General features: G+C 65.1%; 106 protein-coding genes, 2 tRNA genes, 1 pseudogene and 1 riboswitch (2 of these 110 cut by a window edge). Of the genes and pseudogenes, 31 read left to right on the top strand and 78 right to left on the bottom strand.

Features of this window, described 5'->3' with window-relative positions:
- Positions 1–351 carry the 3' end of a response regulator transcription factor gene (locus tag ACW2Q0_RS13465; RefSeq protein WP_457189818.1) on the top strand. 504 nt of this gene lie to the left of the window's left edge, so only the last 351 of its 855 coding nucleotides appear in the window; its start codon lies off the left edge, out of view; the stop codon is at positions 349–351.
- A 72-nt stretch (positions 352–423) separates the two neighbouring features.
- Here the strand turns inward: ACW2Q0_RS13465 and trmD are convergent, their stop codons facing one another.
- From trmD to ftsY, 12 genes are all read right to left on the bottom strand, one after another.
- A complete protein-coding gene (trmD, locus tag ACW2Q0_RS13460; RefSeq protein WP_457189816.1) occupies positions 424–1113 on the bottom strand; it encodes a tRNA (guanosine(37)-N1)-methyltransferase TrmD in 690 nt (229 codons plus the stop codon).
- A 33-nt stretch (positions 1114–1146) separates the two neighbouring features.
- Positions 1147–1671: a ribosome maturation factor RimM gene (gene rimM, locus ACW2Q0_RS13455; protein ID WP_457189814.1), complete on the bottom strand. Its 525-nt coding sequence runs from the start codon at positions 1669–1671 to the stop codon at positions 1147–1149.
- Complete coding sequence (locus tag ACW2Q0_RS13450; protein ID WP_040693288.1) at positions 1672–1914, bottom strand: RNA-binding protein; 243 nt, start codon at positions 1912–1914, stop codon at positions 1672–1674.
- A gap of 168 nt (positions 1915–2082) precedes the next feature.
- The gene (rpsP, locus tag ACW2Q0_RS13445) at positions 2083–2508 is read right to left on the bottom strand and encodes a 30S ribosomal protein S16 (protein ID WP_457189811.1); all 426 of its coding nucleotides are present in this window, start codon (positions 2506–2508) and stop codon (positions 2083–2085) included.
- 705 nt (positions 2509–3213) lie between these two features.
- Positions 3214–4197 carry an LLM class F420-dependent oxidoreductase gene (locus tag ACW2Q0_RS13440; RefSeq protein WP_457189809.1) on the bottom strand — a complete coding sequence of 328 codons (984 nt, stop codon included), beginning with the start codon at positions 4195–4197 and terminating at the stop codon, positions 3214–3216.
- A gap of 139 nt (positions 4198–4336) precedes the next feature.
- Entirely contained in the window at positions 4337–5425 is a 1089-nt protein-coding gene (locus ACW2Q0_RS13435) for a metal-dependent hydrolase family protein (RefSeq protein WP_457189807.1), read from the bottom strand.
- Between the two features lie 107 nt (positions 5426–5532).
- Positions 5533–7086, bottom strand: a complete 1554-nt coding sequence (gene ffh / locus ACW2Q0_RS13430; protein WP_457189805.1) for a signal recognition particle protein — start codon at positions 7084–7086, stop codon at positions 5533–5535.
- 93 nt (positions 7087–7179) lie between these two features.
- Positions 7180–7494, bottom strand: a complete 315-nt coding sequence (locus tag ACW2Q0_RS13425) for a hypothetical protein (RefSeq protein WP_457189803.1) — start codon at positions 7492–7494, stop codon at positions 7180–7182.
- Positions 7495–7596: 102 nt separating this feature from the next.
- The gene (locus ACW2Q0_RS13420) at positions 7597–10080 is read right to left on the bottom strand and encodes a [protein-PII] uridylyltransferase (RefSeq protein ID WP_457189801.1); all 2484 of its coding nucleotides are present in this window, start codon (positions 10078–10080) and stop codon (positions 7597–7599) included.
- A gap of 152 nt (positions 10081–10232) precedes the next feature.
- On the bottom strand, positions 10233–10571 hold the full coding sequence (locus ACW2Q0_RS13415) for a P-II family nitrogen regulator (RefSeq protein ID WP_457189799.1): 339 nt from the start codon (positions 10569–10571) through the stop codon (positions 10233–10235).
- A gap of 4 nt (positions 10572–10575) precedes the next feature.
- Positions 10576–11955, bottom strand: a complete 1380-nt coding sequence (locus ACW2Q0_RS13410; protein ID WP_457189797.1) for an ammonium transporter — start codon at positions 11953–11955, stop codon at positions 10576–10578.
- A gap of 236 nt (positions 11956–12191) precedes the next feature.
- Complete coding sequence (gene ftsY, locus ACW2Q0_RS13405) at positions 12192–13745, bottom strand: signal recognition particle-docking protein FtsY (RefSeq protein ID WP_457189795.1); 1554 nt, start codon at positions 13743–13745, stop codon at positions 12192–12194.
- A 110-nt stretch (positions 13746–13855) separates the two neighbouring features.
- On the opposite strand from ftsY, the gene ACW2Q0_RS13400 reads away from it, so the two are divergent.
- Positions 13856–14245, top strand: a complete 390-nt coding sequence (locus tag ACW2Q0_RS13400; protein ID WP_019048221.1) for a DUF2237 family protein — start codon at positions 13856–13858, stop codon at positions 14243–14245.
- A gap of 124 nt (positions 14246–14369) precedes the next feature.
- Here the strand turns inward: ACW2Q0_RS13400 and smc are convergent, their stop codons facing one another.
- Entirely contained in the window at positions 14370–17990 is a 3621-nt protein-coding gene (smc, locus tag ACW2Q0_RS13395) for a chromosome segregation protein SMC (RefSeq protein ID WP_457189793.1), read from the bottom strand.
- 423 nt (positions 17991–18413) lie between these two features.
- Here smc and ACW2Q0_RS13390 point away from each other — a divergent pair, with 423 nt between their 5' ends.
- The 3 genes from ACW2Q0_RS13390 (at position 18414) to ACW2Q0_RS13380 (ending at position 22550) form a co-directional block, all read left to right on the top strand.
- Positions 18414–19535, top strand: coding sequence for a hypothetical protein (locus ACW2Q0_RS13390; RefSeq protein WP_457189791.1), 1122 nt, complete (start codon positions 18414–18416; stop codon positions 19533–19535).
- Positions 19536–19937: 402 nt separating this feature from the next.
- Positions 19938–20363: a DUF1707 SHOCT-like domain-containing protein gene (locus tag ACW2Q0_RS13385; protein ID WP_457189789.1), complete on the top strand. Its 426-nt coding sequence runs from the start codon at positions 19938–19940 to the stop codon at positions 20361–20363.
- A gap of 123 nt (positions 20364–20486) precedes the next feature.
- Positions 20487–22550: a hypothetical protein gene (locus ACW2Q0_RS13380; protein WP_457189787.1), complete on the top strand. Its 2064-nt coding sequence runs from the start codon at positions 20487–20489 to the stop codon at positions 22548–22550.
- A gap of 42 nt (positions 22551–22592) precedes the next feature.
- Here ACW2Q0_RS13380 and ACW2Q0_RS13375 read toward each other — a convergent pair whose 3' ends face one another.
- From ACW2Q0_RS13375 to ACW2Q0_RS13345, 7 genes are all read right to left on the bottom strand, one after another.
- Positions 22593–23042 carry a DUF350 domain-containing protein gene (locus ACW2Q0_RS13375; RefSeq protein ID WP_457189785.1) on the bottom strand — a complete coding sequence of 150 codons (450 nt, stop codon included), beginning with the start codon at positions 23040–23042 and terminating at the stop codon, positions 22593–22595.
- Between the two features lie 33 nt (positions 23043–23075).
- The gene (locus ACW2Q0_RS13370) at positions 23076–24239 is read right to left on the bottom strand and encodes a glutathionylspermidine synthase family protein (protein ID WP_457189783.1); all 1164 of its coding nucleotides are present in this window, start codon (positions 24237–24239) and stop codon (positions 23076–23078) included.
- Positions 24239–24934: a hypothetical protein gene (locus ACW2Q0_RS13365; RefSeq protein WP_457189781.1), complete on the bottom strand. Its 696-nt coding sequence runs from the start codon at positions 24932–24934 to the stop codon at positions 24239–24241. Before ACW2Q0_RS13365 ends, ACW2Q0_RS13370 begins: the two co-directional genes overlap by 1 nt.
- Before the next feature lie 205 nt (positions 24935–25139).
- Positions 25140–25418 carry an acylphosphatase gene (locus ACW2Q0_RS13360; RefSeq protein ID WP_457189779.1) on the bottom strand — a complete coding sequence of 93 codons (279 nt, stop codon included), beginning with the start codon at positions 25416–25418 and terminating at the stop codon, positions 25140–25142.
- Positions 25418–25888: an OsmC family protein gene (locus tag ACW2Q0_RS13355; RefSeq protein WP_457189777.1), complete on the bottom strand. Its 471-nt coding sequence runs from the start codon at positions 25886–25888 to the stop codon at positions 25418–25420. The genes ACW2Q0_RS13360 and ACW2Q0_RS13355 overlap by 1 nt, the downstream gene beginning before the upstream one ends.
- Positions 25889–26068: 180 nt before the next feature.
- On the bottom strand, positions 26069–26776 hold the full coding sequence (locus tag ACW2Q0_RS13350) for a response regulator (protein ID WP_457189774.1): 708 nt from the start codon (positions 26774–26776) through the stop codon (positions 26069–26071).
- Positions 26777–26817: 41 nt separating this feature from the next.
- Positions 26818–29316, bottom strand: coding sequence for an ATP-binding protein (locus ACW2Q0_RS13345; protein ID WP_457189772.1), 2499 nt, complete (start codon positions 29314–29316; stop codon positions 26818–26820).
- Positions 29317–29332: 16 nt separating this feature from the next.
- On the opposite strand from ACW2Q0_RS13345, the gene ACW2Q0_RS13340 reads away from it, so the two are divergent.
- Positions 29333–30778 (top strand): recombinase family protein, encoded by a 1446-nt coding sequence (locus ACW2Q0_RS13340; protein ID WP_457189770.1) that lies wholly within the window; start codon positions 29333–29335, stop codon positions 30776–30778.
- Positions 30779–30987: 209 nt separating this feature from the next.
- Here the strand turns inward: ACW2Q0_RS13340 and ACW2Q0_RS13335 are convergent, their stop codons facing one another.
- Positions 30988–31164 carry a hypothetical protein gene (locus ACW2Q0_RS13335; RefSeq protein WP_457189768.1) on the bottom strand — a complete coding sequence of 59 codons (177 nt, stop codon included), beginning with the start codon at positions 31162–31164 and terminating at the stop codon, positions 30988–30990.
- 192 nt (positions 31165–31356) lie between these two features.
- Here ACW2Q0_RS13335 and ACW2Q0_RS13330 point away from each other — a divergent pair, with 192 nt between their 5' ends.
- Entirely contained in the window at positions 31357–32184 is an 828-nt protein-coding gene (locus tag ACW2Q0_RS13330; protein ID WP_457189766.1) for a DUF6082 family protein, read from the top strand.
- Positions 32185–32370: 186 nt separating this feature from the next.
- The gene (locus ACW2Q0_RS13325; RefSeq protein WP_457189764.1) at positions 32371–33465 is read left to right on the top strand and encodes a pentapeptide repeat-containing protein; all 1095 of its coding nucleotides are present in this window, start codon (positions 32371–32373) and stop codon (positions 33463–33465) included.
- 267 nt (positions 33466–33732) lie between these two features.
- Here ACW2Q0_RS13325 and ACW2Q0_RS13320 read toward each other — a convergent pair whose 3' ends face one another.
- Positions 33733–34494 carry a DUF3800 domain-containing protein gene (locus tag ACW2Q0_RS13320; protein ID WP_457189762.1) on the bottom strand — a complete coding sequence of 254 codons (762 nt, stop codon included), beginning with the start codon at positions 34492–34494 and terminating at the stop codon, positions 33733–33735.
- 152 nt (positions 34495–34646) lie between these two features.
- Positions 34647–34802, bottom strand: a complete 156-nt coding sequence (locus ACW2Q0_RS13315) for a toxin-antitoxin system HicB family antitoxin (protein WP_457189760.1) — start codon at positions 34800–34802, stop codon at positions 34647–34649.
- A gap of 127 nt (positions 34803–34929) precedes the next feature.
- On the opposite strand from ACW2Q0_RS13315, the gene ACW2Q0_RS13310 reads away from it, so the two are divergent.
- Together ACW2Q0_RS13310 and ACW2Q0_RS13305 are read left to right on the top strand one after the other, a co-directional pair.
- Positions 34930–35952 carry a DNA adenine methylase gene (locus ACW2Q0_RS13310; protein WP_457189758.1) on the top strand — a complete coding sequence of 341 codons (1023 nt, stop codon included), beginning with the start codon at positions 34930–34932 and terminating at the stop codon, positions 35950–35952.
- Between the two features lie 55 nt (positions 35953–36007).
- Positions 36008–36511, top strand: coding sequence for a GNAT family N-acetyltransferase (locus ACW2Q0_RS13305; RefSeq protein ID WP_457189756.1), 504 nt, complete (start codon positions 36008–36010; stop codon positions 36509–36511).
- A 1332-nt stretch (positions 36512–37843) separates the two neighbouring features.
- Here ACW2Q0_RS13305 and ACW2Q0_RS13300 read toward each other — a convergent pair.
- The 15 genes from ACW2Q0_RS13300 to ACW2Q0_RS13230 all read right to left on the bottom strand — a co-directional run bounded on the left by ACW2Q0_RS13300 (position 37844) and on the right by ACW2Q0_RS13230 (position 48247).
- On the bottom strand, positions 37844–38293 hold the full coding sequence (locus ACW2Q0_RS13300) for a hypothetical protein (protein WP_457189754.1): 450 nt from the start codon (positions 38291–38293) through the stop codon (positions 37844–37846).
- A 204-nt stretch (positions 38294–38497) separates the two neighbouring features.
- Entirely contained in the window at positions 38498–39283 is a 786-nt protein-coding gene (locus ACW2Q0_RS13295; protein WP_457189752.1) for a DUF2637 domain-containing protein, read from the bottom strand.
- Positions 39280–39720, bottom strand: a complete 441-nt coding sequence (locus ACW2Q0_RS13290) for a hypothetical protein (protein WP_457189750.1) — start codon at positions 39718–39720, stop codon at positions 39280–39282. The genes ACW2Q0_RS13295 and ACW2Q0_RS13290 overlap by 4 nt, the downstream gene beginning before the upstream one ends.
- On the bottom strand, positions 39717–40319 hold the full coding sequence (locus ACW2Q0_RS13285) for a hypothetical protein (protein WP_457189748.1): 603 nt from the start codon (positions 40317–40319) through the stop codon (positions 39717–39719). Before ACW2Q0_RS13285 ends, ACW2Q0_RS13290 begins: the two co-directional genes overlap by 4 nt.
- Before the next feature lie 94 nt (positions 40320–40413).
- A complete protein-coding gene (locus ACW2Q0_RS13280; protein WP_457189746.1) occupies positions 40414–40914 on the bottom strand; it encodes a hypothetical protein in 501 nt (166 codons plus the stop codon).
- Positions 40911–42182, bottom strand: a complete 1272-nt coding sequence (locus ACW2Q0_RS13275; RefSeq protein ID WP_457189744.1) for a hypothetical protein — start codon at positions 42180–42182, stop codon at positions 40911–40913. Before ACW2Q0_RS13275 ends, ACW2Q0_RS13280 begins: the two co-directional genes overlap by 4 nt.
- Before the next feature lie 161 nt (positions 42183–42343).
- On the bottom strand, positions 42344–43183 hold the full coding sequence (locus tag ACW2Q0_RS13270) for a deazapurine DNA modification protein DpdA family protein (protein WP_457189742.1): 840 nt from the start codon (positions 43181–43183) through the stop codon (positions 42344–42346).
- A 15-nt stretch (positions 43184–43198) separates the two neighbouring features.
- Positions 43199–43708 (bottom strand): hypothetical protein, encoded by a 510-nt coding sequence (locus tag ACW2Q0_RS13265; protein WP_457189740.1) that lies wholly within the window; start codon positions 43706–43708, stop codon positions 43199–43201.
- A 31-nt stretch (positions 43709–43739) separates the two neighbouring features.
- Positions 43740–45824, bottom strand: a complete 2085-nt coding sequence (locus ACW2Q0_RS13260; protein WP_457189738.1) for a hypothetical protein — start codon at positions 45822–45824, stop codon at positions 43740–43742.
- Positions 45825–45826: 2 nt separating this feature from the next.
- Positions 45827–46594: a hypothetical protein gene (locus ACW2Q0_RS13255; RefSeq protein WP_457189736.1), complete on the bottom strand. Its 768-nt coding sequence runs from the start codon at positions 46592–46594 to the stop codon at positions 45827–45829.
- Positions 46591–47019, bottom strand: coding sequence for an RRQRL motif-containing zinc-binding protein (locus ACW2Q0_RS13250; protein ID WP_457189734.1), 429 nt, complete (start codon positions 47017–47019; stop codon positions 46591–46593). The genes ACW2Q0_RS13255 and ACW2Q0_RS13250 overlap by 4 nt, the downstream gene beginning before the upstream one ends.
- Positions 47019–47279: a hypothetical protein gene (locus ACW2Q0_RS13245; protein ID WP_457189732.1), complete on the bottom strand. Its 261-nt coding sequence runs from the start codon at positions 47277–47279 to the stop codon at positions 47019–47021. Before ACW2Q0_RS13245 ends, ACW2Q0_RS13250 begins: the two co-directional genes overlap by 1 nt.
- Positions 47276–47710 (bottom strand): hypothetical protein, encoded by a 435-nt coding sequence (locus tag ACW2Q0_RS13240; protein WP_457189730.1) that lies wholly within the window; start codon positions 47708–47710, stop codon positions 47276–47278. Before ACW2Q0_RS13240 ends, ACW2Q0_RS13245 begins: the two co-directional genes overlap by 4 nt.
- A gap of 145 nt (positions 47711–47855) precedes the next feature.
- A complete protein-coding gene (locus tag ACW2Q0_RS13235; RefSeq protein WP_457189728.1) occupies positions 47856–47978 on the bottom strand; it encodes a hypothetical protein in 123 nt (40 codons plus the stop codon).
- A 53-nt stretch (positions 47979–48031) separates the two neighbouring features.
- Positions 48032–48247 carry a hypothetical protein gene (locus tag ACW2Q0_RS13230; protein ID WP_457189726.1) on the bottom strand — a complete coding sequence of 72 codons (216 nt, stop codon included), beginning with the start codon at positions 48245–48247 and terminating at the stop codon, positions 48032–48034.
- Between the two features lie 144 nt (positions 48248–48391).
- Between ACW2Q0_RS13230 and ACW2Q0_RS13225 the strand changes: the two genes are divergently transcribed.
- Both ACW2Q0_RS13225 and ACW2Q0_RS13220 read left to right on the top strand, forming a co-directional pair.
- Positions 48392–49147, top strand: a complete 756-nt coding sequence (locus ACW2Q0_RS13225; RefSeq protein WP_457189724.1) for a helix-turn-helix domain-containing protein — start codon at positions 48392–48394, stop codon at positions 49145–49147.
- On the top strand, positions 49147–49617 hold the full coding sequence (locus tag ACW2Q0_RS13220) for an NUDIX hydrolase (protein WP_457189722.1): 471 nt from the start codon (positions 49147–49149) through the stop codon (positions 49615–49617). Before ACW2Q0_RS13225 ends, ACW2Q0_RS13220 begins: the two co-directional genes overlap by 1 nt.
- Here the strand turns inward: ACW2Q0_RS13220 and ACW2Q0_RS13215 are convergent.
- Both ACW2Q0_RS13215 and ACW2Q0_RS13210 read right to left on the bottom strand, forming a co-directional pair.
- A complete protein-coding gene (locus tag ACW2Q0_RS13215; RefSeq protein WP_457189720.1) occupies positions 49608–50183 on the bottom strand; it encodes an HD domain-containing protein in 576 nt (191 codons plus the stop codon). The two genes, ACW2Q0_RS13220 and ACW2Q0_RS13215, sit on opposite strands and share 10 nt — an antisense overlap.
- Before the next feature lie 92 nt (positions 50184–50275).
- Positions 50276–50434 (bottom strand): hypothetical protein, encoded by a 159-nt coding sequence (locus ACW2Q0_RS13210; protein WP_457189718.1) that lies wholly within the window; start codon positions 50432–50434, stop codon positions 50276–50278.
- Positions 50435–50630: 196 nt separating this feature from the next.
- Between ACW2Q0_RS13210 and ACW2Q0_RS13205 the strand changes: the two genes are divergently transcribed.
- The 4 genes from ACW2Q0_RS13205 to ACW2Q0_RS13190 are packed head-to-tail and all read left to right on the top strand — an operon-like array spanning position 50631 to position 55606.
- Entirely contained in the window at positions 50631–50903 is a 273-nt protein-coding gene (locus ACW2Q0_RS13205; RefSeq protein ID WP_457189716.1) for a potassium-transporting ATPase subunit F, read from the top strand.
- Complete coding sequence (gene kdpA, locus ACW2Q0_RS13200) at positions 50904–52574, top strand: potassium-transporting ATPase subunit KdpA (protein WP_457189714.1); 1671 nt, start codon at positions 50904–50906, stop codon at positions 52572–52574.
- Position 52575: 1 nt separating this feature from the next.
- Positions 52576–54717 carry a potassium-transporting ATPase subunit KdpB gene (gene kdpB, locus ACW2Q0_RS13195; protein ID WP_457189712.1) on the top strand — a complete coding sequence of 714 codons (2142 nt, stop codon included), beginning with the start codon at positions 52576–52578 and terminating at the stop codon, positions 54715–54717.
- Position 54718: 1 nt separating this feature from the next.
- Complete coding sequence (locus ACW2Q0_RS13190; RefSeq protein WP_457189710.1) at positions 54719–55606, top strand: potassium-transporting ATPase subunit C; 888 nt, start codon at positions 54719–54721, stop codon at positions 55604–55606.
- Positions 55607–55685: 79 nt separating this feature from the next.
- Here the strand turns inward: ACW2Q0_RS13190 and ACW2Q0_RS13185 are convergent, their stop codons facing one another.
- The 12 genes and pseudogenes from ACW2Q0_RS13185 to ACW2Q0_RS13130 form a co-directional block, all read right to left on the bottom strand.
- Positions 55686–55871, bottom strand: a complete 186-nt coding sequence (locus tag ACW2Q0_RS13185) for a hypothetical protein (protein ID WP_457189708.1) — start codon at positions 55869–55871, stop codon at positions 55686–55688.
- A 100-nt stretch (positions 55872–55971) separates the two neighbouring features.
- Positions 55972–57390, bottom strand: a pseudogene (locus tag ACW2Q0_RS13180) (glycogen debranching N-terminal domain-containing protein).
- The gene (locus tag ACW2Q0_RS13175) at positions 57387–58490 is read right to left on the bottom strand and encodes a glycosyltransferase family 4 protein (protein ID WP_457190059.1); all 1104 of its coding nucleotides are present in this window, start codon (positions 58488–58490) and stop codon (positions 57387–57389) included. The pseudogene ACW2Q0_RS13180 and the gene ACW2Q0_RS13175 overlap by 4 nt, the downstream one beginning before the upstream one ends.
- 423 nt (positions 58491–58913) lie before the next feature.
- Positions 58914–60914 (bottom strand): APC family permease, encoded by a 2001-nt coding sequence (locus tag ACW2Q0_RS13170; RefSeq protein WP_457189706.1) that lies wholly within the window; start codon positions 60912–60914, stop codon positions 58914–58916.
- 284 nt (positions 60915–61198) lie between these two features.
- Positions 61199–62725 (bottom strand): PstS family phosphate ABC transporter substrate-binding protein, encoded by a 1527-nt coding sequence (locus tag ACW2Q0_RS13165; protein WP_457189704.1) that lies wholly within the window; start codon positions 62723–62725, stop codon positions 61199–61201.
- 132 nt (positions 62726–62857) lie between these two features.
- Complete coding sequence (locus ACW2Q0_RS13160) at positions 62858–63931, bottom strand: PHP domain-containing protein (protein WP_457189702.1); 1074 nt, start codon at positions 63929–63931, stop codon at positions 62858–62860.
- Positions 63932–63936: 5 nt separating this feature from the next.
- On the bottom strand, positions 63937–64518 hold the full coding sequence (locus ACW2Q0_RS13155) for a dihydrofolate reductase family protein (protein ID WP_457189700.1): 582 nt from the start codon (positions 64516–64518) through the stop codon (positions 63937–63939).
- Positions 64519–64575: 57 nt separating this feature from the next.
- A complete protein-coding gene (gene mutM / locus ACW2Q0_RS13150) occupies positions 64576–65442 on the bottom strand; it encodes a bifunctional DNA-formamidopyrimidine glycosylase/DNA-(apurinic or apyrimidinic site) lyase (protein ID WP_457189698.1) in 867 nt (288 codons plus the stop codon).
- Position 65443: 1 nt separating this feature from the next.
- Entirely contained in the window at positions 65444–66166 is a 723-nt protein-coding gene (gene rnc, locus ACW2Q0_RS13145) for a ribonuclease III (protein WP_457189696.1), read from the bottom strand.
- A gap of 22 nt (positions 66167–66188) precedes the next feature.
- Complete coding sequence (rpmF, locus tag ACW2Q0_RS13140; RefSeq protein ID WP_014987105.1) at positions 66189–66371, bottom strand: 50S ribosomal protein L32; 183 nt, start codon at positions 66369–66371, stop codon at positions 66189–66191.
- Positions 66372–66425: 54 nt separating this feature from the next.
- Entirely contained in the window at positions 66426–67055 is a 630-nt protein-coding gene (locus tag ACW2Q0_RS13135) for a YceD family protein (RefSeq protein ID WP_457189693.1), read from the bottom strand.
- 77 nt (positions 67056–67132) lie between these two features.
- Entirely contained in the window at positions 67133–67879 is a 747-nt protein-coding gene (locus tag ACW2Q0_RS13130; RefSeq protein ID WP_457189691.1) for a DivIVA domain-containing protein, read from the bottom strand.
- A gap of 325 nt (positions 67880–68204) precedes the next feature.
- On the opposite strand from ACW2Q0_RS13130, the gene ACW2Q0_RS13125 reads away from it, so the two are divergent.
- A complete protein-coding gene (locus tag ACW2Q0_RS13125) occupies positions 68205–68720 on the top strand; it encodes a GtrA family protein (RefSeq protein WP_457189689.1) in 516 nt (171 codons plus the stop codon).
- 291 nt (positions 68721–69011) lie between these two features.
- On the opposite strand, the gene ACW2Q0_RS13120 is transcribed toward ACW2Q0_RS13125, so the two are convergent.
- The 5 genes from ACW2Q0_RS13120 to ACW2Q0_RS13100 form a co-directional block, all read right to left on the bottom strand.
- On the bottom strand, positions 69012–69743 hold the full coding sequence (locus ACW2Q0_RS13120) for an amino acid ABC transporter permease (RefSeq protein ID WP_457189687.1): 732 nt from the start codon (positions 69741–69743) through the stop codon (positions 69012–69014).
- Positions 69743–70411, bottom strand: a complete 669-nt coding sequence (locus tag ACW2Q0_RS13115) for an amino acid ABC transporter permease (protein WP_457189685.1) — start codon at positions 70409–70411, stop codon at positions 69743–69745. Before ACW2Q0_RS13115 ends, ACW2Q0_RS13120 begins: the two co-directional genes overlap by 1 nt.
- 2 nt (positions 70412–70413) lie before the next feature.
- On the bottom strand, positions 70414–71322 hold the full coding sequence (locus ACW2Q0_RS13110) for a transporter substrate-binding domain-containing protein (protein ID WP_457189683.1): 909 nt from the start codon (positions 71320–71322) through the stop codon (positions 70414–70416).
- Between the two features lie 44 nt (positions 71323–71366).
- Positions 71367–72146 (bottom strand): amino acid ABC transporter ATP-binding protein, encoded by a 780-nt coding sequence (locus ACW2Q0_RS13105; RefSeq protein WP_457189681.1) that lies wholly within the window; start codon positions 72144–72146, stop codon positions 71367–71369.
- A 508-nt stretch (positions 72147–72654) separates the two neighbouring features.
- On the bottom strand, positions 72655–73491 hold the full coding sequence (locus ACW2Q0_RS13100) for an IclR family transcriptional regulator (protein ID WP_457189679.1): 837 nt from the start codon (positions 73489–73491) through the stop codon (positions 72655–72657).
- Between the two features lie 154 nt (positions 73492–73645).
- Between ACW2Q0_RS13100 and ACW2Q0_RS13095 the strand changes: the two genes are divergently transcribed.
- On the top strand, positions 73646–74863 hold the full coding sequence (locus tag ACW2Q0_RS13095) for a lyase family protein (RefSeq protein WP_457189677.1): 1218 nt from the start codon (positions 73646–73648) through the stop codon (positions 74861–74863).
- 242 nt (positions 74864–75105) lie between these two features.
- Here the strand turns inward: ACW2Q0_RS13095 and coaD are convergent, their stop codons facing one another.
- The 3 genes from coaD to ACW2Q0_RS13080 form a co-directional block, all read right to left on the bottom strand.
- Positions 75106–75591 carry a pantetheine-phosphate adenylyltransferase gene (gene coaD / locus ACW2Q0_RS13090; protein WP_457189675.1) on the bottom strand — a complete coding sequence of 162 codons (486 nt, stop codon included), beginning with the start codon at positions 75589–75591 and terminating at the stop codon, positions 75106–75108.
- A gap of 312 nt (positions 75592–75903) precedes the next feature.
- The gene (gene rsmD / locus ACW2Q0_RS13085) at positions 75904–76464 is read right to left on the bottom strand and encodes a 16S rRNA (guanine(966)-N(2))-methyltransferase RsmD (protein ID WP_457189673.1); all 561 of its coding nucleotides are present in this window, start codon (positions 76462–76464) and stop codon (positions 75904–75906) included.
- Positions 76461–79865: a pyruvate carboxylase gene (locus ACW2Q0_RS13080; protein WP_457189671.1), complete on the bottom strand. Its 3405-nt coding sequence runs from the start codon at positions 79863–79865 to the stop codon at positions 76461–76463. The genes rsmD and ACW2Q0_RS13080 overlap by 4 nt, the downstream gene beginning before the upstream one ends.
- 254 nt (positions 79866–80119) lie before the next feature.
- Positions 80120–80330, top strand: a riboswitch (cobalamin riboswitch).
- Positions 80331–80465: 135 nt separating this feature from the next.
- Here ACW2Q0_RS13080 and metE point away from each other — a divergent pair.
- Together metE and ACW2Q0_RS13070 are read left to right on the top strand one after the other, a co-directional pair.
- Positions 80466–82730: a 5-methyltetrahydropteroyltriglutamate--homocysteine S-methyltransferase gene (metE, locus tag ACW2Q0_RS13075; protein WP_457189669.1), complete on the top strand. Its 2265-nt coding sequence runs from the start codon at positions 80466–80468 to the stop codon at positions 82728–82730.
- Positions 82731–83304: 574 nt separating this feature from the next.
- A complete protein-coding gene (locus ACW2Q0_RS13070) occupies positions 83305–84726 on the top strand; it encodes a short-chain fatty acyl-CoA regulator family protein (RefSeq protein ID WP_457190057.1) in 1422 nt (473 codons plus the stop codon).
- 81 nt (positions 84727–84807) lie between these two features.
- On the opposite strand, the gene recG is transcribed toward ACW2Q0_RS13070, so the two are convergent.
- Positions 84808–87084, bottom strand: a complete 2277-nt coding sequence (gene recG / locus ACW2Q0_RS13065; RefSeq protein ID WP_457189667.1) for an ATP-dependent DNA helicase RecG — start codon at positions 87082–87084, stop codon at positions 84808–84810.
- Between the two features lie 4 nt (positions 87085–87088).
- A complete protein-coding gene (locus ACW2Q0_RS13060; RefSeq protein WP_457190055.1) occupies positions 87089–89320 on the bottom strand; it encodes a DAK2 domain-containing protein in 2232 nt (743 codons plus the stop codon).
- Positions 89321–89675: 355 nt separating this feature from the next.
- On the opposite strand from ACW2Q0_RS13060, the gene rpmB reads away from it, so the two are divergent.
- Both rpmB and ACW2Q0_RS13050 read left to right on the top strand, forming a co-directional pair.
- A complete protein-coding gene (rpmB, locus tag ACW2Q0_RS13055) occupies positions 89676–89867 on the top strand; it encodes a 50S ribosomal protein L28 (RefSeq protein ID WP_011210730.1) in 192 nt (63 codons plus the stop codon).
- Between the two features lie 85 nt (positions 89868–89952).
- Positions 89953–90444: an N-acetyltransferase family protein gene (locus ACW2Q0_RS13050; protein ID WP_457189665.1), complete on the top strand. Its 492-nt coding sequence runs from the start codon at positions 89953–89955 to the stop codon at positions 90442–90444.
- Between the two features lie 216 nt (positions 90445–90660).
- Here the strand turns inward: ACW2Q0_RS13050 and ACW2Q0_RS13045 are convergent, their stop codons facing one another.
- Genes ACW2Q0_RS13045 through thiL form a run of 4 tightly spaced genes read right to left on the bottom strand, consistent with a single transcriptional unit; the run spans position 90661 to position 93702 of the window.
- Positions 90661–91524, bottom strand: coding sequence for an alpha/beta fold hydrolase (locus ACW2Q0_RS13045; protein ID WP_457189663.1), 864 nt, complete (start codon positions 91522–91524; stop codon positions 90661–90663).
- Positions 91525–91581: 57 nt separating this feature from the next.
- A complete protein-coding gene (locus ACW2Q0_RS13040) occupies positions 91582–91848 on the bottom strand; it encodes a hypothetical protein (RefSeq protein WP_457189661.1) in 267 nt (88 codons plus the stop codon).
- 43 nt (positions 91849–91891) lie between these two features.
- Positions 91892–92575, bottom strand: coding sequence for a uracil-DNA glycosylase (locus ACW2Q0_RS13035; protein WP_457189659.1), 684 nt, complete (start codon positions 92573–92575; stop codon positions 91892–91894).
- A gap of 11 nt (positions 92576–92586) precedes the next feature.
- Positions 92587–93702, bottom strand: a complete 1116-nt coding sequence (thiL, locus tag ACW2Q0_RS13030) for a thiamine-phosphate kinase (protein WP_457190053.1) — start codon at positions 93700–93702, stop codon at positions 92587–92589.
- A gap of 173 nt (positions 93703–93875) precedes the next feature.
- Between thiL and ACW2Q0_RS13025 the strand changes: the two genes are divergently transcribed.
- Positions 93876–94739 carry a DUF3515 domain-containing protein gene (locus ACW2Q0_RS13025; RefSeq protein WP_457189657.1) on the top strand — a complete coding sequence of 288 codons (864 nt, stop codon included), beginning with the start codon at positions 93876–93878 and terminating at the stop codon, positions 94737–94739.
- Positions 94740–94770: 31 nt separating this feature from the next.
- On the opposite strand, the gene ACW2Q0_RS13020 is transcribed toward ACW2Q0_RS13025, so the two are convergent.
- Positions 94771–95868, bottom strand: a complete 1098-nt coding sequence (locus ACW2Q0_RS13020; protein ID WP_457189655.1) for a D-alanine--D-alanine ligase family protein — start codon at positions 95866–95868, stop codon at positions 94771–94773.
- Between the two features lie 66 nt (positions 95869–95934).
- Complete coding sequence (locus ACW2Q0_RS13015; RefSeq protein WP_457189653.1) at positions 95935–96930, bottom strand: NAD(P)H-dependent glycerol-3-phosphate dehydrogenase; 996 nt, start codon at positions 96928–96930, stop codon at positions 95935–95937.
- 43 nt (positions 96931–96973) lie between these two features.
- Here ACW2Q0_RS13015 and cofC point away from each other — a divergent pair, with 43 nt between their 5' ends.
- The 3 genes from cofC (at position 96974) to ACW2Q0_RS13000 (ending at position 100955) form a co-directional block, all read left to right on the top strand.
- The gene (gene cofC, locus ACW2Q0_RS13010; protein WP_457189651.1) at positions 96974–97672 is read left to right on the top strand and encodes a 2-phospho-L-lactate guanylyltransferase; all 699 of its coding nucleotides are present in this window, start codon (positions 96974–96976) and stop codon (positions 97670–97672) included.
- Between the two features lie 161 nt (positions 97673–97833).
- Positions 97834–99993 carry an RNA degradosome polyphosphate kinase gene (locus tag ACW2Q0_RS13005; RefSeq protein ID WP_457189648.1) on the top strand — a complete coding sequence of 720 codons (2160 nt, stop codon included), beginning with the start codon at positions 97834–97836 and terminating at the stop codon, positions 99991–99993.
- On the top strand, positions 99990–100955 hold the full coding sequence (locus tag ACW2Q0_RS13000; protein WP_457189646.1) for an NUDIX hydrolase: 966 nt from the start codon (positions 99990–99992) through the stop codon (positions 100953–100955). The genes ACW2Q0_RS13005 and ACW2Q0_RS13000 overlap by 4 nt, the downstream gene beginning before the upstream one ends.
- Before the next feature lie 165 nt (positions 100956–101120).
- Here ACW2Q0_RS13000 and ACW2Q0_RS12995 read toward each other — a convergent pair whose 3' ends face one another.
- The 3 genes from ACW2Q0_RS12995 to leuC all read right to left on the bottom strand — a co-directional run bounded on the left by ACW2Q0_RS12995 (position 101121) and on the right by leuC (position 104097).
- The gene (locus ACW2Q0_RS12995; RefSeq protein ID WP_457189645.1) at positions 101121–101756 is read right to left on the bottom strand and encodes an HU family DNA-binding protein; all 636 of its coding nucleotides are present in this window, start codon (positions 101754–101756) and stop codon (positions 101121–101123) included.
- A 156-nt stretch (positions 101757–101912) separates the two neighbouring features.
- Positions 101913–102521 carry a 3-isopropylmalate dehydratase small subunit gene (leuD, locus tag ACW2Q0_RS12990; protein WP_457189643.1) on the bottom strand — a complete coding sequence of 203 codons (609 nt, stop codon included), beginning with the start codon at positions 102519–102521 and terminating at the stop codon, positions 101913–101915.
- A 154-nt stretch (positions 102522–102675) separates the two neighbouring features.
- Positions 102676–104097 carry a 3-isopropylmalate dehydratase large subunit gene (gene leuC / locus ACW2Q0_RS12985; protein ID WP_457189641.1) on the bottom strand — a complete coding sequence of 474 codons (1422 nt, stop codon included), beginning with the start codon at positions 104095–104097 and terminating at the stop codon, positions 102676–102678.
- 151 nt (positions 104098–104248) lie between these two features.
- Between leuC and ACW2Q0_RS12980 the strand changes: the two genes are divergently transcribed.
- The 3 genes from ACW2Q0_RS12980 to ACW2Q0_RS12970 all read left to right on the top strand — a co-directional run bounded on the left by ACW2Q0_RS12980 (position 104249) and on the right by ACW2Q0_RS12970 (position 105840).
- Positions 104249–104950 (top strand): IclR family transcriptional regulator, encoded by a 702-nt coding sequence (locus ACW2Q0_RS12980; protein WP_364389108.1) that lies wholly within the window; start codon positions 104249–104251, stop codon positions 104948–104950.
- 35 nt (positions 104951–104985) lie between these two features.
- The gene (locus tag ACW2Q0_RS12975) at positions 104986–105522 is read left to right on the top strand and encodes a pyridoxamine 5'-phosphate oxidase family protein (RefSeq protein WP_457189638.1); all 537 of its coding nucleotides are present in this window, start codon (positions 104986–104988) and stop codon (positions 105520–105522) included.
- 129 nt (positions 105523–105651) lie between these two features.
- A complete protein-coding gene (locus ACW2Q0_RS12970; RefSeq protein WP_457189636.1) occupies positions 105652–105840 on the top strand; it encodes a DUF5302 domain-containing protein in 189 nt (62 codons plus the stop codon).
- Between the two features lie 487 nt (positions 105841–106327).
- On the opposite strand, the gene ACW2Q0_RS12965 is transcribed toward ACW2Q0_RS12970, so the two are convergent.
- From ACW2Q0_RS12965 to ACW2Q0_RS12950, 4 genes are all read right to left on the bottom strand, one after another.
- Positions 106328–106400, bottom strand: a tRNA-Glu gene (locus ACW2Q0_RS12965).
- A 156-nt stretch (positions 106401–106556) separates the two neighbouring features.
- A tRNA-Gln gene (locus ACW2Q0_RS12960) sits at positions 106557–106628 on the bottom strand.
- 134 nt (positions 106629–106762) lie between these two features.
- Positions 106763–108235, bottom strand: a complete 1473-nt coding sequence (gene gltX / locus ACW2Q0_RS12955) for a glutamate--tRNA ligase (RefSeq protein WP_457189634.1) — start codon at positions 108233–108235, stop codon at positions 106763–106765.
- Positions 108236–108248: 13 nt separating this feature from the next.
- The gene (locus tag ACW2Q0_RS12950) at positions 108249–109022 is read right to left on the bottom strand and encodes a fumarylacetoacetate hydrolase family protein (RefSeq protein ID WP_457189632.1); all 774 of its coding nucleotides are present in this window, start codon (positions 109020–109022) and stop codon (positions 108249–108251) included.
- A gap of 210 nt (positions 109023–109232) precedes the next feature.
- On the opposite strand from ACW2Q0_RS12950, the gene ACW2Q0_RS12945 reads away from it, so the two are divergent.
- Positions 109233–110414: an MFS transporter gene (locus ACW2Q0_RS12945; protein ID WP_457189630.1), complete on the top strand. Its 1182-nt coding sequence runs from the start codon at positions 109233–109235 to the stop codon at positions 110412–110414.
- 402 nt (positions 110415–110816) lie between these two features.
- Here the strand turns inward: ACW2Q0_RS12945 and ACW2Q0_RS12940 are convergent, their stop codons facing one another.
- The 3 genes from ACW2Q0_RS12940 to serA all read right to left on the bottom strand — a co-directional run bounded on the left by ACW2Q0_RS12940 (position 110817) and on the right by serA (position 114369).
- Positions 110817–111419 carry a Uma2 family endonuclease gene (locus ACW2Q0_RS12940; protein ID WP_457189628.1) on the bottom strand — a complete coding sequence of 201 codons (603 nt, stop codon included), beginning with the start codon at positions 111417–111419 and terminating at the stop codon, positions 110817–110819.
- Positions 111420–111594: 175 nt separating this feature from the next.
- Positions 111595–112602, bottom strand: coding sequence for a 3-isopropylmalate dehydrogenase (locus ACW2Q0_RS12935; RefSeq protein WP_457189626.1), 1008 nt, complete (start codon positions 112600–112602; stop codon positions 111595–111597).
- A 168-nt stretch (positions 112603–112770) separates the two neighbouring features.
- Positions 112771–114369 (bottom strand): phosphoglycerate dehydrogenase, encoded by a 1599-nt coding sequence (serA, locus tag ACW2Q0_RS12930; protein ID WP_457189624.1) that lies wholly within the window; start codon positions 114367–114369, stop codon positions 112771–112773.
- Between the two features lie 497 nt (positions 114370–114866).
- On the opposite strand from serA, the gene ACW2Q0_RS12925 reads away from it, so the two are divergent.
- Positions 114867–115343, top strand: partial view of a nucleotidyltransferase domain-containing protein gene (locus tag ACW2Q0_RS12925; protein ID WP_457189622.1) — the 5' portion only. The gene runs 342 nt beyond the window's last position; the window shows 477 of its 819 coding nt (coding positions 1–477); it begins with the start codon at positions 114867–114869; its stop codon lies beyond the right edge, outside the window.

The following is a 115343-nucleotide window of genomic DNA, read 5'->3' as shown; positions in this document are numbered from 1 at the left end:
GATGCCGCACCCGCCATCGCCGAGGAACTGCGTGAGATCAATGCCGAACTCCGCGGCGCGGCCCGCTCGGCCGAGGACGAACGCCTACGCGAACGCCTGCACTCGGTGTGCGAACGTCTCACACGCGTCCTGGTCGGCGACCGACCCGCGGACGCCCCGCGCCTGTCCGGACGGGAACTCGACGTGCTCGCTCAAATCGCGCTCGGCTGCACCAATCACGAAGTCGCCCAACACCTTTCGCTCGGACCGGAAACCGTCAAGAGCTATCTGCGCAATGCGATGAGCAAACTCGACGCGCACTCCCGCCACGAGGCCGTCGTCACCGCTCGACGCCTCGGTCTGCTGCCCTGAGTCAAGCCACAGATCGCACACACCCATCGATTGACCCGAGGTTCCGCGCGTAGCAGGCGAAAGGTCGCGATTTCAGTCGTCGTCGTCGGCGAGTAGATCCGGCCGCCGCGCACGGGTCCGAGCGAGCGACTGTTCACGCCGCCACGCGGCGACCTTGCCATGATCACCGGACAACAGGATCGGCGGCACTTCGAGGCCGCGCCAGGAGACGGGGCGCGTGTAGCTCGGCCCCTCGAGCAGTCCATCGGAGAACGAATCCTCCTGGTGGGATTGCTGATTGCCGAGTACGCCGGGAAGCAGGCGAACCACGGCCTCGACCATGACGAGAACCGCCGCCTCACCGCCGATGAGGACATAGTCACCGATGCTGACCTCTTCGACGCGAACCCGGCGGGCGGCGTCGTCGAAGACGCGTTGATCGATGCCTTCGTAACGGCCGCAGGCGAATACGAGGTGCTTCTCGGTCGCCCAGCGTTGCGCGGTGGCCTGGGTGAAGGGCACTCCAGCGGGCGTCGGCACCAGGAGCAGGGCATCGTCGGGACATACCTCATCGAGGGCATCGCCCCAGACCGTCGGCTTCATGACCATGCCGGGCCCACCGCCGTAGGGCGAATCGTCGACCGACTTGTGCACGTCACGCGTCCAGCGACGCAGATCGTGCACGTCGAGGGCGATCAGGCCCTTGTCGATGGCCTTGCCCAGCAACGCCGTTCGCAGCGGCTCCAGATACTCCGGAAATATCGTGACGACATCGAGTTTCATGCTGTCCTCTGTTTCCGGTGGATCCGCGATCCGTCATTCCGGATCGAGCAGACCCTCCGGGGGATCGATGACGACCAGTCGCTCGGCCAGCGAGACCGTCGGCACGATCGCGGTGACGAACGGGATCAGGATCTCCCTGCCATCATCGGCGGCACGCACCGAAAGCAGTTCTCCCGCAGCCGAATGCAGTACCTCGGTGACCTTGCCGACCACGATGCCATCGGTGAGCTGGACGGTCAGCCCCTCCAACTCGTGGTCGTAGAACTCGTCCGGATCCTGCGACGGCGGCAGCTCCGCACTGTCCACGACAAAGAGCGTGCCGCGCAGCGCGTCGGCGGCGGTGCGGTCGCAGACCCCGGCGAGTCGCACGAGAAGTCGGCCCGAATGCTCTCGAGCCGACTCCACGGTGAACTCACGGACTTCTTCGGATCGCACCACCCGCCCGCGCAGCCGCACACCGGGTGCGAAACGCGCGTCGGGGTCGTCGGTGCGTACCTCGACGACCAGTTCGCCGCGCACACCGTGCGATTTGGCGACCCGGCCTACGACGAGTTCCATTTAAGCGTCGGTATCGACCACGTCGACCCGGATGCCCCGGCCGCCGATGCCGGCGACGAGGGTGCGCAGCGCGGTCGCGGTACGACCGCCGCGACCGATCACCTTGCCCAGGTCATCGGGGTTGACGTGCACCTCGACGGTGCGTCCGCGGCGGCCGGTGATCAACTCGACCCGGACGTCGTCCGGATTGGCGACAATGCCGCGAACCAAGTGCTCCACGGCATCGGCGACGACGGCGCTCACGACCCCGCCTCGCTGACGCTCGGCTCCACCATGACCGAGCCAGGCTCGGCTGTGCCCGTGGTTCGCTCGCTACGCTCGCTCATGCCTCCACCTCGCTGACGCTCGGCTCCACCATGACCGAGCCAGGCTCGGCTGTGCCCGTGGTTCGCTCGCTACGCTCGCTCACGGTTACTCGGCAGCCTCGGTCTCAGCGGCCTCGTCCTTCTTGGCGGCCTTCTTCTTGGGGGTGACGGCCTCGGCGATCGGCTCGTTATCGGCGGCGGCCAGCGCGGCGTTGAACAGGTCCAGCTTGGACGGCTTCGCGGGCTTCACCTTCAGGGTGCCCTCGGCGCCCGGCAGGCCCTTGAACTTCTGCCAGTCGCCGGTGATCTCCAGCAGCCGCTGCACGGCCTCGGTCGGCTGCGCGCCGACACCCAGCCAGTACTGCACGCGCTCGGAGTCGATCTCGATCAGCGACGGCTCTTCCTTCGGGTGGTACTTGCCGACGCTCTCGATGGCGCGGCCGTCACGACGGGTGCGGGCGTCCGCGATGACCACGCGGTACTGCGGGTTACGGATCTTGCCGAGACGGGTGAGCTTGATGCGAACAGCCATGTGCTGATCTGCCTTTCAGTGGTTGGTCACGGCGCAATTCAGCGACCCGCACGGTCTGCGAGCCCGGTTTTGCGCTTGGCGTGTGTGACCGCCGCGCGGTACGGAACCGGAGACGGGCTGACACTTGTCCAGGAAGGACGATGGTCCATTGTGCCAGACCGGCCCCCTGCCCCTGAAATCGCGTCGTCCGGAAACGATCGACGGCCCGGCTCGGTTGATCACGACATGGGGATCTTCTGGAGGCGCCGTCGACGCAGGCGGGGCGAGGTCGCCGAGGGGGCACCGAAATCGGCGGTGACGCGGCGATGGAATTGCAGGCGCCCGACCTCGCGCACGCCACTGCCGGCGGTATTCGCGGCGTGATCAGCGGGATCGCGAACCTGCTCAGCTGACTATCACGCAGTTCGATAGCGCAGCAGCACGACCCCGAAACGGAACTATCGGTGCTCGACCAAGTACTCCCTAGCGCAGATCCGCCGTTGTGACGGTGACCGGAACAGGTCCGGGAGCCACGACCGTCTCGCCCGCCGCAACATATACCTGCTGACGGCATCCACTCTCACCGAGCCGGCAACCCCAGAACCGTGCTGGCTTGTCCTCGGGCAACTCCAACCTGAGTATTGCTGAGCGTGAGCGCCCATTCATGAGCACGATTCGCGGGATCCCCCGGATTCGGCCAGGAAATGGGCGCTCAGGGCAACCAGCTCAGCGGACCAGCGGGGCCAGGGTGCGCCCGGCGAGATCCACGGCACCCGGCTCATGGCCGTTCGTCACCATATTGACGATGAGGCCCTGCACACCTTGATCGAGGACCCTGGTCTGCAACTGTTCGGCGACATCGGCTGGGGAGCCGACGAATTGACGGTCGGCGATGGTCTGTTTGCGCTCGTCCTCCGAGAGTGTGGACAGGTCGACACCGATACCGCGCAGCAGGTCCTGCTGTTGTTTACGGGCGCGGTCGCCGTCCTCATCGATCATCAGGAAACAGAGGAAGCTGACCTCCAAAGTGTCCGGGTCGCGACCGATTTCGGCACAGCGCTGGTGCAGCGCCTCGATCTTACGGGGCAGTTCAGAGGCATTGCAGATGATATTGAGGTGGTCGGCGAAGCGGGCCGCCAACGCGAAGGTCTTCTTCTCGCCGCCGCCACCGAGCAGGATCGGCAGGTCATTGCGCAGCCGCGGCTCGTTCATGGCGTTCTCGGTGTGGTACCACTTGCCGGCGAAGGTCGAGTGTTCCCCGCGCAGCATCGGCGTAATGATCCGCAGCGCCTCATCGAGCCGCTGGAACCGTTCGGTGAAGGTGCCGAATTCGAAGCCGTAGGACTGATGTTCGAGCTCGAACCAGCCGGCGCCGATGCCGAGGACGGCCCGTCCGCCGCTCACCAGATCCATGGTGGTGACGGTCTTGGCGAGCAGTGCCGGATTGCGATAGGTGTTGCCGGTTACCAACGCCGACAACTGAATTCGTTCGGTAGATGCGGCGATTCCGGACAATGTGCTATACGCCTCCAGCATCGGCTCACTCGGCTGGCCGAGTCCGGGTAGCTGGTAGAAGTGATCCATGACGAAGACCGTGTCGAAGCCAGCGGCTTCGGCCTCCCTGGCCTGGGCGACCACGGTCGGAAAGAGTTCGCTGACGGGCTGGCCATAACTGAAGTTGGGCATCTGATAACCGAGGCGAATGGTCATAGCCCGACCCTACGCGCGCCACCCCCACCTTGCCGATCTTGCTCACATCAACCCCGTGACCTCGGAGGGTGTCGTATACCGACGGACAATCTCGCACAAGCTACAACCTGTGCGCGCTACCTCCGCGCCATGCGGTCGGTCAGCGGTGGCCGGTGACCGGGCTTTTGACCAGACGGCCGCGCAGGATCACGTACTGGGGCTCGGTGAGAGCGGCGGGGTTGGTGCGCGGGTCTTCCTGGTAGACAACGAAATCCGCGGGCGTACCGGGTTCGATGCCCGGTCGGCCGAGCCAGGTGCGAGCATTCCAGGAAGCGGCACCGAGTGCGTCGTGTTTCGACAGGCCCGCACCAGACAGGGCGGCGATTTCGTCGGCAATGCGGCCGTGGCGGATGGATCCGCCCGCGTCGGTGCCCGCGAAGATCGGGACGCCCGCATCGTGCGCATCGGCGACGGTGCGGCGCACGCGCGCGTGCAGATCGCGCATATGTGCGGCGTAGATGGGGAACTTGCCTGCGCCGTCCGCGATTCCGGGGAAGGTATCGATGTTGATCAGTGTCGGGACCAGCACGGTGCCGTGTTCGACCATCAGCTCGATGGTCTCGTCGGTCAGGCCGGTGCCGTGCTCGAGACAGTCGATGCCCGCGTTGATCAGGCCGGGCAGAGCATCCTCGCCGAAGACGTGCGCCGTTACCCGCGCGCCGTTGGCGTGCGCGGCATCGATCGCCTCTTTCAGGATCGTATCGCTCCACAGCGGTCGCAGATCGCCGACGGACCGGTCGATCCAGTCCCCGACGATCTTCACCCAGCCATCGCCCAACCGAGCCTGTTCCGCGACGATCTCCGGCAGATCGCGCTCATCGTCGAGTTCGATGCCGAGCTCGCGGATGTACCGCCGTGGTCGAGCGATATGGCGGCCGGCGCGGATGATCCGCGGCAGTTCCTCGTGCTCATCGATGAAGCGCGTATCGATCGGTGAACCCGCATCGCGCAGCAGCAGCGCACCCGCATCCCGCTCGGTCTCGGCCTGCGCGATCGCCCCGTCCCGATCCTCATGTCCCCCGCCGTACCGGATCCCGACGTGGCAGTGCGCATCGACGAGCCCGGGCACGATCCACCCTGTGCCACACAGAGTTTCGGCCCCCGCGACGGGCTCGAACGACACCAGCCCATCCCGCACCCACAGGTCACGCACCTCGCCCTCAGGCAGCACCACACCCCGCAGATGCACAGTAACCTCCTCGACGTCGTCGGCGCTGTCCAACCTAGTGCCGATGCCGCGTGACGGTCACCTCGACCGCTAGCGTGAGCTCTGCACCGAAGCGCGACCGAAGCGCCCTATTTCTTCGGAAAGTTCAGCTTGGACAGGTCGAACCCCTCGAGCCCAGGCGGCAGCTGGTCCAACCCGGCGGGCATCCCGGACAGATCCGGCATCCCCGCGGGCATACCCGGCATTCCCGGGAACCCACCGCGCATCTTCGGCGGCGTGGGCCCGCGCCCACCCTTCTTGCCCTTCTTGCCCTTCTTCGTATTGCCGCGACGCGAGCCGGGCAGGCCCATCTGGCGGCCCATCATGGCCATCATCTTCTTGGCCTCGAAGAAACGGTCGACGAGCTGGTTGACCTCGGAGACCTGCACGCCGGAGCCGTTGGCGATGCGCAGGCGGCGAGAGGCGTTGATAATCTTCGGATTAGCGCGTTCGGCCGGGGTCATGCCGCGAATGATCGCCTGCACCCGGTCGAGCTGTTTATCGTCGACCTGGGCGAGCACATCTTTCATCTGCCCCGCGCCGGGGAGCATGCCGAGCAGGTTGCCGATGGGGCCCATTTTGCGGATGGCGAGCATCTGATCGAGGAAGTCCTCGAGCGTCATCTCGCCGCTGCCGATCTTGCGGGCGGCTTCCTCGGCCTGCTGCTGGTCGTAGACCTGTTCGGCCTGCTCGATGAGGCTGAGCACGTCACCCATGCCGAGGATGCGCGAGGCCATCCGGTCCGGATGGAAGACGTCGAAGTCCTCGAGCTTCTCACCGGTGGAGGCGAACATGATCGGCGCGCCGGTCACATTGCGGACCGACAGCGCGGCACCACCGCGGGCGTCACCGTCGAGCTTGGTGAGCACGACACCGGTGAAGCCGACGCCGTCACGGAAGGCCTCAGCGGTATTGACCGCGTCCTGACCGATCATCGCGTCGAGCACGAACAGCGTCTCGTCGGGCTTGACCGCGTCGCGGATCCCGGCGGCCTGCGCCATCAGCTCGGCGTCGATACCGAGGCGACCGGCGGTATCGACGATGACCACGTCGTATTGCTTGCTGCGCGCCTCCGCGACACCGGCCTCGGCCACCGTGACCGGATCGGCCGCCGAGATGCCGAGCGGATTCTCGCCGCCGCCGATGGAGGTGCCGGGATGCGGCGCGAAGACGGGCGCGCCCGCTCGTTCACCGACTACCTGGAGCTGGGTCACCGCACCGGGGCGCTGCAGGTCACAGGCCACCAGGAGGGGCTGGTGGCCCTGACCCTTCAGCCATTTCGCGAGCTTGCCCGCCAGGGTCGTCTTACCGGAACCCTGCAGACCGGCGAGCATGATGACGGTCGGTGGGTTCTTGGCGAGGATCAGCCTGCGGGTTTCGCCGCCGAGGATGCCGACGAGTTCCTCATTGACGATCTTGACGACCTGCTGGGCCGGATTGAGCGCGGCGGAGACCTCCGCCCCCTTGGCCCGCTCCTTGATCTTCGCGATGAAACCGCGCACCACGGGCAGCGCGACGTCGGCCTCGAGCAGGGCCAGGCGGATCTCGCGACAGGTGGCGTCGATGTCGGCCGGAGACAGACGCCCCTTACCGCGAAGATCCTTGAGGGCACCGGTAAGCCGGTCGGACAGGGATTCGAACACCGATCGCGCTCCTGATCTCGTGGGACGTCACTTGGTATCCCAGAGTAATGCGACTGCCCACATGTGCGCGCAAGCGGTGCTCGCTTCCCGGCGTTATTCCAACGTCCGGCGACGCGGTTTGGCGGTTTTGCGGTAGTCGTGGTTTTCCTGAGCAACCATGAAAACCGCCTCCCGACCGGTGAGGCCGAGCTCGAGGGCCAGGTCGTCCAGCATGGCCCATTCCGCACCTGTGGGCACATCGTGGGTGGCCACGGTGGTGGCAATCGTCATAGCGGTCACAGCCTGCTGACCGGACAGTGTCCGGCCGGGCAGCCAGGAAACCACCCACCGATCACCACCGACGCAACGCGCCATATGCGTGGTCTCGTCACTTGTCATCATCGACGCCGAAACGACTTCAATTGCCACCGAGTTGCTCCCCTCATGCTCGCGATAGCCAGACGCTCTGATATTAGGGTCCGACGGGCGCGCTGCCTACTCTTTCAGCAAATCATGCGCAAATGTAAATCATCAGGAGATCGAGTTGGTGCCCGGCGGCCCGACTCCCTCCGGAGGCTTCGGGGCCGGCCGCGGAACCACCCCCATAACGGCCTTTTCGATGGTTTCCCGACGCTCCGGACTGTCGACGCCGAGGTCGAGGCTGAAGGCGTCGACCACTGCCGAACCCATGGTCACCACCTTCGCCCAGCGCACATCCGCGCCGCATTCGGCAAACGCCGCGGCTAAACGGCTGAGCAGCCCGATCCGGTCCTCGGCGCGCAATTCCAGGACCACCTGTCCTGGGGTCGAGGTCGCCGACCAGATCGCCCGGGGCTGCGCCTGCGCGTATGGGCTCGGGCCCGCGCCGGTGGCCTCGCGCTCCCGCTTCGCCAGTTGCGCGGACAGGTCCAGATCGCCAGCGGTCGCCCGGATCAGCTCCTGCCGCAGCAGTCCACCGTCCGGCGGATCGCCGAACTTCGGGGAGACCACGAACGTATTGACGGCCGAGGCGCCTTCGCTGCCCACGGTCGCCGAGAGCACTCGCAGCGAATGCAGCGCCAACACCCCGGCGGCATCCGAGAGCAGCCCCGGCGTATCCGGTGCGATCACGGTGACCGTGTAGGTGTGCTTGCCCTCACCGGGCCGCAGATCGACGTGCACACTGCCCGCCGCGGCCTTGGCCAGCAGTTCCGGTGCGATCGGCGCCGGCTCCGGCAGCTGATCCCCCGCCATGACCAGGCGGCAGCGGCGCACGAGTTCCCCGATCAGCGAGGCCTTCCAATCGCCCCAGACACCGGGGCCGGTGGCCAGCGAATCGGCCTCGGCCAAGGTGTGCAGCAGTTCGAGCAGTTGCACGTCACCGCCGAGGGTGTCGACGACGAATTGCACGGTGTCGGGATCGGCCAAATCACGCCGAGTCGCCGTATCGGGCAATAACAGATGGTGGCGCACCATGGCGCTGAGCGTCCGCACATCCGATGGCCACAGGCCCAGCCGCCGTCCGATGTGGGTGGCCAGTTCCGCGCCGACAATGCTGTGGTCACCGACCCGGCCCTTGCCGATATCGTGCAGCAGCGCGCCGAGCATCAGCAGGTCGGGACGGGCGACGCGGGTGCTCGACGCGCTCGCGTAGGCGACGGTCTCCATCAGGTGCCGGTCCACGGTCCAGGTGTGCAGCGCATCGCGCGGCGGTAGGTCGCGCACCGCACCCCACTCCGGAAGCAGCCTGCCCCACAGGCCCGTTCGGTCCAGTGCCTCAACCGCATCGATGGTGCCGCGCCCCGCTCCGAGCAGGATCAACAGGTCGTTGAGCGCGTCCTTGGGCCAGGGTTCGCGCAGCTCCGGCGCATCCTCGGAAAGTCGGTTGAGCGTGGTCGCGGACATCGGCAGCCCGGTCCGCGCCGATGCCGCGGCCACCCGCAGGATCAGTCCGGGATCACGTTGCGGCCGCGCATCCCGCGCCAACACGACTTCCCCCGCGTGTTCGACCACCCCCTCGTCAAGTGGTCGACGTACCGGCATGCGTCGCAGTCGCGCGAGCCCACGACGCGGTAGCGCATTGGCGGCGGTGCGCAGACCGACATCGACGGAATAACTCACCGTCCGCGCCGAATCACTCAGTGTGCGAGCCAGATCGAAACGGTCACCGATGCGCAGCGCCGCGCCGATCTCGTCGGCATCCTGGGCGCGCAGCTGATCGCGCGCCCGGCCGGCCACCCGATGCAGCTCTGTGCGAACGTCCAGCAAACGCCGCCGCGCCTGCTTCAGACCGCCGCCCGGCACCTCCGGTCCGAGGCCCGGCATCGCATCGGTCAGCTGGGCGATGGCCAGCGCGTCGAGCAGTTGGATATCGCGCAATCCGCCGCGCCCGTTCTTCAGATCGGGTTCGGCGCGATGGGCGATCGCACCGCTGCGCTGCCATCGGGTTTCGGCCTGTTCGATCAATTCGTCGAAGCGCGAACGGATGCCGGTCCGCCACTCTCGGCGCACGCCGCCGATCAGCAGATTGCTCAGCTCGATATCGCCGACGATATGCCTGGCCTCGAGCATGCCGAGGGCCGCGATGAGATCATCGGAGGCCACGCGCAATGCCTGCGGCACGGTGCGCACGCTGTGGTCGAGCTTGATATGCGCGTCCCACAGCGGATACCAGAGCTTATCGGCCACCTCGGCCACCCGCGCTGGATCGACATCATCGTGCAGCAACACCAGATCGAGATCGGAAAACGGCAGCATTTCCTTGCGCCCGAGTCCGCCGACAGCGACAATCGCCAGACCGCTGTCGCTACCGATGCCCAAATCGGTGCCCTTGGTGGTCAGCCACAGGTCGAACAGATCGACCAGCGCCGAACGTAGAGATTCCGCGTCCAGCCGCGGACTACGGGGCAGTCCGCCCTCGAGCAATTGATTGCGTGTCCGGACCAGATCGGCCGCGCCGTTGGAGACGTTCGTACCGACATCCTCGGTCAACTGTCTGCCGTCTTGCTCGTGACTACCCACCAAACCACCGTCCATCCAAATGCGTACGGCCCCACCCCGACCGGGTGATCCGGTGGGAGCGGGGCCGTCGCTCGATTTCGATTTACCTCGAGTTGGATTGCGACGCTCCCGGGCCCCTACGTGGCCACGCTGCGCTACCGCCTCCGGGTCCGTCGCTCGCGTCGCGGTTACAGAGCGTCGGTACCGCGTTCGCCCGTCCGCACTCGGATGATCGCATCCACCGGGGTCACCCAGACCTTGCCGTCACCGATCTTGCCGGTGCGGGAGGCCTCGACGATCACCTCGACGACCTTGTCGACCGAGGCATCGTCCACGACCACCTCGACCCGAACCTTCGGCACGAAATCCACCGAGTACTCGGCACCGCGGTAGACCTCGGTGTGTCCCTTCTGGCGGCCGTAGCCCTGTACCTCGCTGACGGTCATGCCCAACACACCCGCCTGCTCCAGCCCGGACTTGACGTCCTCCAGAGTGAACGGTTTGACGATTGCGGTGATCAGTTTCATGTCGTCATGCCTCCTTGACGGCGGTACGTGCCGTGCCACCCACAGCAGCGAAATCGTATGCCGTTTCAGCGTGCTCGGACTCATCCATGCCCACCGACTCGGCTTCCTCGCTGGCGCGCAGCCCAATGGTGAACTTCACGATATAGGCAATGATCAAGCTCGCGATGAACGAGAACGCAAGTACCGCACCGGCACCGACGGCCTGACGCCACAGCTGATCGAATCCGCCACCGTAGAACAGGCCGGTCTTGCCCGCGCCCGCCTCCGGCGCGGCGACCAGGCCGACCATCAGGGTGCCGATGATGCCGCCGACGAGGTGTACTCCGACCACATCGAGCGAGTCGTCGAAGCCGAACTTGAACTTGAGGCCGACCGCCAGCGCACAGATCGCACCGGCCACGAAGCCGATCGCCAGCGCGCCGACCACGTTCACCGAGGAACAGGACGGCGTGATCGCGACCAGACCGGCCACCACACCCGAGGCGGCACCCAGCGAGGTGGGCTTACCGTCGCGGAATTTCTCCACCAGCAGCCAGGCCAGCATCGCCGCACAGGTCGCGAGGGTGGTGGTGATGAAGGTCGAACCGGCCAGACCACCGGAGGACACCGCGGAACCGGCGTTGAAACCGAACCAGCCGAACCACAGCAGACCGGCGCCGAGCATGACGAACGGCAGGTTGTGCGGACGGAACGGGGTGCTCGGCCAGCCCTTGCGCTTACCGAGGACGAGCACCAGGGCCAGGCCCGCCGCACCGGCATTGATATGGACCGCGGTACCACCCGCGAAGTCGACCGCGAGCAGTTTGTTCGCGACCCAGCCGCCCTCGTGCACGACATTGCCGTCGGCATCCTTGACGTCGAAGTCGAAGACCCAGTGCGCGACCGGGAAGTAGACAACTGTCGCCCAGATACCGGCGAACAGCAGCCAGGGACCGAACTTCAGGCGGTCGGCGACCGCACCCGAGATGAGGGCAACCGTGATGATCGCGAACATCAACTGGAACGCGACGAATACCGTCGCCGGAATGGTGCCCGCGAGCGGAATGTTGACGGCCTGGGTGGTGACGGTGCCCGCGGCATCCTTGACCTCGGCAACCGAATTGCCGCCGATCAGACCCTTGAGACCGAAGAACTGCGCCGGATCACCGATCACGCCGAACTTGTTGTCGCCGAACGCTGTCGAGTATCCGTATAGCGACCACAGCACGCCGACCAGACCCATGGCACTGATGCTCATCATGATCATGTTGAGCACGTTCTTGGAGCGGACCATGCCGCCGTAGAAAAACGCCAGGCCGGGCGTCATCAACAACACGAGCGCTGAACTGGCCAGCATCCAGGCGGTGTCACCGGTGTCCGGTGCACCGGTAAGGGGAAAAGCCACCTTAATGTCCTCCTCATCTCGGGCCCAGCCGACTCCGGCAATTGGACCTTCACAGAAGGGTCCTCATTCGGTGTTTCATCCGTGATGATGCCGTGTTTCACCTAAGTGAACGCGTAGGGCAGTTGTGTTGCTACCACGTTTCCTGGCGTACACAGACGTTTCATCGCAGGAGTGCGATGGATGTCGGAGCAAACCGACAGCTGTTTTTCGAGGAGAGGGGTTCGAGGTCGCGGAGCCTAGCCGAGCAGCGCGTCCACGAAGGCGCCGGGTTCGAAGGGAGCCAGGTCGTCGGCCCCTTCTCCGAGGCCGACCAGTTTCACCGGAACACCGAGTTCGTGCTGCACTTGGAAGACGATGCCACCCTTGGCCGTTCCATCCAGTTTGGTGAGTACGACGCCGGTGATATCGACCACTTCCGCGAACACGCGCGCCTGGATGAGACCGTTCTGTCCGACGGTGGCGTCCAGGACCAGCAGGACCTCGTCGACCGCGGCCTTCTTCTCTACGACGCGCTTGACCTTGCCGAGCTCGTCCATCAGACCGGTTTTGGTGTGCAGTCGGCCCGCGGTATCGATCATTACGACATCGACGCCGCCCTCGATACCGGCGCTGACCGCGTCGAAGGCGACGGCCGCCGGATCCGCGCCCTCCCGGCCGCGAACCGTATCCGCGCCGACCCGCTCACCCCAGGTTTGTAGCTGATCGGCGGCGGCGGCGCGGAAGGTATCGGCAGCGCCGAGCAGGACCCGGCGTCCATCTGCGACGAGTACCCGGGCGAGCTTGCCGGTCGTGGTGGTCTTTCCGGTGCCATTGACACCGACGACCAGCAGAATCGACGGATGATCGTCGTGCGGGAGCGCGCGCACCGAGCGGTCGAGTTCGGGACGTAGCGCCTCGACCAACACCTCGCGCAGCACGGCGCGGGCCTGTTCGGTGTTGCGGACGCTGCGCACGGCCATCTCCTCGCGCAGCCGCTCCACCACCGCGGCGGTGCTCGCGGTGCCGAGATCGGCCAGGACCAGCGTGTCCTCGACCTCTTCCCAGGAGTCGTCGTCCAGGTCGCCGCCGCCGAGCAGGCCGAGCAGGCTCTTGCCGACGGCGTTCTGGGAGCGGGACAGGCGGCCGCGCAGACGGACCAGGCGGCCCGCGGTGGGCTCGATGTAATCGAGGGCGGGAGTGGTCGCCGCGTCAGCGGCGGTGGGTTCGGGGGCGGCCTCCACCGAGGTGTCGTCCGGGGTTGCCGCCGGTGCGGCGGCTGCGTGCGGGGTGGTGTCGGTCGGGGCCGCGGTTGCGGGGGCAGCAGTGTCCGACGGTGCGCTGGTATCGGCGCTCGTGGGCGGGGCGGTTGCCTCGTCGGATTCGACAGTGGTAGCCGAATCGGCGGTGGCCGTTGCGGATTCGGCCGAGGTGACCGCGCCATCGGTTTCGGCCGACGGGGCCTGCGTGGTTTCGACATCACCCTCGGGCAGCGGCACATTGGTAATGCCACGCTTCGGCGCGTCACGCGGAATCGCCGCGTCGTCGCCGATATGAGGCTGCCCCTCGGTATCGGTTCGCTCGATCGGCGCGGGCTCCGGGCGTGTCGCAGTGGCCGTGCCGCCCTGACTGAAATTGAAGCCACCGGAGGCCGCGTAACCGCCCGACCGGTCGGTCAGTTCTTTCTCGGCGGTGGGTGGCGTCAGCGTGACGCGACGGCGCTTGTACAGGACGAACCCGGCGACGAACGCCACCACCAGCAGGGCGGCGACAACGGCAATCAGGATCCAGGCTTCGGAACTCACGCCGACCATCCTTGCAGAACCAGGTCCTCCCCCTACCACAGCGTCCTGAACCCGACACACAACCCCCGAGATTTCTTGTCCTGCGGAACTTCTCGCGATGGGACAATAGTATCGGCGACGTGACCGATCGAAACGTGCTTGGGGGGCCGCTGGAAGAGTGCGGCACCGATCCTCTCACCGGCTTCTACCGGGACGGCTGCTGCAGTACCGGGCCGGAGGATCTGGGTAGCCATACCGTGTGCACCGTCGTCACGGCTGAATTTCTCGAACACCAGGCGTCCATCGGCAACGATCTGAGCACGCCGCGCCCGGAGAACAACTTCCCGGGTCTGCAGCCGGGCGACCGGTGGTGTGTGGTGGCCGTGCGCTGGTTGCACGCCCATGAGGACGGTGTCGCCGCGCCAGTGGTACTGGCGGCCACCCATGAAAACGCCCTGGAAGTGATCTCGATGGACATCTTGCGCAAATATGCCGTCGACGTGCCGGACGACGTCAGCGATTTGCTCTAGCCCCGCGCCTTGCCGACCGTCGATGCCCAGTTTTCCGTCCCGGGCAGACGGTCGCCGGGCGGATCCAAAACTACTTCCGTAGCGGGATGAGTGCGCAGCGATGTCGCCGTAAACGGCCTGACGTTCAGCTGGCGGCGGCACTGACCGGGGTCAGTGTCTCGCCACGCAGTCGTTGACTGATCACCTGGGTGATGCCGTCGCCGCGCATGCTGACGCCGTAGAGGGCGTCGGCGATCTCCATGGTCGGCTTCTGATGGGTGATGACGATCAGCTGACTTTTCTCGCGCAGTTGCTCGAACAGGCCGATGAGGCGACGTAGATTGGTGTCGTCCAGTGCGGCCTCGACCTCGTCCATCACATAGAACGGCGAGGGGCGGGCGCGGAAGATGGCCACCAGCAGGGCAACCGCGGTCAGCGATTTCTCGCCGCCGGACAACAGCGACAGTCGCTTGACCTTCTTGCCCGGCGGGCGCGCCTCCACTTCGATACCGGTGGTCAGCATGTCGGACGGGTCGGTGAGCACCAGCCTGCCCTCGCCGCCCGGGAACAGCTTCGCGAAGACGCCGACGAACTCGCGCTCGACATCCTCGTAGGCCTCGGTGAACACCTGCAGGATGCGCGCGTCCACATCGGCCACCACGTCCAGCAGATCCTTGCGCGCGCTCTTGACGTCCTCGAGCTGGGTGGCGAGGAAGTTGTAGCGCTCCTCGAGCGCCGCGAACTCTTCAAGCGCAAGCGGATTCACCTTGCCGAGGGTCGCGAGATCCTTCTCGGCGCGCTTGGCGCGGCGCTCCTGAGACGTGCGGTCGAACGGCATCGGCGCGGGTGCGGTCACCTGTTCACCGCGCTCCTTGGCCTGCTCGTACTCCTGCCACTCCAGATCCGATGGCGGCAGCGACACATCGGGACCGTATTCGGCGATCAGATCGGCCAGTGCGATGCCGAACTGTTCGGCGATGGTCGCCTCGATCTGCTCGATGCGCAGTGCCGCTTGTGCTTTGGCGACCTCGTCGCGGTGCACGGCATCGGTGAGTTGGGCCAGCTGGGTGCTCAGCGCGCGGACCCGCTCCTTGATCTGGTCGACCTGACCGGCGCATTCGGTGCGACGGCGCACCAGTTCGTCACGGCGCGCACCCGCTTGCGCCACAACCGATTCCAGTTCGGCGGCGACCTTGGCACCGGATTCGGCGACGGCGGCAGCGACTTCGGCGGCCTGCCTGCGCGCGGCCTGTGCACGTTCGGCGCGCGCTCTGGTCTCACGTTCGGCGCGTGCGGCCCGGCGCAGCGAATCCGCTTTGCCGCGCACCGATTCCGCGCGTTCCTCGGAGGTGCGCACGGCCAAGCGCGCCTCGACCTCCATGGACCGCGCCTCGGCCAATGCCGCGGCGGCTTCCTCGCGGTCGCGGCCGGCGGATTCGGTGCCCGCCGCGCCCAGGCCGTCGTCGTCGACCTCGGATTCGAGTTCGGTGCGGCGCAACCGTTCTTCGAGATCAGCCAGCGCTGTCAGCGCCTCTTCGCGACTGGACTCGGTTTCCGCGCGCTGGCCGGTGAGCCGATCGATATCGGATTGGGCCGTGCGCGCCACCTCGCCGAGCCTGCCGAGTCGGTCGTAGATCACAACCAGCGCCTGATCGGATTCGTGCAGTGCGAGCAGAGCCTGATCGACGGCGTCCTTGCGGTCCGCTTGTTCGGCCAAGGCACCGGAAAGAGCCGCCTCCAGTTCTTCGGCACGGCGTTTCGCGGCGACCAGTTCGGCCTCGGCGGTGTCGATATCGGCCTGGATTTCCAGCTGGCTCGGTGCGCGATCGGATCCGCCGAGTACCCAACCGGTTCCGGTGATATCGCCGTCGCGGGTGACCACGCGCAGTTCCGGCCGGGCCCGGACCAGTTCGGTGGCGGCGGCGAGATCGTCGACCACGGCGACACCGGCGGTCAGCGCGGTAATGGCGCCGCGCATGCTGTCCGGTCCGTCGACCACGTCGGCCAGCCAGCGTGCACCGCCGGGCAGCCCACCGTTGGACGCGATCGGCGCAGCAGCGGCGTCGAAGACGAGTGCGGCGCGACCGCCATCGGCCTGCTTCAAAGCGCGCACAGCCGCGTGCGCCGAATCTCCGGTATCGGCCGCAACCGCGTCGGCGAGCGGGCCCAGCGTCGCGGCGACCGCGGCCTCGAAACCACCCTGCACCCGGATCAGTCCCGAGAGCGGCCCGAGTAGACCCTGTGCGCGATTCTCGACCAGCCAGGCCGCGCCGTCCTTGCGCGCCAAACCCATACCCAATGCTTCGATGCGGGCGCTCAGCGACGCGACCCGCTTACCAGCGTCGCGATCCTGTTCCCGCAGTTCGGTAACGCGCTGATCGGCCAGTTCGAGCGCCTGCACCGCATGCTCGTGCTGGGCGTCCAGACCGGCCTCACCGGCCTCGAGTTCACCCAGTTCGCCCTGGCCCGCATCGAATTCGGCCTGGGCCGCCGCGCCGCGCCGGCGGGCCTCGCCGATCGCGACCGTGAGCCGGGTGATCTCGGCGTCGACCGACTGTGATCGGGTGCGCAGGGTTTCGACCTGACCGGACAGCCGCGCCAACCCCTCACGACGGTCGGCGATGGCACGCACCGCGGCCAGATGCGCCTGCTCGGCCGCCTTCGCGGCCTGCTCACGTTCGGCGAGTGCCTCACGCGCGGCCTCCAAGGTTTCGGCCGCGATTTCGACCGACTCACGCAGTTCGGCCTCCTCGGCCTCCACTCGTTCGGCCTCGGCCTCGAGCTGCTCCGGATCCCGTCCGCTGCCGACGGGCAGTTCGGTGTGCAGGTTGCGGGCTCGGTCGCCCGCGATTCGAATCGTGGCATTGACCCGCTCGGCCAGCGCCGACAACTGGAACCAGATCTGCGCGGCGGCCTCGGCGCTGGGGGTCAGCCGGGACAGCTGGAACTCCTGCTGTGCCAGTGCGGCATGCGCGGCATCGAGTTCGGTCTGGACCGTGAGCTGCTGTTCGCGCGCGTACGCCTCTTTGCTCTGCTGACTTTCCAGCTCGTTACGGCGGGTGACCAGGTCGTCGGCGGCCAGGCGCAGGCGGGCGTCGCGCAGGTCGGCCTGTACGGTCTGGGCGCGGCGGGCCACCTCCGCCTGTCTGCCGAGCGGTTTGAGTTGGCGGCGCAGTTCAGTGGTGAGGTCGGTCAGGCGGGCGAGGTTGGCCTGCATCGCCTCCAGTTTGCGGACCGCCTTTTCCTTGCGCTTGCGGTGTTTGAGCACACCGGCCGCCTCTTCGACGAAGGCACGGCGATCCTCGGGGCGCGATTCCAGAATGGCCGAGAGTTGGCCCTGTCCGACGATGACGTGCATTTCCCGGCCGATGCCGGAGTCGCTGAGCAGTTCCTGCACATCCATCAGGCGGCACGAGCTGCCGTTGATCTCGTATTCACCCGCGCCGTCGCGGAACATGCGCCGGGTAATGGAGACCTCGGCGTAGTCGATCGGCAGCGCTCCGTCGGAGTTGTCGATGGTCAGCGTGACCTCGGCGCGTCCCAGCGGCGCACGGCCGGAGGTACCTGCGAAGATAACGTCCTGCATCTTTCCGCCGCGCAACGCCTTGGCACCCTGTTCGCCCATCACCCAGGTGAGCGCGTCGACGACATTGGACTTGCCCGAGCCGTTCGGGCCGACCACACAGGTGATGCCCGGCTCGAAACGCAAGGTCGTCGCGGACGCGAAGGATTTGAAACCCTTCAACGTCAGACTCTTCAGGTGCAAATTCGACGACCCTTCCCTGCGCGGTGGTCGGACAATTCGCCGTCCCCATTGGTCGACCAGTCATGGTATCCGCCGAGCACGGGTTACCCCGTAAGCGGGCGGACACCGCTCGGCCACCTCCGTAGGTTATCGACTCTGCGCGCGATGTCCGGCATTTCGGTGTGCTCGACATTTGCCGTCCGGACGTTGGTTTCGCAACCCCCCGCGGATCCAGCAGTAGCGCGGCCGAGTCGGATCCTCGGCGAGTAAAGGGAGCGGCGCGACCCACGCACTGTCACCACGACGGATGGCGTCTTCCTGGAGTCGGCGGGCGCTCCAACTCCGCCGTACTGACCGGTTTGTGCTTGCGGTATCGCCCGGCTGCCGGGGCGCATACGATCCAGTCTGATTCGCCAGCTGACCGTAAGTTCGGGAGTGCACAGCATGTCATCGGCCAAGACCAGCGTCGTGCTCGGTCCAGTCCGGCATGCGACGACGCTGCGGCTCACACGCATCGCGACGCTGGTCGTGGGCAGCCTGGTGTTTCTGTATGCGTGCGAGGTCAGTCGGAAAAGCGATCTGTCCGATGTCTGGGCGCTGGTCGCCGTCGCCGCCGGATTCGCGCTCACCGGACTGACAACCGCCTGGTTCGAGGTGAAGGCCGCCGACCATGCCGCCACCCGCGCCCGCACCGATATCCGCGGTTTCCTCATCGAATCCGACGGCATAACGGTGCGAGCCCGCATCACCCGCTCCGGCGATCTCGTCTTCCACGGCCACGACACCAGCGGTGTCCATCCGGCCTACGAGTGGGACTGGGCCTTCCGCGCCACCACCTTCCCCGCCATCCGCACCGCCCTCGGCGGCGGCCGCGGCGACCTGCTCGCCCTCCTCGAAGACACCGTCCCCGACCCGGACCGCCAAGACCTCGGCGCCTGGCTGCACAACCAAGGCATCCCCGCTGCCTTCCGCGAACGCGGCGACGCGTCCCATCGCATCACCCGTGAGCTGCCGGTGGTCGAACCCGAAGCGCCCCGACGCAATCCGCCCCGCCCCAGCCGATCAAGCCACCGCGAACCACCTGACCAAGATCGTCCCACTTCCCGTCGAGGCCGCCAAGATCGTCGGAACCCGGCCGTCCGCGACGACGAACCACCGACCCGACGCCGCGACCGGTCGTCGAACAGCCGTCGGAGAGCGAGTGAGCATTGGGAGGCACAGTCGCAGACTCGTGCGGGCAGCATGAGCAGTCGGCGAGTCGACCCTCCAAACGACCGTTGGGAACCACCACCGGCCCAGCACCGCGAACAGCCACCCGACGAACCATGCACACCGACTCGCGCCCGGCGCGCAGCCCCCGCAGATCCACGGCGGTCGCCGCGGTCGGGTGATATTCCAGTCGAACAATCGGACTACCGCACCCGCTGGTCGAGGGACGAAAACTCCGGCGCACACCGCCACGTGCTGTCCGGCGCGCACCCTGACTTTTCGCCTCAGCCGAACCGGCGAGAACAGCAGGCGCAGTGGCGAAATGAGCGATCCGGTCGGCGTCACCGCAGGTCATAGCTCGCCCAGCGGGTACCGCGTAGCTCATTGAGGTGAGGGCGGAACCTAGCGCGGTGGCGGCATTCGAGCGAGCAGACACAAGCGCTGTGTCTCGCGGCGCTCGGAAAAGTGCTCAGCGCGCGAACGAGACGGCACGCCGATATCGGAGGTCGACTTCGGCGGGATGTCGCCGCAGGTCCTCGGCTGACCGCATGGCCGAGTTCATCTGGGCTGTCAGCCAGACCTACCGGCCGGATCACGGCCTATCGCGCCCCCGGCGGCGCGGGTATCCGCCGGTACTCACCGGTGCTGAGCTACCTTCCGCAATGCGCCGCAGCACACAGGTTGACATTCCACATTGGAGGGAGCATTCTGGTTACACCTTCCAATGTGGTATATGGACCTTGTCGATAGGAACCGGACATGGAAATCTCGCCTGGCACTCGGGCCTCCGATGCGGAGCGCGAGAAAGTTGTGCGACTGCTCGGACGGCATATGGCGGACGGCCGGATCGATCTCGCCGAATACGATCAGCGCGTCGCACGCGTTTACGAGACCGGCGTTCGCGACGACCTGGAGCTCGTGCTGTCGGATCTGCCGAGGTTACCGAAAGAGTCTGCCGCACAGAAGAATTCGATGAGAAGATTTCCGATCTGGCAGCAGATCGAAGGCACCTCATGGCTGGGCGTGAGCGTGCTGGTGCTCACCATCTGGGCGGCGATCTCGATCAGCGTCGGTGAGTTCACCTACCCATGGCCGATCTGGGTCATCGGTCCGTGGGGTGCCGTACTCGCCTTCCGCATGCTGGCCGGTTTCGAGTCGGGACGCTTCGGTCGCCACACCAACTGATCACGGTCAGCAATCCTGCCCGCTCGAACCAGTGCGGAATGGACCGCAAAGGTAGCCAGCACTACTGACGAGTAGCCAGCACTGCTGACGACGGGCCAAGGTCTGACACTACGGTGGGGTGGCATGGACAGCGTCGCCGTATTGGAGTGCGCCGATATCGCGCCTGTGCCCGCGCGCAGTTGGCGCGGGTTCGTGACGGGGCGGGGTGTGCTCGGCGTGGCGTCAGGGCTTGTGCTGGTGCAGTTGGTTATTCGGTGGTGCGTGGCGGGGAATGGGTTTTTCTACTGGGACGACCTGATTTTGGTGGGGCGGGCCGGGAGCTATTCGCTGTGGTCGGCGGATTTGCTGTTGTACAACCACGATGGGCATTTCATGCCGTTGGCTTTCGCCACGGCGTGGGTGGTGACCGCGGTTGCGCCGTTGACGTGGGCTGGGCCGGTGGTGTCGCTGGTGATGTTGCAGTTCGCGGCCTCGGTGGCGGTGGTGCGGATGCTGGTGGTGCTGGTGGGGATGCGGTGGGCGATTCTGGTGCCGCTCGGGTTCTATCTGTTCTGCCCGCTGACACTGCCGGCCTACGCATGGTGGGCCGCCGCGCTCAATGCGCTGCCGCTGCAGTTCGCACTCGCATGGGCGATCGGTGATGCGGTGCGGCTGGTCGAGACGGGGCGGCAGCGGTTTGCGGTATCGGGGGTCGTGGTGCTGGGGGTGGCGCTGCTGTTCTTCGAGAAGTCGGTGATCGTGCCGTTCGCGGCATTCGCTGTCGCGGTGCTCGCGAGGCACGTCGACGGTCTCGGATCCGCGCTGCGAGTTGTGGCGCGGCGTGGGGCGGCGCTGTGGGGCGGATCCGGGGTGGTGATCGCCTGTTGGCTGGCCGGATATCTGACGGTGGTGGATATTTCGGCGGTACACACCAGTCCGGCGGAATTGCGTGACTTATTGCCCGGTGCGACGTCATTGGGGATTGTGCCGACCCTGTTCGGCGGACCGTGGAGTTGGGAGCGCTGGCTGCCGTCGACGCCGTGGGCGGATCCGCCGATGTGGGCGGTGGTGTCGTCCTGGATCGCGTTGTGCGCGCTGGTGCTACTGTCGCTACGTGCCCGGCTTCGTGTTTGGCCGGTGTGGGTGACGGCGGCGGCCTACGTACTCCTCGCCCCACTGCCGGTCGCGTTGGCCCGCAGCGGGCCGAACACCGCCGCCGAACTGATGCAATCCCTCCGCTATTTCGCCGACATCGCAGTGATCTTGACCGCCGTTGGCGCGCTGATATTGCGTGCTCGACCCCGCGACCACACTCCGGATTCGCGCGGCCGCGCCGCTGCGGTGCGTCCCGACTCGCCATACGAGGCGACCAACCCGTTTGAACGCACTCCGGTGTCGCGGCCCGGCCCGGGCGATGACGCGACAGTCCCGCGCAGTCGGGATGCACCGGCTCACGATTCAGAAGGCGGGGCGTGGGTGGTGCCGAGGCGCGGTTCCGGGTTGTTGGGCAGTCCGGCGATGGGGTGGGGTTTCGGGTCGGGTGGGCGCAGGGCGGGGATGTTGCGCGGTCCGTGGATTGTGGGGTTGCTAGGGGTCGCGTTTCTGGCGAGTTGTCTTTGGTCTACTGCGAGTTTTGTGGAGCTTTGGCGGATTAATCCGACGAGGGCGTATGTGACGAATGTGAAGGCGGCGTTGGCGGGGGCGGATGGCGAGCCGCTGCTGGAGCAGGAGGTGCCGTGGGATGTGTTGAATCCGACGGCGTATCCGCAGAATTTGACCAGTCGCGTGCTCGCGCCGTTGGCGAAGCCGACCACCTTTGCCGACTCGACGCCGCATCTGCGGATGATTACTGATAGCGGTGAGATCGTCGACGCGGCGGTTTGGTGGAACCGCAGTATTCTGCCGGGGCCAGAGCCCGGCTGCGGCTATCGGATCCGGGGGCCACAGCCGACCGATGTTCCGCTCGACGGGCCGATGCTCGAACACGAATGGACTGTGCAGCTGAACTATCTGGCCGACCAAGCCGGACGTATCACCGTCTCGTTCGAACACGGCGAGCCTGTGGGTGCGCCGGTTCACAAAGGATTGAATACCGTCTACGTTCGCGTGACCGGCAGCGGATCCACGCTCCGAATCAATCGGAGCACACCAGGACTCGACCTCTGCCTCGGGGTCGGGCCCGTGGGAGTCGCCTCCTACGACAACTGATCTGCCGGTGTGGTCCGCCGCACCGGGATTCCGCCCGGAGAACTACAGGATGGCGAAGGCGACAACCAGACCGAGTGCGAAATGCGCGGCGGCCACCACGAGAACCTCGGTGATGTAGACATCGGATGCCAGCGCCGCGCCGATGTCGATGCCGAGTGCGAGCTCGATTACTCGCACCGAGATCACCTGCGCGATTATGCCGACCAACCCGTAGACGCTGGCCGCGATAAGACCCTCGGAGAGTTTGCCCGCCGAGGCGTAGATCGCCAACACGACAATCAGCGCCATGCTGACCATGCCCGCGGCGGTGACGATGATGGCATTGGGTTTACCTGCGGCGACCAGGGCGCGCAGCTTGCCAGGCGTGGTCAGATCGATGGCGTAGAAGCCGACGAGCATCAGGGCCAAGCCGACGATGGCGTAGCAGACGATGGCGCCGACGCCGGTGCCAAGCGAGTTCCAGTAGCCCGATTCGAGGGCAACTGCGGTCATCGTGCTCCTTCCGAGGAGAGGTCGCGTAGCGAGTTACTGCGTAATGCGGTGCGGGACAAAGGCCGAGCCGTCGTCGGTGATCAATCCGGCGGTTTCGCGTATCCCGAGTCCCGCCGCGTTGTCGCCGACAATCCAAGCGCCGAGGACCGGCCGCATATCGTCGAATTCCGGTAACGGGTCCAGCAATTGGTAGACGAAACCCTCTTCGCCGTAGACCCCACCGGTAGCGGTCTCCAGGCCCGCACCGACAATGGTCATATTCGCGCCCTCGCGCCCGAGCTTCGGCTTGCGAATGTATTCGGTGAGCTCATTGGGCTGATCGAGATAGGCGGGCAATAGGTTCGGGTGCCCGGGATACATCTCCCACAGGATCGCGAGGATCGCCTTATTGCTCAGCAGGGTCTTCCATAGCGGCTCGACCCACATGGTCTGTGGCAGGCTCGCGACCACGCGCTTACCGAAATCGTCGTCGAGCACCCACTCCCACGGGTACAGCTTGAAGATCGCATCGATCGAGCCATCGGCCAGATCGACGAAACGCTCCAGCTCACTGTCGAATCCGACCTCCTCGATCGGCAGCGCGATGGTGTCGAAGCCCGCCTCGGCCGCGGTTTCCTGCATATACGCGGTGGTGACATTGTCCTCACCGGTGGCATCCGCACCGGACCAGGTGAAATGTAATTGCGCCGAGGGCAGGATGTCGCGCAACTCGGTCCAGCGCTCGACCAGCTTCTCATGCAGGGAATTCCACTGATCGCCGTCCGGATAGAGCGCGGTGAGCCAGTACCACTGCACAATTGCCGCCTCCAGCAGTGAGGTCGGCGTATCGGCGTTGTACTCCAGTAGTTTCGCCGGTCGTCGCGCGTCGTAGCGCAGATCGAAGCGGCCGTAGACATGCGGGTCATTGCGCTTCCAGGATTCCGCGATCGGCCCCCAACTCCATTCGGGCAGACCGAAATCCTTGTACCGCTCGGTGAGCACGATATGTTCGACGGCATTCAGACACATCGAATGCAGCAGTTCGACGTCGGCCTCCAGCGCAAGGATCTCCGACATCTCGAACTCGTAGTGCACCGATTCATCCCAATACGGCCGGGGCAGACCGCTCGCATCCCGTCCGGGCGAGCCGTAGACCAGCCCCTGGCCCTCGATGATCTGCTGCCAACCGGGCCGCGGCGTAGCGCGCACGCGTCGCATTACGAACCCCCGCCGGTCTTGCTGCTGGTGCCCAAGCCGCCGCGGGTAATGGTGCTGCCGCTCTTGGTCGAGATCTGAGCACCCTTGGGCTGCACCGTGGTTCCGCCGGTCGGCGGCTTGCCGACGGTGTTGTTGCCGCCGTAGTAGTAGCGGTACTGGTGTCCGTTGTAAATGAAGATCCCGTTGCTACCGGTGTACGCACCGGTCACGCCGGATTCGACTGCGGTCGACGCGATCTCGCACTGGTCGTCAGGGGCGACGACCTGCTGACCGTTTTGATCTATCACAGTGCAATAAGCGGTCACCTGATCGGGTTTGGTGAGTGCCCGATAGGCGAGGTAGCCGCCACCGACCAGACCAGCGACACCGACAATCGCGATACCGCCGATGAGGACACGCTTGCGGGTGCGCTTCTTCTGCTCCGCAGCGGCCGTGGCGGCCCGCTGCGCCTCCTCCGCCCGCTTACGTGCTTTATCACGCGCCCGTGCCTCGGCCACCGTCGGCGGGCGCGGCTGGGTGATACCGGGCTCCTGGCGCTGGATACTGCCCCGATGCGGCGGGGAACCGAACCGCCGCGGCTCGGCACCCGGCGGTACCGGCCCGGCGTCAGGCGTCCCTGACCCGGCATCCGCGGAACCGGATCCACCGCCCGCCGAACCCGACCCGCCACCCGCCGAACCCGATCCGCCGCTCACCGAACCCGATCCGCCGCTCACCGAACTGGTATCACTACCCGCCGAATGAGGTTGCGGCGGTATGGCTTCAGAGCCCTCCTGCCCGAACAGAGGAACATGAGGCATCGACGCCCCCGAATCCGGATCAGGCTCGGACCGCCCCGCGTCGTCTCCCGCCCCCGGACCTGCCGTACTCAACGGTCACATCGCTCGGTCGTCGAAACCACTACCGCTCCTCGAATCCGGACAAATCACCCCGCGCGGGCTCCCAGCTTTCCACAACGAGGTCGACCCGACCAGGAGTATCTCCGGAACGGAGCAGATCCAGCAACATTTCGCATGCGGATCGTGGACCTTCGGCCACCACATGCACCCGACCGTCGCGGACGTTTGCGGCGTGCCCGACCAGTCCGAGCGCCAGTGCCCGCGAGCGCGTCCACCAGCGGAAGCCGACGCCCTGGACGTAGCCGTGCACCCACGCACTGAGCCGAACCGATTGCGCCATCACGCGTCGATGACGTCGATATCGAATGTCAGTGTGACCTTCGCGCCCGCTTTCAGCGTCCGGCCAACCGTGCAGACCTTGTCGATGGCGCGCTGCACCGTGACCAGCAGTCGCTCGCGGGCCTGCTCGTCCAGTTCGCTCAGGTCCAGCTCGAATACCTCGTCGAGCTGCGGGTACACCTCGTCCTCGCGGTCGGCGTCACCGGAGACCCGAATGGTCGCGTCGAAGGTGTCGCCGAGCTTGCGCGAGAGCGGGAAGTCCGCACTCAGTCCGGAGCAACCCGCCAGGGCGATCTTCAGCAGCTCACCCGGCGTGAAGGCCCCGGGTACGCCCTGCGATGCGATCGATACCTCGGCACCGCGCGAGCTGCGGCCGGTGTACGCCCTGGTCCCGGTGCGCTCGACCCACAGGGTGGTCGGCTCGGTCGCAGCGGTGCTCGCAGTCGCGGATGCGGTGGTCTGGTCAGCCATGGTCTCGATCCTGCCAGTTCCGCCTCCCCGAATATTCAGGCCATACCAGTTGGGAGCCTCTCGAGTCCCGCTCAGGTCCCGCGTCGGGTGCCTGGCCGGGTCTCGGGCGCACCCGATGAGTTACCCATGCTCGCCCGAAATCAGTTGTCACGCTGCTCGCAACAGCTATCGCCGCCGTTGCTATTCCTGGAAGCGGTAGCCCATTCCGGCCTCGGTCAGCAGATGCTTCGGATGCGACGGGTCGATTTCCAGCTTGCGCCGCAACTGCGCGAGATACACCCGCAGATAATGCGTTTCGGTGGCATACGACGGCCCCCACACCTCACGGAGCAGCTCACGCCGCCCGACGAGTTTGCCGCGATTGCGCACCAGCATCTCGAGCATGCCCCATTCGGTCGGGGTGAGATGTACCGGCGCACCGTTCTTGGTGACCTTCTTCGCGCTGAGGTCGACGATGAACGAGGAGGTCACCACCACCGGACCGGAGGCATCGGTATCGGTCGCGCCACGCCGGACCGCGGCCCGTAACCGGGCCAGCAGCTCATCCATACCGAACGGTTTGGTGACATAGTCGTCCGCGCCCGCGTCCAGTGCCTCCACCTTGTCGGTCGAATCGGTACGCGCCGAAAGCACGATCACCGGTGCGGCGGACCATCCACGCAGCCCGGCCAGTACCTCGATACCGTCCATATCGGGCAGACCGAGATCGAGGATGATGACATCGGGATGTTTATCGGCCGCCGCGCGCAATGCCGCCGCACCGGTGCCCGCGGTGATCACCTCATAGCCGCGCACCGACAAATTGATGCGCAGCGCGCGCACGATCTGCGGTTCGTCATCGATCACCAGCACCTTGGTCGACGGTGCTTCCTGCTTCTTGTCGGTCATCACGACTTCCTGTGCGGTCCGCGGTGTCGTTGTGCTAATCATCAGCTGCTCACCTCGGTTTCGTCGGCAGGCAGGTCCACGATCATCGTCAATCCTCCGCCCGGTGTCGGTTCGGCGTGCACGGTGCCGCCCATCGCCTCGACGAAGCCGCGCACCACCGACAGCCCGAGCCCGACCCCGGTGGTGTTGTCGCGATCGCCGAGCCGCTGGAACGGCTCGAATAATTGCTCTTCGGTGCCCGGCGGGACACCGGGACCGACATCCACCACGGCGATAGATACCTGGTCGCCGTCGCGGTCCGCAGTGACTCGCACGGGCGTATCGCGCGTCGAATGCCGCAGCGCGTTATCGACCAGATTGGCCAGCACCCGCTCGAGCAGGCCGCTGTCGGCCCGCACCGAAACCTCGCCGACCTCCACCTTCACCCGATCCATCGCGGCGCGCCGCAGCCCGCGCGCGCCCATCCCGACGCTCACCAGCGCCTGGTGCACAACCTCGTCCATGTACACCCGACGCAACTGTGGCTGCACCACGCCGACCGCCAAGCGCGAGGAGTCGAGCAGATTGCCGACCAGCGCGGTCAGTTGATCCACCGATTCCTCGATGGTTTCCAGCAATTCGACGGTGTCCTCGGGCGAGAATTCGATGTCGTCGCTGCGCAGACTGGAAACCGCGGCCTTGGCACCGGCCAGCGGCGTGCGCAGGTCGTGACTCACCGCGGACAACAGCGCCCGACGCAACCGGTCGGCCTCGAGCAGGGCCGCAGCGGCACTGGCCTCTTCGGCCAGCCGGGACTGGCGAACCAGCCCGGCCGCCTGATTGGCGACCGCGTTGAGCACCGGTCGGTCGGTCGCGGCCAGGGGCCGTCCGGCCAACAGCAGCCAGCTCGTCGCATCGCCCGCCTGAATCGCGGTCTCGGCCTCGGACGCCCGCTGCGGCGGACTCGTGCCTGCCGCCGCGATCACCTCGTCGCCGCACTGCATACTGACCGCGCGCAGCCCATAGGTCTCGCGGACCTGTTCCAGCAGATTGGGCAGATCCGCACCGTGTAGCACGGCACCGGCGAACAGGGTCAGCAATTCGGCCTGTTGGGAGGCACGGCGCGCCTGGCGGGTCTGCTTGGCGGCCACATCCACCAGCGCCGCGACCGCCACCGCGACGATCAGCAATACCACCACGGTGACGAAGCTGTCCGGTTCGGCAATGGTCAGGCTGTAGCGCGGATCGACGAAGAACCAGTTCAACAGCACGCCCGACAGCAGCGCGGAAAGCGCCGCGGGCACGACGCCACCCAGCAATGCCACCGCGACGACGCCGATGAAGAACACCGCGCTGAGCCCGCCGAGCTCGAGGTAGCCGTCCAGGAACGAACAGATCACCGAGACCAAGACCGGCACCAGCACCGCTGCGAGCCAGGCCCGGATCGGCTGGCGCGGCATCAGTGAATAGCGCCGCAGCCCACGGTTGGCCTCCTCATGCGTGACCATATGCACATCGATCTTGCCGGAGGCCTGCACCACGGCCGAACCGATGCCCTCGTCGAGCATGCGCGCCCAACGCGAACGCCGGGAGGTGCCGATCACCAACTGGGTCGCGTTCACCTCGCGGGCGAATTCCAGCAGCGTGGTCGGCACATCGTCCCCGGTGACCGTGTGCAGCGAGGCATCCAGACTGGCTGCCAGTTCCCGCAAGCGGTTCAGCCGTTCGGTCGACACCCCGGCCAGACCATCGCCGCGCACCACGTGCAGCAGGACGAGTTCGGCACTGGACTTGGTCGCGATGCGACTGGCCCTGCGCACCACGGTCTCCGACTCCGGACCACCGGTCACCGCGACGACAACACGTTCGCGTGCTTCCCACAGCTCCGTGATCTTGTGGTCGGCCCGATACTTCGCCAATGCGGCGTCGACCTGGTCGGCCAGCCACAGCAGCGCCAATTCGCGCAGCGCGGTGAGGTTCCCGGGGCGGAAGTAGTTGCGCAGCGCCGCGTCGACCTTGTCGGCAGCGTACACGTTGCCGTGGGAAAGCCTGCGCCGCAACGCCTCCGGCGTGATATCGACGAGTTCGACCTGATCCGCACCGCGCACTATGGCGTCGGGCACGGTCTCCTTCTGCTGGATGCCGGTGATCTGCTCGACGACGTCGTTGAGGCTCTCCAGATGCTGCACATTGACCGTCGAAATGACATCGATGCCCGCGGCCAGCAGCTCCTCGACATCCTGCCAACGCTTGGCATGTTCGCTACCCGGAGCGTTGGTGTGCGCGAGTTCGTCGACCAGCACCACCGCCGGGGCGCGCCGCAGCACCGCCGCCACATCGAGCTCGGGCAGCGTGGTGCCGCGGTAGGCGACCATGCGCGGCGGAATCTGCTCGATGCCCGCCAGCAGTTCCGCGGTTTTGGCTCGGCCGTGTGTCTCCACTACCGCAGCTACCACGTCGCGGCCGCGTTCGAGTCGGCGATGGGCCTCGCCCAACATGGCGTAGGTCTTGCCGACTCCCGGTGCCGCACCGAGGTAGATGCGCAGTTGCCCGCGTTTCAACGTAGAATACCTTCTCGTGTCCTTAGTATCGGTACGTGCAGTTATCTATCTCCGAGTCAGCCTGGACACCACCGGTGACGGGCTTGCGGTCGAACGGCAGCTTGAAGACTGTAAGCGCATCGCCGAGGTAAAAGGGTGGTCCGTTTGCGATATCTATACGGAGAAACCTGTATCGGCCTTTAACAAGGTGAAGTCCCGTCCAGAATACGACCGAATGGTGCACGACTACCGGGCCGGACGCTTCAACGCGCTGATCACATGGGACCTCGACCGCCTGACTCGGCAACCACGGCAATTGGAAGACTGGATCGACGCGGCGGAGACCAACGGACTCCGGCTGGTTACCGCGAATGGTGAGGCCGATCTTCAGACAGACGGCGGGCGCATGTACGCCAGGATCAAAGCGGCGGTGGCACGCGCGGAGATGGAACGAAAGGGTGCCCGCCAGAGCAGAGCGCAGCGACAGAGGGCCGAGAAGGGGCGCCCACCGAAAGGGCCCCGCGGAACCGGCTGGACTGCGGACGGAGATCTCGATCCAATCGAGGCTCCCGCGATCAATGCGGTCTATGAGGCCTTCGCAAACGGAGCATCACTGCGCGCGATATCGGCAGCACTGTCCGGCGCCGAGCCTGTCGTGCAACGAATCGGAGACGACACCATGGTGCAGGACCTCCCGAAGTCGGTGCCCGCCTTACCTTCCCGCACGGGCCGTCCGTGGAATCCTGCGACTGTCCGACACATTCTCCGGAATCCGCGGTACGCGGGCTGGAGTGCGCTCGGTGGCGAAATCGTTCGAGATGCAACTGGTGCGCCGGTTCGAGGACGGTGGGAACCGATCGTCTCCGATAGTTTGTGGTTGGCAGTCCAACGTCTGCTGGACGATCCTGCAAGAAAGACGAGCCGAGTCGGCACTGACCGTCGCCATCTTGGATCCGGACTGTACTTCTGCGGGCCACATGGCGACAGCCGTGGCCGTGTGAAGGCGCATGGGAGTCGCTACCGATGCCCTGGCCATCTTGCGCGATCACGCGAGCAAGTAGACGAATTCGTGCTGAAGTTCGTGCGTCGACGTCTCGCCCGCACCGATCTGGCCGACCTCCTCGTCCAACCTGACGATGATCGCGTGGAAGCCTTAGTCGCTCAGGAGAAGATCCAGCGCGCCCGCATCGAACGTGCGAGATCGGACTATAAGGCCGAACTCATCGACGGTGATCTGTTCAAGGAGATCCGCGAAGAGGCCAGCGCGGAAGCTACTCGCCTGGAAGCCGAACGCCTCAGTCTCACCGCTGGTACGGCGGCGGCGGACATCCTCCGGGCCGAGTCGCCAGTCGATGCCTTCGATGCTGCCGACCTGGCGGCTAAACGTGCGGTGATCGACCTCCTGTGCGAAGTCCATCTCTGGCCCGCACCTGTAGGCCGCCAGCAATTCGACCCCAACACCGTTCAGATCATTCCGAAGTAGCGCGTCGTGCAGAACCAAGCCAAGTAGAGCCTGAACCAGACGAGGGATAGCTTGTCTGAAGTGCATAAACGGCCCGATTTCGGGCTCGGCGAAAGTGTGAACCTCCCCGACGAATTCGCCACGAAAACCCCGCGAAAAACGCGCGATTCGACACTTCCACCTTCCTTGGGAGCGCCCCGACAGCAATCACCCCGTTACTACCGCCAGGATCAGTCCGGGTCGACGGGAACGAGTAGGGCGGCCTCGATGCTGAACGAGTAGTGGCCGGGCGCGGTTCTATCGACGGATTCCACGACAGCACGGTCGCCGTCCAGCTCGAGGACCTCGAATTTCGATACGCCACCGGCTGCAAGCAGGGCTCGGTCGCCGACGTTGGGCACGGGCACGGGGTACGCGACGAGAGCCAGACCCGGCTTTCCTTCCGCAGCCCGTACGAATCGATCAACGTCCGACCCGGTCGGCCGGCTCTCGTCCTGTCGATGTCGCCCGATCTTTCGCCAGCACCCACGAAACTCCTGCGATAGCCTCTAGATTCGGAATCCGCATGCAACCGCGGATCGGTAGTTGGGGGCCTACAGATGAGCATCAGTTCCCGTCGATCAGTATCGCTTCACTGGCGTGCCGGTTGGCTCGGTCACAGGATCACTCGACATATCGCCTTCGGCGTGGCAGTCGTCACCGGAGTGGTCGCGGTGCTCTTGTCGCCCTTTTTGCTTCTGCTGCTGCCTACGGCGAACAGCGTCGACTGGGGCCGACTGCGCGAAGTCAGCCAAGCCTACGGGGCGACATCGACAATCGTGTCGGCACTCGCTCTCTGCGGGGTTGCGACTTCCCTCTTCATACAGACCCGACAGTTCAAGGCATCTCGATACGAGACAGTTCGTCGCTACCACCTGGACTTGAACCGTATTGCGCTGGAGGACCCGACGATTTACGGGCCGTGCATCGGGCGGCTAGTCGAACCACCCGGCATCGAGGCCCGCCAATTCTATTACACCGCTTCGTGGATGCGGTATGGACTGATGGCCTATGAGTCTGGCGTAGTCAGCGAACGGTCGCTACGCGAGGATCTGTTTGGCGTTGTATTCCGTAGCGAGATCGGCCGAGACTACTGGAGTCAGACCGGGGCATTGTGGGGGGAGATGATGGCGAGCTACAACCACCGGACCCGGGCATTCAAACGCATCGCAGACGAGGAATACCGAAAAGCCGTAGCGGCCGGACCGGCACCGATCACGTGGGATGCGATCCGCGCGTCACAGCAGACAGCCGGTCCCCGGGAGCTGTCCAACTCCCGCGAACAAACGAAGTGGCTGACGTCTGGTTTCGTCGCCCTCACGATCAGCGCTGGCGTCGCACTCGGCGTCGCGATCGGAAAGTCGAACTTGAGCCGCTTCGACCGGTAACTTACAAGGTCAATCCGCTTGTACGCTGTGCTTACTGCGAAAGATACACTATGTCCGCGAGCGCAATTTCGAAAGTTTAGTGTTGTTCTCAGGGCCTGGTCACAGTGCCATTCCGGCCGTACGGAGAAGATGGTGGCCGGGTCAGCCGATGGGGAGGTGTCCCGGAGTGGGATCTGGCGTGGGCTGATGCTCGTAATCGGTGGTGGCTCCACCGGATTCGGTGTCGCCCTGCTGTCCGGGGTTCACGCCAGCTTTGGCCAGCCCCTCGCGACGGCCCTAGCGGGTGCCGGCGCGCTCACCGCAGGCGTCCTGGCCTACATCAGTGGACAGCGCAGCCGCGAACTCGCCGAGAACCACCACCAAGCCGACTCCCGCCGCGCCAAGGAATCCGCACTACGCGACCGCTACACCGTAATCGCCACCCAAATCGGCGACGGATCCGCCGCGATCCGGCAAGCAGGGGTCTACGCGTTGACCGCGCTCGCCGACGACTGGCATGCCTTCGGCGAAGACGATGAACGGCAGGTCTGCATCAACCTGCTGCAGTGGTACCTCCGTGTCCCGGGCGCCCTTCCTGACGAAGAGTCGCTTTGGCCAGATTTGGCCGAACTCGAAATACGGCAAACCATCGTCGGCATCCTGACCCAACGCCGACAGCTTCCCGCCGAGGACCCGAAATCCTGGGCTTCCACCACCATCAGCCTGCATCGGGCATCACTGCCTGGATGCGACCTCGCCGAGTCCAATCTCACCGGGCTTGATCTGGACCGCGCGGACCTGCGTGTCGTGGATCTGACCGACGCCAAACTGACAGGCGCCAAGCTCACCTACACGAAACTGGTGGCCGCGGACCTGGACGGCGTAGACCTGACCGGGGCGAACCTATACGCCGCGGACCTGACAGAGGCGTACCTGGACGGCGCGGATCTGACAGGGGCGAAACTGACCTACGTGCATCTGAAAGGTGCGGCCCTGCGTGGGGCGAACTTGACCGACGCGTGCCTGACCACCACTGAACCGACCAGCCCATACGCAATCGCCGGTCCGAGATACACCGCGGACCTGACAGGGGCGTACCTGACTGACGCCAACTTGACCAGAGCGGATCTGACCGGCGCCAACCTGACCAGAGCGGATCTGACCGGCGCCAACCTAACCGACACGAAACTGATCGGTACGGATCTCACCGACGCCAAACTGAGCAAGACGGATCTGACCGTCACTCTTACGCGTGATGAGCACACGCGATGGCCGGCGGGGCTAGCAGTCCCGACAGATTGACTTTGGTGCGTACATGGCAGCCTTGTGAGATCAATACTGTCGGCGCTGTGCACACAAGCGAAGAACCTGCATGTCAAAGAGCATTTCACCACAATCTATTAGTGTTCAAGGTCCCGATGAGCGGCACCAATCACACGAGACGGCAGAGCTGGCTTCCGCCAGCCTCGTCGCTATATGTGCGATACTGGTGTAGCTGGCTGATCCGGCCACATGGTCGGGGTAGGTCAGACGTCAAGGAAGGCGCCCGCGTGGCGCCTTCTCTTCTGTCTAGCGTGGCCACTTGTAGATTCCGTCTCGACGGACACTTACTTCCTGGATCTGAACGGCTGCGAGCCTTCCCCACATAGTGTCGTCGCAGATCTTGGTCGTCTTACCCTTTGCCGGGACCGCCTTCCGCGACGCCGCGTAAGCGACGAGATCGGCAAGCTGGATGAAGTAGCTGTGTTGCGAGTCCCGTCCAACAGGGTCTTCCACGAGCAAGCGGGCATCGCCGTATCCGCCACCTTGCCAGTTGTAGCGACGGAAGCGGCGGAGGTGCTTCCTGACTCGATCTTCTTCGCCCTTATCGTGGACAATCACGATCGGGTGGCCGTCGCCAGTACGCTTGCGGAGTCGCGTAAACAGATACTCCCAGGATGTCTCAAAAACATCGATGTCCGGTTTAGCGATCTCGGACTTGTGGATCGTGATCGCGCAAGCTCCACTCGATATCCCTACCGCAGCATCGATATGGCGCTGGTAGATGTCGCGGACCTGGCCGTCGCCAAGTCCGAGGTCACTATAGGTCTTCTTGATCCCGACAAGGTGATTTGCCTTGACCTCCTGCTTAATTGGCAAGCCGTAGGTGTCCCGAAGGTTTCGGCGAAGATTGACGAGATAGTCAAGCGCATCGGTCCAAGTGTGCATCGGAATGAGAACGCATCCGAGGGTGTAGGTTTGCGATCCACCCCCGTCCACAGACCCCGTGTCGCCCGTCTCGTCGATATACGCAAACTCCGCAGCGAACCGCCGTTCTTGAACTGCGGTCATCCAGCGACCGCCTCGCCGTCCAGGACCACGCGGTCATCCTGCCCCTGAACCAATGACGTAACTTCCACCGACTCATCATCCATCAGTCACCAACACCAGCAATACGAAATCTACAGCGCGGCAACAAATCTCTCGCGGCTAGTTGTGCCATGTCATGAGGTTTGTACTTCCGGCCGTGTCGGCAGCTCCTCGGTGTCGTGCACCAGCCAGCGCAGGAACGCGACCACGTGCGCGTTCAAGTTCGAATCAGACTGGGCGACGGCGGTTTTCGCGCGTTCGTGAAGTTCGGGGTCGACTCGGACTGTCATAACCGGAAATCGGTGCTGACTAGGCATTTTTCGATTATCTCACGGTGGACGTCCACCAGCGCGCAACGGTAAAATTGAAGGTGGACGTCCACCTTTGACCTGGGCAAATAAGCAGGGAGAACTGCAAATGAAACCGCCATTGGCGTACTACGGAGGCAAGACCACGATCGCGACCCGGATCGCCAGCATGTTGCCCGCCCACGGCCATTACGTGGAACCATTCGCGGGATCGCTGGCGGTGCTGCTGGCCAAACCCGCGGTGCGGATGGAGACCGTCAACGACATCGACGGCGACCTGATGATCTTCTGGCGAGTCCTGCGCGACCGCCCGGCGGATCTGGCGCGGGTGTGCGCGCTGACACCGCATTCGCGGGCCGAGCACGATGCCTCGCACGACGATCTGTCCGGCCTGGACGAGCTGGAGCGGGCCCGCCGGGTTTGGGTGCGAATCACCCAGTCTCGCACCGGAACCCTGCGCCGCACCGGGTGGCGCCACCATGTCGACCCGAACGGATCCGGAGTCTCGATGCCCGGCTACCTGGCCGCATACCTGGAGCGGATGCTGCCCGCTGCGGAGCGATTGGCCGCGGTCTCGCTGGAATCCCGGCCGGCACTCGATCTGATCGGCGCGTACGGCCGCCACCGCACCGTGCTGCTGTATGTAGATCCGCCGTACCTGGGCACGACCCGGGACCGCAACTACCGCCACGAGATGACCAGCGAGGCCTCCCATCGGGAGCTGGCGGCCGCCCTGCACGCCTGCCAGGCCACCGTGATGCTATCCGGGTACGCCAGCGAACTCTACGACCGCGAGCTGTATCCTCACTGGCACCGCTACGAGCTGGCATCGTTTACCACCCAGGGCGGCGCACACCGAGCCCGCACCGAAGTGCTGTGGTCCAACCACCCCCTGCGCACCCCCGACGCCGACACCCTGCCGCTCCCGGAGTTTCGTAACAGCGACGTCCCAGCTGAGGATGCAGGTTACGAAACCCGATGCCAGGCACCAGGATGCGAGAAGTCCTCACCCGCCGCAGCACTGGCCGCCCGGGCCGCTTCTGCTCCACCAGCTGCCGAATGCGCGCCCACCGTGCATCAGCTCAGCCCCCATCATGAGCCGGTCCACCTCACACATTCGGGTCTGACGTAAGCGGCGTCGTGTCGGGCACTGGTGATGTCACAGCCCCGTTCGGTACGGTGCCGCTATGGTGCGACTGCGCTACTTCACCGACTGCGACGAAACAGTCCAGGCGAAAGTCCGCGGCTGGACACATACCAAAGAATTCGTCGAACGGATCGGGATGTCCGACAGCAATCTTGGGTACGCACCCAGCGCCGAAACCGGCATCGGCCGAATCCACAACTGGGTCATCTTCGCCGACGAGCAACCTGTGGGATTGGTATCGGCGATGGTCCAGGACCGGCCGCTCAACCAGCTCGACACGGAACCCGACGATCCTGCCGACTACCCGTCGCTCGGGACGGTGACCTATATCGACCGAGAGCACCGCGGCCGCGGATACGCATCAGCGTCCAAACGTGCCATGAGCGAACACGATGCCACGAACGGAGTCCGTTCCTTCGGTTGCGTCATCGCCGCTGACAATACAACAAGCCTGAAATCGATCAGGAAAGCCGGATACGAGCGCGTCCGTGTCGAGAAGCGCGACGGCAAGCTGGATAACCTTCATTTCCGGCTGCGACGGTAATCGCATCAGCGTTCTGTGTAGAGCTGGGCGTGATCGAGGCTGAATTCCCCGATCCCCCGCAGCCACAAATGACACGTTCCGATCGCTGCCCCAACCAGCGTGTTTGAGTAGTCCGAGTCGCGGCTTTTTCGCCGCGAATTGGCGGCCATATCTACAATGATTCGCCTCCGGCTGCGATCGATTGCCGAGTGATCGCTATCTCAATGCTGTTGCATTGCTGGCGGATTCGCTGCCCGGCTCGGCGGCCGAAACGCCTTGCCCTGCTGCGGTAGGCCAACTGGCCGCCCGAGCCTTCGCACCCCGTACCTGCTTTTTGGCCCTGGTGTGGGTCGGGTTGCACAGAGAGGCGGGCAGGCACCGCCTGCCCGATAAGGCCTGCCTTTTTCGCGTAGAGGCTCCGGGGTCAAGGGTGGCCGCTAGGTCATCGGCGCAGCCGACGCCGCCAGGCGCCCTTGACGCTGGAGGGGCGCGGAAACACAATGCAGGCCGACCCACCACCAGGGCCACGCGACCGGAGGTCGCGGAAGTTCTTCCACGAGCATCGCTCGTGCACGCGGGCGCCCCGACGCCCGCGCGCCAACCACCGCATCGTGAGCCGCCGTCCGATGACTTGCATCGGGCAGTAGTCGCGGATCTGTAGACCGCTACCGATGCAGACGAGTCGACCAGCTGGAAGCGACACCGCCAGGTGTTGATACGTATGCCAACGGAACCAACCAGCTAAAGCACCGATACGTACCCACGCAACCACTTCTTTTTCTCTCAACCACCACCCAACCCTCCCCTCTTTTGATCTTTTGATTTCTGATTGCTCCCCCACCCCCTCCCAGTCCGACATCTCGTTGACCACGAAGTGGGTGATGAGATGTCGGACTGGGAGGGGGTGGGGGAGTGAGCAGAAATCCCGCCCTTTGCCCAGCTCACGGGAGGGTTGGGGTGGTGGTTGAGAACACGAATAGGTAGCACACGCGTGTGCTACCTATTCGCTACGTTTTGTCGGGGTTTTCGCGCCGCTGACCGCGCCGACCGGCACCAAGATCGACTCCTGAAATACTGCCAACGAGACACGACAAGGACCCTTCCTCGGCCGGACAGTGTGAGTCCGGCTCGTCGGTTGTTCAAGGGCGCTCCTATCGTCGCGTCGGCTGCGCCGATGGCCTGCGGCCACCCTTGAGCAACCGCCGCTCCGGACTCGTTTTGCCTGCGGAGGAAGGGGCCGGGGAACAGTCGGTGCAAAGCGCAACCACGGGTACTCGAATGGCCCGACCGGCTGAAGACACGACGGAGCCCCGGCCGAAATCTCGGCCGGGGCTCCGGGTAGGGTGGTGCGGTTTAGGCGGCGGGCGGGATGTAGGCCACCAGCTCGTAGACGCGGCCGTAGCCGCCTCCGTCGACCGGGCCGACGTAGACCAGCTGATCGAGGCGACCGCCGATCGCGAAACCGCCGGCGCGAGCACGCCGCACACCCGCGGCGATCGCACGCTGCATATCGCGATCCAAGGTGATCGAACGCAGACCCTCGTCATCAGAGTCAGCACGCTCGCCGGTCTCCAGGATCAACGCGGAGTCGATGACCGGGTCCCCGCCCTGGGCGACCATCGGCTTGCGGTTGACCCAATACAGCGGCTGCCCCTGGCTGTTGTGGCGGTGGCGCCGCACCACGGCCACGATCTCACCGGAGATCGTCGTGTTCGGTTCGACATCACGGCCGAACGGGTTACGGGCGCCTTGGCTCATCAGCTCGGCGTTGATCTGGTCCAGGTCGGTCATTGCGTTGGTCATGAGATTCTCCATGGTTGAGGTGGTGAAAGGGGGTTGAAGGGGGCAGGCTCACTGCCTGCCCTCAAGGGCTCTGCCCGGTGTGGCGGTAGAGGGCTCGCGGGTCCAGGGTGGCCACCAAGGCCATCGCCCGGGCAGGCGACGCTGTGCGCCCTTGACGAGGGAGGGACCGCCGCACACCCTCCCGCACCACCGGGGGGTTATCGGTCAGCGAATCAAGCTCAGCACCTCCCCACCGGGGTCGTCGGTGTCGGCGGCGGCGATGATCTGCGCGACCCTCGACTTCGACAACCCGACCGCGGCGCCGATCCGGCGCGTCGACTCCCCCGCCGCCACCCGGCGAAGGATCTCGGCGTCGCGGTCGGCGAGTGCGTCACCGTCCACCGCCTCGACGGTGACCGCCTGCCCGCTGTCCAACTCCGGCTGCGCGTTGTCCAGTGGTGGACGGTCGCCGTCCAGTCCTGTCCGGTCGGTGTCCAGCCGTGTCGAGTCCGCGTGAATCGGTGTCAACCCCGGCTCGGGGGTCGGTTGCGGGGTGCGCGGGACTTCGATCAGCGCGGTTAGACCGTGCGTGGCCGCCAGGCCGAACAGCGGCGCCGCGCCAGCCACGCACGCCGCGATGGTCGCGGGCAGGATGCGTTGCCCGGATTCGGCAGCGTGCAGACCATTTCCGACCACCGAAATCAGTTCGGCGGCGAACAACTCGCCCCAGAAGAACACGCGAGTCGCGGCCGGAATCAGCACGAGCTGGCGGGCGCGCCGCTGCAACGAGACCAGGGCGACGGCGGACTGGACAATCGCGCCGTCCACGAAAATCGGACCGGCCCACGCTAGACGGTGTGTAATCCCGGCCATCACGCTGAGTTCGGTCAACGCGGCAAACGACCACGCGAACGCCCCCACACCGATAACGATCGTCATCGCCAACGCGGTCAGCTCGGCCAGATCGAACCGGCCGGTGGACGGCTGGTGGACAGTGGCTGTCGAGTTCATCGGTCATATCCCTCTCGGTCGGTGGACGCCGCCCACGGGCTCCACGCCGCCGGACGAACCAGCCGTTCCTGCTCGGCGTGCAGCGCGTGCCCGGCCAGCTGATCCAGGGCGTCATCCAGATCGCTCGCTAATTCCCGGTTACGGTCTTCCAACTGCGCGGCCTGATGCTCGGCGGCATCACGGGCCCGCTCGACAGCAGCCAAGCGCTCCTCCAACTCCGCGGCCCGCTCATGCGCTGCGATCAACCGCTGCGCCAACTCGTCCCGGGAATAACCGTCCGGCGACGGCCGCGCCGTCACCGCCGCCGACACCGCTGGTGGTGTCGTGCAGATCGGCCGTATCGGCGTCCGTGCAGGCACCGGCCGCGCGGTCACCTGAGCGAGGTCGTCTCCTCCGGCCTGGGCGGGCATCGTCGCCTCGACGGTCGGGGCGCTCACCGCTCGACTCCGTCACGCTCAGCGTTCGCCAGGCTCGCGGCCAGCGCGTTGCCGGGCTGGTAGGTCGCCAACGGTGACGCGCTGCTGGCCAGCTCGCGGGTACGCGCCGCGGCGAACGCCGATGACACCGGAACCGGTGCGCTGGCGCTCATGTCGGCGGCATTCGTCCACGGCATGTGCGGATCGACGTGCTCGGCGATGTCCCACGCCTGCTCTTCCACACGAGTCACGTAGTGGGAAGTCAGCAGACCGTATTCGTCGCGCTCGATACCGCGTTCGGCGATGTAGCGGGCCTGATCCTCGCTGCGCGCCTCGATCGCCGACATCGCGCCACCGCGTCGAATCATGTTCGTGTCCGCGGCGGCCGGGTTATCGCGCCACCGTTGCGTGGCGTCGGTCAGGTACACCCATTCGTGCATCCACCGCGCCTCACCGTTGAGCCACGGTGAGGCGTATTCGCGGTAGTCCAGCGCATCGGCTGGGTCGTAGTCCTCCGCCGAGCGGGCGACGAACGACTCGGCGTGCATGAAGTCCGCACGCATCCGCTGCTCGGTCTCGGATTCGGGTTCGTGCAGTTCGGGGCGGGTATTCTCGATCATTGGTTCTGCTTCCTTCTTGGTCTCTGATGGGTGAGGTGGTCGCGGGCCGATCCATGCCGGGCGGTTCCGACGCCCGGCATGGCTGTCTCGGTGCTCAGCGCTCGGCTCCGTCGCGCTGGGCACCGTTGCGGGCCACGGCATCGGCCAACGCGTGTCCGGGCTGGTAGTCCGCCAGCACCGAACGCGGCGCGGACTCGGCGGCCTGCTCCCAGGAACCGTTGCCGGTCATCTCCCGCGCCTGCTGCTGGTTGCGCCATTCCATGTCGCTGATCGCGGCGACACCGTGGGCCTGGTCGTCGCGGACGCGGTCGGCGTAGCGGCGCATATAGTCCGGTTCGTTCAACCAGTCGTGAACCGCGTCATTCAAGCCCCACCAGGCTTGGCCCAGTTCGTCTTCGCGGCCCGACCACCGCGCGTCGATCCCGCGGGCCTGGCTCAACAGCAGATACCTTTGTTCTTCGGGTTCAGCCCACGCGGTTCGCTGCAGCGCTTCGACGCGAGCGAAATCCGCGCGCATCAAGACCTCGTGCGGGTCGGTGATCTTGGTGGCGTACTGGTTGATGAACGGGTCATCGAGATCGTCGGCGTGGCTCATCGCTGCATCCCTTCCCGGTCGCGTCCGTTGCGGGCCACGGCATCGGCCAACGCGTGGCCGGGCTGGTAATCCGCCAGCGGGGAACGCGGCGCCGACTCGCTGCCCGATTCGGTCGCCTCGCGGGTGTGGGTGCGTGCCTGCTCGGCTTGGCGCTCCGGGCTGCCGAAACGCTGCTCGGCCGGGGTGCGGTCGGCGAGCTTGCGCACCGCCTCATCCCGCTCGAAACGCAACTGGTCCCGCTCGGCACTCACCTCGGTCAGCTGCCGCGTCAGCCGGGCGTTGTTATCGGCCAGTTCGCTGTTGTGCTCGATCGACAAATGCAGCCGGGCCTTCAACGAATCCCGCTCCGCGCGTGGCGGCTCCTGATCGCTGTCCGTGCGGGCTTGTCCAGCGGGCCGCTCGTGTTGACCGGCCAGGGCTTTCTCCCGCGCGGCCAGCGACGCCCACACCGCGCGGTGTTCTCCGCTGTGGGAGTAGATCGGCGCCCGATCGTCGCGGGTGTCCCAGGTCTGCGCATGCGCGGCCACGCCGAAGGTGAGCATCAAGTCCGGGTTGCTGCGCATCCACGCCGTCGCGGCCTGCTCGCTACCGAACGACTTCGACCTGCTCGCGGTGACCCCGTTGCGGTCGGTCCACCCGACCACTGCCCGGAACCGAGCCGGGTCCTCCACCACGCGTTCCTGCTGGTTCCTGATCTCGTCGGCCTGGCGGGCGTCGGCCTCGTGCCACTGCAGCGCAGCCACCGTGTCCCGGTGACGCACCGCGGCGGTCTCGCGGGCCACGTGCGCCCGATACCGCAGTGCCTCAATGCCTTTCACCTTGTGGGCGCGGTTGAACAACTTGCCTGTCTCGAACTCCGGGAACGCTGTGGCCGCGTCCAGGCCGTCGAGACCGATGCCTTTCTCAACCTCGCTCAGGTGCGGGTTGCTCAGCAACAGATCCCGCATATCGGCCCGATGCCGCGCCAGCACCTGCTGATCACGAAAACGGCGGGAGTGGTCGACGGTCGGGTCGTTCGCGCGCTGCGACACCGCCAGCGCATGCACCCGGTACTTGTCGACGGCCTGCTCGGAATACACCAGATGCCGTTGCCGGGCGGCGGACTGCTCGCGGGCCTCCTGGCGGGTGATCAGACTGATCTCACGCCGCGCGCGGCGGCGTTCCAGCCAATTCGACGCCTGCGCGTAGTGACGCATCGCCGCCCGCATCGAGGCACTGAATTTGCGTGCCTCGGCGACGAGTTCGTCTTCGACACTGCGATCGGACATGTCAGTTCTCCTTCTTCGTGGTGGAACGGAACGGGTGAGTGATGAGGACGAAGGCCTGCAGGTAGTCATGCGCCACAGCCGCCTGGGCGGTGGTCGCGAAGGGAATTTCGGTGTGATGCATGGGATTTCCTTCCAATCGGGTGTTACTGGGGCTCGGCGGGTTATGCCGACTTCTTCGGGATTTCGAACAGCGCGGGCTGATCGAGGGCGTCACGGCGGCGGCGAGCGATGCTCGGGGTTGCGGAGGTGTGCGCGAGGCTGGTCAGGACTTTCAGCCGCCACTGACACGCGTAGGTGAGGCAGTTCGCGCAGTTCTTGTGCCCTGTGCAGCCGGGCAGCGGTTTCTGTTCGCGGCGGGCGTTGAACGACCACGCCATCGAATCCGCGGATTCGAGCAAGTCCCCGTATTGGGTGAGTCCGGAAGTCTTGACCCCAAAACCGTGCAGTGCCATGGAGGGCACTTCCCGGCTCAGTGCGGCCATGATCGCGGCGGCTTCGCTGGTGCCTTGGCGTCGGCACACCGACCCGACTCCGACGATCGGTTCCGCAGCCAGGTCCACGCCTGCGTCCGCGTATTGCTGGGCGTTCCGCACATAGTCAGCGAGGTCGAACCCTTGGAGCACAGGCGCGAACGGCAGTGCTTCGTCCAGTGCCCGCAGTTCGAGGTAGCTCCCGACCGTGCGCGCCTGGTGCTCGGCAATGGTGAGGCCGGTCTTGGCGGTAATGAACGGTTCGCACATCCAGTCCTGGATGGCCGCCCAATCGAGGCCGCCGATCTCCTGGGCGTAGCGGCGTACCCGGGCGGCGTACTCACGCGGTGACGGCCCAGCAGCCCAGGTGCCGTGCACGCTGAGCATCGAGAACCCACCCGAGTCCAGCGCGAACCGCCCGATTGCCCGCGGCAACGTCCGGTACCCGCACAGCCGTACATCGGAGATGAACAGCGGTACCGCCGTCTGACGTAACCAACCTGGTTGATGGGTGCCGAGATAGAACCTCATGCCGCACAACTCCCGTTACTCTGCGGCGGGTTCGGTGTTCGGGCGGGTGCGGTTCTTCTCGTAGCGGGCGCGGCGATGCGCCAGCTGCTCGACGTGACGTTTGATCCAGGCGCCGGCATCAGCGATGGCGTAGGCGAGCATCCGAACGGTCTCGACCGCGCCCGGTCGTCCGGCGCAGTGCCACCACGCGAACGCCGCCAAAGCGAGCACATACAAGGCCAGCGGGCCAGGCAAAGGCAGCACGGCGACCGCGGTTGTCCCCACCGCTGTGGCCGCGACGGCCGGTCCCCAGATCCGCAGTCCGTCACGGGTTTTGGTGATCCGGGAGACGTGCGGGGCGACAGCGCGGCCCACGGTGCCGCCGTCCGGAACGACCGGCACCAGCTGGGCCGCGAGTTTCTGCGCGGCGCTGCCCTCCATGTCCACGCTGAGCGCGTCGAGTATCTGCTGTTCGTGGGCTTGCTCGGCGGCGCTACGCCCGCCCAGCTCTTCGCCGTGGTCTTCGGGTTCGATCGGGGAAGCCATTTGTTTGTAACTCCTTGTCGTGTCAGTGGTTTCAGGCCGGTCGGCGCTTGGGCAGGTCGATCACCGGCGCCAAACGGGTGTCGTCGGTGTCGGATTCGGGGTCGGACATCGCGGCGATGCCGGGCAGCGGGCGCAGCCGCTCGAGCTCGTCGTCATCGAGCGGGCTCACCCGGCCCCAGCGGGCGCGGCCGCCAGCGACCTGCACCACGTCGCCTTTGGCCATGGCGCGCAGCCGGTTCGGCGGAATCAGGAACTGATCGGAGGACTGGATGTTGCCCTCGTCGCCATCGCGGTTACCGCCGACGAGCTTGTGGGACAGCTCGAACTTCGGGCGGGTGCCATAGATCTTGGCCAGGGTCTCCGGGTCGGTGGAACGGCCCAACAGCGAGCCACCCGAGGCGGCCGAGACCAAAGCTGTGCGGTTGTCGTCGTCGTGACCCAAGCCCTGCCAGGACTGGGCGATCCACCACGACCCGATGCCGGCCTTCCTGAGCCGCTCGACCCACTTCACTGCGCGGGTCTTGCCATCGGACACCGCACTGAATTCGTCCACGACCATCAGCGACGTGCGGCCGTGCTGCTTGTCGGCCAGCTGCTCGAACATCGTTCCCAGCGCACCGAACTGAGCGCGGGCACGGTCCGGGGTCTTCACGCCCTCCAGGACGATGTAGATGACGTCGAAGTCGGTCAGTTCCTTGTCGCCGTCGAACGCCGACCCCAGCGACCGGTACAGGTTGGCGAACTCGGCGCGAGCGGAGTTCATGACCGGCTGTTTGCCGTCGATGGTGGAGGCGATCTCCATGTCCACGCCCATCACCCCCGACCACGGCGTGACTCCGGCTTGGCCGCCCCACAGCTTCGACAGCTTCTCCACGTCGAACCGTGACAGGAACTCCAGCCACGACCGTGGCGGGTTGTGCCCGATCGGGGTCGCCACGCCGTCGATCACCTCGACCCGCGCAGGGGCGTCCACGATGAGGTGGATCAGGGTCTCGCGGATCTCGTGGAAATACCGCTCGGTGTCCGTGGTCGGTGTCGAACCGCCCGAGATCATCGCCGACAGGATCGAGCGCAGGTCATCGACGGTCGCGTTCCACATGCCCAGCGACACCTCATCGGGAAAGACACCGATGCGCTCAGCCCGAACACCCAGACCGCGGAACCACTTCCGCATCCGGGCCGCGACCTTGCGCGACTCCGGACCGCCGTTGCAGTCCACCACGATCACCAACGGCCGACCCGGACGATCCAGCCGCCACCACTGCCGATGCCGCATCCACGTGGTAACGAACCACGACACCAACACCCGCACCATCAACGTCGTCTTGCCCGACCCGCTCGAGGCCACCGAGGTCATGTGCTCGGCCACGTTGATCCACGGCAGAATCAACCGGGTCTCGCTGCGGCCCACCAGTTGACGTAGCACCGAGGACGGCGGCGCCTGATCGGTCTCGACCGCCAAGCGCCCGATCACCAACTCCGGATTGAGCCCACCGGTCGTGAATGGCAGGCGCCGACGCGACAACCGTGCCGCGGCACGCTGCTCGCGCTGGGCTTGGGCCCACAACGCCCGCTCGGTGCGAGCCGGGGACTTCAACCCGACCGTGGCCAGCTGCACGCGCCGGTTGGTGTGGGCGATGGTCGCGGTCAACCACGCCACGGGAATCAACAGCGGCGCCATACCCAGCAGACCACCGACACACTGACCGGCCATGAAATCGGTTGCGGCCTGGGCGAAGTCACGGACCGGGGCGAACACATCCCACGCCCACAACGCCGCAGCACCGGGCATGGCCAGCACACTGGCCAGCAGCCAGTTCCGCAGCCGCTGCGGCTTCCAGCCCAGCATCGTCGCGGGAACCAGGATCGCCACCGCGCCGATCAGAACGGTCACCAGGACCGCCGCACCCAACAGGGCACCATCGCCCACGCTGTCCCACGTCCACGACGAAAAGTCCGGCAACCAACCCAGCGGGTCATGATGCAACCCGATCGGCGGCATCTTCGGCTCGACATGAATCCCCGGCTCCGGTGTCGGCGTCGCGGTCGGGGAAGCGGCCGGCGTCGGAGCGTACGGCGCGCAGTCGGCCGGGGTAATCATCGGAGTGCAGGTCATGATCAGACCGCCTTTCCATCGTTGTGGTCTGTGACCTGGGTGTCTTCGTGATCAGCGGCACCGCCCGCGATCACCCGGAGCCCGGGTCGCGGAACAGGCGAGGACTCGGCCCGCTTCTCGGCCAGCAGTACGTCCAGATCGGTGAGGGTCAACTTCGGCCCGCCCGACAGATCCAGACCGGCCGCAGCAGTTCGGATCACGTTCTTGGTCGCCTCACCGCGGCAGTAGAACTTCAGGCCCGCGCAGTTGGCGCGTCCAGCCACATGCAGCGCTTGTGTCACGGAAGTGCGTGCCGCGCCAATGCTTTTCGCGGTCAGCTCGACCTCGACCGCCCACAAATCACCAGCAGCGGTGACGTAACGGCCATCATGGATATGCGGACGCGGCTGGCCAGCCTTGAGCAGACCAACCTCGGAACGCAGCTGCCGTTCGGAAATCCAGCGGTCCAGATCCAGGCCGGTCAGCGCCAACCGCAGCTCCAGTACCGCGAGGGTGTGGGCGGCCATCATGGGTGTGGGCACCCAGTGGCGCACCGATCGACCCAATAAGGCCTCGCACGCCGACTTCGTCGGGTAAACCCACACCGACCCAGGAACCGGGCGCACACGGTTGTCGCTGATCATGCGAGCCGCTTCCCACCGCGCCACAATCCGATACGCCCACGAACGGCTCACACCGAGCATCTGCGCCACTAATTCCAGTGGCGCGCCGTACATCTCGGCCAGAATTGTCAGCACCACCATGTCGCGCGGCGAAAAACGAATGCTCATCGATCCATCCCCTCTCGTTCGGCGCCACGCGCGAGCGAGTCAGCCAAGGCGCTGCCTGTGGCCTCGTAACCCGCGAGAGCGCTGGTGGATGTGTTCCAGCCCGGACCCGGATCCCCGGCCTGCTCGAACTCGGCACGGTCGATGCCGCGTCGCTCCGCGGCACGCAACTGGTGCTCGCGGGTGGCCTTCGCCAGTGCGGCAAGTTGTGCCGGTGATGCCTCCCGTTTTGCGGCGGCGAGGTTGATGTCGTACAGGTACGCTGTCAACGGCTCCCCAGCCCTTCGCGGACGCTGCACCTTGCCTGCGACGTCCTGCCCATTCGGGCGCAAACCATCTGCAGCCAACTGGCGACGAGTCCGCAAATGCGAAGGTGCGCAACGCCACCGATAAACCGGGATACCGCCCTCGGTCGGCTGCTCGGTCATCACCGCCACCCCGCAGGCGTCGGAATATCCTGCGGCGGAACACAACCCAACTCCTGGGCATGCGCTACCTGGTCATGACGGCACACATTCGGCGACGGCACGTAATCCTGGTAATCGATCCACGCCTTCCCACAAGCCGCCAACGCGATCAACAAACCGAACAGCAGCAGCCCGAGCCGCAACAGCGGCGGCAACAGCCCAAACAACTGCCCACCCGCCCGAGCGACCTGAGCATCGGTCTTCACCACCGGCCCGATCACCGCTCAGCCCCGTCCCGCTCATCCCGCTCACGACCATTGACCAGGTCCGCGAGCGTGCGCCCTGTGACCGTGGCGGAGCCGGAGATAGGCGCGGTCGTCCCAGCGGACTGATCTCGCTCCGGCTGCGGGTACTCGCGAACCTTCTCCGCCAGCTCACGAGCCGGATGCAAGTGGAACTTCGCCGTGCCGGCCATATCCTTGACCGCATCGCCAAGCCGGATCGCGGTGTATTCGACATTGATGCGGCCGTACTCCTCGACCGGCCTCCGATCGGCGCTTGGCGGCGGATTGTTGTACCGCTCCGCGTGCGGCTCCAGCGCCGCATAGCGCGCCTGCAAGGCGATCGTGCGCTGCCGCAATCGCTCCTGTGCCTGGATGATCGAATCCAACTCATCCAGCAAATCGACCGGATCATGGAACGGCTCGTTCATCGCCGCACCCCCATCCGCGGACGAAATCGCCACACAGCCACCAGGACTAGAAGAACCACCGTGACCCCGACAACCGCAGGATTCGTCAGCACTACATAGCCGACCGCCACAGCAGCGACGGCGAATCCAAATGTGCGGACACGCATTACGCTGCCCTTCCCGTTCGCGCACCGAGCAGGGCCGACAGCTTGGCGCGAGCTGTCGCGGACAGCGGCGGCGCCTGAGCGACGATTTCCTCGATGTACTCATCGATGGACCGCAGATCCATGCGTCGACCGGACTTCGTTCTGAACGAGCGCGTTTCGTCAAATTTCGGGGCGCTCATGCCGCACCGCCGACCTCAATCGGGCGCACCAGGGCAGCGACTTCACCACGGCTCACATACAGCTTGCGCGGCCCGCGCCGATACGCCGTCAGCATTCCGCGGCTGATCCATCGCCGAATGGTTGTCGGATGAACGTCGTCAGCGACCCGTGCTGCGTCCCGCAGGCTGATCAAGTCGTCCGGCAGGTTGCCGATTTCCACGGAATCAATCACCAGCGTCCTCCTCGTTGCATTTCCAAACTTGTTGACACACACCGAGATTCGCTGAGATATAGGGGACGACATCACTACATAGCAGGACTTGTATGGACGTCTTTGTACGAGTAGACTCGTCCCAAGACGTCCCAGGAGGGTCTAATGCCGAACGATCGTTTACGTGATGCGCTGCTTCGCAACGGGCTCGACATCGCCGACGTCGCAGACAAAACCGGTGTCGACGCAAAGACCGTCGAACGATGGATCACGAAGGGAAGGACGCCGTACCCACGGCACCGTCACACGATCGCCGCCCTTGTTCGCGAGTCGGAGAACTACCTGTGGCCCGACGCAGTTCCCCTCGAGCGGCGGGTCGAAGCGGCAGAATCAGAAGTCGTCAAGATCTATCCGCATCGGAATTCAATTCCGACGGATTTATGGATCCGCCTTTTGGAGAACTCGACCGATCAAATCGATGTGTTGGTCCTCGCGGGACTTTTCTTGGCAGAAGAGCCAGCATTCACGCGGATCATCCGACGGAAGACACGCGAAGGCATGAAAGTTCGTATGTTATTCGGCCGACCCACGGCACCAGAAGCGGACAAGCGGAGCGCCGAAGAACGACTCGCGAGCGGCACTGTGGGAGCGCGAATCAAGAACGCGTTGGCACTGATAGAACCACTCGCCGAACTCGATGGCGTAGAAGTCCGCTACCACGACACGACTCTCTACAACTCCATCTTCCGGTTCGATGATGAAATGATCGTAAATGCACATGTCTACGGGTTTCCGGGCGCGCACGCGCCCGCGCTGCATCTTCATCGACTACCTGCCGGTGACCTGTTCGAGACCTATACGACCAGCTTCGAGCACGTATGGGCAGGTGCACAACCTGCTGACTTCACGGAGAGTCGCTAATGGCGAGAATCGACTATTTTCACGATCCAAATGCCCCTACCCCAAACAGCATCAAAGTAGCTGTGAGCGCGCTTGTTCGTGATGACCTCGGTCGAATATTGATGATTCATCGAACCGATAATGACAAGTACTCGATACCCGGCGGTGGACTCGAAGCGGGCGAAACTATCGCGGAAGCAGTCATCCGAGAGGTAAAAGAGGAGACCGGAATTGATGTCCAAGTAACCGGTTTGATCGGCGTGTTCTCAAACCCCGAACACGTCATCGCATACGATGACGGGGAGGTTCGCCAGGAATTCTCGATTTGCTTTTATGCGGACCCTATCGGTGGATATCTCCAAACAAGCAATGAATCGAAAGAGGTCAAATGGGTTGCACCCGATGATCTTTCAGCACTCGACATCCACCCTTCAATCACTCTCCGGATCAAACAGGGCCTCAACCAAGATCCTGCCCCGTACTACACGTGACCAATACGGCGCGACGGTAACCTGCTCAGCAGTCCCTCGGTACGCTCGACCGCGCCCAACAGTTCCGGACTAGCCTCGGTAACCGATTGAGCGACAACATGATCCGGACCGTATCTCTCGCAGACCTCGGACAATCGACTACGCACATCGGTCGATTCACCGGTTGGAGTCGTTGTCATATCAGCCCACCACAGGGCGTCACGCAGCGGCGTCTGCTCGTCCGGCCATTCGATATCGATGCCCCGCTGACGTGCCTCGATCCGAGCGCACGAGTGGTGCGCGACAAGCGCGCACAAACGGGCAGGCGCGCGTTGCGCGCTGAGAAACGCCGCGCCGTCGACAGCGTGGCAGCCAGTCCGCGCAATCTCTGGTGCGTAGCCAAGGTCGTGTACCCAAGCCGACGCGATCAGCATGGCGGAGTCGTCGACCACGTCAACCGCCCATTTAGCCTGCCGAACCACGCCCTGCACGTGCTTCCATCGTCGCGGCAGCGCCACAAGGTATGTCCGCGCCAACTGCTCGGCCCAGCTTGAAATATCCCCGCTCATACGGTCTACGGTAGTCATGAGCTGGTCAGCTCACGACACCTTCATGACATGTCTGCCACTGATCAGCGCTTCGAATCTGAGGGTATTCCGGTGCGGAACTCACCCGCGTTTCACTCGTCCATCATCGCGCGGTACGGCGTGTCGCCGAACATCCGGACCCGTTCTGTCACGACTCCCGAATCCTGCCCCTGCGCCAGCAGCGCCAGCGCGCGAATGACCAGCGCGCAACAGACGAATCCGATGAGCACCGCGACCGTGACAGCCGACATGACGATCCTTTCACCAACCAATAGGAACCCGGGTTGCGCTGACATCCCCCGCATCGCCGGTCGATGAATTTCTACTCCCGTATCGGCCGTCTATCTGGATCTTTACGGTGTGTTGACGGGTTGCCCGGCTACCTTGACGGCATCCTTTCACCCAGTGCCCGCGCCATACCCGTAAACGAAGTGTCAATGCTCATCAATGGTCCGCCAAGAACCCGTAAACAAGCTCCGCACGAGCTCGAATGACCGCTTTACTCACCCTGTCGCGCTCCATGCCGGAAGCGCCCATGGAGGTTGTGTAAAAAATGTCTGTCGTGGTGTTCACGGTGCTCACCGTGGCGATCTTCGCGCTGCTGGGTCTGGTCCAGCGTGGGGTGGAAAAGCTGTGATCGCGAACCTGATCGGTCTAGCTCTGGCCGTCCTTGTCGCGATCTACATGGTCGCGGCTCTTCTTTTTCCCGAGAGGTTCTAGGTGAACACGACCACCGCGGGGATCGCCTTCTTGGCGGCCCTGATCATCGCGTTGGCCCTGGTGCATGTGCCGCTCGGCGACTACATGTTCCGGGTCTATAACGCCACCAAGCACTCGCGCGCGGAGCGGGTCATCTACAAGGCCATCGGCGTGCACCCCGAGGTCGAGCAGACCTGGGCCGTGTATGCCCGCAGCGTGCTGGCGTTCTCCGCGGTCAGTGTGCTGTTCCTGTTCTTCTTCCAACTGATCCAGGGCAAACTGCCCCTACACCTGCACGATCCGGGCACCGAGATGACGCCCGCGCTGGCGTGGAACACCGCCGTCAGCTTCGTCACCAATACCAACTGGCAAAACTACTCCGGCGAATCGACCCAGGGCCACCTGGTGCAGATGGCCGGACTCGCGGTGCAGAACTTCGTCTCCGCGGCCGTCGGCATCGCGGTGGCGGTCGCGCTGGTGCGTGGTTTCGCCCGCAGGCATACCGGCGATCTCGGCAACTTCTGGGTGGACCTGGTGCGCGGCACCATTCGCATCCTGCTGCCGATCTCGTTCGTCTTCGCCATCGTGCTCATCTCCGGTGGCGCGATCCAGAACTTCCACCTGCACGACCAGATCGCCCAAACCCTCAACGGCACCGAGCAGACCATCACCGGCGGTCCGGTGGCCAGCCAAGAGGCGATCAAGGAGCTCGGCACCAACGGCGGCGGCTTCTACAACGCCAACTCCGCCCACCCCTTCGAAAACCCGACCACCTGGACCAACTGGGTCGAAATCTTCCTGCTACTGGTGATCAGCTTCTCACTGCCACGCACCTTCGGCCGCATGGTCGGCAACAAAAAGCAGGGCTACGCCATCGTGGCGGTCATGGGCACGATCGCGCTGATCAGCGTCACCTTGCAGAACTTCTTCCAACTCCAGCACCACGGCACCGTCCCGACCGCGATCGGCGCATCCCTCGAGGGTGTCGAAACCCGTTTCGGCGTGGCCGATTCCGCCACGTTCGCGACCGCGACCACCTTGACCTCGACCGGTGCGGTGGACTCGTTCCACGACTCCTACACCAGCCTCGGCGGCCTGATGACGATGTTCAATATGCAGTTGGGTGAGGTCGCGCCCGGCGGTACCGGTTCGGGCCTGTACGGCATGCTCATCCTCGCGGTGATCACCGTCTTCGTCGCGGGTCTGATGGTCGGCCGCACACCGGAATATCTCGGCAAGAAGATAACACCACGCGAAATCAAGCTCGCCGCTTCATATTTCCTGATCAGTCCGCTGATCGTATTGGTTGGTACGGCGGCCGCCATGGCAATGCCCGGTCAGCGCGCGGGAATGCTCAATTCCGGGCCGCATGGGCTCTCGGAAGTGTTGTACGCCTTCACCTCCGCGGCCAACAACAACGGCTCGGCCTTCGCCGGTCTGACCGGCAATACCGAGTGGTACAACACCGCCCTCGGCCTGGCCATGGTGTTCGGCCGCTTCCTGCCGATCATTTTCGTACTGGCGCTCGCCGGTTCGCTCGCCCAGCAGGGGCAGACTCCCGAGTCGATCGGCACGTTGCCGACGCACCGGCCGCAATTCGTCGGCATGGTCGTCGGTGTCACGGTGATCCTGGTCGCGCTGACCTTCCTACCCGCACTCGCACTCGGGCCGCTCGCCGAAGGAATCCACTGAAATGTCCACTACGACAACCGAAACGACCGTGGATACGGCCCACAAGCGCCGCGGTGTCCAGCGCGGCGTACTCGATCCGAAATTACTGCTGACCGCGATTCCGGACGCGGCCAAGAAACTCGATCCGCGCACGATGTGGCGCAACCCGGTGATGTTCATCGTCGAGATCGGCGCCGTGTGGTCGACCGTGCTCGCGCTGGCCAAGCCGACGTTTTTCGCCTGGGCGATCGTCGTATGGCTCTGGCTCACCGTCATTTTCGCCAATCTGGCCGAGGCGGTCGCCGAGGGCCGCGGCAAAGCGCAGGCCGATACGCTGCGCAAGGCCAAGACCGACACCATGGCTCGACGACTGGTCGACTGGTCGCCGGGTGCGCGCATCATCGAGGAGAGCGTCGGTGCACCGGCGCTGCAACGCGACGATTACGTCGTTGTCGAAGCGGGCCAGGTCATTCCGGGCGATGGCGATGTCGTGGACGGCATCGCGTCGGTGGACGAGTCGGCCATCACCGGCGAATCCGCGCCGGTCATCCGGGAATCCGGCGGCGACCGATCGGCCGTCACCGGCGGCACCACCGTGCTGTCGGACCGGATCATCGTCAAGATCACCCAGGAGCCGGGCGCGAGCTTCATCGACAAAATGATCGCGCTCGTCGAGGGCGCGAGTCGGCAGAAGACGCCGAATGAGATCGCACTGAACATCCTGCTCGCCGCGCTGACCATCATCTTCGTCTTCGCCGTTGCCACACTGCAGCCGTTGGCGATCTTCTCGAAGTCCAACAGTCCCGGTGTGGCGGATACTTCGGCGCTGGACGTGCACGGCGTCACCGGCATCGTCATGGTCTCGTTGCTGGTGTGTCTGATCCCGACCACCATCGGCGCACTGCTCTCAGCCATCGGCATCGCCGGTATGGACCGCCTGGTACAGCGCAATGTGCTCGCCATGTCCGGCCGCGCAGTCGAAGCCGCCGGCGACGTGAACACCCTGCTGCTGGACAAAACCGGAACCATCACCCTCGGCAACCGCCAGGCCTCGGAATTCGTGCCGATGCCCGCCGTCCCCGATGATGAATTGGCCGATGCCGCACAGCTTTCCAGCCTCGCCGATGAAACCCCCGAGGGTCGCTCCATCGTGGTCTACGCCAAGCAGGCCTTCAACAAACGCGAACGCACACCGGGTGAGCTGACCGGCGCGACCTGGGTGGAATTCACCGCTCAGACCCGCATGTCGGGTGTGAACCTCCAGGACGGGCACCAGCTGCGTAAGGGCGCCGCCAGTGCGGTCACCGATTGGGTTCGCGCACAAGGCGGGCACGTACCCACCGAGGTCGGCGTGATCGTCGACGGCATCTCCGCATCCGGTGGCACGCCACTGGTCGTCGGCGAGGTCAACGACGGCAAGGCCCGGCTGCTCGGCGTCATTCACCTCAAAGACGTTGTCAAGCAGGGCATGCGTGACCGCTTCGACGAGATGCGCCGAATGGGCATCCGCACGGTGATGATCACCGGCGATAACCCGTTGACCGCCAAGGCGATCGCCGATGAGGCCGGTGTGGACGATTTCCTGGCGGAGGCCACTCCGGAGGACAAGCTGGCGCTGATCAAGAAGGAACAGGACGGCGGACGACTGGTCGCGATGACTGGCGACGGCACCAACGACGCGCCCGCACTCGCCCAAGCCGACGTCGGCGTCGCGATGAACACCGGCACCTCCGCAGCCAAAGAAGCCGGAAACATGGTCGATCTGGATTCGGATCCGACCAAACTCATCGAGATCGTGGAGATCGGCAAGCAACTGCTCATCACCCGCGGTGCGCTGACCACCTTCTCGATCGCCAATGACATCGCCAAGTACTTCGCGATCATTCCCGCGCTTTTCGTCGCGCTGTTCCCCGGTCTCGACCTGCTGAATATCATGCGGTTATCCAGCCCGCAGTCGGCGATCCTTTCAGCGGTCATCTTCAACGCGCTGGTCATCATCGCGCTGATCCCGCTGGCGCTGCGCGGGGTGCGCTACCGGCCGAGCAATGCCTCGAAGCTGTTGAGCCGCAACCTGACGATCTACGGTCTCGGCGGCATCGTCGCGCCGTTCATCGGTATCAAACTGATCGACCTCGTTGTCCAACTCCTCCCCGGGATGTCCTGATATGCGTATGTCAACTTGGATCCGGCAGCATCTGGCCGCGTTGCGTGCGCTGCTGGTCCTCACCGCGATCACCGGAATCGTCTACCCGCTGGCGGTTTTCGTGGTCGCCCAGATTCCGGGCCTGCACGATAAGTCGGACGGATCGCTGATCACCATGGACGGCAAGGTCGTCGGCTCCAGCCTGATCGGGCAGTCGTTCACCGATAAGGACGGCAATGCGCTGGTGCAGTACTTCCAGAGCCGCCCGTCCGCGGCGGGCTATGGCTACGACCCGCTGTCCACAGCTGCTTCCAACCTCGGCCCGGAAAGCATCGTCGACACCCTCGACGCGGATCCGACCAAGGTGAAGTCCAGCCTGCTGTCCACCGTATGCGCGCGCAGCAAAGCGGTCGGCGACCGTGAGGGGGTCGACGGCAGCCGCCCGTTCTGCACCAAAGACGGTGTCGGCGCGGTGCTTTCGGTGATCGGACCACGAGATGCCAGCGGCGAGGTATCGAAGCCGGTGCAGGTCGTCAGCGTCAACGAGGCGTGCCCGAAGGCGCCGTTCCTCGACACCTACAAGGGTGTCGAGGTCGATTGCGCCAAGCCGGGTGAGGACTATTCGGTCGGCCGGATCGTGCCGATCATCGGCAATGCCTCGAAAGACACCCCGGTGCCGACCGATGCGGTCACCGCGAGCGGCAGTGGTCTCGACCCGCACATCTCGCCGGAGTACGCGGCCATTCAAGTGGCGCGAATCGCCAAGGCCCGCAATATCTCCGCAGACCAGGTACGCACTCTTGTCGATGCGCGCACCGGCGGCCGGACCCTCGGTTTCCTCGGTGAACCGCACGTCGATGTGGTCGAGCTGAACCTCGATCTCGACAAGAAGTACCCGTTCCGCAGCTAACGACCCGAGCGCTCATTCCCGAATGGCGGCTACCGAATCCGCTGCAATGCCACGGGAATGGGCGCTCGGCCGTTCCCGTTCAGTTGTCCTCGTCGCGGGCGAAGCAGTACGCCGACGCGGCGAGATACTGGTGACAGTCCGGACCGTGGCCGGCATGCGTACTGCAGATGAACCGCGCCAGGTCCAGATCGAGATCCATGGGCTCCGCACTGCAATCACGATGCTGAGTGCTCCACAGATCCCGGTGATCCAGTGATGTCTGCATTGTGCACCTCCAGCCTGCTGGTATCGAGTGGGGACGCAAACCAATGTTCTTTTACATCGGTGGATTGCCCGATCCGGTGCCGTTCATCGCACTACCCACCTCATCGCGTGATCTGCCAATCATCGGGCAGCCGCACCGTGGTGATCTGATCGCCGTCGGCTTCGAGATCCACAATCGCCGAGCCCAATCGCAGATCGCTCAACGTGACCGTGCCCCAGTGCGGCGGCAGTTGCGGTCTGACCGTGAGCGTGCGCGACGGCGCGGCCGGATCCAGTCCGAGGAACAAGCGCACCAGCAAAAGCGGTGCCGCACTGGCCCACGCCTGCGGTGAACAGGGAGTGGATACGGGACCGGAACCGCGAACTGATCGCGCGGAAATCCGCAGAACAGCTCGGGCAGCCGACCGCCGAAAGATGCCGCCGCATCGAGTAATCCGCCCGCCAGCCGGGTGGCGAGCTCGACCGCGCCCGGTACGTGCCGATAGCGCAGCAGGCCCGCGACGGCGATCGCGGTATCGTGCGGCCAGACGCGGATCGATACACTGCCCTTGCGATTCGGCCAACTGCTGGAGTGTGCCCAGCGCGAGATCCACTTCCAACGGCAGCGCCATCCACGCGGTGAGCAAACTATCGCGGCCGAACAGGGTCATGAACCAGGGCGCGCCCGCGGCCACGAACGGACGCCCCTCGCCGGATTCGTCGTGAATCTGCAATGCGCCCAAGTCACTTTCCGAACGCCGCAGCACCTGGGTGAGCACCGGATCCGCGGCGGAGATCTTCGTGGCGGTGTGTCGCCACGCCGCCATCTTGCGACTGGGTGCGCTGAGCCCATGGTGCTCTCCCGGCGCCAGCGGCGCCTGAACCCGCTGATTGCCTACCGTCGGCTGCGCCACGATCTCGGTCTGCCAGCGTTCCCCGGGCAGGACGACCACCCGCCAGAGCAGCGTGCCGGGCAGGACCGCGGGCTCGACGGTCGCCGAAACCGTGAGCCCGCGCATCCGATCGGTGCGGTCGTGCAGCAGCAACTCGCCTTCGGCCACGGTGACCTCGGCGCGGCCGTGCGCGGCACGGCCCTCTTTGACCGCGAACAGATCGACGAAATCCGCGTCTACACGCAATTCCAGACTGACCGCGGTGGCCTCCCGGCCCATGTTCTCCAGGGTCAGTATCTCGTGCATGCCATCGGCGACGAGGCGTTCGCGCACCACCAGCAAGGTGCTGTCGGCTTGTCCGGCCTGCGGTGGCCGGCGCAGCACGAATCTGGCCGCGAACGCCTCCGGGCTGAGCACCGACAGTGATTCGGCGGGTTGGCCGTCCACCAGCAGTTCCCAGCGGGAGATGACGCGGGCGTCGCGGAAGAACAACCCATGCGGGTGTCCCGGTTCGACATCACCGAGCCGATTGGACAGGCAGAAGGTGCCGCCCTCGACCAGGGTCACCGAACTACCGCACCCGCCGAGACCGGTCGGCTCACCGGAATTCAGCGGTGCGAGATCCGCGGCGCCGGCGTCTGCGGTCATACGCGTTCGCTCGCGGGAATCCGGACCGGCACCGTCTCGTCGAGCAGCAGTGCCGCGCGCGCAAGGCGGCGCGAACGCAGGAGCTGGTGATACACCTGCTCATAGCCGCGTCCGAGCGTGCCGGAGCCGAAGTTCGCCTCGACATGCGCACGGCACGCGGCCGGGTCGTACGCGCTCACCTCGGCGATCGCGGCGGGCAACTCGGCGGGATCGTCACAGATCCGGCCGGTCACTCCGTCGACGACAACCTCGGCAACCGCACCGCCGCGCAGCGCGACCACCGGTGTGCCGCAGACCATCGCCTCGATCATCACCATGCCGAACGGTTCTTCCCAGTCGATCGGGAACAGCAGGCAGCGCGCACCCGCGAGCAGTTTGCGCTTCGCCGACGCATCGGCGAGTCCGAAAAGGTGATCGCGCTCGGTGATCAGTGGGCGCACTTGCTTCTCGAAATACGCCTGCTCCAGGGCCTCGCTGCACTTGCCTGCGAGCACCAGGGGAATTTCGGCCTCATGTGCGGCTTGCAATGCCAGATGCGTGCCCTTGGTTGGGGTGAAGCGGCCGAGAAACAGTGCGTAGTCGCCTTTTTCGGTTTGGTACGGCCACTGATCGACATGCAGTGCATTGTGTACGCGACCGATCCAATTCAGATCGGGCGCCAATTCGCGCTGTCGATCGCTGATGGCGACCAACGACACTTCTTGGCCCAATTCGCGGTAGTAGTGGTAGCAGTCGCCTTCGTCCACCGGCCCGTGCACGGTTACCACTGTTGGCAAACCCAGGCCCATATACGCCGGGGCATTCAGTGGTCCGGCAAAGGTGTGGTCGTGCACCAGATCCAAGCCGGAGGTGGCGGCAACCTGTTCGATCGCCCTTCGCACCTTCAGAGCGTGCACGACCTCGGGAAACGGCTCGCCGAGCCGTTCGGGCAATGCGCGATCCCACACCGGAACGAATTTCGCCGTGGTGCCGGGTTCACCGGCGCCGAACAATGTCACATCGTGTCCGCGCGCGACCAGTGCGTCGACCAAATCGGCGACGACGGCCTCGACGCCGCCGTAGGCCTTCGGCGGCACGTCGAAGTACGGCGGAACAACCATCGCAATGCGGAATCGTTCACCGACATGGTCGGCGGACAGCAAATCCGAAGCGGCGAATGGCGCCGAATTCGGCGCGAATAGACCTGCGCTCATGACCATCCTTCCAGGGACAACCTTGTGCACATCCACCCAGCACTCGGTGCGCTGGGCGCCGAACGTGGTGGCCGCCGCGGCGGAGGTGAAGACTCGAGCCTGCACCGCCGTCCATTGGGGCTTGGTTGGCCTGGTCACTCCGATTGGCGTGAACAGGGGGGCCGTACACAGACGTACCTTATTTCCGGCTGCTCAAACCAGGCAGTTGGTCTGAAATCTCAGTATTTGGGATAAAATGACCCATTATCCGGCCTTGACATCAAGGGGACTTACGGAGATTTTGACATATATCGAAATTCCGAAATTCCCCTGAATTGGGATCAGAACTCGTCAGCCCGATACCGTATCAGTAATACCGCGCCGGATCTCGCCGGGGCTGTGTTCGGCGCGTCGCACCGCTCGAGCCGCCGACGAACGAAGCTGCCAGGGCACACTGGTAACCATCACCCCCGGTTCGAAGAGCAGGCGGGCCTTCAGCCGCAGTGAGCTCTGGTTGTGCAACAGGTTCTCCCACCAGTGGCCCACCACATATTCGGGAATGAAGATGCTGATCACATCACGAGGCTGGGATCTGCGCATCCGCTTGATGTAATCGATGACCGGACGGGTGATTTCGCGGTACGGAGATTCGATCACCTTGAGCGGTATGGCGACATCGTGTCGATCCCAATCCTGGTGCAGCTGACGGGTATCGGAGTCATCGACATTGACGGTGATCGCCGTGATGGTGTCCGGTCTGGTGGCACGGGCGAATTGGACGGCGCGTCGAGTTGCCTTGTGCCAGCCCGAAACCAGTACGAGGGCATGCACCCGGGCGGGCAGGGTTTCCGCCTCGTCATCGACATCGAGTTCGGCGCGCACGGCGCTGTAGTGGCGAAGTATCAGATACATCAGCACCACCAGGATCGGCATCGCGAAGACGACCAGGTACGCACCGTGGGAAAACTTCGTGATCATCACGACGACCAGGACGACGCCGGTGAAACAGGCGCCGAACGCATTGATCAGGCGGCCGCGATGGATACGCAGCCGCTCCGATGACGTTGTCGCGGTGGCCAGTTCGCGATTCCAGTGCCGGACCATACCGGCTTGACACAGTGTGAACGAGGTGAAGACGCCGACGATGTAGAGCTGGATCAAGCGGGTCGCCGAGCCGTCGAAGGCGTAGATGAGTACACCCGCGATGGCAGCGAGCAGGATGATGCCGTTGGAGAAGGCCAGCCGATCGCCGCGGGTGTGCAGCTGTCGTGGCATATACCGATGTTGCGCCAGAATCGAATTCAGCAGCGGAAATCCATTGTAGGCGGTATTCGCCGCGAGGATCAGAATCAGCGCGGTCGTCACCATGATGAAATAGAACAAAATACTGTTACCGCCGAAGACTGCCGCTGCGATCTGCGCGATCACCGTGCGCTGCGGATCGGTATTACAGTCGCCACGGAATCCGATCAGATCGCAGGTATTCTCGGTCACCCTGGTGTGGGTGATCATCGCGAGTGCGGTGACACCGGCGAACATGGCGATCGAGATGAGACCCATCGCGGTCATCGTGCGAGCGGCATTGCGCGCCTTGGGCTTACGGAAGGCAGGCACACCATTGGAGATCGCCTCGGCTCCGGTCAGCGCGGTACATCCCGACGAAAAGGCGCGCAGAACAAGGAAGGCCAACCCGGCCGCGCCGAGGCCGACTTGCTCGGAATGGATTTCGTAATGCGCACTTTCGGCGACCGGCGTATGCCCGACCACCGCCTCACCGAGACCGACGATGACCATGATGAGAACTCCGACCACGAACGCATAGGTCGGAATCGCGAACGCCCGCCCCGACTCCCGCACCCCGCGCAGATTCATCGCGGTGAGAAAAGCGATGAACCCGATATTGATCGCGACCCGATGCGCATTCAGATCGGGTACCGCGGAAATGATGTTGTCCACGCCCGCGGCAACCGAGACCGCCACCGTCATCACATAATCGACGAGCAGTGCCGCGGCGACCACCAGCCCCGGAACCGATCCCAGATTCTTGGCGACCACCTCATAAGACCCACCCCCGGACGGGTAGGCCTGCACCACCTGCCGGTAGGACAGCACCACGACGGCAAGCAGCACGATCACCGCACCAGCGACCCACGGCGCCAAATGCAGATACGCGAGCCCGCCGAGGGTGAGAATGAGCAGGATTTCCTGTGTCGCGTACGCGACGGAGGACAGTGGGTCACTGGCGAAGATCGGCAGCGCGAGCCGCTTCGGCAACAGCGTTTCACCGAGCCTGTCACTTCGGAAAGGTCGTCCCAGAACGAGACGTTTGACGAGGTCGATCGGTGAAGCCACGATGGGCCAGCTTAAGGCCACCGGACAGGTACGACCGTGCCGGCAACCGTATTGATTTCGTAAAAATCGGCGGCTGGCCTACACAGATCTTGTCAGGATCCGTCGTGCCGAGCCCATCGCTAACCAGCGTAGACGCCTATCATCTCGGTATATGCATACATATAATGCGCACCTCGCGGCGAACCAGGCCGGATAGATTTCGGGTGCTACCCGGCGAGTTGCGTGCGTGACATGAATCGTCCTCGCCAGAAATCGCTCACCCGACTAAGACGAGACAGCCACCGTCACGAAGACGGCAGGCAGCGAGCCCGATCGGGCAGCTCGCTACACGGTTCGTTGCCGTGCTCGCGCAGCACATCCTTACCGGTCGAATCGGTCAGGAAATGCAGGAAGCTGGCGCCGAGCGAATCGCCGGGGAGTTCACCATAGCTGTAAGCGTATTCGACGCCCCAAAACGGATAGCTGCGGTCGACGGCGGCGTCACGACCCGGCGTCACGCCATTGATGGTGAGAGTCGTGGCTCCCGCCTTCACCGCTTCGGAGAACTCGGTGTAGCCGATGGCGCCCGGAATATCGCTCACCGCCTTCTGCATATCCTTGGTGACCTGCACATCACAATATCGTGCCGCCGCGGGCGCGCCATCCTTGATCGCGACACAGCTGACATGCGGCCGATCAGGCTGCGGACCGTCGAGCACTCTGCGCTCCAACGTATTTCGGGTGCCCGACCCGGGTATCCGATTGACCAGCACAACCGGCAGATCGGGACCGCCGATATCGTGCCAGTTGGTGATCCGGCCCTGATACAGATCCTGGATCTGCGCGACCGTCAGGTTGGTGAGGCCGACATCCTTGTGCACGATCATCGTGAACAGCGATAACGCGAGCGGACGGTCCAGCAGCGGTTGGTAGCCATCGCCTTTCGGGCCGTCGCTGATCGCCAGCAGATCCGGATTGCCCTTGCCCTCCTCAGCGAGTCTGTCGAGGCCGCGTTCGGTGCCCTCGAAGCCGAAGGTGAATTTCGCTCCGGTGCACCGCTTCCCGTACTGCGTGGCGGCATCGCGGATGACCTGTTCGAAGGCCGTCGAGCCGACCACCGTGAGTTCGCCCGCGGCACAATCCAATGGCGTCGGATCGGGCGCAAGCACGGATACCACGAGCTGGACGACGATCACCACGACCAGAAAGGCCGTGAGCGCCACCATCATTCGCGACATGCCGGTGCGGCTCTGGGTTTCGATGATCCGCCCGCCCTTGAGACCGCCGCGCAGCGTCGGTGCCGTATATTCCCCCACGCCCTCCGAGCGTTGCAGGATAGCCAGGATCTTGTAGTGATCGGCGCGATTGAGCGGCACCCTCGGCAGATCGATGACACCGATATGTCCCGCCGTATCCTCGCGAACCGCGATACCGGAATCCCGGTCCAGCGAATCGGCCAGCACCGGATCGCTCAGCTCGGTCACCGCCATGCCGATGACCCGGCGCTGTGGAAAGTTCAGATGCAAGCCGACCCGGCCCGCCTCCGGCGCTTGGTAGTCGTGCGTATCGATCGGTGTCGCACCGCTGTTTTCGATACGGACCAGCACCACCGACAGATCCTTCAGCGGCGGACTCGCACCATCGTGCGCGGGACGCAACTGCGGCAACACACCGGGAAAGACCGATTCGATCTCACCGGTGACCGGTGTATCCATCTGTACCCGATAGCCGAGTTCCTTGCGGCCGACGAAGACGAACTCCCACAGGAACGCGATGATCGGCACCGCGACACCGATGAGTCCAAGCACGATTTCGATCGGAAATCCACCCACCGGCGCCGCCACCCCCAAGAGATCTGTGTGTCAACCATTTTCGAACGTTGTGCGGCATCCTCCCAGCCCCCGCACGAGTGTTCGACAACAGTTAACCCGGTGGACAACCTGCCGCGACCGCCGCGGCCGTGATCAGACCACGTCCGCCGCCCCTGATGTGGTCCAGGCGAGCAACTGCTCGGCTGGCCACGTATTGATAACCCGTTCCGGCGCAACACCATTCGCGACCGCGCGCTCGCATCCGTAGCCCAGCCAGTCCAACTGACCGGGTGCGTGCGCGTCGGTATCGATCGAGAAATAGCAACCCATCTCGACCGCCAACCGCAACAGTCGCGACGGCGGATCGAGCCGTTCGGGACGACTGTTGATCTCAACCGCGGTGCCGTAACTTCGGCACGCTTCGAAGACGACTTCGGCATCGAAATTCGACTCCGGCCGCAGTCCTCGCTCGCCCGTGATCAGTCGACCGGTGCAGTGGCCGAGCACATCCACATTCGGATTCGCCACCGCGTACACCATGCGCTTGGTCATGGTCTCGCTGTCGGCACGCAGATGTGAATGGACGCTGGCGACAACGATATCGAGTTCGGCGAGCAGATCGCTCTGCTGATCCAGGGTCCCGTCATCGAGGATGTCCACCTCGATCCCGGTGAGAATTCGCAACGGCGCGACTCGTTCGTTCAGCTCCGTGACCACATCCAACTGACGCCGCAATCGATCGGCCGAGAGCCCGTTGGCTACCGTCAACCGTGGCGAATGATCGGTCAGCGCACAGTATTCGTGACCGAGTGCGGCCGCTACGCCCATCATCTCCGCGATCGGACTGCCGCCGTCGGACCAGTCGGAGTGGGTGTGCAGATCGCCGCGCAACTGGGCCCGCATGGGTTTGCCAGGCACCCCGATGGGCTGTGCGGCCTTGCGCAGTTCACTCAGATACTCCGGTACCGTATCGGAATACGCCTGTTCTATGACGGCGGCGGTCTTCGGCCCGATCCCCACGAGGTCGCGCCAACTGCGCGCCGCGCGATGGGTCGCCAGCTCGTCCTCGGTGAGCTCCGCCACGATATCGGCGGCCCGCCGGTACGCCTTCACCCGATGTGTTTGCGCCCGTGCGCGCTCGAGCCAGAAGCCGATCTCGCGCAGCGCCTCCACCGGACCCGGAACCTTCCCCGGATCCAGAGCGACGACCGAATCGTCTTCCGCCACAGTGGCTATCGAATCCTGCTGTACTTCACGAAAGCGACGCCGTCCTCGAACACCCGGCTGGTGATCACCCGAAAGCGGGCCGCCTCGGGCAGGCGAGGACCGGAACCGAACAGGGAACGGCCCCGGCCCAGGACGACCGGATACAGCTTCAGGAAGATCTGATCGATTTCCGGCAACAACACTTGCGCCAATTCCCCGCCGCCGCACAGCCATATCCCGAGTCCGTTATCCCGCTTCAACTCTCGCACCCTGGCGAGCGGATCGGCCGAGATCAGCTCCACCGAGGGATCCGGACTCTCCGGCAGCGTCGTCGACACGACGAATTGCCGCAGATGCGAATACGGACTGGAGGTTCCGGTCCGCACGCCGAAATCGTGGGTTTTGCGACCCATCAGTACGGTGTCGAAGTAACGGTTGCGCTTATCGATGCCGAGGGCCTCCCGCACCTTCGTCGGCAAGGTCTCGGGGTACTGCGCGGTGATCGCCGGGCCGTGATCGCCACCGACCGGGAAGAAGTCGACCGACCCCTCCTCGGTGGCGATGAACCCATCGATAGTCGAAGCGACGTAGTAGGTGAGCTTGCGCATATGTCCTTCCTACACGGCCAGTGTGCTTTCCCGAACCACTTAAAGAACGGTAGCTCGCTAACGCGAACGGCGACGTATCTTCGGTTGGCAGCGCGGGCAGGAGTAGGAAGAACGATTCATGAACTTTTCCCGCAGGATGGGCGCACCGCACCGACGGCACGGTTCGTCCTCGCGACCGTACACTGCGAGCGAGCGTTCGAAATAGCCGGATTGGCCGTTGACGTTGACATACAGCGCATCGAACGAGGTGCCACCGGCCATGAGCGCCTCCCCCATCACCGCGCCGACCTCGGTGAGCAGGCTATGCACGGCAGGTCTGGTCAGACCGGACGCCAGCCGGTTGCCGTGGATCTTCGCCCGCCACAGGGATTCGTCGGCGTAGATATTGCCGACGCCGGAGATCACGGTCTGATCCAGCAGCACCCGCTTGATCTCGGTCTGCTTGGCGCGCAGCGCGGCCACCACGACCTCGGGGTCGTAGCGCGGGTCCAGCGGATCTCGGGCGATATGCGCGACGGGTTCGGGCACCAGCGCCCCGTCGACCTCGACCAGCGGTGCGAGCGCCCAGCCACCGAAGGTGCGCTGGTCGACGAAACGTAACTGCGCACCATCATCGAGGGTCGCGAGGATGTGCGCGTGCTTCTCCATCGGAGCATCGGCGGGCTGCACCAGCATCTGCCCACTCATACCGAGATGGACGACGAGCGAGGTGTCCGGATCGTCGAAGGTGAGCCACAGATATTTGCCCCGCCGGTGAGCGGCGGCGACCCGCAGACCCTTCATCCGGGCCGTCAGATCGTCCGCACCTTCGAGATGGCGACGCACCGACCGGGGGTGCGTCACCGTGACGGATTCGACCACCCGACCGACAACATGTTCGGCGAGCCCGCGGCGGACGACCTCGACCTCGGGAAGTTCTGGCACGTCAGGCTTCGTCTGTCAGGGCCTGATAGGCGGCGCCCGCGGCCTTCTGCTCGGCTTCCTTCTTGGAGCGGCCGATGCCCTGACCGTACGGACGACCGCCGATCACGGTAGTCGCGGTGAATTCCTTGTCGTGGTCTGGACCTGTCGAGGTGATCTCGTAGCTGGGCACGCCGAGGCCACGCTCGGCGGTGAGCTCCTGCAGGCTGGTCTTCCAGTCCAGTCCGGCGCCCATCCGCGGGCCGCGCTCGAGCAGGTCGGCGAACAGCCGCAGCACCACCTCGCGCGCGACATCGATACCGTGCTCGAGATGGACCGCGCCGAGCAGCGACTCCATACCATCGGCGAGAATGCTCGGCTTGTCCCGGCCGCCGGTGAGCTCTTCGCCCTTACCGAGCAGCAGGTGCACACCGAGACCGCCCTCGCCGAGCCCGCGCGCCACCTCGGCGAGCGCGTGCATATTCACCACGCTCGCCCGCAGCTTGGCCAGTTCGCCCTCGGATCTGTCCGGGTGCTCATGGTAGAGCCGCTCGGTGATGCTCAGACCGAGGACCGAGTCGCCGAGAAATTCCAGACGCTCGTTGGTCGGCAGCCCGCCGTTCTCATACGCGTACGACCGGTGCGTCAGCGCCAGCCGCAGCAGATCGGCCCGCACGTCGACGCCGAGCGCCGCGAGCAGGCTCGCATGTTCACCGGACGGGCCGGATTCGTCCTTGCTGGCGGTCACTTCGATACGACAGGTCGAACGATCAGACAGCAGCGGTGACCTGGCGGCCCTTGTAGGTGCCGCAGGAGGGGCACGCGATATGCGGCAGCGTCTTCTCGCCGCAGGCGCGGTTCGGGCAGGTGATCAGGGTCGGCGCGGTGGCCTTCCACTGGCTGCGCCGCGACCTGGTGTTGGAACGGGACATCCGGCGCTTGGGAACGGCCACGACTACTTCTCCTCTTGTCCTATTGCCTGCCGGTACGGCAGCACTGTCTCGGTCTTAATGGTCTGTGTTGGTTGCACCCGAATCGGGGCTGCCGTTGCCGGGCGACTCGACGGCGAACTTCGCCAATCCGGCCCAGCGAGGGTCAAGTATCTCATGCCCATGGCCGGAACCCGCAATCGCCATCCGGACACCGCATTCCGGGCACAGGCCCGCGCAGTCCGGAGTGCACAGCGGCTGCAGCGGAAGTTCGAGTCCGATCGCGTCCGTGATCACCGACTCCAAGTCGATCTTGTCGTCGACGATGCGGTAGATCTCGTCGTCCTCGGTGGTCTGCTCGGTCGCACTGTCCGGGTAGGCGAACAGCTCGGTGAGCTGGATTTCGACCGTGCCGGTGAACGGTTCGAGGCAGCGCGCGCACTCCCCGGCCGTCGGCGCGGCCACTGTTCCGGTCACCAACACGCCCTCGGACACCGCCTGCAAGCGCAGATCGAAATCCACCTCGGCGCCAGCCGGAATGGCGATCAGGTCCAGCCCGATCCGCTCGTCGGTGGTGACTACGCGGTGCAGCTCCTTCATCGTGCCGGGGCGACGGCCCAGGCTGATGACATCCAGCACGAAACCAGAATCCGGCGCACGGCGCGAGGCCGAACCTGGGCGCGAATCGGGACCCGAACCGGCGGACATCACGAACTCACTTCACATTCGAGGGGAAATGGGCAACCACCCAACAATACGCGAGGGCACGACGAGCACCCAAACCGTCAGCGGCGATAGTCGGCCGCGTAATCGGGGGCACCACCACCGGAGCGCAGTTGGTGCCGCCCGCCGCGCACGATCCGCAGGGTGGAGTTGAGATTCTCCTCGAAGTCGGCGAGCCTGCTGTCGACGTAGTGGTCGCATTCGTCGCGCATCCGATCGGCCTCTTCGTTCGCGGCGTCGATCAACCGGGCCGATTCGGCACGCGCGGCACGCACCACCTCGGTCTGTCCGACCAAGCGGTCGCGCTCGGCGACCCCCTCGGCGACCGCGCGCTCATAGGAGGCCTTGCCCGCCTCGATCGTCCGCTCGGATTCGATCCGAGCCCGACCGGTGACGGCCTCGAATTCGGCATTGCCGTCGGCGACGATGCGGTCGGCCTCGCCCTGCGCGGTATTCACCAGATGGTCGGCATGCGCACTGGCCTCGGCGACCATGCGGTCGGCGTGCGCCTTGGCCTCGGAGAGGATCCGGTCGGCCTCCGCACGGGCCGATCCAGTGGTCTGGTCGGCCTGCTCGTCGGCGGTGGTCACGGTCTTCTCGGCGGCGGCGCGGGCGTCGGAGACGATCTTGTCGCGATGGTCGAGCACATCCTGGGCATCGTCGAGCTCGCCGGGTAGCGCGTCGCGCACGTCGTCGAGCAGCTCGAGCACATCGCCGCGCGGCACGATGCAGCTACGGGTCGGCGGGATGCCGCGCGCTTCTTCGACGATGGCGACCAGCTCGTCGAGAGCTTCGAATACGCGATACATGCTCCTACCCCACTCTCCTGCAGACCTACGGCAAAACTTTCCACCGTGGCCCAGTGTGCCCCCCGTCACGGCTCATGCCGAGTCCCCTACCGGTGTGTCGTGCAGGTGTCTCCTACGCCACAAAAACAAGTGGAGGATACATCTCCACTTGGTGTTACATTTGTCGAGAAGGTCGCACAAGATCTTCTCGAGTGGATCGCAGGCCCCGATCGGGACTGTGGGATAGAGGAGGCCGGGCCGGGCGGATTCCTTCACCTGAGGGGAAGGATGCGATGACCATCGCGGTTATCCGAACGGACCGGTTCGTTTGGGATCGGAAAAGACAATGACCGTGCTGGAACTACCGCGGACGGCGGCACTGCCGACGAGCAGCCTGTACACGCCGTGGGCGGGTCCGTACCCGGTCCTGCGTATCGCCACGGCGGTCCGGTTCGCGCAGCTCATCCAGTACTTGCGTGGTGATCGGGCGCTGGCTCAGCTGATCCGATTCGCCCTGGTCGGCGGTTCCAGCAATGTCGCCTATGTACTGCTGTTCTACGCGATGCACGGCATCGGCCCCCTGGTCGCCAATATCGCGGGCTCGATCGTGAGCACCGTGATCGCCAATGAAATGCACCGGCAGCTCACCTTCCACGCGGCGGACCGGGTCGGCTGGTTAACCGCACAGTGGGAGGGCGGCGGACTCGCGCTGGTCGGACTCGGCATCACCACCGCCGCCCTGGCCGCGCTCGAGTTGTGGACGCCCGATATGGGCGGCACTCTGCAGGCCACGGCCATACTCGCCGTCACTGCCGCGGTCGGCGGTATGCGCTTCCTCGCCCTGCGCGGCTTGGTCTTCTGAACACCGCGCCGCCTGCCCACCGGCTGGAGGCGGCCGGATTGGTACGGCGCGAAGTCCCGGCCGACGACCGGCGCGGCTGGCTGGCCGTACTGACTGAGGCAGGGCTGAGGCGAGCGGAGCAAGCGGCACCCGGCTACGCACGCTGCGTGCGCGACCGCGTCCTCGGCCCCCTCACAGGCGAGGCACGCGACCAGCTCACGACCGTAGGCGAAACGCTCCTCGCTCACCTCGCCCCGGAGTCGCTCTTCAGCGCCGGAGACCGGAAATGACCTGAGACAACTCAGGGGCAGATCAGGCTCCCGCAACTTCGACGGCACGTTGTGGACGCCGAGCGGTGCGAGGTTGCGGGTTGGCGCCACTGCGCTCCAGTCGGCCGGCGAGCCGAGTCAGCGGATAGCAGATGATGAAGAAGAACAGCAGAACTCCGGCGAAGATCGGGGTGGCATGTCCATCGCCGACCGAGAGTTGGTAGAACTCGACGGCCTGTCGGGAGCGCTGGAGGACGTCGACCACGCCGATCAGGGAAGCTAGGGTCGTTGCCTGGATGAGGTCCACCGTCAGGTTCACGATGGGCGGAATCATCCGCGTGCGGGCCTGCGGCAGGATCACCATCCGCATCGTTGGAACCCATCCGAAGCCCAGGGCCTTCGAAGCTTCGAACTGAGCCTTCGGGATCGAGCGGATCGCGCCCCGCACAACCTCCATGACATTGGCGCTGCCCCAGAGGGTCAGTCCCACTATCGCCGCGCCCGTTGACGCGAATTGCACGCCGGTGGATGGCCCTACGAAAAAGACGATGAACAGTGTCGCCAGCAGCGGCAGTCCGCGGAAGAGGTGGAGGTAGACAGTCAGAACCGCCCGTACCACCGCGGACGCTGGGCCGGCCGGCAGGCATAGCAGCACACCCAGCACAAGGCCGAGGCCAATTGAGGTCAAAACGGACACCAGCGCAACCCAGAGCGTCTGAACAGCGCCTTTTTCGACGAGATTGAGGGTCGGTCCAACCCAGTTGAGGTGGTCCATCACACACCTGCTCCCAATGCGTATCGGCGGCTGATCAGGTGCATCAAGGAGCTCAGCAACAGCACCAGCGCGAGATAGATGATCGCCATGACAACGAACAGCTCCACCGTCCTGAAGGTCTCGGCGGACAGGCGCTGAACCGTGAACGTGAGCTCGGCAAGTCCTATGCCCATCATGAGTGCCGAGTTCTTGAGCACCGAGATCAACGTGTTGGTCACACCCGGCAGGGCGAGGCGCACGCCGATCGGAATGGTGACGTTGACGAACGCCTTGCTCTTGGAGAACCCCAGGGCTCGCGCACCCTCCAGGTATCGCGCGCTAACGGCGGTCAGCCCGGCCCTGAAGTTCTCGGTGTTGTAGGCACCGCCCCACAGGACCAGCGAGATACACCCGACCGCGAAGGCGCTGAGGGTGAGTCCCAGCGCCGGCCCCACAAAGAACAGGAAGAAGACCTGCACCAGCAAGGGAGTGTTGCGGATGATCTCGACGTAGATGCGAACTACCTGGCGGACGACAGGCACGCGGAGTTGATCCGCAGTTGCGCCCGCCAGGCCCACGACCAGCGAACCGGCGATGCCGATTGCGCTGATCGCAAGCGTCATCATCAGGCCTGACCCGAGTGCGTGCGCGTACTTGATCGCAGCGAAGTCACCGATGGCGAGTGGCATGGTCATTTCGAGCAGTCCGCGAGCGTGTTCTCGTCGGAATAAGAGATGCTCACGCCAGGGCGCGGCATGTTCCCGGCGAAGGTGGCGGCCGCTTCCTTGTTCTGGACGGCCTTGTTGAAGATGGCCCAGAAGGTGTCCTTCATCTGCATGTCGGCGAGCGCGGCGTCGACCCACTTCTTCGTTTCGGTGTCGCCCTGCCGGATGCCGAGACCCCAGGGGGTCTGTGCCTCGTCCTGGCCGACGACCTTGAGGCTCTTGTCGTTGAGGGCAAGTCCGAGCAGCAGCGTGCTGTCTTCGGCGAACGCCACTCCGCGGCCCGCCTTCAGTGCCGAGACGGCGTCGCTGGTGGAGTCGAGGCGGAGCTGCTGCGAGTCGGCGTAGCAGTTGGTGAGGAAGGTACTCGATGTGGTGCCGGTCTTCGTGATGATCGGCTTGCCGTGCAGGCTCTGCCATCCGTCGAGGTTCGAGCCGCTGGCAACCAGGAGCTTGGCGCCACTGGTGAAGTAGGCGGTCGAGTAGTCGATCGTCTTGGCCCGTTCCTGGGTGTAGCCCAGTGTCGAGATGATGAGGTCGATCTTGTTGGTGGACAAGTACGGGATTCGGTTCTGGGGCGTGACGCAGGTGAAGCTGACCTTGGAGTCGCTGCCGAAGGCATAGGCAGCGAGGGTGTGCGCAACCTCGGCGTCGTAGCCTGCGTGACCGCCGTTGAGGTCGGTGTAGCCGAACGGCGGGTAATCACAGGCGATGCCGACACGAATCTGGCCCTGGGTCGTCCAGGCGCTCGGAACGGCAACGCCGACATCGACCGGCTTGTTCGACGTGTCTGCCGCAGGATCGGCGCTACTGCAGGCGGTGATCGTCATAAACAGTGCCAAGGCGGCAGCTGGAATGAGTGCGCGGGTGAATTTCACGGTTCGTTCCTAATCATTGGGTTGTGGAGGTGGCGCCGACTCGGTCAGGCCAGGACTTTGCGGAGGAAGCGGCGAGCGCGTTCGCTGGACGGGTCGCGCAGGACGACTTCGGGGTCGCCGTCTTCGACGATTTCGCCGCCGTCGATGAAGACCACACGATTGCCGACTTCACGGGCGAAACCCATCTCGTGGGTGACGGCGAGCATGGTCATTCCGGTAGCCGCAAGCTCTCGCATGACGTCGAGGACCTCGCCGACCAACTCGGGATCGAGGGCTGAGGTCACCTCGTCGAAAAGCATGACGTGGGGCTCCATCATCAAGGAGCGGGCAATCGCAACGCGCTGCTGCTGACCACCGGAGAGCTCGTGCGGCATGCTGCGTTCCTTGCCGGTCAGCCCGACGCGAGCCAGCAGAGCTTTGGCGTGGTCTTCTGCCTCCGAACGCGGCTTCTTCAGCAACTTGCGAGAGGCGAGCGTCAAATTGTCGATGACGCTCAGGTGTGGGAAGAGATTGTACTGCTGGAAGACCATGCCGACCTTGCGTCGCACAGCGTTGAGGTCGGTGCCCTTCGCGGTGATATCGGTACCTTCGATGAAGACGTGACCGGAGGTCGGGTGCTCCATCAGGTTGATGCAGCGCAGCAGGGTGCTTTTTCCGCCGCCAGAGGGTCCGATGACCGCAACCACGTCTCCGCGGTTCACAGCCAGGTTGACCTCGCGCAGGACCACGTTGTCACCGAACAGTTTGCGAACGTTGCGGAGTTCGATCATCGGCTGCGCGGCCGAGGCTGCGGCTTGCCTGGTGGTGAAGGGGTCGCCAGTCATCTGAATCCTTACTAACAGCACGTGGTGTACGCCACTCTCGATAGCGTCAACCTACGACGGCTCGGACCGGATGAAATATCGCTGTTGCAGTGAAAGCAACACGGATTCAGGGACGTTTCCGGTAGCTACAAAGGGCGAGACACGACGGTTTCGCCGCTGTTAACGCTGTGAAACCTTCAGAAATCGATCCGTTACGAAGTGCCGCGAGGTCGACAGTGGGTCGCGAATCGCCCACCGATCATCGAGGTTGTTGCATCAACAACAACTTGGCGGTGGCGGTACAGTCGCTTCGGGCGCACGGTCGGTCACACGTCGAAATTGCGAGCCGACGGATGCGATACGCACGAGCCGCGAGTGTGGAAGCCCGTCTCCGGAGACATTGGCGTCGCGGAGGACGCGAGCCATGAAGTCCGCCTCCTTGGACGGCGTCACGCCCCCAGTCGGCCAGGGACACATGCGATGGTCTCGCCCATTGTGACGACGGCAACCGCCTGCTCAACTATCACGGCTAGCTCACATGCCGTTTGTCGAGCGATCGGGTGATGGAGGTACTCGCCGCGAGCAAGAGGCGGGCGATGTTGGAGACGTGTGGCAGTACCCGGGGAGTCGGCCCGGACACGTTGACCACGGCGACGATGTGGCCTTGCGAGTTGCGCACGGGTGCGCCGATCGAGGTCAGCCCGACCTCGATCTCCTCGGAGGCGACCGCGAATCCTTGGCGGCGTTCAGCGTGCAGCCGTTTCAGGAGATCGTCGAGGCGTCGGGGGGAGTTGGGTCCGATTCGCCCGCCGGCACGCATATCGTCTGCCGTCAGGGCTTCGATCAGCTCGCCGTCGTAGTCGAACATCAGCGCTCGTCCTGAAGCGCTGTAGTGCATGGGGGATCGCCGGCCCACCCAGCCCCCGCCTCGCAGGGAGTTCTGGGACTCCTCGCGTAGGACGGTCAGCGATCGATTGGCATCTTGGACCGACAGCAGAGCCACCTCATCGGTGCGCGCCACGAGGACTTGCAACATCGGCCTTGCAGCGCGAACAAGCAGTTGGTCGCCGGCCGCGCCTGCCATTACCCGTATTCGCCAGCTCAGCCGGTACCGGCGCGTTTCAGGATCCTGTTCGACGACCTGGGCACGGCTGAGCGACTGGAGCATACGCGAGACCTGGCTTCGCTCGCGTCCGACAATTCGCGCGAGCTCGCTGACCGAGCGATCGACGCTTCCGCCCGAACTGTCGACTTCGAACGCGAGCAGCAACTGTGCGACCTTCTCCGTCGTCGAGGTTGCCATGCGTCTTTTCGGATCCTCGTCAATATTTGTCTTCACAACAACATTACTTCGTTCATAGTCCAACTCTTGGACATAAAGCAGTACACCAGTGTTGCACTGAGAGCAACGGTATGACGGGTTGGTCTCGGGTGGTGCCTAGCCTTGGGGGCACCGACTCCAATGCCGAAGGGACCCCTTCACGATGTCGCAAGACTCCGCCGTCGATCAGATTCCGACCGTGCTCTACGGCGCTCAGACCCAGTTGTCGTTGCAGAACTTCCGGCCGCGCGGGCGCCGCATCAGCAATATCCCGAGCTTTGTCCGCAGCTACGCGAAGGTGAAGCGTGCGGCAGCAGCGGCGAACCAGACGCTGGGGGTCCTGGACGAGACTCGAGCCCAGGCGATCATCGCTGCTTGCGACGAACTGATCGCCGGTTCGCATGCGGATCAGTTTCCTACCGGCCTCGTGCTAGGAGGCGGCGGAACCACCACTAACATGAACTTCAACGAGGTCATCGCTTCGCGCGCTGCACAACTCGCCGGCGTCCCGGTCCACCCGAACGACCACGTCAACATCTCCCAGTCGACCAACGACACCTTCCCCACGGCGATGGCATTGACCCTGCTCGAGGTCGCCGGCGAGCCCCTCGCCGCGCTCGAGGAACTCGCGCAGGCGCTGGACAAGAAAGCGATCGAGTTCGCGGACACCCACTACCTCGGCCGCACCTGCCTTCAGGACGCGGTCAGCCTGACGGCTGGCGAGACGCTGCGCGGACAGGCTCACGCTGTGCGCCGTGGCGCTGCCCAACTCAACGAAGCAGTTAAAGAACTGAGTGCCATCCCGTTGGGCGCGACGGTGCTCGGCACTTCCATCGGTGCGCCCATCGGCTTCATCCCGGCCGCTGTCGCGGAGCTGAAGCAGTTGGTCGACCACGAGGTGACCAGCGCGGACGACTTCTTCGACGCCATGTCCCACCTCGACCATTACGCCGCCATCGCCGATGCCGCGACGCGGCCCGCCATCACCATCGCGAAGATTGCCGCGGACCTGCGTTTGCGGTCCTCCGGCCCGAACGGCGGCTTCGCAGAGGTCACCCTGCCCAAGCTCCAGGCCGGGTCATCGATCATGCCCGCGAAAGTCAACCCGGTCGTTCCCGAGTACGCGATGCAGCTCAGCTACCGGATCCGTGGTGCCGCCCATACGGTCATCTGCGCGGTCGCGGCCGGTGAACTCGAGCTCAATATCATGGAGCCGGTCATCATCGACTCGGTCCTCGACATCTTCGAGGACCTCCAGCAGTCGGCCGAGGCGATGGCCAAACTGTGCATCGCCGGCCTGATTTGGGATGGGCCGCGCCGCGTTGAAAACCTTGGCCGCTCGGTCGATCGGTGGATCGAACTCGCCGGCACGGCGGGCTACGACGAGGCTTCACGCCAGGCAGTCTCAGCGCGTTGAGCGCACGCCCGATTCCGTCGTCTACGCCGTCGCCTTCGATACTGTCTCCGCAACGTCAGGGGCTCTCTGAACCAACGACATCCAACGCTGCCAACTCTTGACAACGACAACCATCGCCCGCTAATTCGATGTGAGTACATGGAGTTACCCATGTACTCACGAAATCCTTCGTCAAGCAATCAACCCGACGAATTCGCCTCGGGTACCGCCCCTCTTACCGAGACGAATTCATGCGACTCGCCTCAGTCTTTGCGCTCGGCCAGTCGATCGAGGAGTCGCTTGTGGACCGCGGGCGGCAGCATGTCGGTGACATCGCCGCCATAGGACGCGACCTCCTTGACCAATGAACTGGACAGGTAGCTCAAGGCCGGGTTGGTGGCGATGAAGAAGGTGTCGACGCCGCTGAGCTTGTTGTTCATCTGGGCCATCTGCAGTTCGTAACCGAAATCGCCGGCATCGCGCAGCCCCTTGACGATCGCGCCGATCCCCTCCTGCTTCGCGAAATCGACCAGCAGACCCTGCCAGGCCGCCACCCGGACATTGGGCAGGTGCGCGGTCGCCTCGCGCAGCATCTCCATGCGCTCGTCCACGCTGAACATGCCCTGCTTCTTGGGATTGATCATGACGGTCACCACGACCTCGTCGAACTGGGCCGCCGCCCGCCCGAAGACGTCGATATGTCCATTGGTCACCGGGTCGAACGAGCCCGGGCACAACGCTCCTGCCATGACCGAACGCTAGCAGGGGTGCTCGATCGCGGGTTCAGACGGTCCGCACTGGAAGTCGGACCGGTCGCGCCGCTCGTTCTCGTCGATCGGCTCCTCCTCGGAGAGTTCTTCCTCATGGCTTCACTCGGACCGCTTCGGCTGTGCCGGTGCGACATACGGGCGGTCAGCGGCGATCTCAATGGCGTCCATCGCCTCGGAGATCCGCGGGTCTTCGTGCTTGGGTAACAACGCACCAGAATTGCGCTGGTGGCTGCGTCTCGAAGAATTTCCCTGACCGAGTGGCCGAGACCGACTGATCGGCCGGCACATTCGCTATAGGCGAGTGAATTCGGCTAGTTCGATCCGAGTTTCGCCGTACTTGCGTGCCTTCGCTGGGACATAGCCTGTGGGCCAGGCGATCTCGGGGGAGCGGATGGAACGCTCCACGACGACGAGGGCCTCAGGTGCCAGCCAGTCGTGTTCGGCGAGGGCGCGCAGGTCGGCGATCACCGTTGTGGTGTCGACGTCGTAGGGCGGGTCGGAGAAGACGACGTCGTATTTGCCCGCACCGCCGCCCGCCAGGACAGTGGCAACGGATGCGATGCGGACTTCGGCACCGGGCAGTCCGAGGTCGGCGATATTGCCGCGCACGATGGCCGCGGCCTTGCGGTCGGATTCGATGAGCAGGGCGTGGGTGGCGCCGCGGGAGAGGGCCTCCAGGCCCAGTGCGCCGGATCCGGCATAGAGGTCGAGGACGCGGACACCGTCGAAATCAATGCGGGCGTCGAGGGCGCTGAACAGCGCCTCGCGCACCCGATCGGAGGTGGGCCGGGTGCCCGCGGGCGGGACGCGTAGCCGCCGCCCGCCCGCGGTACCCGCGACGATTCGGGTCATTCGGTGGTGGTTTGGTGGACCGTGAGTTCGGCGAGGAGGTCGCCGCCTTCGACTTGTTGTATTGTGCTGATCGCGATCCGGCTGATGGTGCCGGTGCGGGGTGCGGTGATCGCGGCTTCCATTTTCATGGCTTCGATGGTGGCGATGGTGTCGCCGGCGGTGATCGAGTCGCCTTCGGACACGGTCAGTGTCACGACACCGGCGAAGGGGGCGGCGATGTGGGCGGGGTTGTTCTTGTCGGCCTTTTCCGTGGCGGGGGTATCGCTGGCGATGGAGCGGTCCCGCACGGCGACCGGGCGTAGTTGACCGTTGAGGATGCACATGACGGTGCGCATACCGCGTTCGTCGGGTTCGGAGATGGCCTCGAGTCCGATGAGCAGGGTGACGCCCTTCTCCAGTTGCACGTGGTGTTCCTCACCGCGGCGCAGTCCGTAGAAGAACTGGTTGGCCGACAGGCCCATGGTGTCGCCGTAGGTTTCGCGGTGCGCGAGGAACTCGGCGGTGGGACCGGGGAACAGCAACCGGTTCAGCGTGGCGCGGCGCTGCTCGGAGGAACCGGCGAGCCCGGCTTCCTCGGCGGGAGTCAACGGGGTCTGCGGTTTGGCCGCACCACGCCCGGCCAACGCCCGACTACGCAACGGCTCGGGCCAGCCACCGGCCGGAGTACCGAGCTCGCCACGCAGGAAACCGATCACCGAATCCGGGATGTCGTAGCGGCCCGGGTCCGCGGCGAAACTGTCGATATCGACACCGGTACCGACCAACGCGAGCGCGAGGTCACCGACCACCTTCGACGACGGGGTCACCTTCACCAACCGACCCAGCAGCCGGTCCGCCGCCGCGTACTTCGCCTCGACCTCCTCGAACCGGTCACCCAACCCCAACGCGATCGCCTGCTGACGCAGATTCGACAACTGACCACCCGGGATCTCGTGGGTATACACCCGCCCCGTCGGCGCGGGCAGCCCCGACTCGAACGGCGCGTACACCTTGCGCAAAGCCTCCCAGTACGGCTCCAGATCACACACATTCGCCAAATTCAGACCGGTGTCGTACTCGCTGTGCGCGGCCGCCGCCACGATCGCCGACAACGCCGGCTGCGACGTCGTTCCGGCCATCGCCGCGCTCGCACCATCGACCGCGTCGGCACCGGCCTGCCACGCCGCCAGATACGTCGCCAGCTGACCACCCGGAGTGTCATGGGTATGCACATGCACCGGCAGATCGAAATTGGCGCGCAACGCCGACACCAGCGTCGCCGCCGCCGGCGCACGCAACAGCCCCGCCATATCCTTGATCGCCAGCACATGCGCGCCCGCGTCCACGATCTGCTCGGCCAACTTCAGGTAATAGTCCAGGGTGTAGAGGTCCTCCCCCGGATCCGACAGGTCACCGGTATAGCTCATCGCGACCTCGGCGACCGCGGTACCGGTTTCGCGCACCGCGTCGATCGCCGGACGCATCTGATCGACATTGTTGAGCGCATCGAAAATACGGAAAATATCAATACCGGTACTGGTCGCCTCGGACACGAACGCCCGCGTCACCCGCTCCGGATACGGCGTGTAACCAACCGTATTGCGGCCACGCAACAACATCTGCAAACAAATATTCGGCACCGCCTCACGCAACGCCGCCAACCGCTCCCACGGATCCTCGAACAAGAACCGCAACCCCACATCAAAGGTCGCCCCACCCCACGCCTCGATCGACAACAACTCCGGTGTCAACCGCGCCACATGCCCGGCCACACCCAGCAAACCATTGGTACGCACCCGAGTCGCCAGCAACGACTGATGCGCATCCCGGAAGGTGGTATCGGTGACACCAACCGCCTTCTGCTCCCGCAACGCCCGCGCGAACCCCTCCGGACCCAAACGCGACAACCGCTGCCGCGAACCATCCGGCGGAGCCACACTCACATCGATCACGGGCAACTTATCGTGCGGATACACCGCCGTCGGCCGCTCACCATGCGGCTTGTTCACCGTGACATCGGCAAGATAATTCAAGATCTTCGTACCACGATCAGCCGAACCACGCAGATCCAGCAACTGCGGACGCTCATCAATAAACGAGGTCGTCACCCGACCCGCCCGGAAATCCGGATCATCGAGCACCGCCAACAGGAACCCGATATTGGTGCTCACACCCCGGATACGGAACTCCGCCAACGCCCGACTCGCCCGCGCCACCGCCGCACCGAAATCACGACCACGACACGTCAGCTTGACCAGCATCGAATCGAAATAAGCACCGATCTCCGCCCCCAGATTCGCACCACCATCCAACCGGATACCCGCACCACCAGGAGTGCGATACGCGGTAATACGACCCGTATCAGGACGGAAACCATTCGCCGGATCCTCGGTCGTGATCCGACACTGCAACGCCGCACCCCGAATCGTCACCGTGTCCTGACTCAACCCGAGATCGGCAAGACTCTCCCCCGCCGCGATCCGCAACTGCGCCTGCACCAAATCCACATCAGTGATCTCCTCGGTCACCGTATGCTCCACCTGGATCCGCGGATTCATCTCGATGAACACATGATTACCACGCTCATCCAGCAGAAACTCCACCGTCCCCGCACACGAATACCCGATCTGACGAGCGAAAGCCACCGCATCATTACAGATCCGCTCACGCAACACCGGATCCAGATTCGGCGCCGGCGCCAACTCGATCACCTTCTGATGACGACGCTGCACCGAACAATCACGCTCGAACAAATGCATCACATTACCGTGCTGATCCGCCAAAATCTGCACCTCGATATGACGCGGATTCACCACCGCCTGCTCCAAGAACACCGTCGGATCACCAAACGCCGACTCCGCCTCCCGCGACGCCGCCTCGATCGACTCCCGCAACAACCCCCGCTCAGCCACCCGACGCATACCACGCCCACCACCACCAGCCACAGCCTTCACAAAGATCGGAAAATCCAGACCCTCCGAAGCAGCAAGCAACTCATCCACATCCGCAGAAGGAGCACTCGACCGCAACACCGGCAAACCCGCCGCCCGCGCCGCCTCCACCGCCCGAGCCTTATTCCCCGCCAACTCCAACACCCGCGCCGACGGACCAACAAACGTGATCCCCTCCCGCGCACACGCCGCCGCCAGATCCGGATTCTCCGACAGAAAGCCGTAACCAGGATAAATCGCATCAGCACCCGCAGACTTCGCCGCCGCGATCACCGCCTCGATCGACAAATACGCCCGAACCGGATGCCCCTGCTCACCAATCTGATACGACTCCGCCGCCTTCAACCGATGAACCGAATTACGATCCTCATACGGAAAAACCGCCACCGTCCCCACACCAAGCTCATACGCCGCACGAAACGCACGGATCGCGATCTCACCACGGTTCGCAACCAAGACTTTCGAGAACATTGAACTAAGGTACCCGGCCCGGAATCGTGGCCTGACAGGGTAGTCACCTTTGCAGAGATCTTCACAACCTTTCTTAGCAGAGTTGCGAAGTTATGTTCATGCCGACGACACATGGCTGTGGTGTGGCTGATCCGGCCTCGGCCGTTGCGAAGACGTGCGACACGGAAATCGGATGGCGCTACCGACTATGCTGGGCGATGCAGCTGGTTCGCCGTGCGCAGCCGAGATGGAGCCCCCACGTCGCGTTACGGAGTCGAGTTCGCGGATCGGTTGATCCGGTACGCGAATGAGAGGGAACCCGGTGAGAATCCGGGACTGTCCCGCAGCGGTATGCAGGAACGACCGCCGTCATCAGCACTGGGTACCCACCCGGGAAGCGACGGCCAGTAGGTGAGCCCCGACCCGGGGTCGGCCAGAAGGCCTATGCCCGCAAGTCCGAAGACCTGCCAGCCGTGTCGGATACGCCGTATCCGACGGCCACCGCCTCGTGGATTGGCCGCGCGGACCTCTGTGCGATTGTCGGGCTCCGTCGGTGCGCCGGCGCGTCACTCGGTCTCCGCTAGCTCGTAGGGCGATGGCATCTCAGCACTGGAGAAATTCGTGACTGTTACACATGCCCCGTTCACTGCGACGGTTCTCGGTCTCCCACGCGTGGGGCCGCACCGGGAACTCAAGCGCGCCACCGAGTCCTACTGGGCCGGACGCATCGACGCGCGGCAACTGCACGCGATCGCCGGCGACCTGCGGCGTCGCCAGCTGACCGAATTGCACAGCGCCGGACTGGATTCCGTCCCCGTTGGCACCTTCTCCTATTACGACCAGATACTCGATACCGCCGTGCTGCTCGGCGCGTTACCGCCTCGGATGGCCGGCATCGCCGATCCGTTGGATCGTTACTTCGCGGCGGCCCGCGGCACCGATACGGTCGAACCGCTGGAGATGACCAAGTGGTTCGATACCAATTACCACTATCTGGTGCCGGAAATCGGTCCGGAGACGGTGTTCTCGCTGCATCCGTCGAAGGTGTTGGACGAGTTGCGGGAGGCGCTCGCACTCGGGGTGCCCGCGCGGCCCGTGGTGGTCGGGCCCATCACCTTCCTGAAGCTGGCGAAGGCGACCGGCGGTGCGACGCTGGATCGCCTCGACGAATTGGTGCCGCTCTACCGGGAGTTGTTGCGGCTGCTGGCCGTGGCGGGCGCGGAGTGGGTGCAACTCGACGAGCCGGTCCTGGTCACCGATCTGACCGCTGATGAAGTCGAACGCGTGCGGCGCACCTATGCCGATCTATCGGCCGCGACGGATCGGCCCGCGCTGCTGGTGGCCACCTACTTCGGTAGGCCAGGTGCGGCATCCAGCGCCTTGGCCGATACCGAAATCGAAGGCATCGCACTGGATTTCACCGCCGCCGTGGATCCTTTCGACATGGCCGGTGTGCCCACACCGGCGAACAAGCTGCTGGTGGCCGGTGTCGTCGACGGTCGCAATGTCTGGCGGGCCGACCTGGACACGGCGTTGGCGACGCTGGGCACGCTGCTGAGATGCGCGAAATACGTTGCGGTGTCGAGCTCTTGCTCGTTACTGCATGTGCCCTATACCTTGGCGAACGAAACCGGTTTCGATGAGCGGCTGCGTTCGTGGCTGGCGTTCGGTGCGGAGAAGGTGGCCGAGGTGCGGTTACTCGCGACCGGGCTCAGCGCGGGACCAGAAGCGATCACCGATGAATTGGCTGCGGCCCGTGCGGCTCTCGCCACTAGGCGCGCCGATCCTCGGTTGGACAATTCGCAGGTGCGGGCCCGGCTGAACGCCGTCGGTCCAGCTGCCACGCGGCGGGCTCCCGCGCAGCAGCGGCGCGCATTGCAGGCCGAGCGGCTGCGGCTGCCCTCGTTGCCGACGACGACGATCGGTTCGTATCCGCAGACCTCGGCGATCCGGCAGGCGCGTGCGGCACTGCGCAAGGGTGAGATCGATCAGACCGAATACGTACGGCGGATGCGGTCCGAAATCGCGGATGTCATTGCGTTACAAGAGAAACTGGGCCTGGACGTGCTGGTGCACGGCGAGCCGGAGCGCAATGACATGGTGCAGTACTTCGCCGAACAGCTCGAAGGATTCGCCGCCACCGAGTCGGGCTGGGTGCAATCCTACGGCACCCGCTGTGTGCGGCCGCCAATTCTGTTCGGCGATGTGGCGCGGCCCGAACCGATGACCGTGGATTGGATCACCTACGCGCAATCGTTGACCGATAAGCCGGTCAAGGGCATATTGACCGGCCCGGTGACGATTCTGGCCTGGTCGTTCGTGCGCGATGATCAGCCGTTGTCCGATTCGGCACGTCAAGTGGCGCTGACCATCCGGGACGAGACGGTCGATCTGCAGGCCGCGGGCATTCGGATCATCCAGGTCGACGAGCCGGCGCTGCGGGAACTGCTGCCGCTACGCGCGGCCGATCAGAGCACGTATCTGGAATGGTCGGTCGGCGCATTCCGGTTGGCGACCTCCGGGGTCTCGGATGCCACCCAGATCCACACCCACCTCTGCTATTCGGAATTCGGTGAGGTCATCGATGCGATCGCCGGGTTGGATGCCGATGTGACCTCGATCGAGGCGGCGCGCTCGCATATGGAGGTGCTCGACGATTTGAATGCCGCAGGCTTCGATCTCGGCGTCGGACCGGGCGTCTACGACATCCACTCACCACGGGTGCCGAGCGTTGAGGAGATCACGGTCTCGCTGCGTGCCGCGCTGAAGGCCGTTCCCGCCGAACGGCTTTGGGTCAATCCGGACTGCGGATTGAAGACGCGTGGACCGGTCGAGGTCGAGGCGTCACTGCGCAATCTGGTCGCGGCCACGGCCGCCGTGCGCTAACGGACAAGCCGGCATCCCCATAGCGCGGTGCGGTCACCGCGCTATCGGGATGCGTTTCAATGCGATTCGGCCCCGGGGAAAGGCCGGAGCCGGCGACGCGGCGTGTACCGCTCGCAACTCTCACCGCTGCGCACCATCGGCCGAGTGCGTGAGCGCAGTCCTCGCCGCCAGGCCGTATGACTTCCCGAGCAACGATCCATGCGTAACCCCTCCTCAGACGTCGCCATCGGATATCACCCCGATGCCCTTATTCGACGCACGGGCGACCGATTCGGTTCCGCCGATCCGCGAACCGATCAGTCGGCGGTGGGCTCGGCTCCGAAGGCGCGGTTGATGGATCCGCCGCGACCTCGGCAACTCGGGTGTGGCCGAATCTTCCGTACGCGAAAGTCCGCAGCGCCGGCGGCACGGGCAGCTCCGACGTGGATATTCACCCCTCCTTGGGTTCAAGCTGCGCCAGCAGCGCTGCTTCGCACACTATGCAGGATTGATCTTCGGCAAAATCCCTTGCTGCAACAGATTTCTGCGGGCGAGTTTTGCGATGATTGCAAATTGCGAGGGCTACCATCTTGCGGTGCGCAAGATGTACGCGGGCGCCCGACTGAGACGGTTGCGCGAGGAACGGCGGATGACCCAGGCAGCACTGGCGAAATCCCTGGATCTATCGCCCAGCTACCTCAATCAGCTCGAGCGCGACCAGCGACCGCTCACCATCCCGGTGCTGCTGAAGCTCAACTCCACCTTCGACCTCGACGTGCAATTTTTCGCCGCCGACTCCGACGCCCGGCTGGTCTCGGATCTACACGAGGTACTTCTCGACGCGGCGGGCGGTGACAGTGCGCCACTGACCGAGGTCGAAGAACTGGCGACGCGACTACCGGAGGTGTCCCGAATCGTCGTCGCGATGCATCGGCGATTACGCGCCGCGACCGAACAACTCGATCTGCTCTCCGCACGGGTGGCCGCACCGGCGGGCGCCCCGGGTGTGCCCATGCCGTACGAGGATGTGCGGGACTTCTTCTACGACCACCACAATCACATCGCCCCACTCGATCATGCGGCCGAACAGCTCTTCGAGGAGTGCGGTCTGGGCATCGGGTCACTGGATCGGCAACTCGCCAGAGTGGCCGAGGAGCGCGCGGGCGTCACCGTGCTGGTGCGCGGAGACGGCGCGGATCCGTCCATCCCGAAACGGTATTACGATCCGGACAGCCGGACGCTGACGCTGGCGCGGCGGCTGCGTCCCGGACAGCGCGCATTTCAAATCGCCACCACCCTCGGCTTGCTGCTGTACGGCAAGGATTTGGATGCCGCACTGGCCGAAACACCTTCGCTCACCGGCGAATCCAGGACATTGGCGCGCATCGGGTTGGCCAATTACTTCGCCGGCGCGCTGGTACTGCCGTACAGCCGCTTTCTGCGGTCGGCCGAGGAACTGCGCTACGACATCGACCTGCTCAGCCTGCGTTTCGAGGTCGGCTTCGAGACCATCTGCCATCGACTGAGCACCCTGCAGCGGCAGGGGCAGCGCGGCGTCCCGTTCTTCCTCGTCCGCACCGATCGGGCGGGCAATATCTCGAAACGCCAGTCCGCCACGGCATTCCATTTCTCCCGGGTCGGCGGCAGCTGTCCGCTATGGGTCGTGCACGAGGCGTTCGCCAATCCGGGCCGCATTTTGACTCAGATGGCGGCGATGCCCGATGGCCGCCGCTACCTCTGGATCGCCCGCACCGCAGTGGCGGAACTGCACGGATTCAGCACGGCGACAAAGGATTTCGCGATCGGTCTGGGTTGCGATATCGAATATGCCGACCGACTGGTGTATTCGAACGGTATACACCTGGACAACCCGGCCGCGGCGGTGCCGATCGGCGCCGGCTGCAAGGTCTGTGAGCGTCCCTCCTGCCCGCAACGCGCCTTCCCTCAGATCGGCAGTCCACTCGCGGTCACCGAGCACACCAGCACAGACCTCCCTTACCCCCGGGCCCTGCGCTAGCCACACCTGTTGGACAAACGATCACCACACGCTGATGTAGGTCACGCCCGAGAAGGCGCCTCCACCAAGTATTCTCGACGATCAGGACTTCGCTAGGTATTCGAGGCGTTCGGTGTTTACGGCGGCGTGCATCATGGTGGCCAGGCCCGGGTGGTTGTGCAGGCCCGGGTCGGATTCGACCAGTTGGCGAGCGAGGTCTTGTGCCGCGGTGATGACTTCGAGGTCGTCGAGCAGGGAGAGCAGGCGCAGGGAGCGGGCGGTGCCGGATTGGGCGGCGCCGAGGACGTCGCCCTCGCGGCGTTGGCGCAGGTCGAGCACGGCGAGTTCGAAGCCGTCGGTAGTGGCGGCGACGGCGTCGAGACGGGCCATTGCGGTGCCGGTGGGACCCGCGTCGGTGATGAGCAGGCACAGGCCGGGGTGCTTGCCGCGGCCGATGCGGCCACGCAACTGATGTAGCTGGCTGACTCCGAAGCGGTCCGCGTCCACGATGACCATGACGGTCGCATTCGGCACGTCGACGCCGACCTCGACGACCGTGGTGCAGACGAGCACATCGATGTCGCCGTCATTGAATGCGCGCATTACCTGGTCTTTTTCATCGGTCGGGAGCCTGCCGTGCAGCAGGCCGACCCGGACGCTCGCGAGCGGACCGGCGCGCAGCATGTCGAAGACCTCGAGCGCGGCGGCCGTAGTGGGGCCCTCCTTCTCCGGCGCCGACTTGCCGGACTTCTTGCCGTTGCGGCCCTTTCCGTTCTCCTCGTCGTCGCCGATGCGCGAGCACACCACATAGGCCTGCCGCCCGGCGCCGACCTCCTCCACGATGCGCTCCCAGGCACGGTCGACCCAGTTCGGATGCTGCTTGCGCGGCACCACCTTCGACACGATCGGTGAGCGGCCGCGGGGCAGCTGGGTGAGGGTGGAGGTCTCCAGATCGCCGAGCGTGGTCATGGCGATGGTGCGCGGAATCGGGGTCGCGGTCATGACGAGCAGATGCGGGCTGCTACCGGATTTCGCCTTGGCGCGCAACGCATCCCGTTGTTCGACACCGAACCGATGCTGTTCGTCGACGATCACCATGCCGAGGTCGAAGAACTCCACCGCGTCCTGGATGAGCGCGTGCGTGCCGATCACGATGCCCGCCTCGCCGGTGACCGCGGCCAGTAGCGCGGCCTTCTTCGCCGACGCCGACATCGAGCCGGTGACCAGCACCACCTTCGTCGCATTGTCCGCGGCACCGAGCTCACCGGCGGTGCCGAGCTCGCCGAGCATCGTGCGCAACGACCGATAGTGCTGGGCAGCGAGGACTTCCGTCGGTGCGAGCAGTGCGCACTGCTGGCCGGCGTCGACCACCTGCAGCATGGCATGCAGCGCGACAATCGTTTTGCCCGAACCCACTTCACCCTGCAGCAACCGGTGCATCGGATGGACCCGCGCGAGATCGTCGGAAATCTCCGCGATCACCTGCTGCTGCCCCTCGGTCAGTTCGAACGGCAGGCGGGTATCGAAAGCCGCTGCGATACCGTCGGATCGAGGCAAGCAGGGCCGGGCGGCCCGTGCCTGCGCGTCGTGTCGCCGCTCGGCGAGCACCAGTTGCAGCGCCAGCGCCTCATCGAAACGCAAACGTTCCCCGGCCTGTTCGAGATCGGACTTGCGTTCGGGCAGGTGGATCAGGCGCAGCGCATCGGAGATCTTCATCAGCCCGCGATCCTCGCGCAGGTCAGCGGGCAGTGGATCGTCGATCGGGTCGAGTTGGTCGAGTACCTGCCGGACGCAGGCGAGCAGATCCCAGCTCTGCACCTTCGCGGTCGCGGGATATACCGGGATATATTCCCGTTCGAAGAACGAGACATCCACTCCCTCTTTACCTTTCGCGCTTTGCGCCAATCCGCGCAATGCACCGCCGCCGCGCACCGAGGTGAGATTCTCGATCGAACCCTCTTCCTTCTCGGGAAGGATCAGATAATCCGGATGCGAAAGGTTCCAGCGATCCGGTCGCCACCAGTGCACGGTGCCCGACATCATGGCCCGGACCCCTTCGCGGACCAGGTAACTCACCTTGTCGCCATTGAAGAAGGTGATATCGATCGGGGCCGCCGAACCGGTGTCGAGGGCCACCTTGAGCAGTCGGCCGCGACGGTTCTTCATCGGGCGCAGTTCGGTTTTCGTCACCCGGCCGATGACGGTGATGTGCGCACCCTCCTCCGGCTGCTCCTGGGTGAGCGGCTGCCCCTGGGTGGCGTAGCGTAATGGGTAGTGCCGCAACAGGTCCTCGACGGTGTGCATGTCGAAGGCATCGGCGAGCGGCTCGGCGGCCTTTACGCCGAGCAGGTGGTCCAGTCGATCGCTGAGTGTCGCCATATCCCTATTCCACCCCTATCTGCACCAGATCCGCTTGCTGCCCACCGGAATACACACTCACCTCGACACCGGGAAAGCCGTTCGCGATATGCGCGGCCAGTTCGTCCGCGAGTTCGGCCGGAGCCGCCGCACCGACGAGCAGGGTGACCAGCTCACCGCCGAAACCGAGCATCCGGTCCAACAGGGTTCGGGCCGCGGTCGGCGCATCCCGATCGATCACCACGACATCGTGACCGACCAGCCCCAGCCCATCACCGGCCGCACAGGTGCCGACCATGGTGAGCGCCCGCTCCCTCGCGGCACGCACCGATCCCCAACGGGTCGCGGCCGCCGCCTCCGACATCGCGAACGCATCGTCCACCGCGATCCGACCACAATCGTGCACCGCCAACGCCGCCAACCCCTGCACCATGGACCCACTCGGCAACAACAACACGTCCCGATGCACGTCACGGGCCGCGACACCAACCGCCACCAGCTCGTGCGCCGGCAGCGCACCATTCGGCAGCACCAACACCTCCCGATTCGGCAACTGCCGAATCGCGGTAAGCAACGCGGCACTGGTCACGGCTCCGTCACCACCGAGCACTACCGCACCTCCAGCCTCGAACAGCGCCGCCGCCCCATCTCCGGAGGCGACAGCCACAACCGCGCGGTCCGCGGGACCATCGTGACCAGGCTGCGCAGTGGCGTCGGCGCGACCCGCATTGTCGGCCGGGGCTGCTTCGGCATGATCCGCGGCGTCGACCGGGGCTACGTAGTGGCGCCCGTCGGCCTGCGCCGGGTGGGCGCTGTCGGCGCGCGCGGCTATGCCACTGTGCGCGGTTGCGTCCGGATACGTGGGGGTTGGGCGGGCGGTGATAGTGAAACTTTCGATGCGGATGGCGCTGAGGGTGCCGGTGGCTATGCCTGCTTCCACGGCGGCGCCTGCGTCGGCGCAGTGGACGTGCGCGGACCAGGATCCGGCGCCGTCGCCGACGACCACTACGGAGTCGCCGAGGTCGGCGAGGCGGCCACGGAGGTGGGCGATTCGTTGGTCGTCGGTATCGGAGAGGAGATACATCACCTCGAAGTGCGGGGCGGCGCTGTTCGGGGGTTCGGCACCGCCGCTGCGCGGTTCGGCATCGGCTCGCGGTGCGGAGTCGGCGTGCGCCGCAGCGGTGGCATGATCGGCACCCACCTGGTCTCCGGCGAATGTGAATTCGCCGCGCGCGTATGCCGGCCGAGTGGGTGTCTCGCCGAGGGTGACCGCGACCAGACTATCGAGCAACACGACCAATCCGCGCGCACCCGCATCCACCACCCCGGCCTCGCGCAGCACACCGAGCTGGGCTGGCGTATCACCGAGCGCCTCGGCGGCACTGTCGGCCGCCGCCACCGCCACCGCGGCCACGGCAGATTCCGGACAAGCTGCGGCGGATTCGGCCGCCCGCTCCAGAACGGTCAGAATGGTCCCCTCGACCGGCACACTCAGCGATTCCCGCACCAGCACCGCCGCCATGGCCAGCGCCTCCCGCAACGTCCGCGCCGTCAGCGGCCCACCACGTGCCGCCTCGGCAATCCCGCGTAGCACCTGCGACAGGATGATCCCGGAATTCCCCCGCGCACCGAGCGTCGCCCCACGCGCCATCGCCGCAGCCACCGCATGCGCCGACAGCGATCCGCCCAACCCGAAATACCCACCCGCAACTCCACCCCACAGCCCGCCGACGGGGATATGCCGCAAGGTCCCGCGCGTGGCAGGAGCAGGCAGAGGCGAGCGATCGACACCATTCGCGGCAATAGCTCGATCCGCGAACTTCTGCTGGGACGCCCCGGCGCCCGACGACCCGGCATCACCAACCGCCCCGTCATCCGCCGCACAACCACCGACCGCCCCGGGGCCGGAGATGGCGGCATCACCGCCCGACCCGACGGCCATGGCAAACCCATCGACGGTCTCGGCATCCGATTGCACGCGTTCGGCGTCCGCAGTAAGACCACCACCGGCCGGTCGCTCGGACCCGCGCGCGGAGTTAACCGCGGCCTCGGCGGCCTGCACCGCCGATCGCATGGTGGCGAGCATGTTCGTACCCGTGTCGGCGTCGGCGACGGGGAAGACGTTGAGGGCGTTGATCTCCGCGCGACGCTGCTGCAGGCCGTCGAGGCAGATTCGGCCCCAGCGCAGTAGGGCCGGGCCGTTCAGTTCATTCGGCTCGGTGAGGACAGGTAGTTCCGCGTCCGGGCCATCGCCCATCACGTCCGGCACTCCGGGCACCGCCACCCCTCTCCGCGATCATCCACACCGCCACCCGCAGCCAAGCGACTGCTGGCAGATCGCTCGAAACGATCTGCCGCCGTTCGCCAGGTTAGCTGGCGATGCCGACAATGGATCGGCGACACCGATCCACTACCATCGGCGGTGCCCATGGGCCGTCATTCCATGCCCCGGTTTGGTGGATCGGGGCGCCGCCAGCTACCCTTGCAGGGTTGCCTAGCGCGGCGAGAGGGTTCGCGCTGGCCGGCGTCAGTCGGCAGGGCATTAAGACATTGTTTCCGGACATGCTGCCGACGTGCGGCGGTCCCCACATGACATGAAGGAGTTCGCGACTATGGCTGCCGTCTGCGACGTCTGCGCCAAGGGCCCCGGCTTCGGGAAGTCGGTCTCGCACTCGCACCGGCGTACCAACCGTCGTTGGAACCCGAACATCCAGACCGTGCGCGCACAGGTCGCGCCGGGCAACACCCGTCGCATGAACGTGTGCACCTCCTGCCTGAAAGCGGGCAAGGTCGTTCGCGGCTGATTCGCTCAGAGACCGACATACGCCCCGACACCATCAGGTGCTCGGGGCGTAGTCATCTGTGGACCGCTCGGCGACGATGGTGTCCATGACCCAGCCCGCCTGGCGCATCGCCCCACTCGTCGCCGAATACGTCCACAGCCTCGCCGAATGCCATATCGCCTGCTGGCGTGAGGCCTATCGCGGCCTGGTCCCCGATTACGTATTGGATGCGTTCGAAGTCGAGCGTCGCGCCGAGCAATGGGAACGCAACCGGGCCCGCTACCCGGGCCGCACCTACGTCGCCCTCGTCGAGGACGAGGTGATCGGTTTCGTGAGTGCGGGCCCCTCACACGACGAATCTCCGGTCACCCCCAACGAACTCAACGCCCTCTACGTCCGCGCCACCTGGTATGGCACCGGCGTCGCCCACGACCTCATCCGAGCCGCCGTCACCCCCGACACGCCATGCTCGCTCTGGGTGTTCGAGAAGAACCCGCGCGCCCAGGCCTTCTACCGCAAACACGGCTTCGCACTCGACGGCACCAGTCGTATCGAGGCCTTCACCCCCGCCGTCGAGGTCCGTATGGTCCGCCGCTGACCGAAAGGTCTGGGACGAGCACGGAACGTGGCCCGAACCCCCGCCGCCGGACCGCGCTCCGCCTAGCGTCGAATCGCTACTGGCACGGTCGAATTCGTCGACGCTGAGCGACCAGCGCGACTATGAGCGCGATGCCGTCAGCACCGCGGCGAAGCGCCCGGTCGGGCGCGACGGCGTCGATGCCTTCGTCGATAAGCGCAAGCCCGATTACAGTAACTAACCGCGCACCTGGAGCACGAATTTCGCGACCGCTTCGGTGAACGAATCATTGTCGTCACCGGCCGCGGTATGCGCCGCGCCGCCGATCTCGACCAGCTGCGCCTGCGGCACCAATGCCTGGAATTCCGCGGCGCCCTCCGCCGACACGACATCGGACTGCGTACCGCGCACCAGCAGCACGGGCATGGTGAGAGCCCGCGCCGCGGCCTCCATCTCCTGCACCATTTCGCTCGGATCCTCGACGCGGTCGCCGAGCATGCCCGGATCCCAATGCCAGTACCAGCGGCCGTCACGCTCGCGCAGATTGCGCCGCAGACCGTCGGTGTTCTTGGGCCGTGGCCGATGCGGCATATATTCCGCGACCGCGTCGGCAGCCTGCTCGAGGTTGTCGAAACCGTCGCGATGTTTTCCGAGAAAATCGATCACCCGCGCGATACCGGCGGGTTCGGGGCGGGTGACGATATCGACGAGCACCAGGGCGGTGATCGCCACGCCGCCCGGATCCGCGGTGGTGAGCAGGCCGGTGATCCCGCCCATGCTCGCACCGACCACGACCGCCGGGGCAGCCAGCTGTTCGAGGACCGCGACGAGGTCCGCGACCATCGTGGCGCGCCGGTAATCGGCGTTCGGTGACCAGGCGCTGTCGCCATGGCCGCGCGCGTCCAGCGTGACGACCCGCATTCCGGCGGCGGCCAGCTTCGCACCGGTCTGCTTCCATGAGTGTCGGGTCTGACCGCCACCGTGCAGAAACAGGACGAGCGGGCCGTCCGCCGGGCCGAACTGGTCGGCGACCAGCTCGATTCCATCCGAACCGCGCAGTCGCAGCCGGATGGGATCGAGAAGGTTGTTCGCATTACTCACGATCCGAGGATCGCACAGATACCGCTGGGGCTCGCACGAGCCCCGGTCAATAGGACCTCAGCAGTTCCACTTGCCCTGCGCGCTGATGGTGTTCTGCAGCAGGCACGCGACCTTGGCATTCACCGAGGACGAGATGGTCGAGGAGCCATTGGAGGTGAATTCCTCGCCGACCGGAGTGGCGGTGGTCGGCCCGGAGGTATCCGCGGCGGGCTCGAGTGGCAACCCGGCCGCATTCGCTGCCGCGCTGCCGCCGGCCAGGGCCGCGCACAGGGCCAGCGTGGCTGTGGTGCCGCGCAGTGCGCCGCGAACGGTCTTGTTCTGCATGAAATTGTGCTCCTCTACTGTGATTTACCTCGACGCCCGGGATCTAGGGCAGGCGCCAGTCAACAGGTTCAGCACCCAATTCGTCGAGTAGTTCATTCACTCGTGAGAAGGGTCGCGAACCAAAAAAGCCGCGCGAGGCCGACAGGGGTGACGGGTGCACGGATTCGATATAGGGCACCTCGGCCGCGGCGAGCTGCGGTTTCAGTGTCTGGGCGTCACGACCCCACAGGATCGCGACCAGCGGCTCGTCCCTGGCCACCAGCGCGCGAATCGCCTGATCGGTCACCGCCTCCCAGCCCTTGCCGCGATGCGAGGCAGGCTGTCCCGGCGAAACCGTCAGAACTCGATTCAGCAGTAGCACGCCCTGATCCGACCACGGGCTCAGATCGCCATTGGACGGTGTCTGGTAGCCGAGATCCTTGGTGTATTCGGCGAAGATATTGGCGAGGCTGCGCGGCACCGGCGAAACATCCGGGGCGACAGAGAAACTCAGGCCCATCGGATGTCCGGGCGTCGGATAGGGATCCTGGCCCACGATGAGCACGCGCACCGCGTTGAACGGCCGCTGAAAGGCGCGCAGCACATTCTCACCGGCTGGCAGATAACCGCGGCCCGCCGCATTCTCCGCGCGCAGGAATTCGCCCATCGCCGAGATCTGTGCCGCAACCGGTTCGAGAGCCTTCGCCCAACCCGGATCCATGATTTCCGTCAGCGGTTTCGCGCCCATGACCGCACAACCTATCGTGACTCGGGCTCGGATGCCGAGTCCACCCCGCTGAACGATTCCCAGCCCCCACTGCCCGCATGCCGCGCACCGTCGACGGTGACGCCATGACCTGTCAGCACCTGTCCGATCGGCACCCAACCGGACGGCAGTTCCCGGTGCGCGGGCCAGGTTCCGACGAAGGCATGATCCTCGCCGCCGGTCAGAATCCATTGCGCGGCATCGGCATCCAGCCGCCGCGCGATCGTCGCCAGCGCCGGATCGCGCAATGTCTGCGAGTGGATGTCGATGGCGACACCGGATGCCTCGGCGATGTGGCCCAGGTCCGCGAGCAATCCGTCCGAGATATCGGTGAGCGCGGTGGGTATCGCGGACCATTCCGAGCCAGAACCGATAATGCCTCCCGATCCGAACCGCACCGCATTCGACTGCCCCTGCACCCCGATGTGCTCCGAATCGAGTACCCGTTCCGCCGAGGGTGTGCCCGAGTTGCCCACTCCGGCAGCGGAATCGGCGACCACAGCGAGTACTGCCGAATAGGGCGGCTGTGGGACCCGGTGGGCCGCGAGCACCTCGGCGAAGAATTCATCCGCCGGATCGAATCCGGCGCTCAAGACCGCCAACCCAGCGGCGGACCAGCCGAGGCGACCCACCACCGCGACCGTATCCCCCACACGCGCACCGGCTCTGGTGATCGGCGCGCGGCCGTCCAGATCACCGAAGGCGGTCACCGAGATGACCAACTGCGAGCTGCGCACCACATCACCGCCCGCGATGGAGCCGCCCGCACGGCGCGCCTCGGCCCACATCCCATCAGTGAGCCCGTCCACCAGCTCGAGCGGCGTATCGGCCGGACAGCCGAGCGCCACCACGAATGCGGTCGGCACCGCACCCATCGCGACCACATCGGCCGCGTTCTGCGCGATCGCCTTGCGCCCGATATCGCGCGGATCGGACCAGTCGAGCCGGAAATGGCGATCCTGGACGAGCATGTCGGTGGTGACCACGAACCGGCCGTCCGGCGCGGCCACCACGGCGGCGTCGTCACCAGGGCCGAGCAGCACGCCGGGCGCCTGCACCCGCCCCGCGTTGATCCGTTCGATCAGTGCGAACTCCCCCAACTCACGCACTGTTTTCGACGGTGTGCTTTCGCTGATGACCTGGTCCCTTCCCGGTGTCGTGCTGGCTGAAATCGCCCCGAGGGTACCCTTTCCAGAGCAATCGAGTACTACCAGGCCGGTGCGCGGCATCCATCTCCCAGGTGACCGAGCCCCACCAGCGCGAACAGGAAGGATCGGTGAGCATGGCGGCGCAGTCGTCGGACCGCGATTCGTCGGCGGCGGAGTCGTCGAAGGCCGAACCGTCGAAGGACGCCGAGCTGTCGAACGCGACGCCCGATTCGGCCGCGGACAGCGCTGCGGTAGACGCCACCCCTACGGTCGATCGCGAAGCCCAGAGCCCTTTCCCAACCACCGATGCCACGCCCGCAACAGCCGCAACCGGCGCCGCCGGTGCCGAGCCCGCGAAATCCGACAGTATTGAGCCCACCGCAGAGCCGACATCCGCTGGCCGCGCCGACCAGCCCGCGGCCACCGACAGCGCCGAACCCACCGACAAACCCGCAGCAGAATCGAGTGGTTACCCACCCGCTCTGATCGCGACCGCAGTGGCACTCCCGGTCGTACTGGTAGTCGCCGTGCTGGTCGCCGCAGTCCTCGCCCACCGCACGCCGACCGAACGTGAACCTCTGGTCCTCGGCCCGGTTCCCGCACCCGCCGCGGACGGGCCCGCGTGCACCGCGCTGCTGCCCGCATTGCCGGTCGATCTCGGCGACTACTCCAAATCCACGTTGGTGGAACCGGCTCCGCCCGCGACCCGCGCCTGGCAGCGCAAAGACGGTGGGGACGCCATCGTGCTGCGCTGCGGTTTGGAACGGCCGCTGGAGTTCAACCGCGCCTCGCCATTGCAGATCGTCAATGGCGTGCAATGGTTCGAGGTTCGTGACCCGGCCGCGAAGGCGAGCACCTGGTTCGCTGTCGACCGCGCGACCTATATCGCGCTGACCGTTCCCGACGGCTCCGGACCGACTCCGCTGCAAGGAGTTTCGGACACGATCACCGCGAACCTGCCCGCCCGACCAATAGATCCCGGTCCACTGCCGAATTGATCGACGGCACGCCGAAAGCGCACAGAACGAGCTAGCGCAGCCCGGTTCCCCGCGCCAACGCCGTCTCGATCAGCGTGGAAACCAGTGCCCGGTAGTCGATTCCGGTGGCCTCCCACATCCGCGGATACATGGAGATCGCTGTGAAGCCGGGCATCGTATTGATCTCGTTGATCACCGGCCCTTCCGCTGTGACGAAGAAGTCCACCCGCGCCAAACCTTGGCAGTCGAGCGCTTTGAACGCCCGCACCGCGAGTTCTCTGATGCTGTTGGACACTTCATCGTCCAGCTTCGCCGGAACATCGAATTCACAGACATCGTCGAGGTATTTGGTGTCGAAGTCGTAGAACTCCGGCGCCGCGGCATCGGCCTCCGGCATCCGGATCTCGGCGACCATGCTGGCCCCCACTCGACCATCCGGAAATTCCAGTACGCCACATTCGACTTCGCGTCCGACAATGCCCGCTTCGACGATCACCTTCGGATCGTGTTCGCGCGCTGTCGCGATCGCCGCGTCCAGCTCGCTCCACTCGGTGACCTTGGTGATGCCGATCGAGGAACCGCCGCGGGCCGGTTTGACGAACACCGGCAGGCCGAGCAGCGCCCGCTCGTCGGCACCGAGGGTATCGGTCCCGCGCCGCAGCACCACCTGACGTCCGATCGGCAGCCCCTCCGCGGCGAGCAACTTCTTGGTGAATTCCTTGTCCATCCCCGCCGCACTGGCGAGCACACCCGGCCCGACATACGGCACCCCGGCCAGTTCGAGCATGCCCTGCAGCGTGCCGTCCTCACCGAACGGACCGTGCAGGATCGGGAACACCACATCCACCGACCCCAGTGCCGCACTCGGATCATCGAGCGCGACCAACGAGCCGGACCGGCTCGGATCAGCGGCCAGCGTGAGCGCGGTGCCACTGCCATCGACCGCAGGCAGCGCATTGTCGGTGAACCCCAGCGCCGCCACCTCGGCACCCCCCAGCACCCAAGCGCCGTCGAGGGTGATGCCGATAGGCACGGCCTCGTACTTTTCCGGATCGAGGTTGCGCAGCACACTACCGGCCGACACACACGAGACGGCGTGCTCGTTACTGCGCCCGCCGAACACCACAGCAACCCTGATCCGGTTCATCATGCACCGAACCGTACCCGTTGTGGATGCCGATCCAACCTCGCGCCCGTGCGGTTATAGCGTTCGACCCTATTCCGGTTTGATCCGCCGACCCAGCAGATTGCCGACCGCCTCGCGCACCGAAAGGCCCTCGTGACATACCTGGTGCACCGACGTGGTCAGCGGCATTTCGACATCGTGGGCCGCGGCCAACGCCCGCACCGATGTGCACGACTTCACACCCTCGGCGACCTGACCATGGGTCGCCTCCTGGGCCGCCTCCATGGACCCGCCCGCCCCGAGCACATGTCCGAACGACCGGTTGCGCGATAGCGGCGAGGTACAGGTGGCGACCAGATCACCGACCCCCGCCAACCCCGCCAACGTGACCGGCTCCGCACCCAGCGCTACACCGAGCCGGATGATCTCGGCCAGCCCACGGGTGATCAGGCTGGCGATCGAATTGTCGCCCAACCCCATTCCCGCGGCGATCCCACAGGCAAGAGCGATGACGTTCTTGCAGGCCCCACCGATCTCGCAGCCGATCACATCGGTATTGGTGTAGGGCCGGAAATAGCCGTTGGCGCAGGACTGCTGCAATGCGACCGCCCGCGCGGCGTCGGTGCACGCGATCACGGTGGCCGCCGGTTGCTCGGCCGCGATCTCCTTGGCCAGATTCGGTCCGGTCAGCACCGCGATGCGACTCTCGTCGGCACCGGTGACCGCACCGATCACCTGACTCATCCGCAGCAGCGTGCCGGTCTCGATGCCTTTGGCCAGACTCAGCAGCGCGGCGTCCGGCCCGATCGAATCCCGCCACGTCTCGAGATTCGCGCGCAGGGATTGCGATGGCACCGCGAGCACGACGATATCCGCACCGTCGAGCGCCTCGGCGTGATCGTGGGTGGCCGCAAGACTGGGCAGTTGCACATCGGGCAGATAAAACGGATTGCGATGTTCGGTGGCCAGTGCCTTGGCCACCTCGGGCCGCCTGGCCCAGATCGTGACATCGGTTCCCGCGTCCACCAACACCTTCGCGAACGCGGTCCCCCATGATCCCGCGCCCAACACTGCCGCCCTCGTCATCTGCCCAATATGCCACGGAACCACTCATGGAAGGATTGAGATCATGCGTCCGCCTGCGTTGCACGCCGTGATCGCGGTGAAGAGCCTCGATCGGGCCAAGAGCCGCCTGGCCGATCGGCTGCGCCCGGAACACCGTGCCCGGCTGGTGCTCGCGATGCTCGCCGACACCGTGGTGACCGCCGTCGCGGTGCCGCGGATCGCGTCGGTCACCGTGGTGACCCCGGATCCGGTCGTCGCCGAGCTGGCGCGCAGGCTCGGCGCGGCGGTTCATCCCGAACCCCGCCGCGAAGTGATCGACGCGACCGATCCGGACGGCCTGAACACCGCGCTCACCGATGCGGCCACCGCATTGCGGCACCGCTATGGCCCGGTCGAACTGCTGGCCCTGCAGGCGGATCTGCCCGCCTTGCGGCCCGACGAACTCTCCGACATGCTCATCACCGCACCGGACGGCGTTCGATCGGTCGTCGTCGATCATGCGGGCAGCGGCACGGCCGCGCTATTGGTTCGCGATGCCGTCGCCCCGCTGGATCCGCGCTTCGGACCCGGTTCGGCACGTCGTCATATCGCCGCGGGCGCGGTCGACCTGCCCGGTGACTGGCCAGGATTGCGGCTCGACGTCGACACCGCCGACGATCTGGACCGCGCCATCGAACTCGGCGCCGGCGATTCGACAGGTGCTGTATTGCACGACATAGGTTGGCAAATTCATGTCCACGAGCGGATCCGTCGGGTGTGCTAGCCGGTCGCCGCATCCGGCGTGATACGCACGGCAATGATGGCGTCGGGCTGTGCACGGCCCGGTTCGTAGGGGATGATCGTTGGCGTGAGTGAGCGAAGCAAGCGATTTCGGAACCAGCATGCCTCGCGCGTGTCGGGCCCGCGTCCCAGCGAGGCGCGGGCATGAGCGATATCGAAACCGTCAAACAACAAGTGCTGCCGACCGCACTGCCCGCCGCGACACCACCGGCCGATGAGACCGCTGTACAGCGATTGCCACGTGATCGCTACCTGAACCGCGAACTCAGTTGGCTGGACTTCAACACCCGAGTGCTCGCACTCGCCGAGGACGCGTCACTGCCATTGCTGGAGCGCGCGAAATTCCTCGCGATCTTCGCCTCCAATCTGGACGAGTTCTATATGGTCCGCGTCGCCGGCCTCAAACGCCGTGCGGAGACGGGACTTTCGGTGCGTTCGGCCGACGGCCGCTCGCCCACCGAACAGTTGGAATTGATCGCGGCGCGCACCCAGGAGATCGCAGACCGGCACGCCCGCGTTTTCCTGCACTCGGTACTGCCCGCATTGACCGCCGAGGGCATCGCCGTCATCGACTGGTCCGATCTGGACGACGATGAGCGTCAGCGGCTCTCGGGCTATTTCCAGGATCAGGTTTTTCCGGTACTGACCCCGCTCGCGGTGGATCCGGCACATCCGTTCCCCTATATCAGCGGGCTGAGTCTCAATCTCGCGGTGACGGTCAAGGATTCCTCCACCGGTGGTGAGCATTTCGCTCGCGTCAAAGTGCCCGATAACGTCGATCGCTTCGTTCGAGTGCGGCGCACCGATTCCGGCTCGCCGGTCGCAGCCTTCCTGCCGATGGAAGAGCTGATCGCCGCGCACCTCGATCAACTGTTCCCCGGTATGACGGTGGTCGAACACCACTCGTTCCGGATCACCCGCAATGCCGATTTCGAGGTCGACGAGGATCGCGACGAGGATCTGCTGCAGGCACTGGAGCGTGAACTGGCCCGTCGCCGCTTCGGGTCGCCGGTCCGACTCGAGGTCTCCGACGATATGACCGAGCACATGCTCGATCTGCTGCTGCGCGAACTCGAGGTCGATCCCGGCGATGTGATCCAGGTGCCCGGCCTGCTGGATCTGTCCTGCCTGTGGCAGGTGTACGGCGTCGATCGGCCCAATCTCAAGGACGCACCGTATGTGCCCGCGACGCCACCGGCGTTCGGCGAGCGCGAAACCCCGCGCAATGTCTTCCAGGCGCTGCGCGAGGGCGATGTGCTGGTGCACCACCCCTACGACTCCTTCTCCACCAGCGTGCAGCGCTTCATCGAACAGGCCGCCGCCGACCCGCAGGTGCTCGCGATCAAGCAGACCCTGTACCGCACCTCCGGTGACTCCCCCATCGTGAACGCGCTCATCGACGCGGCCGAGGCGGGTAAACAGGTTGTCGCGCTGGTCGAGATCAAGGCCCGCTTCGACGAACAGGCCAACATCAAATGGGCCCGCGCACTGGAACAGGCGGGGGTGCATGTGGTCTACGGCCTCATCGGCCTCAAGACGCACTGCAAGACCTGTCTGGTGGTGCGCCGCGAGGGTTCGACCATCCGCCGCTACTGCCATATCGGCACCGGCAACTACAACCCGAAGACCGCGCGGCTCTACGAGGATGTCGGGTTGCTCACCGCCGCACCGGAAATCGGCGCCGATCTGACCGATCTGTTCAATTCGCTGACCGGTTACTCGCGAAAGGCCAACTACCGCAACCTGCTTGTGGCACCACAGGGTGTGCGCGCCGGAATCATCGAACGGATCCAGCGCGAGATCGAGTTGGCACAGCAGGGCGTCCCGGCGCGAATCCGGATGAAGGCCAATGCAATTGTCGACGAGCAAGTCATCGACGCGCTCTACCGAGCTTCCCAGGCCGGTGTACCGGTGCAGATCGTGGTGCGCAGCATCTGCGGCCTGCGCCCCGGCGTCGAGGGGATGAGCGAGAACATCGAGGTGCGCTCGATTCTCGGTCGCTTCTTGGAACATTCGCGGATCATTTACTTCCATGCCCAGGACGAATACTGGATCGGCAGTGCCGACATGATGCACCGGAATCTGGACCGGCGTGTGGAAGTCATGGCACAGGTGAAGGATCCGAAGCTGTGCGAGCAGCTGGGCTCGGTATTCGACTCGGCGCTGTATCCGACGACCCGCTGCTGGGTACTCCAAGCCGACGGCAGTTGGCATGCCTCGCCCGACGGCGCCGAGCGCAATGGCGTCGAGGTACGCGACCACCAGCAATTCATGATGCGAATGCGGAGACCGGATCAGCCGTGAGCCCTACGACGGGATACGAGCAGGGCGGGGGGCCGTTCTGGGATCCCCGGGTAACAGCCAACATTCACGCCGCGGGTGCGGTGCTGTGGCGCAAGGCCGCCACCGGATCCGGCGCCATCGAGATCGCCGTGGTGCACCGCCCCAGGTATCAGGATTGGTCGCTGCCGAAAGGCAAACTCGATCCGGGTGAGACCCCCGTGCTCGCCGCCGTGCGCGAGGTTCGCGAGGAGACGGGCCTGGACTGCCGACTGGGCCGCTACCTCGGGCACGTCACCTATCCGATTCCGGGGCACCGGAAGCTCAAGCGGGTCGATTATTGGGCCGCCGAGGTTTCCGGCGGTGAATTCAGCGCCAATTCCGAGGTCGATGCGCTGTCCTGGTACAGCTTGGACCGGGTGATGGACCAATTGTCGTATCCGATGGATCGACAGGTGGTGCGCGCCTTCACCCGCTTGCCCGCTGCCACCGTCACGCTGCTCATGGTGCGGCACGCCAAGGCGGGCAGCAGGGAGCGATTCGACGGTCCGGACGAGCGGCGCCCACTCGAGCGGGCCGGTCGGGCCCAAGCCGAGGCATTGGTCCCTAATCTGCTGGCATTCGGTGCGTCCGAGATCTTTTCGGCCGATCCGGTGCGCTGCGTCCAGACAGTGGAACCACTGGCGGAGAAACTCGGCGCGCCCATCAACATCGAACCGGATTTCTCCGAAACCGCTTATGCCGCAGCGCCGGACAAGGCTCGGCAACGCGCCGTCTCGCTTGTCTCGGATCGTGCGGTGCGCGTTCTGTGTAGTCAGGGCAAGGTAATTCCCGATCTGCTGCAGTGGTGGGCCGATCGAGACGGAATTACGTTGCCGTCGGCGCGCAACCGCAAGGGCAGCGCGTGGGTGCTGTCATTCACCTCGGGTCGCCTGGTTACCGCCGACCACCTCGACCGATCACTGTCGGACGCTATCGTTAAGTAATAACGCCCTGAGTGGCCATAAGTGTCATACAGTGCGTCTCGATACCAAATCGAGACGCGGACAGCCGAAACGGCCCCGGGGCGAGCCCGGGGCCGTTTCGAGTCGGTACTGGGGGTGATCCCGCCTAGCGGAGCCGAATCGCCCGGTGACGCTGGATCTTCAGCGTCAGCGCGCGCGGCGGGCCGGAGCCTTCTTCGCCACGGTCTTCTTGGCGGGCGCCTTCTTGGCGACTGTCTTCTTGGCAGCGGTAGCCTTCTTGGCCGCCGTCGCCTTCTTGACCGCGGCCTTCTTGGCGACGGTCTTCTTGGCGGGCGCCTTCTTGGCGGCTGTCTTGGTGGCAGTTGTCTTGCGTGCTGTCGTCTTTGCCGGGGCCTTCTTGGCCGCAGCCTTCTTCGCGGGCGCCTTGGTGGCGGTCGCCTTCTTGGCGGCGGTCTTCTTTGCCACCGTCTTCTTGGCGGCCTTCTTCGCCGCCACCGCTACATTCGCGCCGCGTTTGACAGCAGGGCCGGTCGCGGTCAGCTTCTGCTTACCCGCGATGACGGCCTTGAACTGCGCGCCTGGACGAAACGCCGGCACCGAAGTGGGCTTCACCTTCACGGTTTCGCCGGTACGCGGGTTCCGCGCGACGCGGGCCGCACGCTTACGCTGTTCGAACACACCGAATCCGGTGATTGTGACGCTCTGACCCTTGTGCACCGCGCGCACGATGGTGTCGACCACATGCTCGACTGCCGCGGTGGCCGTGCGCCTGTCCGTACCCAACTTTTCGGTCAGAACGTCGATCAGTTCCGCCTTGTTCATTGAATCCTCCGCAGACTAATGGCCCGTCGTCGGACCGACTAGGTACCACGGTAAACCCACTTTGAGCAAGAGTCTATGTGCCACGCCAAAATTCATGTGGTTTAGCACACGTCCAGCTACCACCCCAAGGTGAACTCAGCTATCGATACCGGGTGATTACGCCTGCGAAATATGCGCCGGGAGGGTTGTGGGTTTCCAACTTGGCCTTGTCTTTTCGAACTCGCCGATGACGTCACTTCGTCGCAGTGTCAGCCCGATGTCATCCAATCCTTCGAGCAGACGCCACCGAGTGTAGTCATCAATATCGAACGGCAACACGACGGTTCCGGCGGTCACCGTGCGCGCCTCGAGGTCTACTACCAATTCGAGGCCGGGCTGTTCCTCGAGCAACTTCCAGAGCATTTCGACATCGTTCTGTGACATCTGCGCGGCCAACAGTCCACCCTTACCCGCATTGCCGCGGAAGATGTCGGCGAAGCGCGACGAGATGACGACACGAAAGCCGTAGTCCGACAGCGCCCAAACAGCGTGTTCACGCGACGATCCGGTGCCGAAGTCCGGACCGGCCACCAGCACACTGCCCCGGTTATATGGTTCGGTGTTCAGAATGAAGTCCGGATCCGATCTCCATGCCGCGAACAGTCCATCCTCGAATCCCGTTCGCGTCACCCGCTTCAGGTACACGGCCGGAATGATCTGATCGGTGTCGACATTGGATCGGCGCAGTGGCACGCCGATCCCCTTGTGCACGGTGAAGGCTTCCATTTGCTGATTCTCCTGGGTCATTGAGAGATTTGGGATGATCGTTTCGAGCGACCTGCAAGCAGCCGCGACGGCTGACGTTTCGAGCGACGTGAAAGCAGCCACCGGCGGCCGGAAAGAGTGATTCGGCGCAGACACAACGGCGGCCGCGCGCCGATCAGTCCAGATCCGTGGGCGCGGACAGCGTGCCGCGGACCGCGGTAGCGGCCGCTACGAGCGGGGAAACCAGGTGTGTACGGCCACCTTTGCCCTGCCGACCTTCGAAGTTGCGGTTCGAAGTGGATGCGCAACGCTGGCCCGGCGCGAGCTGATCGGGATTCATTCCCAAGCACATCGAGCAGCCCGCCTGACGCCATTCGGCGCCGGCCGCGGTGAAAATCTCGCCCAGTCCTTCTTTTTCTGCCTGCGCGCGAACCCGCATAGATCCCGGTACAACCAACATTCGCACCCCGTCGGCGACGCGGCGTCCCTTCAAAATCCCGGCCACGGCACGCAAATCCTCGATGCGTCCGTTGGTACACGAACCGACGAATACGGCGTCGACCGATACATCGCGAAGTGGAGTACCCGGCTCCAAATCCATGTATCGCAGCGCTTTCTCCGCGGACTCGCGCACCGTCTCGTCGGTAATCTGCGCCGGATCGGGCACGTTCTCGCCCAGCGGCGCACCCTGACCCGGGTTGGTACCCCACGTGACGAACGGGGTCAGCGAGCTGGCGTCGATGTGTACCTCGGCGTCGAAAGCCGCGCCCTCGTCGGTCTTCAGCGCCTCCCAGGCGGCCACTGCGGCGTCCCAGTCGGCTCCCTGCGGCGCGTGCGGGCGGCCTTTGAGGAATTCATAGGTGGTTTCGTCAGGAGCGATCATGCCGGCCCGCGCGCCCGCCTCGATCGACATGTTGCAGACGGTCATTCGCGCCTCCATGGACATGGCGCGAATGGCTTCGCCGCGATACTCGAGCACATAGCCCTGACCGCCGCCGGTACCGATCTGGGCGATGACCGCCAGAATCAGGTCCTTACTGGTGACTCCGGGCGGCAATTGGCCGTCTACGGTGATCGCCATGGTCTTGAACGGGCGCAGCGAGAGTGTCTGCGTGGCAAGGACGTGCTCGACCTCGCTGGTGCCGATACCCATCGCAAGCGCGCCGAACGCGCCGTGGGTGGAGGTATGGCTATCGCCGCACACCACCGTCATCCCCGGCTGGGTCAAACCCAATTGCGGCCCGACGACGTGCACGATGCCCTGATCCAGATCCCCCATCGGATGCAGGCGCACACCGAATTCCGCGCAATTGTGGCGCAGCGTCTCGACCTGGGTGCGCGAAATCGGGTCGGCGATCGGCTTATCGATATCGATCGTGGGGACATTGTGGTCCTCGGTCGCGATGGTGAGATCGGGACGGCGCACCGGACGGCCCGCGGCGCGGAGGCCGTCGAAGGCCTGCGGGCTGGTCACCTCGTGCACGAGATGCAGATCGATGTAGATCAGATCGGGCTCACGCGAGGCGCCCTCGCCCTCCCCGCGGGCGACGACGTGCTGCTCCCACACCTTCTCGGCCAGTGTGCGGCGCTCGGCCATTCTCGATCACCTTTCCGACGAGCAACCGAGGTACGCGATCCGGGCTGCGGCGCGCTCGCGGCTGCACAAGTTTTCGACTGTTTCCGACACGTCCGGAGCGAGCAGATCACTGCAGTGGATTTCTCAGTATCCGGGACGCTAGTATCGTTATATGAGACAGCATAGCGGTATCGGCGTCCTCGACAAAGCGGTGTCGGTGTTATACGCCGTCGCCGAACATCCGTGCGGTCTCAATGAACTGTGCACCCGCACCGGACTGCCCCGGGCCACCGCTCATCGCCTGGCCGTGGGGCTCGAGGTGCACCGACTACTCGCCCGCGACAACAACGGTCTGTGGCGGCCCGGCCCCGCCCTCGCCGAACTCGCCGCCGGGGCCACCGATCCGCTGCACGAGGCCGCCGCCGCCATTCTTCCGCGCCTGCGCGAGATCACCGGCGAGAGCGTCCAGATCTACTGCCGAGACGGCAATGCGCGAGTCTGTATCGCCGCTTTGGAACCACCCGTCGGCCTGCGCGACACCGTGCCGATCGGGGCGCGCCTGCCATTGACCGCGGGGTCGGCGGCCAAAGTACTGGTCGCCTGGGCGGATCCGGAACTGCAGCGCACCATCCTGGCCGATGCGGTATTCGGTGAACGGGCGCTGGCCGAGGTCCGCAAGCGCGGCTGGGCCCAGAGCGCCGCCGAGCGGGCCAGCGGCGTGGCCAGCGTCTCGGCACCTGTACGCGATGCCGCGGGCCACGTCATCGCGGCGGTCTCGGTATCCGGACCGATCGATCGCATGGGCCGCCGACCCGGTGCCCGCTGGGCGGCCGATCTGGTCGCCGCCGCGGACGCCCTGCACAAAAGACTGTAACACGTTCTATTTTCAAGCATCTAAAGTGGGTGCGCATGGGAGTAAACCAACGGGCGCAAATCGTCATGTCCGACGCCGAGATTTCCGAATTTCTGCAGCGCAGCCGCATCGCGACGCTGGCCACCATCGGTCCGAACGGTGCACCGCACCTGACCGCGATGTGGTACGCGCTCATCGACGGCGAGATCGCGCCCGACGGCACGGTCCGCAAGCTCCCCGAACTGTGGTTCGAGACCAAGGCCAAATCTCAGAAGGCGGTGAATCTGCTCCGCGACCCCCGCGTCACCTGCATGGTCGAGGCAGGCCACACCTACGACCAATTGCGCGGCGTCTCCATCGAGGGTCACGCCGAGATCATCAATGATCCGGACAAGCTCTACGCCGTCGGTGTCAGCGTCTGGGAGCGCTACACCGGCCCCTACAGCGAAGAGGTCCGCCCGCTCGTCGAGCAGATGCTCAACAAACGCATCGCGGTCCGCGTAATCCCGAATCGTCTGCGCAGCTGGGACCACCGCAAACTCGGCCTCCCCCAACTCCCCGTCGGCGGCACCACCGCCCAACCACTCGACTGATCGCGCCACGCGGACAAAATCCGCCTGACACGCCGAACCAGGCCCAGTAGCGTCAACCCTGATCGACCCGAATCGGCCGTGCGGCCACGCCCGTGGCGCGACGCACGGCCGCGACGACGAGGAGCAGACATGGCGGAAAGTTCCAACGGCAAGGCGGTACCGAGCGCCGAAGAGGTCAAACGCAAGTTCAAGGAAGCCCTGGAGCGCAAAAACCAGCACCACGCCAAGTCGAACGACCACCTCGACGGCCGCTCCAAAGCATCCGCCGCCCACGGCAATGCCAGCCACAAACGAGAGTTCCGACGCAAGAGCGGATAGCACCGGCGGCACATGGCCCTCCAGCTAAACCGCTGCTGGAGGGCCTTTTGCGGCCACCCGCCTCCCGTGCCCAGGCGCGAAGCCCCGCAGGCAGAGTGGACGGCGCCCACTGCCACAACTTGCCGCCCTCACCAGCGAAGAAGAAAACCCCACCTGCACCGGCACCACCGCAGGGAATCAGCGCCACACTCGCACAACAGCACGCCGACCTGCTGTTCCGAGACGAAGCACCCGGCCTCCCTCGGGGTCTGAGACGAAGCCCTTCAGGGGGCCACCCACGACCCACGACATAGCGCCCCACCAGGGAAGAAATAGCACCAACCAGCCCAAACACACCGCCGGTCCGGCCCGGGGCGAAGCCCCCGGCCCGACTCGGGGTCCGGGGGCGAAGCCCTCCGGGTGGTGGCGTGGGGGTTTCACCCCCACAAGACAATGCGAAGCAGAAAAAGGCCCATGCTCTCGATGAGCATGGGCCTCCCATTCTGTGTAGCCCCGACGGGATTCGAACCCGCGCTACCGCCTTGAGAGGGCGGCGTCCTAGGCCGCTAGACGACGGGGCCAGAACTCGATCGCCCACATTTCAGCGGGTGATCTTTCCGGTCTGATCTTTCGATCAGTGGAAGCTCGGTTAGCTTAGCCGACCGAAGCTCGGCGACCAAATCGCCGGATGCTGAACAACTTTCGGTCGCGCACCGAGAGACGAACAACATTCTCCGCTGGGGTACCAGGACTCGAACCTAGAATGGCTGAACCAGAATCAGCTGTGTTGCCAATTACACCATACCCCAATGACCAGGACGTTCGACCTCGTGTCCGGCTGACCCGAGGCCCTGTTCCGAGCCGAGAAGTAGAGTACCAAACCGTATACGGTCTACTACAAATCGCCTGGTCAACGCCCTGTTTATCGGTCACCAGCGGATTTTCAGGCCGGTGCGGTCCAGTCCCGCGCCGAGCGCAGCCGGGCCAGACTCGTCTCCCGGCCGAGTAACTCCAGCGATTCGTACAGTGGCGGGCTGATATGCGAACCCGTCACTGCCACTCGCACTGGCGCGAACGCCTTACGCGGCTTGAGCCCCAGATCATCGATGAGCGCGGTTTTGAGCGCATCCTCGATAGCGGGGGTGGTCCAGGCCGTCAGCGGCTCCAGCGCGGCAATGGCGGCATCCAATACCGACGTCGCATCGGAACCGAGGTTCTTCGACCCCGCCGCCGGATCGATCGCGAACTCATCTGCGGGCGCGAACAAGAAACGCAGCAGATCCCATGCGTCGGACAACACCACGATCCGGGTCTGCACCAACTCGGCGGCCGCGGCGAACAACTTGTCGTCGACGTCGGCGCCGATGTGGCCGTGTTCGGTGAGGAACTCACGCAAGCGGTGCGCGAAATCACCCGGCTCCAGCAATCGGATGTGTTCGGCATTGAGCGCGTCCGCCTTCTTCTGGTCGAAACGGGCGGGATTCGAATTCACTTTCGAGATATCGAAGGCCGCCACCATCTCCGCCATCGAGAAAACATCGCGGTCTTCCGCGAGGCCCCAGCCGAGTAGCGCCAGATAATTCAGCAAACCCTCCGGGATGAATCCCCTATCCCGATGGACGAACAGATTCGATTCCGGATCGCGCTTGGACAACTTCTTGTTGCCCTGGCCCATCACGAACGGTAGATGACCGAACTCCGGAGTGAACTCCGCGACACCGATCCGGCGCATCGCCGCATAGAGCGCGATTTGACGCGGAGTGGACGAGAGAATGTCCTCACCGCGCAACACATGAGTGATCTTCATCAATGCGTCGTCGACCGGGTTAACCAGCGTATAGAGCGGATCGCCATTACCGCGAGTGAGTGCGAAATCAGGCACGGTACCCGCTTTGAAGGTGGTTTCACCACGCACTAGATCGTGCCAGGTGATGTCTTCGTCGGGCATTCGGAGCCGGATTACCGCCGGGCGTCCTTCGGCCCGAAAGGCCTCGATCTGCTCGGGGGTGAGATCACGGTCATAGTTGTCGTAACCGAGTTTCGGATCGCGACCTGCGGCGCGATGGCGCGCCTCGACCTCCTCGGGCGTGGAGAAGGATTCATATGCTTCACCAGCCGCCAGCAAATTCCGCACGACCTCCATATGCAGTTCGCGTCGCTGCGATTGCCGATAGGGCGCATACGGGCCGCCTACCTCGGGGCCCTCGTCCCAAATGAGGCCGAGCCAGCGCAACGCGTCCAGGATCGCACCGTAGGATTCTTCGGAATCGCGTGCGGCATCGGTATCTTCGATACGGAAGACGAACTTTCCGCCGGTGTGGCGGGCGTACGCCCAATTGAACAGCGCCGTCCGGACCAGGCCGACATGCGGCGTTCCGGTCGGCGACGGGCAGAAGCGGACCCGTACTTCAGTCATGGCTCTCTTTCGACTAGCGCTTGGCGGCAACAGGATTGGTGAGGGTTCCGATGCCCTCGACGGTCACGGAGACGTTCTGCCCGGCCTGCAGGGGGCCGACACCCTCCGGAGTGCCGGTGAGCAGCACGTCGCCGGGCAGCAGGGTCATCACCGTGGTCACCCACTCGATGAACTTCGGAATATCGTGCAGCAGAAGCGAAGTGCGGCTGCGCTGGCGGACCTCGCCGTCGACTTCGGTAACGATCTCCAGATCCGAAGGGTCGAGCGAGGTTTCGATCCACGGGCCGAGCGGACAGAAGGTGTCGTAACCCTTGCCGCGGGTCCACTGGCCGTCGTGCTGCTGCTGATCGCGCGCGGTCACATCGTTGGCGACGGTATAGCCGAGCACCACATCGAGCGCGCGTGCGGCGGGCACATCCTTGCACGGACGGCCGATGACGATCGCAAGCTCACCCTCGTAGTCGACCCGGGATGAGCTGGGCGGCAAGACGATCGACGCGTTAGGGCCGATGATCGAGGTGCTCGGCTTCATGAAGATCACCGGATCCTCCGGTGCGGCCCCGCCCATTTCGGCCGCATGCGCGGCGTAGTTCTTGCCGATGCAGACCACCTTGCTGGCCAGAATCGGCGCGAGCAGGCGTACATCGGCCAGCGGCCAACTCCGCCCGGTGAATGTCGGAGTACCGAACGGATGTTCCGCGATCTCCTTGGCGACGCTCTCGCTTCCCTCCCCTTCGATGCTGACGAAAGCGACTCCATCGGGACTGGCGATTCGACCTAGACGCATGGACCGCAGTCTATCGACCGCCCTCGACCTGCTCGAACGCGCCCGACCGGGCGGTCCGGAACCGCGCGCGGGCGCGAGTTCGGCCACCCGTGGTGTGAGCAGTTCGACAGCACCACAGCGGAATCCGCGCGACCACTGGGTGTACGGTGAGACGCAATGTTCACAAGATGAGAAATATTTCCCACATTTTGAGATTTTGAGGTGAGGCCGATGGCTACGGCCGTGACACAGATGCACGACGTCCGACGGTGGTCCATGCTCGGCCTCGGCGTGTTCGCGCAGGCCTCCAGCGCCGTCTTCATCCACGGGGTGCCATTTCTCCTGCCCGCGCTGACGGCCGATGGCATGCCGCTGGCTACCGCCGGTCTACTCGTGGCCATGCCGACCATCGGGCTGGTCTGCACGCTGATCGCGTGGGGATACGTCGTCGACCGAATCGGTGAGCACAAGGTGCTGGTCCTCGGACCGCTGCTGATGTTCGGCGCGGGTATCGCGGCGGCTACCGTCTCCGATTACATGGTGCTCGGCGCGTTGCTGTTCCTGGGCGGCGTCGGCGCGGCGAGTACCAATGGCGCCAGCGGGCGGGTGATCGTCGGCTGGTTCCGGCCGCAGCGGCGCGGACTGGCCATGGGCATTCGACAGACCGCACAGCCCATCGGCGTCGGCATCGGCGCACTCGGCATTCCGGCCGTTGCGGCGGCGCACAGTGTCTCGGCAGCCATTCTGGTACCTGCCGTGATGGCGGGTTTCGCCGCGTTGGGCTGCCTGATCGGGATCATCGATCCGCCACGGCCGGCGGGCGCGGCGGCGGATCGGGCCAACCCTTATCGCGGCGATGCCACGCTGTGGCGCATCCATGCGGTGTCGGTGCTGCTGTGCATTCCCCAAGGCACCGTATGGACTTTCGCATTGTTGTGGTTGCACAGTGACGTCGGCTGGCCGCTGCCTGTAGCGGGTGCTGTGGTGACCGGGACCCAATTCCTGGGTGCTCTGGGGCGAATCGGCGCCGGCGCCTGGTCCGATCGCGTCGGCAGTCGTCTCGGACCACTGCGTACCGTCGCCATCGCCGCCGTAATCTCCATGGCCGCCTTGGCTTCGGCCGCATGGGCACATGCGTGGTGGGCCGCGATTCCGCTGCTGATCGCGGCGTCGGTCATTACGGTCTCCGATAACGGTTTGGCCTTCACCGCAGTCGCCGAAATCGCCGGACCGTACTGGAGCGGACGCGGACTGGGCATCCAGAACACCGGCCAGAACCTCGCAATAGCCGCCATCCCACCGGTTTTCGGCGCGCTGATCACCGCGAGTGGCTTCCCTGCCGCGTATCTGCTGGCCGCCGTCCTGGCGATGGCGGCGGTTCCATTGGTTCCCGCCGATCGAAGGTCCGTATAACAGGCACTGACGAATTCGCGCCCGTCCCGATTTCGCCGCCGCACAGCAGACACCGGGCGGACCACCGACTCGGTCGGTCGTTCCGACACCACCGGGATCCATGCCACCATCGCACCGGCCGCTTACGACCTCGACGAATCCATTTGCCGCCAACAATCTTCCGCAGGATCCCGATTCCGACGCCGAGCCCCTGATCCTACGACATCACCGGTCGATCATCATGAGCGCAGATGCGCAACGCAGCCGAACAGCTGGCTGAACTCGAATCAGTCCGACGACGAAAGACGCCGCCCCCAAAAAACAATCGGTGGACCAAGCAGACTCTCTGATGTTCAGCCACAATCTCGAGGTCGACATACGAAAAGCACTGCGCCGCAGCAATATCCGATCGGCACGAATAGATCAGATATCGAGGAGGTCGGCCGGATCGAACATCACCCGGAAGATCTTATCGGCTTCTACGTCAGCGATAAACGCCGCACCCGAGGCAACCACCGGTGCCGCACGGTAGGTCGAGCTATCGAGCACCAGTTGGTGGACACGAATCGTTGGATGCTGCTCAACAATCCAGTACTGCGGAATCCCCAGTTCGGCGTACTCACGGACCTTCCGCACGCGATCGGTTCGCTCACTACCACTCCCGGGCGAGATGACCTCTACCGCCAACAGCACTTCGGTCCCCGGTATGAGCTTCGGCGACTCGTCCGCGATCACCGTCCGCGCAACCTCGAGCGGCACCACCAGAATGTCGGGCTTGCGGACACCGGTGGGCGTACTGACTTCCCATTCGCCGCCATCGAGGACTACAACGGCAGCGTCACCGATCGCCGCCTCGATGATCCTGGCCAGCCGTCGAGAAATCCAGTTGTGTCGAGCCCCCGCTGCCACCTCGATCAACCACCCGTCCTCGAGCTCGAAACCCTTGCCGTCCTCCGAAAGATCATGCAGATCGAGCACCGTGTACGGGCCGAAGCCTGCACCGCAGGCAACTCGCTGTGTGGTCATCGTGTGCCTCCGAGGCTAGCCCAGTCCAAGGACCGTTGAGCAGGTACCTACGTCGGTGCTACACACTACCGGCGCTGATTACAACCCCATGGTAGAGCGCACTGGACCGAGCCGGGCGGTACGACTACCACCTCCGTAGGTCCGCGCTCGGATCCGAGCGCGGGCCGAATACGAATCAGACCGCCGCGGCGATCCGATCTCCGATCTCGACAGTCGAGGCCGCACCGGTGCGCGACGCGAGATCCTTGGCGACCGCGGCTTCGATGCGCGCCGCGCCTTCGGTATCTCCGAGATGGTTGAGCAGCAACGACACCGACAGAATCGCGGCGGTCGGATCGGCCTTCGACTGTCCCGCGATATCGGGGGCGCTGCCGTGCACCGGCTCGAACATGCTCGGGTTGGTGCCGGAGGCATCGATATTGCCGCTGGCCGCTAGGCCGATTCCGCCGCTGACCGCGGCCGCGAGGTCGGTGATGATGTCGCCGAAGAGGTTGTCGGTGACGATCACATCGAAGCGGCCCGGGTCATTGACCATGTGGATGGTGGCGGCATCGATGTGCTGGTAGGCGGTCTGCACCTCCGGGAACTCCGCCGCGACCTCGTTCACCGTGCGCTGCCACAGCGAGCCGGCGAAGGTAAGCACATTGTTCTTGTGTACCAGGGTCAGATGCTTGCGCCGGGCCTGCGCCTTGACGAAGGCATAGCGGACAACGCGCTCGATGCCGAAGCGGGTGTTGGTGCTGACCTCGGTGGCGACCTCATGCGGGGTCTCCACCCGAATCGCTCCGCCGGTACCGGTGTAGGGGCCTTCGGTGCCCTCACGCACGACCACGAAGTCGATATCCGGGTTGCCCGCGAGCGGGCTGGTCACACCCGGGTACAGCTTCGATGGACGCAGGTTCACGTGGTGGTCCAGCGCGAACCGAGTGCGCAGCAGCAGTCCGCGCTCGAGCACACCGCTGGGCACCGACGGATCGCCGATCGCACCGAGCAAGATCGCATCGTGCTGCTTCAGCTCGGGTAGCACCGAATCCGGCAGGATCTCACCGGTCGCGTGGTACCGCCGCGCGCCCAGGTCGTATTCGGTCTTCTCGACCCCCGGCTGCACCACCTCGAGCACCTTGAGCGCCTCCGCGATGACCTCGGGCCCGATCCCATCACCAGCGATAACAGCAAGCTTCATAACAACAATGCTCCGTTCAGTAATGCCGACCGCCACCGTACTCGGCCCCGCACCGCTCGCCGCTGCCAGGCATGGCGGCGCACGCCGCGCACGGTTTCACCCAGCAATCAGGTGCGTGACACAGATAAGCGGCGCCGCGCACGGGCAATGTGCGCGGCGCCGGGGTGGTCAGAAGAAGTCGACCAGGACGATCTTGGCAGCGCCGACGGATTCGGCGATCGCGGCCTGGACATCGGCGGGAACTTCGCGGGCCACACGGAGAATCACGGTTGCGCCCTCCTTGTCCACATCTTGGCTCAGCTGGGCGGCGAGGATATCGATCTCGGCGTCACCGAGCTTGGTGCCGATCTTGCCCAGCGCGCCCGGCTTGTCCTCGTAGTTCAGCACGGCCAGGTTCAGGCCCTCGGCGCGCATATCGTAGTTGCGGCCGTTGATGTTGACGATCTTCTGCACCTGCTGCGGTTCGGTCAGCGTGCCGGCCACATTCAGGGTGCTGCCGTCGCCGAAGACCGCGCGCAGGTCTACTACGCTGCGGTGGCTCGGGCTCTCCGAAACCTTGGTGACCTCGGTGGTGATGCCGCGTTCCTCGGCCAGCGCGGGGGCGTTGACGAAGGTGACCTGGTCCTCGACCAGTGTGGAGAAGATGCCGCGCAGTGCCGAAAGCTCCAGCACCGCAACATCCTGTGCGGCCAGTTCGCCGCGCACCTGCACCTCGACGCTGACCGGCAGCTCATTGGACACCGCACCGAGCAGATGCCCCTGCTTGCGCACGATCTCCAGCCACGGCGCGACCTCGTCACCGACGGCGCCACCGGTGACGTTGACCGCGCCCGGCACGAATTCACCGGCCAGGGCCAGCAGTACGGACTTGGCGACATCGGTGCCCGCACGGTCCTGCGCCTCGGCGGTGGACGCACCCAGGTGTGGGGTCACCACGACCTGCGGCAGGTCGAACAGCGGGCTGTCGGTGCACGGCTCGGTGTCGAAGACGTCCAGACCGGCGGCACGCACGTGACCCGACTTGATGGCGTCGGCGAGTGCCTGCTCATCGACCAGCCCACCGCGCGCGGCATTGACAATGATGACGCCCGGCTTGGTCTTGGCGATGGCGTCCTTGCCGATGATGCCCTTGGTCTCCGGCGTCTTCGGCAGGTGCACCGAGATCAGGTCGGCGCGCTCGAGCAGTTCGTCCAGGCTGAGCAGTTCGATACCGAGCTGGGCGGCGCGGGCCGGGGAGACGTAGGGGTCGTACGCGATCACCTTGGTCTCGAAGGCGGCGAGGCGCGCGGCGAACAGCTGGCCGATGCGGCCGAGGCCAACCACACCCACGGTCTTGTCGAAGATCTCGACACCGTTGAACTTGCTGCGCTGCCAGGTGCGCTCGCGCAGGGTGGAGTCGGCGGCCGGGATCTGGCGGGCAGCGGCCAGCAGCAGTGTGACGGCGTGCTCGGCGGCGGTATGGATGTTGGAGGTGGGCGCGTTGACCACCATGACGCCACGCTCGGTGGCCGCGGGCACATCGACATTGTCGAGGCCGACGCCGGCGCGGGCGACGATCTTCAGGTTCTTCCCGGCCTCGAGCACCTCGGCGTCGACGGTGGTCGCCGAGCGGACGAGTAGGGCATCCGCCTCGGGCACCGCGGCCAGCAGCGCCGGACGGTCGGGGCCATCGACCCAGCGGACCTCGACACCGTCACCGAGCGCGTCGACGGTCGACTGGGCGAGCTTGTCGGCGATCAGAACAACAGGGCGGCCTGCTTGGCTCACTGTGGGGCACTCCTGGGAGGAAGGGGGGTCGGCAATTACCGCGCACCAGCTTAGTTGGCCGGAATCCGTCGCGGCCTCCCCCCCGGTATGCGGGTGCCTCAACATGACCGAAGGCCCCGCACCAGGGTACGTGGCCTGCCCTCGCCAGGACGCCGTCACAGCGGCGTCGGCACGGTCGAACCACCGACCGGGGTAGCGCTATCAGCCGCCGAAAGAGCCCATCCACAGGGTATTGAAAATACCGTGCGGAGCAGCGCTGCCGATCGAGAACGGACCGTTCAGAGCGGCGGCACCGGGGGCGCGCCAAGATCAAGGCGACAGCAAACATCCCACAGTCCGAGCAGCACGATCCCCACCGCCGTCGCGATCAGCGCGCCGCCGAATCCGGCACGGTCGTGGGCGTCGCACACCATTGTGCGGGCGGCGCGACCTCAGTTATCGCGGCAGCGTGAAAACGGCTGGTTCGCCGGGTCCCGGCCGAACTACGATTACCGACCATGTCTCTGCGCGCGATTCCGGTTTCGATGAACCCGACGGTGGTCGGGTCCATCGATGCAGAGCTCGATCGGATCGAGCGCGCGCATCGGGTATCGGTGCAACTGGCCATCGAAAGCGGTAGTCGGGCTTGGGGATTCCCCTCACCGGATTCGGACTACGACTGCCGATTCGTCTATGTCGGAGGTATGGACACCTATCTGTCGCCGTGGCGGACCAGGGATGTCATCGAAACCCCGCTGGTCGGTCTGCTGGATGTAAACGGCTGGGATCTGGCCAAGGCGCTGCGGCTGCTGGTGAAGGGCAATGCGGTGCTCATCGAATGGTTGATGTCGCCGATCGTGTATCGCGGCGACGACCGTTTCCGCACCGAATTACGTGCGGTGGCCGAGGAAGTCGCCGACCGCAACCAAGTGGCCCGGCATTACCTGCATCTGGGCAGTAGGCAGTGGGCACTGTTCGACCGCCACCGGTCGCTG

The sequence above is a fragment of the Nocardia citri genome, assembly GCF_054065835.1.
Note: the sequence above shows the minus strand (reverse complement) of the source record. Positions and strands in the feature narration are given on the sequence as shown.

What these genes read in the sequence shown, in the direction of transcription:
- ACW2Q0_RS13155 (WP_457189700.1), bottom strand. Translation starts at nt 64,518, where the DNA reads ATGCGCAAGCTCACCTACTACGTCGCTTCGACTATCGATGGGTTCATC.
- cofC (WP_457189651.1), top strand. Translation starts at nt 96,974, where the DNA reads ATGCGTCCGCCTGCGTTGCACGCCGTGATCGCGGTGAAGAGCCTCGAT.
- ACW2Q0_RS13440 (WP_457189809.1), bottom strand. Translation starts at nt 4,197, where the DNA reads ATGACCATTCGCCTCGGTTATCAGATGCCCAACTTCAGTTATGGCCAG.
- ACW2Q0_RS13060 (WP_457190055.1), bottom strand. Translation starts at nt 89,320, where the DNA reads ATGGGCGATGGCCCGGACGCGGAACTACCTGTCCTCACCGAGCCGAAT.
- ACW2Q0_RS13295 (WP_457189752.1), bottom strand. Translation starts at nt 39,283, where the DNA reads ATGAACTCGACAGCCACTGTCCACCAGCCGTCCACCGGCCGGTTCGAT.
- coaD (WP_457189675.1), bottom strand. Translation starts at nt 75,591, where the DNA reads ATGGCAGGAGCGTTGTGCCCGGGCTCGTTCGACCCGGTGACCAATGGA.
- ACW2Q0_RS12970 (WP_457189636.1), top strand. Translation starts at nt 105,652, where the DNA reads ATGGCGGAAAGTTCCAACGGCAAGGCGGTACCGAGCGCCGAAGAGGTC.
- ACW2Q0_RS13050 (WP_457189665.1), top strand. Translation starts at nt 89,953, where the DNA reads ATGACCCAGCCCGCCTGGCGCATCGCCCCACTCGTCGCCGAATACGTC.
- ACW2Q0_RS12950 (WP_457189632.1), bottom strand. Translation starts at nt 109,022, where the DNA reads ATGCGTCTAGGTCGAATCGCCAGTCCCGATGGAGTCGCTTTCGTCAGC.
- ACW2Q0_RS13235 (WP_457189728.1), bottom strand. Translation starts at nt 47,978, where the DNA reads ATGGATCTGCGGTCCATCGATGAGTACATCGAGGAAATCGTCGCTCAG.
- ACW2Q0_RS13355 (WP_457189777.1), bottom strand. Translation starts at nt 25,888, where the DNA reads ATGGCTGACCAGACCACCGCATCCGCGACTGCGAGCACCGCTGCGACC.
- recG (WP_457189667.1), bottom strand. Translation starts at nt 87,084, where the DNA reads ATGGCGACACTCAGCGATCGACTGGACCACCTGCTCGGCGTAAAGGCC.
- ACW2Q0_RS13320 (WP_457189762.1), bottom strand. Translation starts at nt 34,494, where the DNA reads ATGACCGCAGTTCAAGAACGGCGGTTCGCTGCGGAGTTTGCGTATATC.
- ACW2Q0_RS13315 (WP_457189760.1), bottom strand. Translation starts at nt 34,802, where the DNA reads ATGACAGTCCGAGTCGACCCCGAACTTCACGAACGCGCGAAAACCGCC.
- ACW2Q0_RS13105 (WP_457189681.1), bottom strand. Translation starts at nt 72,146, where the DNA reads ATGACTGGCGACCCCTTCACCACCAGGCAAGCCGCAGCCTCGGCCGCG.
- ACW2Q0_RS13385 (WP_457189789.1), top strand. Translation starts at nt 19,938, where the DNA reads ATGGAAATCTCGCCTGGCACTCGGGCCTCCGATGCGGAGCGCGAGAAA.
- ACW2Q0_RS12935 (WP_457189626.1), bottom strand. Translation starts at nt 112,602, where the DNA reads ATGAAGCTTGCTGTTATCGCTGGTGATGGGATCGGGCCCGAGGTCATC.
- rpsP (WP_457189811.1), bottom strand. Translation starts at nt 2,508, where the DNA reads ATGGCTGTTCGCATCAAGCTCACCCGTCTCGGCAAGATCCGTAACCCG.
- ACW2Q0_RS13380 (WP_457189787.1), top strand. Translation starts at nt 20,487, where the DNA reads ATGGACAGCGTCGCCGTATTGGAGTGCGCCGATATCGCGCCTGTGCCC.
- ACW2Q0_RS12940 (WP_457189628.1), bottom strand. Translation starts at nt 111,419, where the DNA reads ATGACCACACAGCGAGTTGCCTGCGGTGCAGGCTTCGGCCCGTACACG.
- ACW2Q0_RS13420 (WP_457189801.1), bottom strand. Translation starts at nt 10,080, where the DNA reads ATGGACGGTGGTTTGGTGGGTAGTCACGAGCAAGACGGCAGACAGTTG.
- ACW2Q0_RS13250 (WP_457189734.1), bottom strand. Translation starts at nt 47,019, where the DNA reads ATGACCGAGCAGCCGACCGAGGGCGGTATCCCGGTTTATCGGTGGCGT.
- ACW2Q0_RS13285 (WP_457189748.1), bottom strand. Translation starts at nt 40,319, where the DNA reads ATGATCGAGAATACCCGCCCCGAACTGCACGAACCCGAATCCGAGACC.
- ACW2Q0_RS13415 (WP_457189799.1), bottom strand. Translation starts at nt 10,571, where the DNA reads ATGAAACTGATCACCGCAATCGTCAAACCGTTCACTCTGGAGGACGTC.
- ACW2Q0_RS13025 (WP_457189657.1), top strand. Translation starts at nt 93,876, where the DNA reads ATGGCGGCGCAGTCGTCGGACCGCGATTCGTCGGCGGCGGAGTCGTCG.
- rimM (WP_457189814.1), bottom strand. Translation starts at nt 1,671, where the DNA reads ATGGAACTCGTCGTAGGCCGGGTCGCCAAATCGCACGGTGTGCGCGGC.
- ACW2Q0_RS13005 (WP_457189648.1), top strand. Translation starts at nt 97,834, where the DNA reads ATGAGCGATATCGAAACCGTCAAACAACAAGTGCTGCCGACCGCACTG.
- ACW2Q0_RS13370 (WP_457189783.1), bottom strand. Translation starts at nt 24,239, where the DNA reads ATGCGACGCGTGCGCGCTACGCCGCGGCCCGGTTGGCAGCAGATCATC.
- ACW2Q0_RS13240 (WP_457189730.1), bottom strand. Translation starts at nt 47,710, where the DNA reads ATGAACGAGCCGTTCCATGATCCGGTCGATTTGCTGGATGAGTTGGAT.
- ACW2Q0_RS13275 (WP_457189744.1), bottom strand. Translation starts at nt 42,182, where the DNA reads ATGTCCGATCGCAGTGTCGAAGACGAACTCGTCGCCGAGGCACGCAAA.
- ACW2Q0_RS13390 (WP_457189791.1), top strand. Translation starts at nt 18,414, where the DNA reads ATGTCATCGGCCAAGACCAGCGTCGTGCTCGGTCCAGTCCGGCATGCG.
- ACW2Q0_RS13020 (WP_457189655.1), bottom strand. Translation starts at nt 95,868, where the DNA reads ATGATGAACCGGATCAGGGTTGCTGTGGTGTTCGGCGGGCGCAGTAAC.
- ACW2Q0_RS13305 (WP_457189756.1), top strand. Translation starts at nt 36,008, where the DNA reads ATGGTGCGACTGCGCTACTTCACCGACTGCGACGAAACAGTCCAGGCG.
- ACW2Q0_RS12980 (WP_364389108.1), top strand. Translation starts at nt 104,249, where the DNA reads ATGAGACAGCATAGCGGTATCGGCGTCCTCGACAAAGCGGTGTCGGTG.
- ACW2Q0_RS13360 (WP_457189779.1), bottom strand. Translation starts at nt 25,418, where the DNA reads ATGGCGCAATCGGTTCGGCTCAGTGCGTGGGTGCACGGCTACGTCCAG.
- ACW2Q0_RS13375 (WP_457189785.1), bottom strand. Translation starts at nt 23,042, where the DNA reads ATGACCGCAGTTGCCCTCGAATCGGGCTACTGGAACTCGCTTGGCACC.
- ACW2Q0_RS13130 (WP_457189691.1), bottom strand. Translation starts at nt 67,879, where the DNA reads ATGTATCGCGTATTCGAAGCTCTCGACGAGCTGGTCGCCATCGTCGAA.
- ACW2Q0_RS13330 (WP_457189766.1), top strand. Translation starts at nt 31,357, where the DNA reads ATGAGCATCAGTTCCCGTCGATCAGTATCGCTTCACTGGCGTGCCGGT.
- ACW2Q0_RS13175 (WP_457190059.1), bottom strand. Translation starts at nt 58,490, where the DNA reads ATGGTTGTTCCGCCGTACTTCGACGTGCCGCCGAAGGCCTACGGCGGC.
- leuC (WP_457189641.1), bottom strand. Translation starts at nt 104,097, where the DNA reads ATGGCCGAGCGCCGCACACTGGCCGAGAAGGTGTGGGAGCAGCACGTC.
- ACW2Q0_RS13310 (WP_457189758.1), top strand. Translation starts at nt 34,930, where the DNA reads ATGAAACCGCCATTGGCGTACTACGGAGGCAAGACCACGATCGCGACC.
- ACW2Q0_RS13215 (WP_457189720.1), bottom strand. Translation starts at nt 50,183, where the DNA reads ATGACTACCGTAGACCGTATGAGCGGGGATATTTCAAGCTGGGCCGAG.
- ACW2Q0_RS13325 (WP_457189764.1), top strand. Translation starts at nt 32,371, where the DNA reads ATGCTCGTAATCGGTGGTGGCTCCACCGGATTCGGTGTCGCCCTGCTG.
- ACW2Q0_RS13210 (WP_457189718.1), bottom strand. Translation starts at nt 50,434, where the DNA reads ATGTCGGCTGTCACGGTCGCGGTGCTCATCGGATTCGTCTGTTGCGCG.
- rsmD (WP_457189673.1), bottom strand. Translation starts at nt 76,464, where the DNA reads ATGACCCGAATCGTCGCGGGTACCGCGGGCGGGCGGCGGCTACGCGTC.
- ACW2Q0_RS12975 (WP_457189638.1), top strand. Translation starts at nt 104,986, where the DNA reads ATGGGAGTAAACCAACGGGCGCAAATCGTCATGTCCGACGCCGAGATT.
- gltX (WP_457189634.1), bottom strand. Translation starts at nt 108,235, where the DNA reads ATGACTGAAGTACGGGTCCGCTTCTGCCCGTCGCCGACCGGAACGCCG.
- ACW2Q0_RS13135 (WP_457189693.1), bottom strand. Translation starts at nt 67,055, where the DNA reads ATGTCCGCCGGTTCGGGTCCCGATTCGCGCCCAGGTTCGGCCTCGCGC.
- ACW2Q0_RS12945 (WP_457189630.1), top strand. Translation starts at nt 109,233, where the DNA reads ATGGCTACGGCCGTGACACAGATGCACGACGTCCGACGGTGGTCCATG.
- ACW2Q0_RS13080 (WP_457189671.1), bottom strand. Translation starts at nt 79,865, where the DNA reads ATGTTCTCGAAAGTCTTGGTTGCGAACCGTGGTGAGATCGCGATCCGT.
- ACW2Q0_RS13125 (WP_457189689.1), top strand. Translation starts at nt 68,205, where the DNA reads ATGACCGTGCTGGAACTACCGCGGACGGCGGCACTGCCGACGAGCAGC.
- ACW2Q0_RS13015 (WP_457189653.1), bottom strand. Translation starts at nt 96,930, where the DNA reads ATGACGAGGGCGGCAGTGTTGGGCGCGGGATCATGGGGGACCGCGTTC.
- ACW2Q0_RS13040 (WP_457189661.1), bottom strand. Translation starts at nt 91,848, where the DNA reads ATGCAGAACAAGACCGTTCGCGGCGCACTGCGCGGCACCACAGCCACG.
- ACW2Q0_RS13205 (WP_457189716.1), top strand. Translation starts at nt 50,631, where the DNA reads ATGGTCCGCCAAGAACCCGTAAACAAGCTCCGCACGAGCTCGAATGAC.
- ACW2Q0_RS13115 (WP_457189685.1), bottom strand. Translation starts at nt 70,411, where the DNA reads ATGCCACTCGCCATCGGTGACTTCGCTGCGATCAAGTACGCGCACGCA.
- ACW2Q0_RS12995 (WP_457189645.1), bottom strand. Translation starts at nt 101,756, where the DNA reads ATGAACAAGGCGGAACTGATCGACGTTCTGACCGAAAAGTTGGGTACG.
- ACW2Q0_RS13220 (WP_457189722.1), top strand. Translation starts at nt 49,147, where the DNA reads ATGGCGAGAATCGACTATTTTCACGATCCAAATGCCCCTACCCCAAAC.
- ACW2Q0_RS13035 (WP_457189659.1), bottom strand. Translation starts at nt 92,575, where the DNA reads ATGGGCGCGAAACCGCTGACGGAAATCATGGATCCGGGTTGGGCGAAG.
- trmD (WP_457189816.1), bottom strand. Translation starts at nt 1,113, where the DNA reads ATGAAACTCGATGTCGTCACGATATTTCCGGAGTATCTGGAGCCGCTG.
- kdpB (WP_457189712.1), top strand. Translation starts at nt 52,576, where the DNA reads ATGTCCACTACGACAACCGAAACGACCGTGGATACGGCCCACAAGCGC.
- ACW2Q0_RS13120 (WP_457189687.1), bottom strand. Translation starts at nt 69,743, where the DNA reads ATGGACCACCTCAACTGGGTTGGACCGACCCTCAATCTCGTCGAAAAA.
- ACW2Q0_RS13350 (WP_457189774.1), bottom strand. Translation starts at nt 26,776, where the DNA reads ATGACCGACAAGAAGCAGGAAGCACCGTCGACCAAGGTGCTGGTGATC.
- ACW2Q0_RS13190 (WP_457189710.1), top strand. Translation starts at nt 54,719, where the DNA reads ATGCGTATGTCAACTTGGATCCGGCAGCATCTGGCCGCGTTGCGTGCG.
- ftsY (WP_457189795.1), bottom strand. Translation starts at nt 13,745, where the DNA reads ATGGTCGGCGTGAGTTCCGAAGCCTGGATCCTGATTGCCGTTGTCGCC.
- ACW2Q0_RS13225 (WP_457189724.1), top strand. Translation starts at nt 48,392, where the DNA reads ATGCCGAACGATCGTTTACGTGATGCGCTGCTTCGCAACGGGCTCGAC.
- ACW2Q0_RS13300 (WP_457189754.1), bottom strand. Translation starts at nt 38,293, where the DNA reads ATGACCAACGCAATGACCGACCTGGACCAGATCAACGCCGAGCTGATG.
- ACW2Q0_RS13280 (WP_457189746.1), bottom strand. Translation starts at nt 40,914, where the DNA reads ATGAGCCACGCCGACGATCTCGATGACCCGTTCATCAACCAGTACGCC.
- ACW2Q0_RS13185 (WP_457189708.1), bottom strand. Translation starts at nt 55,871, where the DNA reads ATGCAGACATCACTGGATCACCGGGATCTGTGGAGCACTCAGCATCGT.
- ACW2Q0_RS13260 (WP_457189738.1), bottom strand. Translation starts at nt 45,824, where the DNA reads ATGACCTGCACTCCGATGATTACCCCGGCCGACTGCGCGCCGTACGCT.
- rpmB (WP_011210730.1), top strand. Translation starts at nt 89,676, where the DNA reads ATGGCTGCCGTCTGCGACGTCTGCGCCAAGGGCCCCGGCTTCGGGAAG.
- ACW2Q0_RS13265 (WP_457189740.1), bottom strand. Translation starts at nt 43,708, where the DNA reads ATGGCTTCCCCGATCGAACCCGAAGACCACGGCGAAGAGCTGGGCGGG.
- ACW2Q0_RS13255 (WP_457189736.1), bottom strand. Translation starts at nt 46,594, where the DNA reads ATGAGCATTCGTTTTTCGCCGCGCGACATGGTGGTGCTGACAATTCTG.
- leuD (WP_457189643.1), bottom strand. Translation starts at nt 102,521, where the DNA reads ATGGAAGCCTTCACCGTGCACAAGGGGATCGGCGTGCCACTGCGCCGA.
- ACW2Q0_RS13270 (WP_457189742.1), bottom strand. Translation starts at nt 43,183, where the DNA reads ATGAGGTTCTATCTCGGCACCCATCAACCAGGTTGGTTACGTCAGACG.